Below are 112622 nucleotides of genomic sequence, written 5' to 3'. Positions count from 1 at the left end.
GCTCTCGTCGCATTCGGCGCGTTGATCGGAGACGTTCCCGAGGCACGACCGTCGGCCATCATCGACTTCGGGCTCGTCGCCGTCGTCGCTGCGGCCTACGGACTGTGCCGGGGGTGGCTGGCGTGGCGTCCCACGACCACCAATTCGGCCCGCGGGTCGTCGGGCGAGCGGTCGGACGTCCGGGCCGGGCGGTGACCGAGCGGCATCTCTCCCGGACAGCGGAGCATCGGGCGCCCGCCGCCATCACCGACGGCAGCGGGCGACCCGAGCGCTCGAAGGGGACAGATCAGCGGACCGGCAGGGCGGCCAGTGCCAGGTGCGGGTCGACGCCCGTGGTGTACGCGGCACTGAGCACGGCGATCCGAAGGCCGACAGGCCGGACGCCGGATGTCTACGAGCGCGGGGACCGGCCGGCGCGGCGACGCTCGGTGAGCCGTCTCGCCTTCACCACATTGCCGCAGTCCGCCATGCGGCACCAGCGACGGGAGCCGTTGCGGCTCTGATCCAGGAACAGCCAGCCGCAGCCGCCTTCGCCCACGGGGCAGCGGCGCACCCGGGTCAGATCGGCCGTCAGCATGATGTCGAGGGCGGCCTCAGCCATCCGGTCGGGCACCAACATGGCCGGCGCCGTGCCGTAGGCCAGCCGCACCCGCGACGAGTCGAGCACGAGCCTCGCGCGGGCGGCAGCGCCAGCCCAGCGCTCGTGCAGCGCGACCAGCGCGGCGCCGGCCGCGACGGGATCGCCCGGTGTGCCACCGTCCGCCTCGGTGAGCACCGCGAGCAGCACGAGATGCAGCCCTTCGCGGATGTCCCGCACGGCGGCGAGCCCCGCGTGCGCCGCCGCCGGCTCGTCGTGCCACGCCCGGTCGACCTGGTCGGCCTCCGCGTCGCTGATCACGCCCACCCGGACCGACCAGCGCAGCAGGACGGAGCTGTCGGACAGGTAGTCGTGGGGCGACGAGCCGCCCCCTCGTTCGAGGGTGTTGACCAGATCCAGCACCGGGTGCCCGCCGACCAACGGCAGCTCGGACACATCGATTGGCATGCCATCAACGCTACCACCTAAGTAGTCGATGGCGGTTATTCTCCGCCGGGCAACCCCTGAAAGAGCCGGACAAGGAGCTACGACGGAGAGAAATATCGATGAGTTGATGCTACCGTCTAAACGGATTTAGCTGGAATCACACAGCGGCCTGCCGTCGTCGCTGGTCGAACGTCCACGGCGCGCTCACTCCGCTCCACCCCGTCCAGGATTAGGAGGTAGCCGATGGTGCACCCTCGACGCGCGGTCTATGCCCTCGCCGCGTTGTCCGCCGCCACCTTCTGTTACGTCACCACGGAGGTGCTGCCGATCGGGTTGCTCACGCTGATCGCGCCAGACCTGGGACGCTCCAGGTCCGAGGCCGGCCTGCTGGTGACCGGGTACGCCGCGGTGGTCATGATCGTGGCGCTCCCACTGACCCGGATCACCCGGCGGGTGCCACGGCGCCCGCTGCTCCTCGGCACCCTGGGTGTGTTCGTCGCGGCGACGACGGTGTCGGCCTTCGCGAACTCCTACGAGGTGCTGCTCGCCGCACGGCTGGTGTCCGCCACCACCAACGGTGTCTTCTGGGCCGTGGTGTTTCCCGTGGCGATCTCGATGTTCCCCGCGGACATCCGGGGCCGCATCGTGGCCCGGCTCTCGATCGGTAACGCGCTCGCGCCGGTCCTCGGCGTACCGCTGGGCACCTGGCTGGGCGGGCAGTACGGGTGGCGGGCCGCCTTCGTCGCGATGGCAGTCCTCGGCTTCGTCATCTGCGTTGCGGTCGCCCTGCTCCTGCCGAGTGTCACTCCGCGACAGAGCGCGGGAGACGTCGGGCCACTGCCGGATCGGCACCGCTTCCTCGTGCTCCTCGTCGCCACCATTCTCGCGGTCACCGGCGCCATGGGCGCGTTCACGTACATGACCGTCTTCCTCCTCGACGTGAGCGGGTTCGCCGCCGCGTCGCTCGGCATGTTGCTCTTCGTCCAGGGCTCGTTCGGCGTCGTCGGCACCTGGGCGGTCGGTCGGGTGCTGGACCGCATTCCGCTCGGTGCCGTGCTGGGCCTGCTCGGGCTCCTGACCGCCGCGATGCTCGGCCTCTACGGGGCTGGCGCGAGCAAGGTGGCGACGATCCCGTTGCTCGCCGTGGCCGGGATGTCGTTCAGCTCGCTGATCGCGGGAATCCAGCACCGCGTCATGCAGGTCGCCCCGTCGACCACCGACATGGCGTCGGCCAGCCTCAGCGTCGCGTTCAACGTCGGCCTCGCGGCCGGCTCGCTCGGCGGGGCGGGCCTGCTCGCGACGGCCGGGGTGCGCGTCGTCCCGCTGTTCGGTGGACTGCTGACGGCTGCGGCGTTGGCGTTGCTCGTCGGGCACGAGATGTCCCGTGGGAGAAGGCGAGCGAGCGGAACAGCCCGACGTGATCCCGACGCGCAGCCGCTCGGACAGTCCGCAGCCCGCGTCTGAGTCCCTGCGAAACAAGCCGCCGCACTGTGACGAGCGCTGATTCGTCGCTCCGACGCTGGCCCGTACCCCGGGATGGTGCTGGCCCGGCGCGGAGCTGGTCCTCCGCGCCGGGCCGTGCGATCGGTCGGGGTCAGGCGGCCGCGCAGCTGGCCGTCGCGCCCGGGCCGGTACCGGTGCCCTGGAAGCCGAAGTTGGTCGACTGCCCGGCGCCGACGTGTCCGTTGTAGCCCACGTTGGTGTATCGGACGGTGCCGCTGCTGCCGCTGGCCTGGGCGTTCCAGACGCCGGTGACCGCGGCGCCGCTGGGCAGCGTGACGGTCACGGTCCAGCCGTTGATGTCCGCCGAGCCGGCGGTGACCGTCACGCTCGCGGTGAAACCGCCGGACCACTGGTTGAGCGCCACCGACGCGGAGCAGCCGTTACCGGTCGGCGGCGGCGTGGTGGGCGGAGGCGTGGTCGGCGGAGGCGTGGTCGGCGGCGGCGTCGTGGGAGGCGGGGTGGTGGGCGGCGGCGTGGTCGGCGGGGCCGTGGTGGGCGGGTTGGGCGCGCCGTTGGCCAGGCTGTAGGCCAGGTCGGGCTGGAACGAACCAGCGGTGTACCGGCAGCCGTCCGCCTCGCCCGGAGGCTTCACCCAGAGGTACGCGTCGATGTTGCTGTCGCCGGTGTTGGTCGTCGGGTACATCCCGATGCGACGGTCGGTGTTGTCGTCGCCGCACCAGTCTCCGCTGGCGCCACCGTTGCGGCTGGTGTCGATGACCTGGCGCTTGCCCGAGATGCCCATGCCGTTGAGGGCGGAGATGACCGCTCGGCCGAAGTTCGCCTCGCTGGAGGTCGGGTTGTAGTTCGACACGTTGGTGAAGAAGCCGTCGGCGTACTGCACGCCCGCTGCGCGGAGCCGGTTGGCCGTCTCGTTCGCGCTGTTCCAGGTGGAGTGACCGCCGTCCAGGTACACCTTGGCGTTGGGGTTGCCCGACTTGAGGGTCCGGGTAGCCGTCGAGATGGCCTGGTTGCGGGCGTTGATCTCGTTGCTGTTCAGGCAGGTCAGCAGGGCGAGCGAGTCGGTCTCCAGGATGATGATGACCGTCCGGTTGCCCAGTCCACGGGAGAAGTTGGACACCCAGGTCTGGTACTGGTTGAGGTCCGGCGCCCCACCGGCGCTGGCCCCGCCGCAGTCCCGGTTGGTGATCTGGTACACCGAGATGACCGGGATCTGCTGTGCCGCGTTGGCGGCGTCGACGTACGCGGCGGCCTCGGACTGCGCGGTCGAGATGTTGAAGTTGGCGAACCAGCGCGCCTGCGGCTGACTTGCGATCTTGTCCCGGATGACGGCGGCGCGCGAGTCGCCGGGGTTGGCGGCGACCCAGCGTACGACCGCCGAACTCGGGTCGCGGTAGAGCGGCCCGGAGATCGTGCCGGCAGACGCGCTGCCGACGGCGAGGCAGACGCCGGCGGCGGTGGCGCCCGCGACCGCAGCCACGCTGAGGGCCGTGGATCTGCGTCGCCGGAGGGAGAGGATAGCCACGTCGTGTTTCCTCCTGATCACATTGATGTATCTAAGTTCATGGGAGCGTTCCCATGAAGGTAGCGGAGGTGCGCGCCGCTGCCAAGGTGCGCGAAACTTTCGGTTCCGGCCCGCCAGTGGGCGCTCCTCGCCGGATGCGGAGGAAGACATGGCAACGTTCGTGCTCGTGCCGGGCGGCTGGAAAGGTGGCTGGGCGTTCGAGACGGTGGTTCCGCTCCTGGAGGGCGCCGGCCACCGGGTGCACGCCCTGACGCTGACCGGCCTGCGACCGGACGACGACATCGCGACGGTGGCGACCGCCAACCTGGACACACACGCCAGCGATGTCCTGCGGCACCTCGATCGACACCAGATCACCAACGCGACGCTGGTCGGCCACAGCTACGCCGGAATGGTGATTGCCGCCGCCGCCGACCGCGCCGAGGGCCGCGTCTCACGACTGGTGCATCTCGACGCCTACGTACCGCGCGATGGTGAGTCGTGCTGGTCGGCGACGAGTGACCATTTCCGGGACGTGTTCGCCGCCGGCGCCGCAGCCACCGGTTACGCCGTCCGGCCACCGGACGGCGGTGACCCACGCCGCCGGCCGCATCCCCTCGCCTCGTTCCTACAGGCGATACGACTCACCGGCGCTGTCACCCAGGTGCCGCGTCGCGAGTTCGTCTACTGCTCCGACTGGGACGGCACGCCCTTCGCCGAACTCCGCGCACGACTGGACGCCGAACCCGACTGGCAGGTCCACGACCTCCCTACCGGCCACGACGCGATGCGCGAAGCGCCGGAGGCGGTCGCCGCCCTGCTGCTCGACGAGTGACCCACCGCGCTAGGGCTGGCGGCGGCAACCGACGAGCAGGCGGGCGACCATGGCCTGCGCATCGGTACGTTCGTAGCCGGGGCCGAGGATGCAGAGGTTTCCCACGGCGCGCATGAGGGTGTGCGCGGTCACCGCCGGATCGATGTCGCCCTCCGCCACCCCAGCTTCGATCAGCGAGGCGCAGGCGGGGACGAGACTGTCGAGCATCAGGGTGTGCAGGGTGAGCAGGCTCGGATCCTCGGACTGGAGGGCAACGCCCAGGCCGTGCTTCGTCACCAGAAACTCCACGAAAGCGCCGATCCACCGCGTCAGCGCCTCGCCGGCGGGAATCGGTTCGTGTCGCAGCGTGGCGGCGAGCGCGACGCACTCGTCGATCTGGTGGCGGTAGACCGCGACGACCAGCTCCGCCCGGCTCGGGAAATGGCGGTAGACCGTACCGAGACCCACACCCGCGCGCCCGGCGATGTCCCGGATGGGCGCCTGCACTCCCTGCTCCACGAACACGGCAGCGGCCGCGGCGAGGAGAGCCTCGCGGTTACGCCGGACGCCTGCGTGACGTGCGCCGCGCGAGTCGGTCACGACCCCTCCTTGTTGGCGGAACATTGTTCCGCTACCTTTGACGGAACACGGTTCCGCCGAATTATGGCAGACCGAACCCATCACGGAGGAAGCAGCGCACCATGCGTACCGAACAGGCCACCCAGCGACTCGTCGCGATCAAGCCCATCGAAGTGCCCGCCGCGGGGCGCGGCATCGACCTACCGGTCAAGGTCACCGCGCCGGAGGCCGGCCGAGACCTTCCGCTGATCGTCTTCTCGCACGGCAACGCCTGGTCGATGGACGGCTACGAGCCGCTCGTCGACCGCTGGGCGGCGGCCGGGTTCGTCGTCGTCCAGCCGACCCACCTCGACTCCCGGCGCAACGGCATCGGGTTCGACGACCCGCGGTTCGGCACGATCTGGCGCGTACGGATCGCCGACCTGCACGCGATCCTCGACAACCTCGGGGACATCCTCGACCAGGCGGGCCTGCGCGGCCGCGTCGACGAGGGACGGGTGGCCGCCGTCGGGCACTCCTGGGGCGGCCAGACGGTCGGCACCCTTCTGGGCGCTCGCGTGTTCGACGCCGACGGCACACCGGGCGAGGACTTCTCCCACCACGCGGTCAAGGCCGGGGTCCTCATCGCGGCGACCGGCACCGGCGACACCCTCACCCCGTTCGCGGCCGAGCACCTGCCGTTCATGCGACCCGACTACTCCAGCATGAGCACGCAGGCCCTCGTCATCGCCGGCGGCGAGGACCGGTCGGCGATGTCCACCCGGGGGCCGGACTGGTTCACCGACGCCTACCACCTCAGCCCCGCGCCCAAGAGCATGCTGACCATCACCGAAGGTCAGCACACCCTCGGTGGCATCGCCGGCGAGAGTGTCGCCGAGACCACCGACGAGGACCCGGCGCGCGTGGCACTCGTCGCCGACGCCGTCTCCGCGTACCTCCTGGATGTTCTCGGGCTCGACGACGCCTCGTGGAAGGACCTCGTCGCGGGCGCCGCGACCAGCGACGGCGCCTTCCTCATCGAGCACAGGTAGACGGCGGGGCCGGGCGTCGATCGACGGCACACTTCGAATCCGAAGCACGTATCGTCGCAGGATGAGCGACTCGGCACCCGGCCTCGACGCGGAACAACTCGGTGCGTACTTCGCCCTGATGGAGGTCAGCAGCCTCCTTCAGTACGCGGTGGACGAGCACCTACGCGCCGATGGCGACCTCAGCTACGTGCAGTTCCAGATCCTGGCCCGGCTGGTGGACGCACCCGGGGGCAGGTTGCGCATGACGGATCTGGCCGACGGTGTCGTCTACAGCCGCAGTGGCCTGACCTACCAGGCGGGCCTGCTCGACAAGCGGGGCCTGATCACCCGCTCGCCGTCGCCGGACGACGAACGCAGCATCATGGTGACCGTCACCGACGCCGGCCGGGAGTTGGTCGCCCACGTCCTGCCCGGCCATGTCGACCGCGTCCGGCAGTTGCTCTTCGAGCCCTTGGGCAAGCGGGACCTCGCCGCGATCAGCGCCGTTCTCGGCCGCGTCCGGGACCACATGCGCGCCAACCCGCCGCGCTCCGCCAAACCCCGCTCGGGCCGCGCCAACCGGTAGAGCCCTGTCGGCCGGCTCACAACGAACACACTTGCTTCGAACGTGAAGCATGCTATGGTCGCGAAGTGCTTCGAATACGAAGCACAACGACCAGAAGAAGACGAGGGCCTCGCGATGAAGGCAGTGCGTTTCCACGAGTACGGCGAGCCGTCGGTCCTGCGCTTCGAGGACGCTGAGCAGCCCGCCCCCGGCGCCGGACAGATCCGGGTACGGGTCGCCGCGACCTCGTACAACCCGGTGGACGGCAACATCCGCGCCGGCTTCATGCAGGGCCCCATCCCGGTGACGCTGCCGCACACCCCCGGTTTCGACGTGGCCGGCACGGTCGACGCTCTCGGCGCGGGTGTCACCACATTCCAGGCCGGCGACCGGGTCGTCGGGTTCCTGCCGATGACGGAGGCCGGGGCGTCCGCCGAGTACGTCATCGCACCGGCCGAGGTCCTGACGCCGGCACCGGCGAGCATCCCCCTGGCCGACGCCGCCGCGCTGCCCGCGGTCGGCCTCACCGCCTGGCAGGCGCTCTTCGACCACGCGAAGCTGACCACCGGACAGCGCGTCCTGGTCAACGGCGCGGGTGGCGCGGTCGGCAGGTACGCCGTCCAACTCGCCCACCAGGCCGGCGCACACGTCATCGCCACCGCCGGCCCGAGCAGCAGCGCCGCGGTCACCTCGGCGGGCGCCGACGAGATCGTCGACCACACCACCCTCGACGTGACCGCCGCGATCACCGAACCGGTCGACGTGGTCCTCAACCTCGCGCCCATCGACCCGGCGCGGCTCGCCGGGCTGCTCACCCTGATCCGCCCCTCAGGGGTGCTGGTCAACACCACCGTCTGGATGCCCGCACCCAGCGACGAGGCCCGGGGCGTACGCGGCATCGACCTCTTCGTACGCAGCGACGCCGGCCAACTGGCACACCTGGTGAGCCTCGTCGACTCCGGTGAGCTGCACGTGGACATCGCCCGGCGGGTGCCGCTGGCCGAACTGCCGGCCCTGCACGCCGACGCGGCGGCGGGGGCGCTGCCCAGCGGCAAGGTCGTCGTTGACGTACTCGACGCCTGATCCCGCCATCGACCGAGAGGACCGCGATGATTCCCGACGACGATCCGTCGCGCTCGCTGACCGTGGCGAGCCCCGACGATCCCGGCACGACGTACATCTCGCTGGTGGGCAACACGTACGCCATGCTGATCACCGGTGAGCAGACCAACGGGGCGTACTGCCTGATCGAGATGCGCGTGCCGGACGGTGGGGGCCCGCCGCCGCACCGGCACGACTTCGAGGAGATGTTCACGGTCCTGGAGGGCGAGATCGAGTTCACCTTCCGGGGCGAGAAGCACGTCGCAGGGGCCGGGTCCACCGTCAACATCCCGGCCAACGCCCCGCACAACTTCCGCAATGTCTCCGGGGCGCCCGCCCGCATGCTGTGCATGTGCACGCCCGCCGGCCAGGACGAGTACTTCATGCGGATCGGCGACGTCGTCGACGGCTGGGACGCGCCACCCCCGCACCTGTCGCAGGACCAGCTCGCGGAACGTCGCCGTCGCGCCGTGGACCTGGCAGCGACCTACCGCAGCGAATTCCTGTAGCCGGCCCCGGCGGTGCCCGCACCCGAGCGTGCGGTCACCGCCGTGGCGCAGCGGACCGCGGTTACGGGCGAAGGGCCGTCGCGGCGGCGGTCCAGGTCGACTCGTTCCCGACGTCGGCCACCGTGATCCCCTTGGCGATCTTCTCCAGCTCGGCCTGGGACAGGTGGCCGCCGAGACCCATCGAGCTGACCTGGAGGACGACCGTGCCGTCGGCGTTCCAGATGTTGCAGAAGCCACCGCCGGCGTTCCGGCCGCCTCCGTCGGACGCCTCGTGGCACCTCGTGGCACCGGGCTCGGGCGACTGGTTCGAGCTGGTGTTCGGGGTGACGAAGATGTGGAACCCGTTCTTGATGCCGTCCTCGGCCGAGTCGTAGGGCGCGGTCAGGCCCGAGGTGGGCGCAGCCGGCTTGGTGTACGTCGCGCCTCCGTAGTCACCGGCGCGGGCCGCCGCGATGCCGCTCAGGCCGGGCATGGCGTGCGAGCCGATCTGCAGCGGCGCGTAGCCGGCCGGCACGTAGCCGACCGTGAACGGCACCAGGGCCGGCGCCGGAGGGCTCGGCTTCAGGCCTTCGACGAGGCCGCCCAGGTCCTCGAAGCTCGGCGTCGCCGGGTCGGAGGAGATCGACGTGACGGCCGCCCAGGCGTTGTCGGCGTACTCCCAGGCGAACAGCTTGTTGCGCGTGTCCGGCTCGTTCCTGGGGTTCAGGCCGACCGGCAGGGTCGCCCGCACGGCTTTGCGCCCGGAGACGGTGACGTTGCTGCCGCCCTTGATTCCGGCGGGGTCGAAGGCACCCGGGCGGTAGACGGTCAGGTAGGCCCACAGGCTCGGCCTGCCGCCGGCTGCCGCCTTCTTCTGTTGCTCGATGCTGAGGCCGGGGTCCGGGGGCGCGGCCTCCTCCTCGGTCACCGGCCTGTCGTTCGAGTCGTGACCGTCGGAATAGACGGAGGCGATCTGGTACGCGGTGGACGCGACGATCGGGTTCTGCACGTGCAGCGTGCCGGCGTCGTACCCCTTGAAGGTGAAGCTGAACGGCGCGGCGTCGGACCACGCGGCCTGGACGGGCTGGGACATCGTCGCGCCGGCCGAGGCCGGCGTGGTGGTGGTGTTCTGCTCGGCGCTCACGGCGGGCAGGACGAGCACACCGGCGACCGCGACCGCGGCCAGACCGGCCGCGCCCGCCGACGCGAACCCGGCGCGGCGACGCCGCTCGGCACGCCGCCCCAACGCGACGATGTCGTCGACGGTACGGGCCATCGGCGGCTCGTCGCCTGTCACGGTGTCCACGAGGTCACGCAACTGCATTGGTCCACTCCTCCACGGGCTTCCCGGTGAGATTGATGCGTTCGCCGGCGAGTGACTCGCGCAGCTTCGCCAGGCCACGCGAGGCCTGGCTCTTGGCCGCGCCGACCGTGCAGTCCAGGACGCCGGCGGTGTCCTCCAGGCTCAGACCCAGGTAGTGGCGGAGCACCACTGCGGCCCGTTGCCGGGCCGGCACGGCGTTGAGCGCCACACGCAGACGCATCCGCTCGTCGGTCGCAGCGGCCGGGTCCCGCACCACCACGTCCGGCATGGCGTCACCAGCCGGTCGCTCGCGCCGCCAGGGCCGACGGGTCTCGTCGATCGCGGCCCGGTACACCATGGTCTTGACGTAGAGATCGGGTCGGTCCAGCTTCCGCCACCGCGGATAGAGCTTGACCAGCGCGTTGGCGACGGCGTCCTCTGCCGTGTGCCAGTCGCCGCAGGTCACGTACGCCAGCTTGCGCAGTGACGCCATCTCTGACGTCACGAACTCGCGGAATGCCTGCTCATCTTCGGCTTTCACGTCGAATGCCTCCTTGTGCCGGAGGTAGAACGGAGCCGCGGCACCGGGAAGTTGCACCGCCGGGCAAAGTAGTTGCGCGGCTACCGTCCGGAAGTGCCGCACGTCCGCTCGCCGATCGGGCTGGAGAACTGGCGCTTATGCTCGAGGGGTGGACGACAGCGGACAGGCGGTGCTGACCGAGGTGTTGCAGGCGGCCGAGGACGCCGCCCCCGTGGAGGCGGTCGAGGCCGTCACGGGCACCATCGCCGCGGCGCTGCACGCGTCAAGCGTCTCGCTGCTGATCGCCGACCTCAGCGGCCGCGCGCTGGTCCGACTCACCCACCAACCGGCCCCCGACGGTCCCGGCCGCCGCCAGGACGAGGAGGCCGCCGAGGTTCTGCCGTTCGACGGCGGTCCCCGCGAACAAGTCCTTCGTCAGCAGAGCACCCAGGTGCTGCCAGGCGACGGCCGGTGGAGGGTGCTGGCGCCGGTCACCGAACGCGGTGAGGCGATCGGCCTGCTGGAGATCGACCTTCCGCAGGAGCCGGACGAGTCGGTGGTCGCGCAGATCGCCCGCACCGCGCACGCGCTGGCGTTCGTGGTCATCGCCAACCGCCGGCACACCGACCTGTTCGAGTGGGGCCAGCGCAGCACCCCGTTCACCCTCTCGGCGGAGATCCAGCGCCGGCTGCTGCCCGCCGCGTTCACCTGCGAGGCGGGCGCCTTCGCGCTGTCCGGATGGCTGGAACCGGCGGCCAGTGTCGGTGGGGACACCTTCGACTACAGCCTGGCCCGGGACCTGCTGCACGTCAGCGTCACCGACGCGATGGGGCACGGCGTGGCCAGCGCGCTGACCGCAACCCTCGGGGTGGGCAGCCTGCGGAACACCCGCCGTCGTGGCGACAGCCTCGTCGCGCAGGCCGACCAGGCAAGCCGGGCCGTCGCGGAGCACGCCAACGTGCCCGGCGCGTACGTCACCGCCGTGCTCGGCCGACTGGACCTGCGTACCGGTCGCTGCGAACTACTCAACGCCGGGCACGTCCCGCCGGTGCTGGTCCGTGGCGACCGGGTCGTACCGGTGGAGCTGCCCAGCAACTTCCCGCTCGGCATGTTCCCCGAGGAGCGCTACCGCAGCGGGGAGATCGCGCTGCTCCCCGGTGACCGGTTGGTGATCGTCACCGACGGGATGCGCGAACGCAACGCCGCCGACCTGGACCTGGAGGCGGCGCTGCGCGAGATCGCCCACCTGCACCCGCGCGAGGCGGTCCGGGCGCTCTCGGACAGGGTGCTGGCGACCGCCGGCCCGGTACTGGCCGACGACGCGACCCTGCTCATCATCGACTGGTACGACGGCCACGGGCCACGCCGTACCACCGCCGGCGCTGACATCGCCCGCGCCAGCACCCACTGAGACGACGCTCAGGACGCCGGGGACGCCTCCTCGGCGGCCTCGACGGTGTCGAAGGATTCGATGACCCGGTCCACCGACGTGATCGAGAGCACCTTGCGTACCGGCGGCTGGACTCCGGCCAGGCCGAGCCAGCCGTCCCGGGCCCGCATCGCCTTGTAGGCGACCACGAGCGCGCCCAGGCCGCTGGAGTCCATGAACCCGACGGCGGCGAGGTCGACCACCACCACCCGGACGCCGCTCTCCACCACCTCGAGCAGCCCCTCCCGCAGGCGCGGGGTGGTGCTCATGTCGAGGTCGCCGGACACCTCCACCACTGTGCCGACGTTCCCTCGCCGCGTTGCCAACGCGAAATCCACCAGTCCCCCTCGCATGCCGTACCTCGGCTTCGTTCGTCTCCCACCGTGCCAGAAACCGGCGCTGCCCGCCTCAGGGAGATCCCGACCCGTCGTGGCGAAACCGGGCTTCGGACCGTGCGGCCGTGGGTATGACAGGGTGGGCCGGATTGGCGACGCACGGGCGGGGAAGGAGCGACGCGATGCGGTTGGGCATGACACTGTCTCTCCCCCGCCAGCCGTCGACGGTGGCCCGCGCCCGGCACATCCTCGCCACCCTGCTGAGTCTGACCGACGTCGCCGACGACGTCCGCGCCAACCTGGCCGTAGTGATCAGCGAGGCGTGCTCCAACGCGGTGATCCACGCCGATCCCGGCAGCACCGTCGACATCGCCATCCGCATCGACGACAACGTGTGCGTGCTCGAAGTCGGCAACCGGGGCCGCAGCCCGGACGCGGCCAAGCTCGACGCGGACCTTCCCGCACCGCTGACCATCGGCGGCCGTGGGCTACCGCTGATCGCCGCGCTCTCCGACACGGCCACCTTCGTCGACGGACCACCGGACCAGGTGCTGCTGCGTGTTACCAAACACCTCAGCGAGGTACGAACAGCACCGTAGCGCCGGCCGCTCGCGTCGGCCCGCAACCCGCTCGACACGGCATTGACATATTTCACTGCCAGATCTAGCGTCGGGGCCGAATCGGTTCGGCCGTGGACGGTGCTCCGTTCGACGGCCGCTCGCGTGGCGTTCGGGCGTACGACGTGGCCACCGACGATTCGACGACCCTCTGGTCCCGCTTGGGCGGCGAGACCAGCGGTGCAGACCCGTGGCGACGAGCCGGTCAATCGCCGTGGGCACACCGCGTGGGGGTTTCGTCCGCGCCGAGCGGCGTCGGCAGCGGTGAGCGGTGGCGTGTCGCGGCCGCCGTGGATCCCTTCACCTTCACTTCGTGCCGATTGGCGGGAGCCCATCATGACAAGACGTAGACCCATCCTTGGTTCTCTTGCGACGGCGGCGCTCGTCGTCGCGACCGTGGGTGCGGCGATAGTGACCGGTGGCGTGAGCACCACCGCGTCGGCCGCGAACGTCGCAGCGGCCGCAGGAACCGCCGGGTGCGGCAAGGCGCCCACGCTGACCAGCGGTCAACGGTCCATCCAGAGCAGCGGTCAGAACCGTAGTTTCATCCTGCGGATCCCCGACAACTACGACCGGAACCATCCGTACCGGCTGATCTTCGGATTCCACTGGAACGGCGGCACCATGAACGACGTCGACGGCGGCGGATCCGACGGCGCGGCCTGGTCCTACTACGGGCTGCGCCAGCAGGCCAACAACAGCACGATCTTCGTCGCCCCCCAGGGCAACGGGAACGGCTGGGCCAACCCCGGCGGTCAGGACATCACCTTCGTCGACAACATGATCAACCTGATCGAGGCCGATCTCTGTGTTGACACGTCGCAGCTCTTCGCGCTCGGCTTCAGCTACGGCGGAGGCATGAGCTACTCGCTGGCCTGCTCCCGCGCCAACGTCTTCCGTGCCGTCGCGGTCTACTCCGGCGGCCAGCTCAGCGGGTGCAGCGGCGGCACCCAGCCGATCGCGTACATGGGCATCCACGGCATCGGGGACCCGGTGCTCAACATCTCCGCCGGGCGGTCCCTGCGCGACACGTTCGTACGGATCAACGGCTGCACCGCACAGAGCCCTCCCGAGCCGAGAGCGGGCAGCCTGACCCACATCACCACCACGTACTCCGGATGCCGGTCCGGCTACCCCGTGGTCTGGGCCGCCTTCGACGGCGGGCACACCCCCGGCCCGGTGGACGGCGGCGGCGACAGCGGCGCGCGGACCTGGACCAAGGGCGAGGTGTGGCGGTTCTTCACGCAGTTCAGCAGCACCGACCCGACGCCGAGCCCGACCGTGTCGCCCACCGGCAATCCGACCACCCCGCCACCGAGCAGCACGTCGGCGGTACGCAACACGGCGTCCGGACGCTGCCTGGACGTCAACGGAGGCTCGCAGGCCAACGGCGCGGCGGCGATCATCTGGGACTGCCACGGCCAGAGCAACCAGCAGTGGACCTCGACCGCGTCGCAGGAGCTGCGGGTGTTCGGCGGCAAGTGCCTCGACGTCAACGGCGCAGCCACGGCCAACGGCAGCTCGGTGATCATCTGGGACTGCAACGGCCAGTCCAACCAGCGGTGGCGGTTCAACTCCGACGGTTCGATCACCGGGGTCGGGTCCGGTCGGTGCCTCGCCCTGGTCAGCAACGGGACCGCCAACGGCACGCGCGCCGAGATCCGGGACTGCAACGGCGCCGCCAACCAGCGGTGGAGCCGGAGCTGAGCCCGGTGGGCGCCTCCAACGCGCACCGTTAGGAATCGCGCTCGGCGGCGGAACCGTCAGGCTCCGCCGCCGAGCCGCTCGGCCACACAGAGGCATATTCATCAAATCTTTCTTTGCCGCCACGTGAAGTCCGTCGATGCAAATGGCGGTAAATGAGCAAGGTAGCGGCATTGACCGCCGATCTATGCGGTGCTTAACATATGACGTCTGCTCATCAACGATCTTCGATCACCGGCCCCTGCGCCATGCGACAGCTCGACAACCTGCCGTACGGCTCCGGGTGTCGGGAACGGTCCAGGAGGCGAATCAGATGTTCGGTAGAGAGAGTGCTGGCGCGGCGGTACGACGCCGGTCATGGCGACACACGCGGCGTCCACGTCGGTTAACGGCCGCGCTGGTGGGGGCGCTCGTGGGGGCGGCAGCCGTGCTGACCGCCGTCGCCACCCCGGCGCAGGCGGCGACGGCCATCACGATCAACGGCGGGTCCGGCGGACGGGCGCTCGACGGTATCGGCGCGGTCAGCGGCGGCGGTGGCAACAGCAGACTGCTGATCGACTACCCGGAACCGCAGCGCAGCGACATCCTGGACTACCTGTTCAAGCCGGGCCGTGGCGCGGCGATGCAACTGCTGAAGACCGAGATCGGCGGCGACACCAACTCCACCTCCGGCGCGGAGCCCAGCCACGAGCACACCCGGGGCAGCATCAACTGCAACCGGGGCTACGAGTGGTGGCTGATGGAGCAGGCGCGGACGCGCAACCCCAACATCGCCCTGGCGGGCCTGGCCTGGGGAGCACCGGGCTGGATCGGCAACGGCAACTTCTGGTCCAACGACTCGATCGAGTACCTGGTCGCCTGGCTGGACTGCGCGGGCACCCACGGGCTGACCATCAACTACCTCGGCGGGTGGAACGAGAAGGGCTACAACGCCACCTGGTACAAGAACCTCCGCTCGACCCTCAACTCCCGTGGCTACAGCAACGTCAAGATCGTGGCCTCGGACGACTTCGGCTGGGGGGCCGCGGACGAGTCGCTACGTGACCCGGCGTTCGCCAACGCCGTACAGGTCTTCGGCAGCCACTACGTCTGCGGCTACCGCAGCGCGCAGTCCAGCTGCCCCAGCTCCTCCAACGCGGTGTCCACCGGCAAGGCGCTGTGGGCCAGCGAGAACGGGTCCGACGACTACAACGCCGGAGCGCAGGCGCTCGCCCGGGGCATCAACCGTGGCTACATCGACGGCAAGATGACCGGCTACATCAACTGGCCCGCCATCGCCGCCATCACCCCCAACATCCCGTGGGCGACCACGGGCGTGGCGGTGGCCCAGCAGCCCTGGTCCGGCGCGTACTCGATCGGCAAGAGCACGTGGGTGATGGCGCAGACCACGCAGTTCACCGCCCCGGGCTGGCGCTACCTCGACGGATCGAGCGGCTACCTCGGCGGCAACCGCAACAACGGCAGCTACGTGTCGCTCAAGTCCACAAACAACAGCGACTACAGCACCATCATCGAGACGATGGACGCCGGATCGGCACAGACCCTCGACTTCACCGTCACCGGCGGACTGTCCACCGGCACCGTACGGGTCTGGTCGACGAACGTCAGGTCGAACAACACCGCCGACCACTTCGTCCGCGGCAGCGACCTCACGCCGAGCGGCGGACGCTTCTCGCTCACCGTCCAGCCCGGCTACGTCTACAGCATCACCACCACCAGCGGCCAGGGCAAGGGCACCGCGACCAGCCCGGCGCAGGGCACCCTGAAGCTGCCGTACAGCGACACCTTCGACAGCTACGACGTCGGGCGTGAGGCCAAGTACCTGATGGACCAGCAGGGCTCGTTCGAGATCGCCGCCTGCGGCGGTGGCCGCTCCGGCCGGTGCGTACGGCAGATGTCGGAGCAGACGCCGATCTTCTGGACGTCCGGGCAGGCCGAGCCGTACACGCTGTTGGGTGACCTGAGCTGGCGGAACTACACGGTCTCCTCCGACGTCATGCTGGAGAAGTCCGGCTACGCGCAGCTCATCGGCCGCGGCAACACGTACAACCACCAGGGGCCGCAGAACCTCAACGGCTACTACTTCCGGGTGACCGACGGTGGCGCGTGGTCGATCCGGAGCAACAACACCAGCGGCAACTGGCGCACGCTGGCCAGCGGCAACACCTCGGCGCTGGGCACCGGACGCTGGCACACCCTGGCCCTGACGCTCAACGGAAGCACCCTCACCGCGAGCATCGACGGCGCCACCGTCGGCACGGCCTCCGACTCGACGTGGGTCGCCGGCCAGATCGGGTACGGCACCGGCCAGGGGGTCACCGCCCAGTTCGACAACCTCTCCATCACGCCGGTCGGCAACTCCGGTGAGCCGGGCCCGACCGGGACCATCCGCGGCGCGGGCTCCAACCGATGCCTGGACGTCAACGGCCAGAGCCAGGCCGACGGCGCGGTCGTGCAGATCTGGGACTGCAACAGCGGCGCCAACCAGCAGTGGACGCTCACCAGCAGCAACCAGCTCACCGTCTACGGCAACAAGTGCCTGGACGTGGCGAGCACCGCGACCGGAAGCCGTGCCCGGATCATGACCTGCAACGGTGGCGGCGGCCAGCAGTGGCGCGTCAACGGCGACGGCACGATCACCGGGGTGGCCTCGGGGCTCTGCCTGGATGTCAACGGCGCGGGCACCGCCAACGGCACCGCCGTGCAGATCTGGACGTGCACCGGCGGCAGCAACCAGCAGTGGATCCGCGGCTGACCGACAGTCGTCCGTACCCGGACGTCGTACCCGATTGATGGCTCCCGGCCGCTCACCCGAGCGGCCGGGAGTCGCCGTTCCGGCGCGGGCTCCACGTCGGAGGGTGGAGGCGTATCGTGTGGTGGCCGCGCCGCCGCCGGCGTCAGTCGTTCCCGGCGGCCGGCAGCCGTCACACGGGGGAGGTCTGGTGGCGCAGTTTCCGAGCGCCGATTTCGGGGCGGCGACCGAGAACTTCGTCGCCTCCTGGGCCGCGGGCATCTCCGAACGGGCCGCCCGCGCGCACGAGTTGTCGGAGCGCGTCGCGACGATGTCGGCGACCGCCGAGGGCGCGGACGGCGCGGTCCAGGTCACCGTCGCCGCGTCCGGCGCCATGACCGACCTGCGGCTCGACGACCGGGTGCTGCGCTGGCGGGCGGACGAGATCGCCGCCGAGGTGCTGGCCGTGATGCGCCGGGCGCAGGGGCGGTTGGCGCCGCAGGTGGCCGAGGCCGCCGCGGAGACCGTGGGCGCCGACTCCGAGACCGCCCGCGCCGTCGTGGGCAGCTACGAGTCGCGCTTCCCCGAGGTGCCCGAGGAGGACGAGCAGGGGTACGGCAGCTGGGGTGACCGTGGGCGCTGAGGCAGCCGGGTTCGAGGTCACCACGGCGGCGCTGACCACACACGCCCGTTCCGTCGACCGGATCTCCGCGGGGATCGGCGTCGCACACGACGCGGCGGCGTACGTGCGGATGGGCGGCGACGCGTACGGGCACCTCCCCGTCTGCCAGGCGCTCCCCTTCCTGCTGGACTTCCTTCAGGGCCCGGCCGCCGAGGCGCTCGCGGCGGCGCAGGAGGCGTTGCACAGCGCGGCCGGGGCGCTCGACGGGACGGTGGACGCCTACCACGACACCGACGCGACGATCTCCGACTCCCTCGGGCGGATGCACCGGTGAGCACCGACGTGGCGAACCCGCTGATCGCCGCCCGACAGGACACCACCACCTCGTACAGCGGCCTCGGTCTCGTCGAAAGCCTGGTCGACCTGCGCAACGGCATCGAGAGCGGCTCCTGGGTGGACCTGACCATCGGCGGCTTCGGTACGTCGATGGAAGTGCTGGCGACCTGCGTCGACCCGATCGGGTCGATCGTCTCGTGGGGGGTTGCCTGGCTCATCGAGCACGTCAAGCCGCTCTCCGACGCCCTCGACTGGCTGGCCGGCGACCCGGACCAGATCACCGCGTACGCACAGACGTGGCACAACGTCTCACGGCAGGTCGGGGACCAGGCAACCGCGCTGTCCGAGGCGGTCCGCACCGAGATCGCCACCTGGACGGGCCCCGCGTCCGAGGCGTACCGCCGCTACAGCGACCAGCACCTGCGCCACCTCGCCGGCCTCGCCGACGCCACCGATCTGATCGGCACCGTCGTCGAGGGCGCGGGCCTGCTGGTGGCGCTGGTCCGGGAGCTGGTCCGGGACCTCATCGCCGATTTCGTCTCGGTTCTCGCCGTCCGGCTGTGGGTGTGGCTCGCCGAGGCCGGTCTGACCCTGGGCGCGGCCACTCCCTTGGTCGCGGCCCAGGTCTCGTCGCTGGTCGCCAAGTGGGCCGCGAAGGTTTCCGGGCTCCTCACAGCGTTGGCCCGCAGCGTCAGCCGCCTGCGGCCGATCCTGTCCAAGCTCGGCGAACTGCTCGACGCGCTCCGCACGGCGTTGCGGGGCCTCCGGCGTACCCCGGGTGGGTCGCGCTCCACCGACATGCCGGCCCCCGGTCCGGGCGCGCGCGGCTACACGGACCCGGCGGGCGGCGGGCAGCCGCCGCCGTGGGCCCGGCAGGACGACTGGCCTCCGGACGTCAACCGCGAGCCGGGATCTCCCGGCGGCGGCCCGGCCGGAGGCGGCGGACCGCCGCACGACGGCGGTGGAGGGTCCGACGGCGGTGCCGGGCACGACGGAGGTACGTCGCACGAGGGCGGGGAGCCGACGGACCCCGACGGGAGCGCCGCGCCGGAGTCCGGCTCCGGGGCCGATCCGCTGATGCCCGATCATGCGAGCGAGGCCGAGTTGCGGCTGCTCGGCAGGGAGGTGCACAGCATGACCGAACTCGACCCCGGCGGACACGTCAACGACGCGTACGACGTCACGTTCACCGACGGCACGCACGGCGTCTACAAGCCGAACGTGCCGGAGAACGAGTTCGTCCAGGTGCGCTCCACCATTCCGGAGAACCAGTTGGCCGCGCGTGAGGTCGCCGCCTCGCGGCTCGACGAGGATCTGGGCTTCGGCCTGGTGCCGACGACGGCGCGCTGGGACGGGCCGCACGGGGCCGGGTCGATGCAGGAGTTCGTGGAGAACGCGAGCCCGGGTCGTCCCGCCAACGCCTATCCGGCCGCCGAGAGCGAACGGATGGCGGTGCTCGACTACATCAGCGGCAACACCGACCGGCACATGGGTAACTACCTGACCGGGCCCGACGGTCGCCTGGTCGCCATCGACCACGGTTACTCGTTCCCCGAGTCGAACGCCGAGCCGTTGCGCTCGGACTTCGTCACCCAGCAGATGAACCGGCCGCTGAGCCCCGAGACGATGGCCCGACTCCAGGACACCGACCCGGCGGCGCTGGCGGACCGGTTGCGCGGCACCGGCCTGAGTGAGCAGGCGCTCTCCGGTGCGATGGACCGCTTCAACGAGATCCGTGCCCGAGGCACGATCACGGGCGAGGCGTGGAACGCCTTCCGCCCGCCGAGCCCGTGGTGAGTGGGTCGTGGTGAACCAGGAGGCAGGCATGACCGAGCAGGCGACGACCAGGGTGGCGCTGTACACGTTCGCCCAGCACACCAATCGTCGGGTGGCCGAGTTCAATTGGCAGCCCGGCCAACCGGTGTCGCTGACCGTCCTCGACCCGGAGTGGGGGGCGCTCGCACAGGACTTCTACGACAACGGCGTGCCGGTCGGGGCACAGCGGGTGTCGCCGGAGGCCGGTCCGGAGTTCATGCGCGCCCTGTTGCAACGTTTCCGGATGAGCTACTACAAGTTCGTGGACGAGAGCGGCTGACCCGCGCCCTCCCCGGCGGTCTGGCGGCTCTTTTCGTATCCTGGCCAGTGAGCGGACCGCGATCCAGCGGTGCAGCGACGGAAGCGGTACCGGAAGGGGCGACCACAGCATGACGGCGGTACCGGACCAGCGGGCGACCGCCGTACGGTCTTCGGACGCCGGGCAGGCGGCGCAGGAGGACCTGCGCGTGCTGTTCGGTCAGTCCATCGCGGTGTTCGCGTCCCTCGCGGGGCCCACGCACGTGGTGGAGGCGGCGAACCCGGCGTTCTTCGCCGCCATCGGTTCCGAACGGGCGCGCACCGGGATCACGGTCGCCGAACTGCTGCCCGAGTTGGCCGGTCAGGGCTTCCTCGATCTGCTGGACGACGTCTACCGCACGGGCGAGCCGTACACCGGCCGGGATGCCCGGATCGTGCTGGGCGTCGGCCCGCACGCACGGGAGGCGTTCTTCGACTTCACCTACGAGCCGCGCCGCGACGCCGACGGCACGGTGACCGGGATCCGCGTGATCGGCGTGGAGATCACCCAGGTCAAGCACGCCCAGCGGTTGATGGCCGAGCACCGCGCCCTGCTGGAGCAGATCGCGCGTCAGGCGCCCCTGACCGAGGTGCTGGACGGGATGGCCCGCTGCATCGAGGATCTGGCGCCCGAGCAGGTGCTCGTCTCCGTGCTGCTCGCCGACGCGGACGGCCGGCACCTGCGCCACGGGGCCGCGCCGAGCCTGCCCGGGTTCTACAACGAGGCCATCGACGGGATCGCCACCGGCGAGGGTGTCGGCTCGTGCGGCACCGCCGCGTACCGGCGGGAGCCGGTCATCGTGACCGACATCGCCACCGACCCCTTCTGGAACGACTTCCGGGATCTGGCGGAGCGGGCCGGTCTCGCCGCCTGCTGGTCGATGCCGATCCTGGCCCGCGACGGCGGCCTGTTGGGCACCTTCGCCATGTACCACCGCACGCCGCGGGTTCCGCAGGACACCGACCTGGCCCTGGCCCGGGTCTTCGCCGACACCGCGGCGCTGGCCATCGAGCGGCACCGGGTCGAGCAGGCGAAGACGGCCGCCGAGGCGCAGGCCAGGGCAGCGCACGAGGAGCTGGCCAGGGCGGTACGCGCGGAGCGGCAGTTGCGCGCCGAGGCGGAGCAGCGCGCCGCCGCCGCCGCGGAGCTGACCGAGCGGATGCGTACCGCCGCGGCCGCGCAGGCGGCCCGCCCGCATCCTGAGCACTGCCAGCTCGGCGGCGTCCAGGGCTGCTCCGCACCCGCCCGGATCAAGATTGCCGATTCGTGGGGCGACTCGGCCTGGGGCTGCGACACCCACGTGGAGGAGGCCATCCTCAACGTGCGGTCGGTGTTCATCGCCAGCGAGGAGCTCGGCGGCCTCGCCGCGTACGTCAACCGCTGACCGCCCCGACGCGTCGGCCGGTCAGACCCGTGACGGCCGGTCAGGCCGCGACGGCCGCCCGGACGTCGTCGTTGGCCTCGCGAAGCCGTGCCGCGGCCTCCTCGGCGGTGCAGTGCGCGAGCAGCAGCACGATGGCCGTCTTGGCGTGGCCGTGCGCCGCGGCGAGCGCCCCGGCCGCGGTGTCGAGATCGGTGTCGGCGGCCTCGGCGACGATGCGACGCGCCCGGTCGACGAGCTTGGCGTTCGTGGCGTTCATGTCCACCATGAGGTTGCCGTAGACCTTGCCGAGGCGGGCCATCGTGGCGGTCGACAGCATGTTGCAGACGAGCTTCTCGGCGGTGCCGGCCTTGAGCCGGGTGGAGCCGGTGAGCACCTCGGGGCCGGTCGGCACCTCGATGGCGACGTCGGCGTGCCGGCTGGCCACCGCGTCGGTGTTGCAGGCGACGGAGACGGTGCTCGCACCCCGCGCGCGGGCGTGCGCCAGACCGCCCACCACATAGGGGGTACGACCGCTGGCCGCGAGCCCCACCACGGTGTCACGGTCGCTGACGTCGATCGCGTCGAGATCGGCGACGGCACGGTCCGGGTCGTCCTCCGCGCCCTCGACGGCGACGCCGAACGCGCCCGCCCCGCCGGCGAGCAGACCGATGACCCGCTCGGGCGGCGTACCGAAGGTGGGTGGGCACTCGACGGCGTCGAGCATGCCGATCCGGCCGCTGGTGCCGGCGCCCAGGTAGATCAACCGACCGCCTCGGCGCAGCGATGCCACGATGACGTCGACGGCCGCCGCGATGTCCGGCACGGCCCGGCGGACGGCGTCCGCGACCGTGCGGTCCTCGTCGTTCATGGCGAGGAGCATCTCGGTGGGCGACATGCGGTCGAGGTCGGTGGTCTTGTCGTTGCGGGTCTCGGTGCCGAGGGTGCTGAGGTCCACGGGGTGTTCGTTCCTCTCGCTGGTGACTCAGTCGCCGACCGGGCGAGTGCTCCCTGACCAGTTCGGCGACGCGCGCCAGATCGTTGAGAAATCCGCCGGCAACGCACCGTTTGGGCCTCGCGTCCGCCCCGTATCAGCAGGCTGAGACCACAGCGTAACCAGACCGGACGGGCGCTGGCAAAAAGTTTCGCGATAGTGTGGGCCAACGTCACTTATTGACAACCCCGCTGGTTGGGAGTGAACCGTGCGTCAACTCGACCTTGTCGTGATCGTGCTGTACCTCGTGGTGATCGCCGCCGTCGGACTACGCCTGTCCGGTAAACAGAAGTCGTCCAAGGACTACTTCGTGGGCGAGGGCAAGCTGCCCTGGTGGACCGTCTCGTTCTCCGTGGTCGCCACCGAGACCAGCGTCCTGACCGTGATCAGCGTGCCCGGCGGCGCCTACAGCAGTCAGGGCTTCGGCAACGTCGAACTGGCCCTCGGTTACGTGATCGGCCGCGTGGTCGTGGCCGCGGTGCTCATCCCGCTCTACAAGCGGGGTGGCTTCGTCAGCGCCTACCAGTACCTCGGTGAGCGGTTCGGTCTGAAACTCCAGGGCCTGGCGTCGGTCACCTTCGTCTTCACCCGCCTGCTCGCCGAGGGCGTACGACTCTTCGCCTCGGCCATCCCGATCAAGCTGCTCCTCGACGAGTTCGGGCTGAACGTCGGCTACCAGGCGATCATCATCGTCCTGACGCTGATCACGGTGGTGTACACCTACCTCGGTGGCATCAAGGCGGTCATCTGGACCGACGCCATCCAGATGGGCCTCTACCTCGGCGGGGCGATCCTGGCCATCGCGGTGCTCAGCCACGCCATCGGGTTCGACGGCTACTCGCAGGCGTTGGACGCCGGCAAGTTCCAGCTCTTCGACACCAACTTCGACCTCGCGCACGTGCTCACCAGCCCGTTCGCCCTGCCGACCGCGATCATCGGTGGCGCCATCTTCGCGATGGCCAGCCACGGGTCGGACCAGCTCATCGTCCAGCGCATCCTGTCGACCCGCACGCTGCGCGAGGGCCAGCTGGCGATGGTCTCCTCGGGCATCTTCGTGGTCATCCAGTTCGCGGCGTTCTCGCTGGTCGGCGCGCTGCTGTGGTCGTACAACAAGGGCCAGACCTTCAAGGAGCTGGGCCTGAACAGCACCGACAACCTGTACCCGAACTTCATCCTGCACGCCCTGCCGGTGGGTATCTCCGGCCTGCTGGTCGCCGGCATCCTCGGCGCGGCGATGGGATCGCTGTCGTCGGCGCTGAACTCGATGTCGAACTCCACGGTCGCCGACTTCATCCACAGCTTCTTCAAGAAGGTGCCGTCGGACGACACGATGCTCCGGCTCGCCCGGGTGATGACCCTGGTCTGGGCGGTGCTGATGGCGATCTTCGCCTGCGCGTTCAGCTCCAGCACCGGGAACGTCTACCTGACCGGTCTGACCATCGCCGGCTACACCTACGGCGCGCTGCTCGGGGCGTTCCTGCTCGGCCGCCTCGTCAAGCGGGCCAACCAGATCGACGCGGTGATCGCCTTCCTGGTCACGATCGCGGTGATGACCTACATCGTCCGCTACGTCAAGATCGACGTGACGACGGCCGGCACCACCACCGCGACCGCCATCGCCGCCCAGTGGCTGGTGCCGATCGGCGTCCTGATCACGCTGGCCGTCGGCACGGTGTCGAGTTGGTTCCACCCGGCCCCGACGCCGTACGACCACCGCCGCGTCGACGATGACGACGAGACGGCGGCGGCACCCGTGGGCCGGGCATGAAGGAGACCGCCATGCGCGTGATCGGCCTGATGTCCGGCACCTCGTACGACGGCATCGAAGCCGCCGCGGCCGAGTTCGAGCAGGACGGCGACACCCTGCGGATGCGACCGCTGGGCCGGCTCAGCCACCCGTACCCGGACGAGCTGCGTGCCCGGATCGCCGCCGCCCTGCCACCCGAGCCGACCACCACCGAGGCGATCTGCGTGCTGGACACCGGCATCGGCCAGGCGTTCGCCGAGGCCGGCACGCGGGCCCTCGCCGAGCTGTGCGACGGTCGCGCCGACCTGGTCGTCTCGCACGGCCAGACCATGCACCACTGGGTCGAGGGCGGCGTGGTCCGGGGCACCCTCCAGCTGGGTCAGCCGGCCTGGATCGCCGAGGCCACCGGCCTCGCGGTCGTGGCCGACCTGCGCAGCCGCGACGTCGCCGCCGGAGGCCAGGGCGCACCGCTCGTCGCCCTCTTCGACACCCTGCTGCTACGCGGGCTGCCGGGCGTCCCGGCCGCCCTCAACCTCGGCGGGATCGCCAACATCACCGTCGTCGCGCCGGACGCCGACCCCCTCGCGTTCGACACCGGACCGGCCAACGCGCTCCTCGACGCCGCCGTACGCCACTTCAGCGGCGGCGACGAGGAGTACGACCGGGACGGACGCGGGGCAGCCGCCGGGCAGGTCAGCCCGGCGCTGCTGCGGCGGCTGCTCGACGAGCCGTACTACCGGCTGCCCGGCCCGAAGAGCACCGGCAAGGAGCTGTTCCACCTGCCGTACCTGCTCGCCGCCCTGGCCGACGTGCCCACCCCGGATCCACAGGACGTGCTGGCCACGCTCACCCGGCTGACGGCGCTCACGGTGGCCGACGCCTGCCGCGCGCACGGCGTCACCCGGCTCGTCGTCTCCGGCGGCGGGGCGCACAACCCGACCCTGATGGGCATGCTCGTCGACGAGCTGCCCGGCGTCGACCTGACGTCCAGCGACGAGGTGGGTGTCGCGTCGGACGCCAAGGAGGCCCTGGCATTCGCGCTGCTGGGCTACCTGACCGTGCACGGGCTGCCGGGCACCCTGCCCTCGGGCACCGGCGCGCGGCACGCCTCGGTGCTCGGCAGCATCACCCCCGGTCGCGAGCCGCTGCGGCTGCCCGCGCCGGTCGGCACCGCCCCGACCAGGCTGCTGATCGACGCCGCCGACTGACCACTCCTTCCGAGGGAGGATCCGCCATGAGCACCGTCGTACCCGCGCCGACCGCCTCCGGCGTCCGCGCCCGCGAGGTCGCCGACCTGCTGCGCTCCCGCCTCGACGACCCGAGCCGGGCCAGCGCCGAGCTGCCCCGGCGGCTCGCGGCCGCGCACGACGCCTCGCCGTACCTGTTCGAGCCGCAGGCGGTGGTCCGCGCCGCCTCGGCCGCCGAGGTGGGCGCGCTGATGGTCGGCGCCCGGGAGGCCGGGGTGCCGCTGACCCTGCGCGGCGGCGGCACCAGCCTCGCCGGGCAGGCCGGCGGCGCGGGCGTACTCGTCGACGTGCGCACCGACTGGCGCGACGCCGAGGTGCTCGACGACGGGCGGCGCATCCGGCTCCAACCGGGGCTGACGATCCGGCAGGCCAACGCCCGACTGGCCCGCTACGGCCGTCGGCTCGGCCCGGACCCGGCCAGCGAGGCCGCCTGCACCGTGGGCGGCATGGTCGCCAACAACTCCAGCGGGATGACCTGCGGCACCACCGACAACGCGTACCGCACGATGGAGTCGCTGCGCTTCGTGCTGCCGTCCGGCACGGTCGTCGACTCCGCCGCCCGCGACGCCGACGAGCGGCTGCGGGCCGCCGAACCCGAGCTGCACGCCGGGCTGCTGCGGCTGCGCGACCGGGTACGGTCGGACCCCGGCTCGCGCGCCACCATCGAGCGGCTGTTCGCCATGAAGAACACCATGGGGTACGGACTGAACTCGCTGCTCGACCACAGCAGCCCGGTCGACATGCTCGCCCACCTCATGATCGGCAGCGAGGGCACGCTCGGCTTCGTCGCCGAGGCGGTCTTCCGCACCGTCGAGATTCACCCCCACGCCGCCACCGGCCTGCTCATCCTGCCCGGTCTCACCGACGCCACCGACGCGCTGCCCGCCCTGCTCGCCGCCGGCGCGCGTACCGCCGAACTGCTGGACGCGGCCGCGCTGCGGGTCAGCCAGCGCGACCCGGGCGCGAGCGCGGCCCTGCGCGGGCTCACCGTGACGGGGCACGCGGCGCTGCTGGTGGAGTTCGCCGAGGACAGCGCGGAGCACCTGGCCGCGACGCTCGCCGACGCCCGGGGAATGCTCGATCGGCTGCCCGCCGTCACCGGCACCGAGCTGACCCGTGACCCGCGCGAACGGGCCAAGCTCTGGCACCTGCGCAAGGGCCTCTACACGGCGGTCGCCGGGGCCCGCCCACCCGGCACCACGGCCCTGCTGGAGGACATCGCGGTGCCGATGCACCGCCTGACCGGCACCTGCGACGGGCTGATCGACCTGTTCGACCGGCACGGCTACGCCGACGCGGTGATCTTCGGACACGCCCGCGACGGCAACCTGCACTTCATGCTCACCCAGTCCTTCGACACACCGGCCGAGATCGACCGCTACGCGCGGTTCACCGACGACATGGTCGACCTCGTGCTCGCCGAGGGCGGCACCCTCAAGGCCGAGCACGGCACCGGCCGGGCCATGGCGCCCTTCGTCCGCCGTCAGTACGGCGACGAGCTGTACGACGTCATGCGGGAGCTCAAGCGGCTGTGCGACCCGGCCGGCCTGCTCAACCCCGGCGTGCTGCTCAACGACGACCCGAGCGTGCACCTGCGGCAGCTCAAGGCCGTGCCGACGGTCGACGAGGAGCTGGACGCGTGCGTGGAGTGCGGCTACTGCGAGCCGGTCTGCCCCACCGCCGACGTCACCACCACCCCCCGACAGCGGATCGTGCTGCAACGACAGATCGCCCTCGCCACCGCCGCCGGTGACGAGGAGCGCCGTCGGGAGTTGACCGACGACTACGCGTACGCGGCGGTGGACACCTGTGCCGCCGACAGCCTCTGCGTCACCGCCTGCCCGGTCGGCATCGACACCGGCGCGGCCATGAAGCGCCTGCGCGCCGAGCGGCACAGCCCCCGCGCCCAGCGCACCGCCGCCGGTGTCGCCCGGCACTGGAAGGCCGCCGTGACCGGCGTCCGGGTCGGGCTGAACGCCGCGCACGTCACCCCGACACCCGTGGTCCGCGCCGCCACCGGCGTGATCCGTTCCCTCGGCGTCACCGAACTCGTGCCACAGTGGAGTGACGACATCCCGCGTGCCGGTGCGCCCCGTCCCCGGCCACGCAGCACGCCGGACGCCCAGGCGGTGTTCTTCGCGGCGTGCATCGGCAGCCTCTTCGCACCACAGGACTCCTCCGGCGGCTCGGCGGCGGCGTTCCTGCGCCTGTGCGAGCTGGCCGGGGTGCCGGTGGTCGTACCGGCCGGCACGGCGGGCCTGTGCTGCGGGACGCCCTGGCAGTCCAAGGGCTACCCGGCCGGGCACCGCGAGATGGCCGAGCGCACCCTGGCCGTGCTCTGGGCCGCCAGCGACCAGGGCCGGCTGCCCGTCGTGTGCGACGCGTCGTCCTGCACCCACGGACTCGCGCAGTTGACCGCCGCGCTCGCCGTCGAGGACCGGGCGAGGTACGCGGAGCTGCGCTTCGTCGACAGCGTCACCTTCACCGCCCGGCACCTGCTGCCGGCGCTGCCCGAGCCCCGGCGGCTCGGTTCGCTCGCACTGCACCCCACCTGCTCCACCGTGCACCTCGACGGCGTCGAGGACCTGCGCACGGTGGCCCGGGCGGTCGCCGACACGGTGACCGTGCCGGACAGTTGGGGGTGCTGCGCCTTCGCGGGCGACCGGGGGCTGCTGCACCCCGAGGTCACCGCCAGCGCCACCGCCGCCCAGGCCGCCGAGGTCAACGAGCGCCCGCACGACGCGTACGCCTCCTGCAACCGGACCTGCGAGATGGGCATGAGCCGGGCCACCGGGCAGTCGTACCGGCACGTGCTGGAGGTGCTCGCCGAGGCGGTCGAGCCGCCGGGATCAGCGGTTCGCGTTGAGAAAGCCGATCAGGGTGGCGGCCCACCAGCCGAGCTGGGAGGTGAGGGCGGCGGCGACGCCGGGTAGCAGAGCGGACCAGCGCGGGTCGCCCTGCGCCGCGACGAGTCGGTCCCGCACCCGGCCGAGGAAGAGCCCGTTCACGCCGACCGCGAGCACCGCGAACAGCTTCACCCACACCAGCGCGGAGGACGTGTCCGGTCCCAACGCCGCGCCGCTGACGACGAGACCGACCAGGCCCAGCCAGATGAGCGGGTGCGCTGCCCGTGCGGCGTTCAGCACGGCGTCGAGCGGTTCGCGGCGCAGCAGCCAGCGGAGGCTGAACCAGTCCACCGTCAACACCGCGCCGAAGCCCACCACCAGGCAGGTCAGGTGACCGAAGAGGGCGACCGTCCGCCCGCCCGGGGAGAGGGTGACGTGCGGCGCGGCGAGGATCGCGAGCAGCCATCCGAGGCCCACCACCACGGTCGCGCCGACGAGGGTGGCGTGGCTCGTGGCACGGCGGTGACCGCCGCGCCAACCCGCCGTCGGTGTGGTCGCGGCACCCCGGCAGCGCGGCACCGCCCGACCGGTACGACCTCGCCGGACGCTGTCCGCGTACCCGGTCGTCGCGGCACGGTGGGCAGCCCGCGACACCCGCGCCGGACCGCCCACGGTGTCGTACAGGTCAGTGGTCCGCATCGCCGGTCGCGCCGGGCCGACCCGCTAGAGCGCTCAGCTCGGCGGCCCGCGCCGTCTGGATCCGGCCCGCGAGCGCCCGCACCTCCGGGCTGCCCCCGGCGTTCTGCTCGCCCCGACACAGCACGACCGTCTGTTCGAGATGCGCCCGGAGCAGACCCACGGCCCGCGACGGCGCCTCGGCGTCGGAGGCTGCCCGTAGCTCGGCGAGGCGGTCGTCGGTCACCATGCCGGGCATCTGGTGCCCCTCGTGGATGTTCTGCTCCGGGACGTTGCCGGCGGCCAGCAGACGCCGCAGCTCGGTCACCTCGGCCCGGTGGGCCGTCCGGATGTCGGCGAGGACGGCGCGCAGCGCGGGGTCGGTGGCCGACGGACGGGTGTCGAGGTGGTCGATCAACGCGAGCGCGCCCGCGTCCATCGGGAGCAGCAGTTGGATGAAGGCATCGTCGGTGCCGTTGAGCAGCACCGACGCGGCAGGTGCGGCAGCCGACGAGGCGGGCGCGGCGGGTTGCTCCGTGCGGCTCGCGTTCCTGGTCAGGCCGACGGCCAGCGTCGTCGCGACCAGGGTCACGGCGACGCCGGCGATCCGCCATGCGGGGGCCTTCAACGCGGCGCCGGTCATCAGCGCGCGGCCTGGAACGCGCGGCCGATCGCCGTCGCCTTGTTGCCGTCGCTGAACAGCCCGGACTTGTCCTTGTCGGTCGCGGGCAGGCCGAACCAGGCGTACCGCTGCACGTAGGAGAGCTGGCCGAGCATGCTGGTGGCCGCGGTGAGGAAGGCGGCCTGCTGCTCCTGACTGGGGAAGTTCTGACCCCCGCCGTCGTAGCGGATCAGCGCGAACTCGGTCAGCCAGATCGGTTTCTTGTAGCGCTGGTACACGGCTTGCAGGTACTGCCGGAGCTGGCTCACCGCCGCGGCCGTCGTGAAGTCGGCGCCGTACCAGTGCAGGGCGATGAAGTCGACGCGGTGACCCCGGGCCTCGGCGCCGGCCATGAACCGGCCCAGCCAACCCTGCGGATCCGCGCCACCCCAGGCGACCGCGGGGCTGCTCAGTTTGCTGCCCGTCGCCATCAGTTGCGGCCACAGGTCCAGCGCCTGCTCGACGGTCATGTTCGCCTGCTCGGACAGGTCCGGCTCGTTGAAGCCGAGCAGGTAGGGGCCGGCCGCCCGGGCCCGGGCAAGGTCTGTGGCGTTGACGTTCTCCGCGCTACGGATCATGGGGACGAATGTCGCGCCTCGCGGGGTGGTGATGCCCGGGTGCTGGGTGCCCCAGGTGTAGTACCAACCGGCCTTCGAGTTGGCCAACGCCTGACTCGCGCCCGCGAAGTTCCACACCCCGACGCCCTTGCGCGCGGAGCTGACCGCCGGCACGACCGGCGCCTTCGACGGCGAGGGACGCACGCTCGGTGACGGCGCCCTGCTCGGGGTAGCGACGACGGTGGGCGAGGCCGGGGGCGCGGCGGCCCAGGAGGGCGCGGGCTGTGGCGCGGCGGCCGGATCGGCCGGCAGGAGCACCACCACCGCGGTGATGGCGGCGACCACGGCCGCCACCGTCCCGGCGAGGGACGGCAGTAGACCCCGGGGTGCGCTGGCCGCCAGCTCGACGACGTTCGAGGGCGGCCCGACCGGCTGCGGGGCGGCCGGGGGCAGGGCCGCGTGCGGAACGCGGGCGCTGAGGCCGGCCGGCAGTGGCAGCAGCGACATCCCCGCGAGCAGCCGGTCGATCGGCAGGAACGCCGCGCCCAGGTGCCCGCAGAACGCGCAGTCCCGGACGTGTCGGGCCAACCGCTTGCGCCACAGCGGGCTGGGGTTGCCGTCCCACTCGGCCGTCAGGGCGTGCAGGTCCGGGCACCCGGGTCGTTCGTGCAGTGCGCGGACGACACCGCGGGCGCTCTGGATCTGCTCCTTCATCCGGTGGATGCGTACGGCGACGTGCCCCGGCGACAGATTCGCCGCCTCGGCGATCTCGGTACGCGTCAGCTCGCCGGTCTCCTCCAACCACCACAGCGAGAGCAGTTCCTGGTCGTCCGGATCGAGCCACCGGGTGGCCTCGGCGACCTCACGGCGCTGGTCGGTGAGGCCGAGCCGGAGGATCGTCATGCCGGCGAAGTCGGAGGCGGGGTCGGGCACGTTGTGGATCACGTCAAGGCCGGCGTCCCGGTTGAGGGCCACCCGTCGCCGCTGGTCCCAGTCACGTACCTGCCGGATCGTGATCGCCACCAGCCAGGACCGGTACGCCGTCGGGTCGTTGAGGCTGGGCAGGTGCCGGATCACCCGTACCAGGGTCTCCTGGACCACGTCGTCGACGTCGGCGTGGCCGCGCAGCGCACGCCCGACGATGTTGTAGACCAACGGAAGCGACGCCGCCACGACCTCGTCGAGAGCCCGCCGGTCGCCCTGTCGCGCCGCGACGACCAATCCGGGATCGGGTACTGCCCGACCGGCTGACGACATGGGTTCCACTCCTTGTGCGCTCGACCCGAACAGCGCCTGTACGCGCTGACCGTCTCCTGATCGGAGACGAGCGGTGGCAGGTCACATTACGGTTTTCTGCTCGGACCGGACACTGGTCGCGCCTGCCGGGGCGTGATCTGTCCGACTCACCCTGCCCGGTCCGGCCGGCGCGGTTACGGTCGAGGCTGCGGTAAACGGGTGCGGTGCGCAGGAACGGGGACGGGACATGACGGTTCAGATCGATCTCGCCGGTAGGACGGCGCTGGTCACCGGCTCGACCCAGGGCATCGGCGCGGCCATCACGGTCGGGCTCGCCCGGGCGGGGGCCCGGGTGGCGGTGAACGGCCGTACCGCCGCCGGCGTGGAGCGCGCCGCGAAGGCGCTGCGCGACGAGGTCCCCGGCGCGGAGGTCGTCGAGGTGGACGCGGACGTGTCGACCGACGAGGGTACGGCTCGCACGCTCGACCTGTTGCCCAGCGTCGACATCCTGGTCAACAACCTCGGCGTCTTCGGACCCACCGAGCCGTTGGAGATCTCGGACGACGAGTGGCGCCGCTACTTCGAGGTGAACGTGCTGGCCGGCGTCCGGCTGACCCGCGCCTACCTGCCCGCGATGATGGACCGCGGTTGGGGGCGGGTGCAGTACATCGCCAGTGACTCGGCCGTCGTCATCCCCGCCGAAATGATCCACTACGGCGTCTCGAAGACCGCCCTGCTCGGCGTCTCGCGCGGATTCGCGAAGGCCGCGGCCGGCACCGGCGTGACCGTCAACTCGGTGCTCGCCGGGCCGACCCACACCGGCGGCGTGGAGGATCTCGTCGCCGATCTCGTGGGCGACAGCCTGCCCTGGGAGGACGCCCAGCGGGAGTTCATGCGGCTGCACCGGCCGCAGTCGCTGCTCCAGCGGCTCATCGAGCCCGAGGAGATCGCGAACATGGTCACGTACCTGGCCTCGCCGCTCGCCTCCGCGACGACGGGCGCGGCGGTCCGGGTCGACGGCGGCTACGTGGACGCCATCGTGCCGTAACGGCGGCCGGGCGGTCAGAACTGGACGACGTGACCCACCCGTGGCGGCGTACGACCGGCGAGGACCTCGATCCATGCGTCCCGCAGCGCCTCCGGACCGTGGCCGACCCGCACGTCGAGCCACCCGCTCACCCTCGGGACGAACCGCTGCCAGGCGTCGGTGAACCGCGCGTCGAGCCCGTCACGCCCCCAGTCCTGACTGCGCTTGCGCATCTGCACGGGCGCGAAGAAGACCTCCCCGGCGGCGTCGGCGTTGGGCGTCTGGGTGGTGAGCCCGACGGCGATGTCCCGCACGAGCCGGTCGCCGAGGTGTTCGCGGAGCGCGACCCGGGTCGCGGGCGCGCCGGACAGATCGAGGTACGCGGTGTCGACCACGTCGAGGGTGTCGATCGCGTCGTACGGGACGACGTCGTCGTAGCAGCCGAGTGACCGGGTGAACGCGACGTTGCCGGGCGAGGTGAGCCCGACCAGTCGCGCCCCGCGTCCGTGCAGTTCGCACGCGGCGGCGTACGCCGTCTTGCTCGACGCCGACGAGAGCACCAGCGACCGCGCGCCGTAGAAGTCGTTGTCGACGACCTGGTCGGCCAGCATGAAGGAGGTGAAGAAGAGCGGCCGGAACAGGATCAGCAGATCCTCCTGCCCGGCCTGGTAGGCCGGGTCGCCGTCGGTCGCCCGGTACGCGTTGTACGGCGAGGGCAGACCGGCCCGGTGCGGGCTCGCGTCGCGGAACCCGGACGCGTCGACCCGGTCGGGCCGGACCACCAGGTGGCCGGCGGAAGGTAGGTAGCCGTAGACCCGTTGGCCCACCTCGACGTCGGCGACCGTCGACGCGACCACCTCGGCGAACCCCCACAGCGGCACGAGCCCCCACTGTGGACCGAGCCCCTGCGGGCCGGGTGGGAAGAACTCCCAGTAGCGCATCGCTTCGCCGAGCACCGCGTAGGTCACGTTGTTGGCGGTGAGGCCGACGCGGTCGACGCGCAGCAGCGCCGCGCCGTCGGGCAACGTCGGCACGTCGCCGTCGGCGAGCATGCTGCGACCCAGGTCGTCACGGGCCACGGCGAAGGTCCACGAGTCAGCCATGGTGTGACGCTAGACAGCCCTCGATCCGGAGACAAGTGCACTGGGAGTGCAAAATCCCACTCGGTGGTCAGGGGTGGGGCGCGGTCACGTGGCGCAGATGCGCCAACGGCAGGTGCTGCGGCTGCCATTCCAGGATCAGGGCCGTCGCGTCGTCGTCGAGCTGCTCGTCCTGGTAGGCGAGGACGGCACGCACCAGGCGGCGCATCGTCTCCGGGCTGGGCAGCCGGTCGTTGAGGGCACGGTTGACGAAGTCGACGAGTCGGTCCAGCCCGAACCGCTCCCCGTCGGCACTGCGCGCTTCGGTGATGCCATCGGTGTAGGCGAGGAGGCGATCACCCGGGTGCAGCTCCTCCTCGTACACCCGGGGCCTGGCCTTCGACAGATGACCGAGGCCGAGCGGCAGCGCGGTCGGTCCGGGCAGCTCCCGGATCGCCTTGCCGTCGCGCAGCAGCATGGCGCCGGGGTGACCCGCGTTGATCATCCTGAGCCGGCCGGTCCGCCGATCCAGCTCGGCGAGCAGCGCGGTCGCGAAGTAGCTGGGGTGCTCCGAGCGCACCCAGCGGTCGATGCTGATGGCCGTGTCGACGAGGTCGAGGCCGGATCGGCGGGCGTTGCGGTACGCGCTGACCACCAGCGAGGCAAGGGTGCTCGCCTTGATGCCGTGCCCGCAGGTGTCGAAGAGTCCGAGGCTGAGCACGTCGCCGTTCAACGCGTAGTCGAAGATGTCCCCGCCGACGTCGTAGCACGGTTCGAGGATCGCGGTGACCACCAGATCGTCGGTTGCGAAGGTCAGCGGCGGCAGCAGCCCCCACACGATCTCGGCGGCGACCTGCATCGGGAGGCGGCGTCGCATCCGCTCGACGACGTCGCCGTAGAGCCGGCGGTTCACCAGAACCTGGGCGACGTTGACCGCCAACTCCCAGGCGGGCCCGTCCAACGCCGTGTCACCGGCGGCCGGCGACACGACCTCCAGAACGCCGAGCCGCTCACAGCCGAGCAGCAGAGGCACCCAGAGTCGGTCCGGGGCTTCGGGGGCTCGCTGCACGTCGAGGGTCGTGAACGCCCGACCGGCCAGGGTCGTCTCGATCGTCAACTCGTCCCGGGTCAGACCGGCGCCCAGCATGGGCACGAGGCAGGACTGCGTGTAGTCGGCCAGGTAGATCACGATCTCGGTGGCGCCGACCGACGGCGCTGCCCGGGTGACGAGGAGCGACAGTTCGTCAGGCCCACCCCGGGGTGCGTTGAGCTGTAGCCAACGCGCCGCGTCGCCAGCGTCGACCACGCTCCACCTCCCCCGTGTCCTGACCACCCTAGGAGCCCGGGAGCGAACTGCCAATGTGCGCCTGACCTCGCCCTACCTTCACCCACTCATACTTTCGGCTAGTAATAACTCGCACTTTCGGGTAGCGTCGGCGCTGGCACACGAACGACATGACGCGGTGGCGAGGCCCGGGTTGTGGACCCTCCTCGACAGCGCATCCCGTCCGTCCATGCGCTCCGGCGACAGCCGGTTCGGATCTCTCTCCGGTCGACCTCGCGATGGGCATCCCGCAGAGAGGACCGATCCCATGGTCACCACTGTCGAGCACGCCCCCACCACTGGTTTCGCCCGTCGCAGCACCGCTGGCCTGGAAGAACTGATCGTCGAGTTGGCCACCACCGCGGCCGACGACCCGCGCCGGACGGCGCTGCGGGACCGCACCATCGAGGCGTGGATGCCACTCGCCCGCCACCTGGCCCGCCGCTACTCGGGACGCGGCGCCAACGACGAGGATCTCATGCAGACCGCGATGGTCGGGCTCATCAAGGCCGTCGACCACTTCGACGCGACCCGCGGCGTCGACTTCAGCGGGTACGCCATCCCGACAATCGTCGGCGAGGTCAAGCGGTACTTCCGGGACCGCACCTGGGCGGTGCGGGTGCCGCGTCGCCTCCAGGAAATCCGACTGTCGATCAGCGCCGCCAACAGCACGCTGACGCACACCCTGGGCCGCTCGCCAACGGTTGCCGACATCGCGACCTACCTCGACGTCTCCGAGGAAGCCGTGCTCGAAGGGTTGGAGGGTGCCCGGGCGTACCGGGCGACCTCACTGTCCACACCCACCGGCCCGGACGGAACCCTGGAGCTGGGTGACACCCTCGGGGAGCGCGACCACGAGTTCGACCTCGTCGACCTCCGCGTCGCCCTCGGCCCGGCGCTCGCCACGCTGCCCGAACGCGAACGCCGGATCCTCAGCCTGCGGTTCCACGGCAACCTGACCCAGGCCCAGATCGCCGAGCAGATCGGCGTCTCCCAGATGCACGTCTCCCGCCTGCTCACCCGGGCGCTTGCCACACTGCGCGGGCATCTCGGCGAGGACGACGGCTGAGCCGGTTCAGGGTTCCAGCACCACCTTGCCGGGCCGGGTGCGGGCCTCGGCGAAGGCCAGCGCTTCGGAGACCTCGGTCAGGGGGTAGCGGGCGGCGATCTGCGGCACGAGCACGCCCTGGCGCAGGAGGTCGAGCACGCTGCCGAGGTCGGTACGCAGCCGACGCCGGAACGCCGCGCGGCGGGTGAGGCGACCGGCCCAGAAGTTGTAGAAGCCGACCCGGTGCCCGTTGGGCAGAGCGTTCCAGGTGTAGAGGCGGGCCAGCAGCTTCACGAAGACCCAGACGATTGACCGTGCGGCGCCCATGGCCGAGGCGGTGCCGTACACGACGAGCGTGCCACCGGGCGCGAGCAGCCGGTACGAGGTGCGCACACCCGGGCCGGCCACCGGATCGAAGACGGCGTCGACGCCTGCGGGAGACAGTTCCCGGACCCGCGCGGCCAGGTCCGGGGCGCGGTAGTCGAGCGGTTCGACGCCGAGTGCCCGCAGCGCCTCGTGGTGCCGGGGGGACGCGGTGCCGATGACCCGCAGCCCGAGGTGGCGTCCGAGTTGGACGAGGACCGTCCCCACACCGCCGTTCGCGCCGTGCACGAGGATCGTCTGCCCGGCCCGCAGCCGGGCCCGGTCCAGCATCCGCCAGGCGGTCACTCCGTTCACCACCACGGTCTCGACCGCGGCCGGGTCCAGGCCGGGTGGCACGGGCGTGAGGTCGTCGACACCCACGACGGCGTGCGTGGTCCAGGCGCCGGTCTTGGTGACCGCCGCGACTCGGGTACCGACCAGCGAGCCGTCACCTCCCGGTCCCACGGCGCGGACGGTGCCGACGAGGTCGTAGCCGGGCACGAACGGAAACGCCGGCTGACCGGGGTAGAGGTCGCGGCGCATGCTCTGCTCGGCGTACGAGATACCGGTGGCCTGGACCTCGACGAGCGCCTGCCCGGCGGCCGGGACGGGCATGGGGCGTCGTTCGATCTGAAGCCCATCCGGCTCCACCACGCCGGGCAGCACCACTTCGGTGATCATCTCGCTGCTGGACATCATTGCCTCCTCTTGTTTGTGAGTGCGTACTCACTCACTTGCCGGATGGAAAAAGTGGGCCGCCGCAGCGGCCCATGATGGGACGTGGATCAGGGGTGCCGGATACCTGCGGTCAGCGCACGAGCCCACGGCTCGGGCACCTGCTCCAGACCGGCCGTGACGATCAGGTGGCAGAGCTGGCCGTACGCGAAGAACTGCTGCACCTGGGCATCGCCCGCGCCGGATCGGTTCTGCACGAAGGTGGCGACCCTCTTGTAGCCGGCCCGCACCGCCGCGGCGATCTCGGGAACGTCGGTGACCGCCTGCGCCTGCACCTGAAGCAGCAGGAGATCACGATCGGCGATCAGCTCGGCGTAGGCGCCGCCCATCGCGTCCAGGATGTCGTCCGGGCCGGCGTCACCGGCACGCTCCGCGCCCATCTCGAGCGCCGCGACGATCCGCTCGAAGCACGCCTCGGTCGCCGCCAGGAACAGCCCGAGCTTGCCGGCGAAGAGCCGGAAGACGTACGCCTCGGAGATGCCGGCGGCGGCCGCGACCGCGGTGACCGGCGTGGCGTGGAAGCCGGTACGCGCGAAGGCCGACACGGCGGCGTTCAGGACGATGGCCCGACGGGCCTCGGCGGTGGATCGCATGTTTTTGAGTGTGCACTCACAAACAACGCGCGTCAAGCGCCACGTCCTCAACTCGGGCGAAGATTGACGGAGAGTCGTCGCAGGCATATCTGCGACGGCAACGGATAGAGGGACGACATGAGCGACAACCTTCCCGGCGGCGCACTGACCCCCGCCGACGGCCTCACCCTGAGCCGGATGGGCTACGGCGCGATGCAGCTCGCCGGCCCGCACGTCTTCGGCCCCCCGCGCGACCGCGAGCAGGCTCTCGCCGTGCTCCGCGAGGCCGTCGACCGGGGTGTACGCCACATCGACACCAGCGACTTCTACGGCCCGGTGGTGGTCAACGAGCTGATCCGCGAGGCGCTGCACCCGTACCCCGAGGATCTGCACCTGGTCACGAAGGTCGGCGCGCGCCGCGGCGACGACGCCTCCTGGCTCCCCGCGCTGCGACCGGACGAGCTGAAGGCCCAGGTCCACGACAATCTCCGACACCTCGGCCTGGACGTCCTCGACGTGGTCAACCTGCGGGTCGGCGTGGCCGAGGGCACCGAGGACGACCCGCTGTCGGAGCAGTTCGGCGCCCTCGCGGAGCTGCGGCAGGAGGGACTGATCCGGCACCTGGGGCTCAGCAACGTCACGCCCGCCCAGCTCACCGAGGCCCAGGCCATCGCCCCGGTGGTCACCGTGCAGAACCTCTACAACCTCGCGAACCGGCGGGACGACGCGCTTGTCGACAGGTGCGCGAAGGAGAACATCGCGTTCGCCGCGTTCTTCCCGCTCGGCGGATTCACGCCGTTGCAGTCCGACACGCTCAACGCCGTCGCCGCCCGAGTGGGCGCCTCGCCGCAGCAGACCGCCCTGGCCTGGCTGCTACAGCGCTCCCCCGCCATGGCGCTGATCCCCGGCACCTCGACGCTGGACCACCTCCGGGAGAACCTTGCCGCGGCCGACCTGACCCTGCCGGCCGACGCGATCGAGGACCTGAACACGATCGGCAGCTGATGAGGAGTCGGGCGCTGGCGTGGTCGCGGTCTGGGCGGCGGCAGGCGGTGACCCTCGGTCATACCTAGTGCTGGTGGGGGCGGTTGCGGATGAGGGTGAGCGCGAGGACGGCGGTGACGAGGAAGACCACGCCACTGACCCGCAGACCGGCCTGCACTCCGGAGGTCATGGCCTCGGCGAGCGCCGACCGGACCGGTTCGGGCAGCGGCTGGTCGCCGGTCGCGCCGGCGGCCACCGCCGCCTGTACGGCGCTGCGGGTGGGTTCGCCGACCTGGTGTGCGGCGAGGCGGTCCGGCAGGTCGGCCGCCATCGTGGTGGTGAGCAGCGTGCCCAGCAGGGACGAGCCGAGCACCGAGCCGACCTGGCGGGAGGCGTTGACCGCGCCGGATGCCATGCCGGCCTGGGCGGGGGCCACGCTGGCCAGCGCCGCCGCCGTCGCCGGGGCGACCACCAGACCACTGGCGGCGCCGAACAGCGCGAACAGCGCCCAGCGGTGGTCGAACGTCGTGGTCGGCCCCTGCGCCGCCAGTCCGAAGCTGGCCACCGCGCCGAGCACCAGGCCGAGGGTGAGCGGCGCCTTGAATCCGGTACGCCGGATGGTCCGCCCGGCGGCGAAGGCCACGAGGACGTACGCGCCGAAGAGCACCAGCATCCGCCAGCCGGTGTCCAGCGGGCTGAGCGCCTGGGCACGCTCGTGGAAGAGGACGAGCAGAATCGCCACGCCGGTGAAGCCGAACAGCGACACGGCGGCGACGACCATGACGGCGCTGAACGACGCCGAGCGGAACAGCCGTACGTCGAGCATCGGCGCGCTGGTACGCAACTCGACCAGCACGAACGCGACAAGCGCGACGGCCGAGACGATCCAGGCGGCCGTCACGACTCCGCTGGTGTAGCCGTCGCGCCCGCCCTGGATCATCGCGTAGACCGCGGCGGCGATGGCGACGGTGCCGAGCAGCAGACCGGGCAGGTCGAGTCGTCCCGCGCTGGGCCGGGACTCGGCCACCCCGATCGCGGCGACGACGAGGGTGACCACGCCCAGCACGATCGTCGACACGTACACGCTGTGCCAGGAGTGGTGTCGCAGCAGCGCGCCGGCGATGAGCGGGCCCACCGCCAGACCGATGCCGGAGGCGGCCGACCAGGCGGTGATGACCTCGGTACGGCGGTGCGGGTCGGTGAACGTCGCGCCGAGGATCGCCAGGCTGTTCGGCAGGATCAGGGCACCGCCGAGTCCGGCGACCAACTGGCCGACGATCACCCAGCCCACGGTGGGAGCGCTGGCCACGGCGACGCCGCCCGCGATCATCGCGAGGATGCCGGCACCGAACATGCGGCGGCGCCCGTAGCGGTTGCCCAGGGTGGCGGCGGACAGCACCAGACTCGCCACGACCAGGGTGTAGGCGCTGGGGATCCAGATGACGGTGGTGGGGTCGACCCGCAGGTGGGCCTGGATGGTGGTCAGGGCGGAGACCGTGGCGGTGATCTGCAGGAACGTGATCATCGCGCCGAGACACATGGCGATCAGGGTCACCGTGCGGGAGCCGCGAACGGCCGCACGGGTGGTGACGGCCGGGGCCGTGCTGCTGGTGGTCACTGGACGTCCTCGGGTCGGAGTTCCGCTGACTTCTGCATAGTGAAGCCAGGGTAACGCGCGACGAATCACCTGGCTAGCGTCAACGCAAGTCAGGTAAGCTGGACCACATGGAGGACCTACGCGACGACCGCGAATCCTGGTCGATGGAGAACTGCTCCATCGCACGAGCGATGGACATCGTGGGCAGCCGTTCAACGATTCTGATCATGCGCGAGGCGCTGCTCGGCACGCGGCGGTTCGACGACTTCGTCCGGCGTGTCGGAGTCGGCGAGCCCGCCATGGCGGCCCGACTCAAGGAGATGGTCGCCGCCGGCCTCCTCGAACGGATCCCCTACCGGGAACCGGGCCAGCGCACCCGCCACGAATACCAACTCACCCGCAAGGGCCGCGACCTGCTGCCCGTCATCACCGCACTGCGCAACTGGGGCGACACCTGGAGCGCCGACGACGCCGGCCCCGGCATCCGCGCCACCCACCACGACTGCGGCGAACCGGTCCGTGCGGTGCTCCGCTGCGCCGCCGGCCACGACGTCGAGGACGGCGAGATCGACATCACTGCCGGGCCGGGCCTGATCCGCCGGCAGTGACTGCCCCGCCCAGACAGCCACCTGCGGCACCGCGGCGAGTGGCGTGCGCGGTACGGTCCGCGCAACGGCACGGACCCCCGCCATCGCCGGGAACCGCAGGAGGAACGAGATGGAGCTGACCGAACCCACCGTCTGGGACGCGGAGCGGCTGGAGCTGGGCGAGGGGCTGCGCTGGGTCGAGGGCCGCCTGGTCCTGGTCGACCTGCTGGCCGGCCGTCTACTCGAGACCGACGGTGACCGGCCGGGCGCACTACGGCAGCTGCGCCGGCTCGACGTGCCGCTCGGCGCGGTCGCCCCGGTGGCCGACCGGCCCGGTGAGTGGCTGGCCGCCGCCGGCACCGGCATCGCCGTGCTGCCCGCCACCGGCGATCCTCGACCGGTCGCCGAACTGGTCGCCGACGCGCCCGAGCCGACCCGGATGAACGACGCCGTCGCCGACCCGCACGGCCGCTTCTGGGCCGGCAGCATGGCGTACGCGCAGACGCCCGGCGGGGGCACGCTGTTCCGGCTGACGCCCGGCGCCGCGCCGGTGCCCGCCGTGACCGGGCTGTCCATCCCGAACGGGCCGGCGTTCGACGTCGACGGCACCACCATGTACCTGGCGGACACGCCCCGTGGGGAGATCGACCGGTTCACCGTCGACCCGACCACCGGTGACCTGCACGGGCGGGAGCCGTTCGTACGCCTCTCCCCGGGCGAGGGCAGCCCGGACGGGATGACGCTCGACGCGGCGGGCCACCTCTGGGTCGCGCTGTGGGGCGGCTCGGCGGTCCGCCGCTACCGTCCCGACGGCACCCTGGACCGGGAGATCCAGCTCCCGGCGGCACAGCCGGCCGGCATCTGCCTGGGCGGCGCCGACCTGCGGCGTCTCTTCATCGGCACCGCCTCGGTCGGCCTCACGTCGGCCGGCCCGGCGGACGGCGCGCTGCTCGCGGTCGACGTCCCGGTCCCGGGCCTGCCCATCTCCTCCGCCCACGCCGTCTGAACCGACGCCGGACGGGCACGCATCGACGAGTTCCTGGACGTGGCCGGCAAGCGTCCCCGACACGGCACGGCGCAGGCATATCGGACGCCGGGGCGGGAATAGCCACGGCGGAAGTGGCAGTGGGCCGACGGCAGGGGGCTGGACGATGAGCACCATGGAGCGCGCGTCATGAACGGGCCGGTCGGCGACGAGCCGGTGGGCGAGTTGGAGTTGGTGCACACCTTCACCGGCCCGATGCCGACCGGTGTGAGCGTCTCGCACCAGGGCCGGATCTTCGTCAACTTCCCGCAGTGGGGCGACGACCCGCCGGCCGGCGTGGTCGAGCTGCGGGACGGCAAGGAGGTGCCCTTCCCCGACGAGGCGTGGAACAGCCCGTCGGGCATCGACGACGCGGGCGCGTTCGTGTCGGTGCAGAGCATCGTGGTGGACCCGGCGGACCGGCTGTGGGTGGTGGACACCGGCAGCCCGAAGTTCCAGCCCACGAAGCCGGGCGGGCCGAAGCTGGTCCGGATCGACCTGGACACGAACACGGTCGCCCAGGTGATCACCTTCCCGCAGGACGTGGCGCCGCCGACGACGTACCTCAACGACGTCCGCTTCGACCTGCGCCGGGGCGAGGCCGGCGTCGCGTACATCACCGACTCGACGGACTCCGGGCCGAACGGGATCATCGTGGTGGACCTGGCCAGCGGCGCATCCTGGCGGCGGCTGCACGATCACCCGTCCACGAAGGCGGACCCGGTCACGGCCTTCCGCCCGTTCGTCGAGGGCCGCCCGCTCATGAACCGCCCGCCGGACGGACCGCCGAAGCCGTTGGCGATGGGCTCCGACGGCATCGCCATCTCGGCCGACGGCGAGAGGCTGTACTACTCCCCGCTACTGTCCCGGCACCTGCACAGCGTCTCGACCGAGGCGCTGGCCGACCCGTCGGTGACCCAGGAGGCGGTCGCGGCGACAGTCGTCGACGAGGGGGACAAGGGCACCGGGTCGGACGGCTTGGAGTCGGACGACAAGGGGCGGCTCTACTTCACCTCGTACGAGCACAACGCGGTGCTGCGGCGGTCGCCGGACGGCGAGGTCGAGACCCTGGTGCACGACCCGCGCCTGCTCTGGCCGGACACCATGTCGGTGGCCACCGACGGGCACCTCTACGTGACCGCCAACCAGCTGCACCGGCAGCCGCAGTACCAGCGCGGCCAGGACCTGCGCCGCAAGCCGTACGCGCTGTTCCGCGTCCGGATCGACGCCGGTCCGGTGCTGTTGCGCCGCTGACCGGGGTAGGCATGGCCGCGCGGGCGGCGGGTAGCCCGTCGGGTGGCCGACTGGCATGAGCTGTTCGTCCCGGACACCCCGCTGTTGGAGATCGTGGTTCGGGGCAGCGTCATGTATCTCGCGCTGTTCACCCTCCTGCGGGTCATCCTCAAGCGGGAGAGCGGCACCACCGGCGTCACCGACCTGCTGGTCATCGTGCTGCTCGCCGACGCCGCCCAGAACGGCATGTCCGGCGGCTACAGCTCGGTCACCGACGGGGTGCTCCTGGTCGGGGTGATCATCGGCTGGTCGTACCTGCTGAACGCCGTCGCGTACCGGTGGCAGGCCGCCGCCCGGCTGATCCGGCCCAGCTCGCTGGTGCTGGTGCGGGACGGGCGGATCGTGCGGGAGAACATGCGCCGGGAGCTGATCACCGACGAGGAGTTGCACACCCTGCTCCGCGAGCAGGGCGTCGTCGACCTCGGCCAGGTCCGCGAGGTGCGGATGGAGGCCGACGGGCGGTTCAGCGTCACCACGCGTACGCCCGGCCGGCCGCGCGACGTACGGGACGCGCAGGGCGGCCTCGGCTGACCTGCGCGCCGCCCGCGTCAGCTCGCCGGCAGGGTGCGGTCCAGCAGGTCGAACAGGGCCGCCCAGTGCCGCTCGGTGCCCTGCGCGTGGTACATGGGGGTGTCCGCCATGGTGAAGCCGTGGTGCGCGCCCTCGTAGACCTCGGAGCGGTAGCGCACCCCGGCGGCGTCGAGCGCCTTCTCCAGGGTGGCGATCTGCTCGGGCGTCATGGACTGGTCCGCGTCGGCGTGCCCGAAGTACAGCTCGCCGGTGATCGAGCCGACGCCCAGGTGCGGGCTGTCCGGCGCGTCGGTGACGACCCGCCCGGCGTGGAAGCTGGCGACGGCCGCGATGCGGTCCGGGTACGCCTCGATGGCCCGCAGCGCGTTCGTGCCGCCCATGCAGTAGCCGGTGATCGCGACCGGTCCCGGCCTGACGTCGTCGCGACCGGCCAGGAAGTCCAGGTACGCGGCGGTGTCCCGGCTGATCACGTCGGGGGTCAACGCCCCGATCAGCGGCACGATCTTCTCGAAGAGGGCGCCCCGCTGGTCGGCTTCGCCGAGCCGGGACAGGTCGAACAGCGGCGCCCGGCCGGCCCGGTAGAACAGGTGTGGGGTGAGCACCAGATAGCCGCGTCCGGCGATCCGCTCGGCCATCTCCACCAGGCGGGGCCGAGGCCCGAAGGCGTCCATGAAGAGGAGCACGGCCGGGAACGGACCGTCGCCGTCGGGCCGGGTCAGGCTCGCGTCCGCCACACCGTCGCTGGTCGGGATGTCCACCGTCGTCGTCTGCATCGAGCCTCCTCGTACGCCGATCTTGGTCCGTCCGGAACGTTACTCGCCCTGCCTGGGCGCCTGATGCCGGTGGGCCAGGCAGGGACCGGCGATCCCTGGACAAGGTCACCCTGAATAGCGGACGGCGACCGGCCCAGTGTTGTCGGCGACCGATGAAGGACGCCGCGACGTGGAGGTTGTCGTGCTCGATGAGACCGTTGGGAACCTGACCGGAAAGCTCGCCGTGGTGACCGGCGGCAGTGACGGGCTGGGGCTCGCCCTGGCCGGTCGCCTGGCCCGCGCCGGCGCGGAGGTGGTGCTTCCGGTCCGCAACCCGGCCAAGGGCGACGCCGCGCTGGAAGCCGTCCGGGCCGCCGTGCCGGGTGCCGCCGTGTCGACCCGGCAGGTGGACCTCGCCTCGCTGGACTCGGTGGCCGCACTCGCCGACACGCTGCTCGGCGAGGGGCGACCGATCCACATCCTGATCAACAACGCCGGTGTGATGGCACCACCCGCCCGACACACCACGGCCGACGGTTTCGAGCTTCAGTTCGGCACCAACCACCTCGGCCACTTCGCGCTGACCGGACGGCTGCTGCCGCTGCTGCGGGCCGGACGGGCCCGGGTCACCACCATGTCGAGCAGCGCCGCACGCTCGGGCAAGCTGGACTGGGACGATCTACAGAGCACCCGGCGGTACGGGGCGGTCCGCGCGTACAACGCGTCCAAGCTGGCCACGCTGCACTTCGGGCTGGAACTCGACAGGCGCAGTCGGGCCGGCGGTTGGGGCGTCGTCAGCAATGTGGCGCACCCCGGCACCACGATGACCAACCTGTACGCGTCCGGGCCCAACCTGGGCCGCAGGCGGCCGTCGCCGCACCACGCCGTGATGAGCCGGCTGGCCCGCTGGGGCTTCCTGGTGCAGTCGGTGGACGCCGGCCTGCGGCCCGCCCTCTACGCGGCCACCAGCGAACGGGCGCAGGGCGGCCGGTTCTACGGGCCGGACGGCCTGGGGCAGTTCACCGGCGCGCCGACCGAGTTGGCCGTCTACCGTTCGGCCCGCAGCACGGACGACGCGGCCCGCCTCTGGGAGGTCTCCGAGCGGCTGGTCGGCGTCGGGTACTGACCCCGAACGCGCCCGCGCGCCGCCGGGGAAGCCGCCGCATGCGGTAGCGGTTCCGCCGCGTGAAGGGCGCGTCAAGATTCGACGCAGGCCCGTCCAAACGCCGTATCGACGTGCCCCGCGCCGACCTCGGGCAGTGACGATGGGTCCATGAGTCCTTGGCGGATGACACGCTGGGAACGCGGGAACCTACCGCCCGACACCGACCCGGTCGAGCCGGCTTCCGGCGCGGACGGGCTGGAACGCCGGCACGAGGCGCTGGTCAGCGTCCGGCTCGGCCCGGCCGCGCCCGGCAGCCACCTGGTCGAGCACCTGCGGCACGAGCCGTGCGCCGTCGACGCGTGGTGGATCGCCGCCGACGTCGACGCCGTGGTGCGGCTCTCCGCGCCGAGCGTGACCGTGCTGCACCGGGCCGTGGCCGACCTGCGTCTGCGCGCCGGGGTGGAGGTGGCCGAGGCCAACTACATCCTCCGCGCGCTCGACCTGTCCGGGCCGGCCGGGCCACGCGGTGGCGTCCCGGCGTGGACGGTGTCCGCCGCATGAGTCGCCCCGCCGCCGTGGACACGACCGCCGTGGGCGACGGCCCGACGATCTACGCCGTACCGGTGCGTGAGCTGCCGGGACGGCCGGTGGGTACGGTGCGGACCGGGCGCACGCCGCAGGGTGAGCGGGTGGGTATCGCCTTCACCCGGTCCGACCTGCTGGTCACCGCGATGGGCGCCGACCAGCAGTGGGAGGAGCTGTGCGAGTCGGCGCTGCGCGGCATGCTGCGTCCGCTCGGCATCGACCGGATCCAGGTCGATCCCCTGCTGGTGGCGCCGCCGCTTTGCCCGAGCGTCGGTGACCGGGCCGCGCCGACCGCGCCCGTTCAGGCCGGTACGAAGCGCACCGCGTCGGCGACCACGTAGCCGTCGGTGTCCTCCGTACGGATCAGCACGCTCCCGTCGCTGCCCGCCGTGAACGGGTAGGTGCCCATCGACACCCACTGGCCGCCGGACTGCCGCTGGTTGACGGTACGGGTGGTCACCCCACCCGCGTACGCGACGTCCACCGGCACGTTCGTCGCCCGGTTCGGGTCGGCGGTCCAGCGCAGGTGCACGGTCCACGAGCCGGTGGTCGGCAGCGTCGGACGGAACCGCAGCCGGTTGACGCCCTTGGCGGTGTTGCCGTCGTGCTCGTAGTCCGCGCCGTAGTAGCCGCCGATGCTGGTGCTGCGCAGCCACGTCCCGGCCCGGGTGATCCCGCTGGTCGCCGCGTTGTCGACGATCACCTCGCCGGGCGTCCCCCAGTCGAGCACCGCGCCGTCCTGGCGCAGCCGGGCCTGGAGGGCGGGTACGGAGACGGCCTGCACGGCGAGGTCGTTGGTGAGCGCCAGCGATGCCGCGGTGGCCGCCGCCTGCCCGAGGATCATGAACACCGGCTCCATCCGGATCGAGCCGTACGCGATGTGGCTGGCGGACAGGCAGACGGGCACGAGCAGGTTGGCGCACTGGTTCTGGTGGGGGACGATCGCGCGGTAGCTCACCGGGTACGGCTGCGGGACGCTGATCTGCACGTCCCCCTCGTTGCGCACCTTGCCGTCGACCACCACGCGCTGGCAGTTGTGCGAGTCCATGGTGTAGCTGGCCAGGCCCACCGAGTCGGTGGCGCGTACCCGGCCCCGGCAGTCGGCGTCGGTCATCACGTACGCGGAGACCATCCGGCGGGCCTCGCGGATGTAGAGCAGCGGTGGCCAGCCCCCGGTGGTGGTGAACTCGTCGACGGGCAGGCCCCACCGGGCGGTCGAGTCACGCACGGTCGCCGGCAGCCGCGGGTCGTTGGCCAGGAACCACATGAGCCCCTGCTGGTACGTGCGGTGGTCGGCGATGATGCTCTCCCGGGTGGCCCAGTTCGCCGTGGGGTAGGCGTGGTTGAGGCCGATGTGGTCGGTGGAGACCGCGCCGTTGTTGTTGGAGTCGGTCTTGCCGCCGCCGATCGAGTGGGTGGTGAAGTACGGCCCGGTGTAACCCGCCTGGATGTGGCGCAGCAGCAGTTCGTACCGGATCGGGTCGTATCCGGGCGGCTTGCCGAACGGGATGCGGTTCGCGGCCTGGGTGAGGCACATCCGGAAGCAGTACGCCTGGATGCGGTCGTCGCCGCTGCCACGCGGGGCGAGCGGCGTGGCCGAGATGCCCGGCAGCAGGCCGCTGGCCGGCGAGCCGGCCGTCACGTACGGGTCGACGGGGTAGACGAACTGGTGGGTGTTGCCGGACTGCACCCCGTTGATCGTCTCGCCGTAGGTGTCGTTGGACTCCCGCCCGACGGTGAATCCCACCCCGGCCATGGCCATCAGGTCACCCTCGTAGGTGGCGTCGACGAACACCCCGCCGGAGTAGACCGACCCGTCCTCGGTGCGCAGCTCGGTGATCCGGTTGCCGGTGCGGCCGAGGCTGGACAGCCGGGCCCCGACGACCACCGGGACGCCCGCCTCGGCCAGCATCTCGGCGAAGATCTCGGTGGCGACGTGCGGTTCGAAGGTCATCCGCAGCGGGGACGTGGGCGTGAGCGTCCCGCCGTGGTATTTGACGTACACCCGGCGGTAGAACTCGGCGGCCAGCCCGCCGATGGACGCCTGGACGCCGGTGTCGGTGGCCCCGAGTCCGGCGGTGCTCAGCCCGCCGACGTGGCTCGTGGGCTCGATCACCACGGCGGTGCGGCCGAGCCGGCGCATGGTGATCGCGGCGGCCAGCCCGCCGGAGGTGGCGCCGTAGACGACCAGGTCGGCGGTGGTGACGGCGGCGCGGGCGGGACCGGCGCGGAAGGGGTCGGCCAGGCCGGCCAGGACGAGGCCGGCACCGCCGGCGGTCAACAGCCGGCGACGGGACAGGGGCAGGGACACGGCGAACTCCCAGGGGGTAACCGGAGGGGACGGTTACAGAAGCACGCCGCTGCCGCTGCTAGCGAAATTCTTCAATCTCCGCGCGCGGGTGTCAACGGTCAGGGGCGGTAGCGGTAGCCCATGCCCGGCTCGGTGATGAGGTGGCGGGGGCGGGCCGGGTCGTCCTCCAACTTGCGCCGGAGCTGGGCCAGGTACTGCCGCAGGTAGTTGGTCTCGTTCTGGTACTCCGGCCCCCACACCTCCTGGAGTAGTTGGCGTTGGCTGACCAGCTTGCCCGGGTGGCGCAGCAGCTTCTCCAGCACGCTCCACTGCGTGGGCGTCAGCTTGACCTCGGTGTCGTCGTCGGCCCACACGCGGTGGTCGGCGAGGTCGACGGTGTGCCGGCCGATCCGCAGCGCGGGCACGGCCTCGCTGGGCGCGCCGAGCCGCCGGGTCACCGCGCGGATGCGGGCCAGCAGCTCCTCCACCCCGAACGGCTTCGTCACGTAGTCGTCGGCGCCCGCGTCGAGCGCGGCGACCTTGTCCTCGCTGCCGGCCCGGCCGGAGAGCACGATGATCGGTACGGCGGTCCAGCCGCGCAGACCGCGGATCACCTCGACACCGTCGATGTCGGGCAGGCCGAGGTCGAGGACCACCAGGTCGGGCGGGTGGCTGGCGGCGGCCTTCAACGCGGCGGCCCCGGTGGCGGCGACGTCCACGTCGTACCGGCGGGCGCGCAGGTTGATCCGCAGCGCCCGCAGGATCTGCGGTTCGTCGTCGACGACCAGGATGCGCGTCATTCCTGCGGCTCCTCCGGGCTGCTCTGGGCGGCGGCGGGCAGCCGCAGAACCATGGTGAGCCCACCGCCGGGGGTGGTCTCGGGGGTGATGCTGCCACCCATGGCCTCGGCCAACCCCCGGGACAGGGCGAGCCCGAGGCCGACGCCGGTCTGGTTGTCCCGGTCACCGAGGCGCTGGAACGGCAGGAAAACGTGCTCCCACTGGTTTTCCGGGATGCCGGGCCCACGATCGATGATCCGCAGCTCGACCTGGCCGGCGTGCGCGCTGGCGGTGATCGTGGGCGGCTGATCGGGCGGGCTGTAGCGCAGCGCGTTGGCGATGACGTTGACCAGCACCCGTTCCAGCAGGCCCGGGTCGGCGGTGGCCGCGGGCAGGTCCGCCGGGATGTCCGTGGCGACCGTCGCGGCCGCCGGGCCAAGTTCGTCCAGGGCCAGGGGTACGGCGTCCTCCAGGCCGATGGTGGTCGCCGTGATGCCCAGGGCGCCGGCCTGGAGGCGGCTCATGTCGAGCAGGTTCGCGACCAGTCGGGCGAGACGGTCCAGCGACTCCTCGGCGGTCTCCAGCAGCTCCTCGCGGTCGGCCTCGTCGAACTCGATGTCGTGGCTGCGCAGGCTGGTCACCGCCGCCTTTGCCGACGCCAGGGGCGTACGCAGGTCGTGGCTGACCGCCGCGAGCAGCGCGGTGCGCATCCGGTCGGCCTCGGCGAGTGGCCGGGCGGTGGCGGCTTCCTCGGCGAGCCGTTCCTGGCGTAGCGCGACGGCGGCCTGGGCGGCGAACGCCTCGACGATCCGCCGGTCGGCGGCCTCCAACCGCCGGCCGCTGAGCACCACGGTGATGCGCTCGTCGACGGGTACCGCCGTCTCGCCGTCGTCGGGTGTGCAGGCCGGCTGCTCGCCGACGCTGGCCACGACGCACCAGGCGTGCTCCTCGCGGGCCCGCTCGGGACGGCCGCTCGCCTCCTCGGCCAGCTCCAGCAGGCTCACCGCGCGCAGTCCGAACGTCTCCCGGAGCTGGTCGAGCAGGGCAGCCAGCGGGCGTTCGCCGCGCAGCACCCCACCGGCGACGGCGGCGAGGGTCTGCGCGTCGGCGGCGGCGCGCGCGGCCTCGCGGGTCCGCCGGGCGGCCACGTCGACGATCCAGCTCACCGCGAGGGCCACTCCGACGAAGACGGCGAGCGCGAGCAGGTTGTCGGCCTCGGCGATGGTGAGCGTCCGGTAGGGCGGGGTGAAGAACCAGTTGAGCAGCAGCGACCCGCCGAGCGCGGCGACCAGCGCCGGCCACACCCCGCCGACCAGCGCGACCCCGACCACCCCGGCGAGGAACAGCAGGATGTCGTTGGTCAGGGTCAGGTCGGGCAGCGTCTTCAGCAGCAGGGTGAGCAGCGGCATGCCGAGCACCGCCAGGCCGAAGCCGAACAGCCGGCGACGTCGGGACAGCGCCGCCGGCACGGCCGCCGCCCGTCGGCCCTTGCCGGCCTGCTTGTGGGTGACCAGGTGTACGTCGATCGAGCCGGACAGCGCGGTGGTGGTCACCCCGACGCCCCGGGCGAAGACCTGTGCGAGGCGGCCCCGGCGGCTCGCGCCGAGCACCAGTTGGGTGGCGTTCACGCCCTGGGCGAAGTCGAGCAGCGCGGCCGGCACGTCGGTGCCGAGCACCTGGTGGTACGTGCCGCCCAGGCTCTCGACGAGCACCCGCTGGCGGGCGAGCTGGGCCGGGTCGGCGCCGGCCAGGCCGTCGCTGCGGGCCACGTGCACGGCGAGCAGGTCGGCGCCCTTGCTGCGGGCGGCGACCCGGGCGGCCCGGCGGATCAGCGTCTCGCCCTCCGGGCCGCCGGTCAGCGCCACCACGACGCGTTCGCGGGCCTCCCAGGTGGCGGCGATGCCCTGCTGGTTGCGGTAGCGGTCGAGCTGCTCGTCGACCTTGTCGGCCAGCCAGAGCAGCGCCAGTTCGCGTAGCGCGGTGAGGTTGCCGACCCGGAAGTAGTTGCCCAGCGCGGCGTCGATCTTGTCGGGACGGTAGATGTTGCCGTGCGCCATCCGCCGACGCAGCGCCTCCGGGGTCATGTCGACAAGCTCGACCTGCTCGGCCGCGCGGACGATCTCGTCCGGCACGGTCTCCCGCTGGGTGGTCCCGGTGATCTGCGCGACGACGTCGTTCACCGATTCCAGGTGCTGCACGTTGACCGTGGACAGCACGTCGATGCCCGCGTCCAGCAGCTCCTGGACGTCCTGCCAGCGCTTGTCGTGCCGGGAGCCGGGCACGTTGCTGTGGGCCAGCTCGTCGACGACGGCGATCTGCGGCCGGCGGGCCAGCACCGCGTCCACGTCCATCTCGGTGAACTCGACGCCCCGGTAGGTCATCGTCCGGCGCGGCACCTGCTCCAGGTCGCCGATCATCGCGGCGGTGTGCTGCCGGCCGTGCGTCTCCACGAAGCCGATCACCACGTCGGTGCCGCGCGCGGCACGCCGCTGGGCCTCCTCCAACATGGCGTACGTCTTGCCGACGCCGGGAGCGGCCCCGAGGTAGATGCGTAGTTCTCCGCGTGGCACGGGAACCATCCTCCCTGGTCAAGGTGGCGGGCGGGGCCGTGCCCGGTCGGCACGACCCCGCCCGCGATGTGCTCAGCGTGCGGCGAACTGCTTGTCGAGGGCGAGGTTGAGCTCCAGCACGTTGACGCCGGGCGCACCCATGAAGCCCAACCCACGGCCGTCGGTGTGTTCCTCGACCAGCTTGCGGACCGCCGCCGGGTCCGCGCCGCGCTCCCGGGCGACCCGGTTGACCTGCACCTCGGCGTACGCCGGGCTGATCTGCGGGTCGAGGCCGCTGGCGCTGGCGGTGACCGCGTCGGCGGGTACCGCCGGGTTGGCCGGCGCGTCCCCCCGGATCGGGGTGACCACCCCGCCGGCCGCGACGTAGTCCTCGCCGGGCTGGGCCAGCTCCACCGGCACCCCCTGGTACGAGGGAACGAACGGCGTGGCCGGGGCGACCTGGTTGACGCTGACCACCCGGGTGACCGGGCCGGTCAGACCGTCGGCGCGGAAGACCGCGAGGACCGCGCCCACCCCGTCGGCGGTGCAGTAGGGCCGGCTGCCGTCGACGCCGTTCAGCTCGCCGACGGCCTTGCTGCGCGCGCAGACCTGGGTGAGCAGGCTCTCGCTGGACTCCTCCGGGTCGGCGGCGATCGTGTCGACGACGCTCTCCGGTCCGAGGTTGCTGGCCGAGGTGGAGGTGGGGTCGTAGCCGTCGCCGGCGGCCGACGGGCGGGACTGGAAGTAGCGGGCGACGGGGTTGCCGTCCGCGTCGGTGAAGGACTGGCCGATCAGCGAGCTGCCGACGGTCGTGCCGCCCGAGGTGACCAGCGAGCCGTCCGCCTTGTGGTGCAGGCCGGGCAGCTGACCGAGCGCGACCAGGGCCAGCGGGTAGACGAGGCCGAGCAGCACCGTGAAGACGAGCAGGGCGCGCAGGGCGGCGAGGTGTTGGGCGATCCAGGTGGGTAGGCGCATCACGAAATCCCCGGGACGAACTGGATGAGCAGGTCGATGAGCTTGATCCCGATGAACGGCACGATGATGCCGCCCAGGCCGTACACCAGCAGGTTGCGGCTGAGCAGCTTCGACGCGGCGGCCGGCCGGTACCGCACGCCACGCAGGGCGAGCGGGATCAGCGCGATGATCACCAGGGCGTTGAAGATGACGGCGGACAGGATCGCCGACTCCGGGCTGGCCAGCCGCATGATGTTCAGGGCGTCCAGGCTCGGGTAGAGGCCGGCGAACATGGCCGGGATGATCGCGAAGTACTTGGCGATGTCGTTGGAGATGCTGAACGTGGTCAGCGCTCCCCGGGTGATCAGCAACTGCTTGCCGATCTCCACGATCTCGATGAGCTTGGTCGGGTCGGAGTCGAGGTCGACCATGTTGCCGGCCTCCTTGGCGGCCGACGTGCCGGTGTTCATGGCGACGCCGACGTCGGCCTGGGCGAGCGCCGGCGCGTCGTTGGTGCCGTCACCGGTCATCGCGACCAGCCGGCCGCCCTCCTGCTCCCGCTTGATCAGCGCGAGCTTGTCCTCCGGCGTCGCCTCGGCCAGGAAGTCGTCCACCCCGGCCTCGTCGGCGATGGCCTTCGCGGTACGCGGGTTGTCGCCGGTGATCATCACGGTCCGGATGCCCATCCGGCGCATCTCGTCGAACCGCTCGCGCATGCCGGACTTGACGACGTCCTTGAGGTGGATGACGCCGAGCGCGCGGGCCGGCTCACCGTCGACGTGCTCGGCGACGACGAGCGGGGTGCCGCCGGTGCCGCTGATCGCGTCCACGATCTCGCCGACCTGCTCGGTCGGGTGGCCGCCGTTCTCCCGTACCCACTTCATGACGGCCGCGGCGGCGCCCTTGCGGACCCGGCGGCCGGCGCCCGACGCGCCGCCGTCGACGCTGGCGTCCGGGGTCAGGTCGACGCCGCTCATCCGGGTCTGCGCGGTGAACGGTACGAAGGTGGCGTGCGGCATGACACCGGGCTCCCGCTCGCGCAGCCCGAACTCGTTCTTCGCCAGGACGACCACCGAGCGCCCCTCCGGGGTCTCGTCGGCCAGGCTGGAGAGCTGGGCGGCGTCCGCCACGGTGGCGGCGTCCACCCCCTCGACCGGGACGAACTCGGCGGCCTGCCGGTTGCCCAGCGTGATGGTGCCGGTCTTGTCCAGCAGCAGGGTGTTGACGTCGCCGGCCGCCTCGACGGCCCGACCGCTCATGGCCAGCACATTGCGCTGGACGAGGCGGTCCATGCCGGCGATGCCGATGGCCGACAGCAGCGCGCCGATGGTGGTGGGGATCAGGCACACCAGCAGCGAGACCAGCACGACCCCGGTCACGCCGGAACCGGTGATCGCCCCGCTGTCCGGCGCGGCGGCCTGGTACGCCTTGGAGAAGATGGCGAGCGGCTGGAGGGTGACCACGGCCAGCAGGAAGATGACCGTGAGCGCGGCGAGCAGGATGTTCAGCGCGATCTCGTTCGGGGTCTTCTGCCGGTTGGCACCCTCGACCAGGGCGATCATCCGGTCGATGAAGCTCTCCCCCGGCCTCTGGGTGATCTTCACGATGATCCGGTCGGAGAGCACCTTGGTGCCGCCGGTGACCGCGCTGCGGTCTCCGCCGGACTCGCGGATGACCGGGGCCGACTCGCCGGTGATGGCCGACTCGTCGACGCTGGCGATGCCCTCGACGATGTCGCCGTCGCCCGGGATGATCCCGCCGGCCTCGACCAGGACGACGTCGCCCTGGCGCAGTTCCGGCGCGGGCACCGCCTCGTCGCGGTAGGTGTTGGCCCGCGCGCCGGGCTTCCAGTCGACCAGCCGGGTGGCGATGGTGTCCTTCTTCGCCTGCCGGAGTGTCGCGGCCTGAGCCTTGCCCCGGCCCTCGGCGACCGCCTCGGCCAGGTTCGCGAAGATCACGGTCAGCCACAGCCAGGCGGTGATCGCCCAGGCGAACACCGACGGGTCGGTCACCGCCAGGACGGTGGTGAACGCCGCGCCGACCTCCACGATCAGCATCACCGGGTTGCGCCACAGGGTGGCCGGGTTGAGCTTGCGGACGGCGTCCGGCAGGGACCGGACGAGTTGCTGGGGGTCGAGCAGTCCCCCGCCGATCCGGTTGCCGCCGGCGGCGAGTTGCCCGGATGTCACGGACATGTCCTCGTTCCTCATGATGTTCAGAGCCCCTCTGCCAGCGGGCCGAGCGCGAGCGCGGGCAGGAAGGTCAGCGCGACGAGGACCACCGTGACGCCGACGACCATCCCGATGAACAGGGGTCGGTGGGTCGGCAGGGTGCCCTCGGACGCGGGGGTGGGTGCCTGGCGGGCCAGCGATCCGGCCAGCGCGAGCACGAAGATGAGCGGCAGGAACCGGCCCAGCAGCATGCACAACCCGAGCGCGGTGTCCCACCAGGTGGTGTTGACCGTGATGCCGCCGAAGGCGGACCCGTTGTTGTTGCTGGCCGAGGTGAACGCGTACAGGACCTCGGAGAGGCCGTGCGGGCCGACGTTGAGCGCCGTGGAGTTGTTGCCGGTGGCGAACGCCGCGGCCGTGCCGACGAGCACCAGGATCGGCGTGATCAGGAAGTAGAGCGAGGCGAACTTGATCTCCCGCGAGCCGATCTTCTTGCCCAGGTACTCGGGGGTGCGACCGACCATCAGACCGGCCACGAAGACCGTGATCACCGCGAGGATCAGCAGGCCGTAGAGGCCCGAGCCGGTGCCGCCCGGCGCGACCTCGCCGAGCATCATGTTGACCATCGTCATCATGCCGCCGAGCGAGGTGAACGAGTCGTGGAACGAGTTCACCGCTCCGGTCGAGGTGAGCGTGGTGGCGGCGGCGAAGGTGGCCGAGTTCGAGACGTCGAACCGCACCTCCTTGCCCTCCAGCGCCGCGCCGACCGCCTGCGGCACCGTGCCGTGGCCGGCCAGTTCGAAGACGTTGGTGATGGCGACGCTGAGGAAGGCGAGGATGCCCATCACCGCGGCGATGGCGTAGCCCTGCCGGTTCTGCCCGACCATCCGGCCGAAGACGCGGGGCAGGCTGAACGGGATCAGCAGGAGCAGGAAGATCTCCAGCCAGTTCGTCCAGGTGGTGGGGTTCTCGAACGGGTGGGCGCTGTTGACGTTGTAGAAGCCTCCGCCGTTGGTGCCCAGCTCTTTGATCACTTCCTGGCTGGCGACCGGGCCGCCGGTGATCGTCTGGGTGCCGCCGGTCAGCGTGCTCACGTCGGTGCCGCCGGAAAGGTTCTGCACCACCCCGCCGATCATCAGCACGATGGCGCCGAGCACCGCGAGCGGCAGCAGGATGCGCAGCACGATCCGGGTCAGGTCGACCCAGAAGTTGCCGAGCTGCCCGGTGCGGCTACGGGCGAAGCCGCGCACCAGCGCGACCGCCACCGCGATGCCGACCGCCGCCGACACGAAGTTCTGCACGGCCAGGCCGGCCATCTGCACCAGGTGGCCCATGGTCGACTCACCCGAGTACGACTGCCAGTTCGTGTTCGTCACGAACGACACGGCCGTGTTCCACGCGCCGTGCGGCACCACCGGGTCGAAGCCCAGCGACAGCCACAGGTGGTTCTGCACCCGCTGGAACAGGTACAGGAACAGGATCGAGACGGCCGAGAACGCGAGCACGCTGCGGGCGTACACGCCCCAGGTCTGCTCGCCGGCCGGGTTGACCCCGACCAGACGGTAGATCCCCCGCTCGATCCGCGACTGCTTCGTGCCGGAGACGGCCCGGAACATGTAGTCGCCGAACGGCTTGTAGACGGCCACCAGGGCCGCCACCAGCGTCAGCACGAAGATGACGCCCGCTGTTGTCATGGTCATCAGAAGCGCTCCGGGAACAGCAGGGCGAACACCAGGAACGCGCCCAGGACGATCGCGAGCACCAGACCGACGGCGTTGACCGCGTTCACAGCTTCTCCACCGCCCGGACCACCAGGGCGAGCACTGCGAACAGCGCCACCGTGAGGACCACGAACACCACGTCAGACACGCTGACTCCTCTTACCGGAAAGGTTCGTCGCGACCGCCTTCCGATCGCGCCCGGCAAGCTAAGCCCCGGTGACCGCCGCGCGGCACGGGTCATAACGCGACCGTGACGGGGGTGCGCCTTTTCTTGACGCGGTTTTCACGCCCGCGTCTGATCAGGTGAAACGCGGCACAGAACCGAGGTGGAGACGGAGAGGAGCCGGGCCGGTCAGGCCGGGCGGCGGGCCACCAGCACGTCGCGCATGATCGACTGGTCCACCCGGTGCCGCAGCGCGCGGTAGGGCTCGTCGTCGACCACGGCCAGGCCGGCGTCGGCCAGGGCCGCCGCCGCGTCGTCGCGGCTCGCGACGTGGGTGTTCCACGAGATGCCGAGCGCGCCGCCGGGTCGCAGCAGCCGCGCCCAGACCGGCGCGGCGTCCGCGAGCAGCGCCAGCGGGTCGCGCGACAAGCCCTTGTCGGCGGTACGACTGCCGTGCTGTACGCCGTACGGGGCGTCAGCGACCACCAGGTCGACCGTCTCCGGCCGGAAGAACTCGCCCGCGCGGGTGGTGTCGGCGTTCACCACGTCCAGCAACTGCGTGCGGCCCGCCTTGTGCTCCTCGCGGGTCGGGGCCAACTCGATGCGTACCCGCCGGCCGACCACCTTGCGCTCGCGGCGCACCGGTCCCGATTCCAGCACCCGGTGCTTCACGCGCTTCTGCTTCAACCAGGTGGTGACGAACGCCCGGTACGCCTCGACGTCCTTCTGGTCCCGCTCGATGCCGGCCGCGTCGAAGCCGTACATCAGAGCCTGGTTGAGGGTGGTGCCCCGACCGCACAGCGGGTCGAGCACCCGGAACCGGCGGTCGGTCAGCTCGCCGGCCCAGTCCGACGCGAGCAGGGTGACGTTGAGCAGCAGCTTGGTGAACTGCTCGTTGGTCTTGCCCGCGTACTTCTGGATGGTGAGCAGGTCGTCGTCGTACCGGTCGAGTCGACTCCACTCGACCGGGCGCAGCAGGTCACCGACGATCTCGAACAACGCATACCCGGCGGAGAGGTTGCCCAGGACGGCCAGGTCCCGCTCGGTCAGCCCGTCACCCGCGAACGTGACGTACGTCGCGCCGCCGACGACCTCGGTGTCCAGCTCGCCGATCCGACCGTCGAGCGCCGATCGGCCGAAGATCTCCAGCTCGGCGCGGGTGAGGTCGATGGCGGAGCGGGCGTACACCCGGTTGGTGGCGGGCAGGATCAGCAGGCCGTAGCGCGTCATGATCGGGCGAGTATTCCACAACGGGTGACGACGGCCGGGAACCGGAGCGACGCACGGACCGACTACCCACACATGGGGTGTGAGCAGTGGCGGGAGATCCTGTCCGCGCAGTTGGACGGGGAGGAGACCGCCGCCGAACGGGCGGCGGCGCAGGGGCACCTGGACGAGTGCGCCACGTGCCGGGCGTGGTTCGCGACGGCGGCGGCGGTGACGCGCCGCGTTCGTACCCGATTGGTCACCGATGTCCCCGACCGGACCGACGCGATCCTGGCCGCCATCGGCGGCGCTGCCGGCGCGGCTGACGCGCCCGCGGCCAGCCGGTCGCGGTGGCGGCCCCACGTGCCCGGACGCGGCGCCCTGGTCGTCGGGCTGCGCGCGGCACTCGGGCTGCTCGGCGCGGTCCAACTGGTGCTCGGCCTGGCCCAGGTGGGCCGGGGAGAGACCGCGGACCACCTGCACGCCTCCGGCCAGCACCTGTGGCACGAGTCGGCCGCCTGGAACGTGGCGGTCGGGGCCGGCTTCCTCTTCGTGGCGGTACGCCGGAGCCCGCCGTCGGGCCTGCTGCCGATGCTCAGCGCCTTCGTCGGCACGCTGCTGCTGCTCTCGGTCAACGACCTGGCGACCGGTTCGGTGAGCGGGGAACGGCTGGTCAGCCACGGCTTCCTGGTGGTCGGTTACCTGATCACCGTGCTGCTGTCCCGCCCCGGGCTGCGTCCCGGCGGGCCCGCCCCGCAGCGGCAGCCGACGCCGTCGCGCTGGCGATTCGGCACCGACGAGGGCGAACGGCCGCTGCGGGTGGTCAACGCGGGGGCGTACCCCGCGCAGGCCGCCGACCGGCACGCCGCCCCGGCCGCGCGGACCGGCGACCGTCGGGCCGCCTGATCCCACGACCGGCACGCGCCGACGCCCTAGACCTCGCGCGCCAGTTCCTCGGCCGCGATGACCTGCGGGATGACCTGCTCCACGATCGTCAGCAGCGTGGTGGCGAGCAGCAGGTGCACCTGGGGGCGGGTGAGCGCGCCGCGCTGGAGCCACTCCCGGGCGGTCGAGGTGGCCAGCCCGCAGTACGCCCGGACCATCCCGCGCAACTCCTCGTGCTGCTCGGCCTCGCCCGCCAGGCCGACGGCGACGAGCATGCGGTCCGCGGCGACCTCCTCGGCCTCGGCGAGCACCCGCTCCACATCGGCGTCGCCGCCCATCCCCCGCGCGGTGACCGCCGCCAGCCAGGACGTGCTGTGTCGGGACACCACGTCGAGGAACCACGAGACGCTGGCGTCGACCCGGGTCCGCAGATCCCCCTTGGGCAGCCGTTCGAGGGCAACCTCCGGAATGGTCACCATCACCCGGACGACCTCCAGGTAGAGGTCCTTCTTCGTGCCGAAGTAGTGGTTGACCAGCCCTCGCGCGACGCCCGCCTCCCGGGCCACGTCGGTGGTCGACACGTCCCCGTACGGCCGTTCGCCGAACAGCCGGACCGCACAGGCCAGGATCTGGCCGCGCCGGGCGTCCGGCTCCAACCGGCGACGGCGAGGAGCGGTCTCGACACTCATCTGCCCGACCCTAGTTGCACCCGCCCGGTCGACTGCCGTTGATTACCGGGAGTAATCAGCCGATACGGCTATTCCCGGGAAATAAACCAATCGTCCAGAGTGCCGCATTAGCATCTTTCGAGCCCCATCCTGGCGGCGTGCCCCAAGGGCCGGCCAGGGCACCACGGCGCGGGCGACGGCCGGCATGCCGGCTGCCACCTGGCGCATCACGCAAGGGAGCACAATCGTGGTTTCTCGACGTCGAGTCCTCTACGGCGCGGCCGGCGCGGCGGTGGGCCTCTCGGCCGCCGGCACGTTCGCCGGGTCCGCGACAGCGGCGCCGTCCACCTCCATCGAAGTGACGTCGCCGCTGGCCGCCCCGCGCGGTCGCCTGATGAGCAGGACGGTGGTGACCTCGCCGGCCATCCCGCTGACCCACCTGTCCATCCGGCACGGTGGCCCGTCGGCGGCGGTGCGCCTGCGTACCGGCAAGGGTTGGAGCGAGTGGCTCGAACTGAACGCGTGCCAGAACGGCCGGGACGGCGCCACGGCGTCGGCCCGCTCCAACGTCGTGGTCGCCAACGGCGCCACCGCGTACGAGGTCCAGACCTCCGACGGCTCCGACGCCACCGTCGCCGAACTGAACATGGTCGACGGGCCCCGGCGGACGGTCGTCAACCCGCAGACGAACAGCCTGCCCGCTCCACGAGGTGGCCGAAAGCCGACGTACCTGTCCCGGTCACGGTGGGGCGCCGACGAGTCGCTCCGCTTCGCCGAGGACGGCAGCGAACTGTGGCCCGCCGAGTTCTTTCCGGTGCAGACGCTGACCGTCCACCACAGCGGCGTGTACGAGCACAACGAGGACCCGGACCCGGCCGCGACGGTCCGTGCCATCTACTACGACCAGTGCGTCCTTCAGGAGTTCGGCGACATCGGCTACCACCTGCTGATCGACGAGGCGGGACGGATCTACGAGGGCCGCTACTCCGACCCCGGACCCCTCCCGGTGTACGGTCCGGGCCTCGGCAGCGACGGTCGGCCGCTCATGGTCAACGCGGCGCACGTCGGCGGCTACAACGCCGGCAACATCGGCATCTGCCTGCTGGGCCGGTTCACGTCCCAGCAGCCCAGCGCCGCGGCGCACCGGTCACTGGTGTTCGTCCTGGCGGGCCTCGCCGCCGCGGGTCGGCTCGCCCCCGCCGGCCGGACCGACTACGTCAACCCGGTCAGCGGAGCCAGCGGCAAGGTCGACGTCATCTCCGGCCACCGGGACTGGGCGACCATCGGGGCCGATCCGACCGAGTGCCCCGGTGACGCCTTCCACCCCTACCTCGGCAAGCTCCGCCAGGAGGTGGCGGTGCTGCTGAGGCAGTTCCCGACACCGCCGAAGCACCCACGCTAGGCCGCCCGCGCCCCACCGCCTCCATCGACGCCCGGTGGATCCGGTGGGGCGCGCGCTCGTTAAGGGCGTTGATCACCGCAGCCGTCGGCGGCGGACCAGGTGTCGGCCGAGGTGCCGCAGGTTCGACGTCTCGGAGTAGAGCGCCGCGTTGATCGCACCGACCGCGACTCCCGGGGCGCGCTGGACCCGGTCGACGTCCTGCACCACCCGGCCGATCAACGCCAGACGGCACCGCAGGTCGAACAGCTCGCGCCGCGCGCAGTGCAACGCCGTCTCCAGTCCCCCGACCCGCTCCCGCAACCACGCCAACTCCGTCGCCTGATCCATCACGCCCACCTCTCGCAGGACCGCGCCCACCCGGCCCGATCCGCCGAAGGCCGCCTCTGACGACTACTCTCACCCGATCGAGCACCCCTGTCAATATGGGGACCCCCTTTCGGGGAGGGCCGATCGGGGATACGCGAACGTGCCTAGTGTCCAGGTGTGGGCGACAAGGGGCCGGGCGAGCTGATGGGGCCGTATGAGATCGGTCAACGGCTGAACGTGTCCCGGAGCAGGTTTCAGCAGATCGCCATGCGGCCGAGCTTCCCCAAGCCCTACCAGGAACTGCGAGGCATGAAGGTCTGGCTGCGTGCTGACGTGGAGGCCTGGATCGCCGAGCACCGCCCGCCGCGCCCGACCGACGGCGACGAGGCCGAGTAGCGCCCGTCCGGCGTGATCCACTCCAGATCGCCGATCTGGGCGTATCCGATCGCCTGAATACCGCCACCTCGCCGACCTGGAGTGGATCACGCGTCCGGGCTACTTGATCGACTCGGTTTCCTGTAAGGCGGGGTGTCCGCTCGGGCGGACGGCCCGACTTCACGGAAGCGGAGTCGATCAACGCGTCAGGGCTTATTGACATGCTGCCAACAGGGCGCGAGGGTGATGCACATGTCCACGCCCGACGCGCCCTGGCGCGAACCGGAACACGACGACCTCGCCGAGCTGGCCCGCACCTTCTTCACCAAGGAGGTGCTGCCGCACACCGAACGTCTGTCGACACAGGGGCACCCGGACCGCGAGCACTACCGGCGCGCCGGCGAGCTGGGGCTCCTCGGCCTGTCCGTCCCGCAGGAGCACGGGGGCGGGGGCGGCGACTTCACCCACGAGGCCGTGGTGCTGCACGAGCAGGCGTACGCCGGGGAGGGCAGCCTCGGGCTCGCCGTACACAGTGGGATCGTCACCGGCTACCTCGTGGCGTACGGCAGCGAGGAGCAGAAGCGACGGTGGCTGCCCGGCCTGTGCAGCGGTGAGCTGGTGGGCGCGATCGCGATGACCGAGCCGGACGGCGGCTCGGACCTTCAGGCGATGCGGACGCGGGCGGTCCGCGACGGCGACGACTACCTGGTGAGCGGGGCGAAGACGTTCATCACCAACGGCGGTCTGGCCGATCTGGTCATCGTGGCCGTGAAGACCGACCCGGAGCAGCGGGCGGCCGGCATCTCGCTGCTGGTCTGCGAGGTGGGCGGTGACCCCGAGGGGTTCCGGCGCGGCCGGCTGCTGTCCAAGATCGGGTTGCACGCCAACGACACCGCCGAACTGTTCTTCGACGAGTTCCGGGTGCCGGCGGGCAACCTGCTCGGCGGCGTCGAGGGGTTGGGCTTCGTCCAGATGATGCAGCAGCTTCCGCAGGAGCGCCTGGTCATCGGCGTCGGCGCGGTGGCGGCCATGGAACGGGCGGTCGCGCTGACCGTCGCGTACGCGAAGGAGCGCACCGCCTTCGGCAAGCCGCTGATGGGTCACCAGAACACCCGGATGGTGCTGGCGGAGTGCGCTACCCGTACCCGGGTCAGTCGGGTGTTCCTGGACGACTGCGTCGCCCGGCACATCCGTGGCGACCTGGACGTGGCGACGGCGGCGATGGCGAAGTCGTGGCTCACCGACGGGCAGTGCGAGGTCGTCGACAGGTGCCTCCAGGTCTTCGGCGGCTACGGCTACACGACGGAGTACCCGATCGCCCGCATGTACGCCGACGCCCGCGTGCAGAAGATCTACGGCGGCACCAACGAGATCATGAAGGAGCTGATCGCCCGTGCCCTCTGAGGCGTACGTCTATGACGCGGTCCGCACCCCGCGGGGACGCGGCCGGGACACCGGCGCGCTGCACGGGGTCAAACCGATCTCGCTGGTGGTCGGCCTGATCGACGCGTTGCGCGAGCGCAACCCGGGCCTCGACGTCGCCCGGTTGGAGGACCTGCTGCTGGGCATCGTCACGCCGATCGGCGAGCAGGGCGGCGACCTGGCGCGGGCCGCCGCGCTGCTGGCCGGGCTGCCCGACCATGTGGGTGGGGTGCAGCTCAACCGGTTCTGCGCGTCCGGCTTGGAGGCGGTCAATTCCGCCGCCGCACGGGTCCGCTCCGGGTGGGAGCACCTGTTGCTGGCTGGCGGGGTGGAGTCGATGTCCCGGGTGCCGATGGGGTCCGACGGCGCGGCCTGGGCCACCGATCCGCAGACCGCGCTGGCCACGTCGTTCGTGCCGCAGGGCGTGAGCGCCGACCTGATCGCCACGATCGAGGGCTTCACCCGTGACGACGTGGACGGATACGCGCTGCGGTCGCAGGAGCGGGCCGCCAAGGCGTGGGCCGGAGGCCACTTCGCCCGCTCGGTGGTGCCGGTCCGGGACGGCAACGGGCTGGACATCCTCTCCGTCGACGAGCATCTGCGGCCGGACACCACGCGGGAGGCGCTGGCCCGGCTCACCCCGTCGTTCGCCACGATGGGCGAGGCGGCCGGCTTCGACGCTGTCGCGTTGCAGAAGTTCCACTGGTTGGAGGCGATCGAGCACGTCCACCACGCGGGCAACTCGTCCGGCATCGTGGACGGCGCGGCGCTGGTGCTGATCGGCTCCGAGCAGGTCGGCCGGGACCTCGGCCTCAGCCCGCGCGCCCGGATCGTCGGCGCGGCGGTCAGCGGCGCCGACCCCACGCTGATGCTGACCGGCCCGATCCCGGCCACCCGCAAGGCGCTCGCCGCTGCCGGTCTGACCCTCGACGACATCGACCTGTTCGAGATCAACGAGGCGTTCGCGGCGGTGGTCCTCAAGTACGTCCGTGACCTGGGCCTCGACCCGGACCGGGTGAACGTCAACGGTGGCGCGATCGCCCTCGGCCACCCGCTCGGCGCGACCGGAGCGATGCTGCTCGGCACCGCGTTGGACGAGTTGGAACGCCGCGACCTCCGCCGTGCCGTGGTGACCCTGTGCATCGGCGGCGGCATGGGCGTCGCCACCGTGATCGAGCGCTGCCGACCGGGAGGACGACCATGACCGACACCATCCGGTACGACCGCGCCGACGACGGCATCGTCACGCTCACCCTGGACGATCCCGACCAGTCCGCAAACACCATGAACCGGGCGTACGTCACGTCGATGAGCGCGGCGCTCGACCGGTTGGAGGCCGAGCCCGACCTCGTCGGGGTCATCGTGACCAGCGCGAAGTCGACGTTCTTCGCCGGTGGCGACCTGCCCGAGATGATCAAGGCCACCCGCGACGACGCGCCCGCGCTGGCCGACCTGCTCGGCACCATCAAGCGGGACCTGCGACGGTTGGAGACGCTGGGCAAGCCGGTCGTCGCGGCGGTCAACGGCTCGGCGCTCGGCGGCGGTCTGGAGATCGCGCTCGCCTGCCACCACCGGATCGCGCTGGACGCGCCCGGCAGCCGGCTCGGGCTGCCCGAGGTGACTCTGGGCCTGCTGCCCGGGGCCGGCGGGGTCACCCGGACGGTACGGATGCTCGGCCTGGCCACCGCGTTGACGACGGTGCTGCTCACCGGCCGGCGGATGCGCCCGGCCGACGCCCTGGCCGCCGGGATCGTCGACGAGGTGGTCGCGACCGAGGCGGAACTGTTGGAGTCGGCGCGCGCCTGGATCGCCGCAAACCCGCACCCGAAGCAGCCGTGGGACCGGCCGGACTACCGGATGCCGGGTGGCACCCCGGCCAGTCGCTCCCTCGCCGCGCAACTGCCCGCGTTCCCAGCCACGCTGCGCAAGCAGCTCAAGGGGGCGCGGCTGCCCGCGCCGGAGGCGATCCTCGCCACCGCCGTCGAGGGCGCGCAGGTGGACGTGGACACCGCGCTGACCGTGGAGACCCGGCACCTGATCGGCCTGCTGACCGGCCAGGTCGCCAAGAACATGATCGGGGCGTTCTTCTTCGACCTGAGGGCCGTCAACGGTGGCGCGGCCCGACCCTCCGTGGACGTTCCGCCGGTACGACGGGTGGCGGTGCTCGGAGCCGGGATGATGGGCGCGGGCATCGCGTACGCCTGCGCGGACGCCGGGTTGGACGTGGTCGTCCGGGACGTCTCCCCGGAAGCCGCCGGCCGGGCCCGGGAGCACGCCGAACGGCTGCTGGCCCGCCGGGTCCGCAAGGGCCGCGCCACCGAGGCGGACGCCCGCGCGGTGCTGGACCGCATCACGACCACCGACCAGGTGGACGCGCTGGCCGGCTGCGACGCCGTCATCGAGGCGGTCTTCGAGGACCCGGCCCTGAAGAAAAGCGTGTTCGCCGAGGTGCTGCCGGTGCTCGCGCCGGACGCGCTGCTCGCCTCCAACACCTCCACGCTGCCGATCACCGGGCTGGCCGAGGGGGTGGACCGGCCGGCCGACTTCATCGGCATGCACTTCTTCTCACCCGTGGACCGGATGCCGCTGCTGGAGATCGTGGTCGGCGAGCAGACCGGGGACGCGGCGTTGGCGCGGGCGTTCGACCTGGGCCGGCGGATCGGCAAGACCCCGATCGTCGTCAACGACGGCCGCGGCTTCTTCACCAGCCGGGTGATCGGCCGGTTCATCGACGAGGCGGTCGGCATGGTCGCCGAGGGCGTCCCCGCCGCGTCGGTGGAGCAGGCCGCCCTTCAGGCCGGGTATCCGACCGGGCCGCTGGCGCTGGCCGACGAGGTGAGCCTCACCCTCATCCAACGGATCCGCCGCCAGTTCGAGGCCGCCAGCGCGGAGTACCGGCCGCTGCCGGCGCACCGCCTCGTCGACGAACTGGTCGACGCGTACGACCGGCCGGGCCGGGCCGGCGGTCGCGGCTTCTACTCCTACGACGGCGGCGAACGGGGTCGGCTGTGGACCGGCCTGGCCGACCTGACCACCGACGCGGGCCGGGCGGTGCCGTTCACCGACCTCCAGGAGCGGATGCTCTTCGCCGAGGCGCTGGACGCCCTGCGCTGCCTCGACGAGGGGGTGCTGCGTACCGAGACCGACGCCAACATCGGCTCGATCTTCGGCATCGGCTTCCCCGCCTGGACCGGGGGCGTGATCCGCTACCTCCGGCAGTACGCGGGCGGGCCGGCCGGCTTCGCGGCGCGGGCCACCGAGTTGGCCGACCGGTACGGCGACCGGTTCACACCCCCCGGCGACCTGGTCGACCGGCTCGCCGCGCCGGTCGGCGTCGCGTGAGCGCGGCGGGCGGGCCGCTGACCGGCGTACGGGTGGTCGAGCTGGCCAGTCTCGCTCCGGCGCCGTTCGGCTGCATGGTGCTCGCCGACCTCGGAGCGGACGTGGTGCGCGTCGACCGACCGGGTGGCCCGGGTGCCGGTCGGCTGGCCGCGCCGAGCGGAGGGCCGTTGCAGCGCGGCCGTCGGGTCATCGCGCTGGACCTCAAGTCCCCGGCCGGTGTGGCGGACCTACTGCGCCTCGTCGAGCGGGCGGACGTGCTGGTCGAGGCGTACCGGCCGGGGGTCGCCGAGCGGCTCGGCTTCGGCCCGGACGTCTGCCGGGACCGCAACCCCCGTCTGGTGTACGCGCGGATGACCGGCTGGGGTCAGGACGGTCCGCTGGCCGACCGGGCCGGCCACGACATCGACTACATCGCGGTCGCCGGGGCGCTGGAACCGCTGGGCCGCGCCGGTGAGCGGCCACACGCGCCGTTGAACCTGATCGGTGACTTCGCCGGTGGCGGCATGCTGCTGGCCGTGGGCGTGCTGGCCGCGCTGCTCGAACGGGAACGCTCGGGCCTCGGTCAGGTCGTCGACGCGGCCATGGTGGACGGTTCCGCGCTGCTCACCTCGTTCCTGCACGGGCTGCTCGGCACCGGGCTGTGGGCGGCCCCGCGTGGCCGGAACCTGCTCGACGGCGGAGCCCCCTTCTACGACACGTACGCCACCGCCGACGGTGGCTTCATGGCCGTCGGCGCGCTGGAGCCGGCCTTCTACGGCGAACTGCTGGCGGGTCTCGACCTCGCCGGGGAGGACCTGCCGCAGCAGTACGACCCGAGCGGCTGGGACGAGCTGCGGCGACGGTTCACCGAACGGTTCGCCGAGCGGACCCGGGACGAGTGGACGGCGGTCTTCGCCGACCGGGATGCCTGCGTCGCCCCGGTGCTCACCCCCGCTGAGGCGCACCGGCATCCGCACAACGCGGCCCGGGGCACGTTCGTCGAGGTGGACGGGGAGGTGCAACCGGCGCCCGCGCCGCGCTTCGACCGTACGCCTGCCGGCCCGCCGGTTCCGGCGCCCGATCCGGAGCGGGACGTCGTACCGGTCGAGGAGATCCTGACCTCCTGGCGGTAGATCCACAGCGGACCGGCGGGGCAGTCGTACGGGTGTCGCGTTGGTACGGTCGTGCACCGACGGTGGATCACGGACCGGAGGGTGACGAGCATGGCGAGTGGTATCGATCCGTCCGGCCTGAGCCGGTCACTCGAGGACGCGATGCGCCTGCTCGGTCAGGCCTCGGGCGCGGTGGCGGCGCAGTCCGGCGATGTCGACGGGTCCGTGCCCTCGGCGGAGCAGATGATCGGCCGGGGCACCGGCGGGGACGGTCTCGTCGAGGCGGAGGTCGCCGCCTTCGGCGCCCTGCGGAGTCTGGTGATCGACCCGAGCCTCTCCCGTGCCGGCACGACGGTGATCGCCGAGTACGTGTTGGAGGCGGTGCAGGCGGCGCAGGCCGACGAGCGTGCACGCCGGGCCGACGTGACGGCCGGGGCGCAGGTCGACGGCACCGCCCTGACCCAGCAGCTCGAACGCGTCTCCCAGGAGGCGTTCCGTGGCTTCCAGCAGATGATCGGCGACCTGGACGCGGCCACCCGCCGGATGGATCGTCGCTGAGCCATGTCCGACGGGATCGAAGTCGACGTCGACGCCCTGCACGCCGCGGCGGCGTCGCTCGCGGCGACCGGTCAGCAACTCGGCGAGGCGGTCAGCGGCCTCGAATCGACGGTGAACGGGTCGGGTAACCCCTGGGGCGCCGACGAGGCGGGCTCGCTCTTCGGCGCCGTGTACGTCGAGGTCCTGACGCACGCGCTGGACGTCTACCGGTCGATGGCCGACCAGCTGACCGAGGCCGCGGAGAACCTGGACCTCAGCGCCGACGCGCACGAGGCGACCGACATCGCCAACGCGGAACTCTTCACGAGGATGGAGCTGCCCGGTGGGTATGCAGCTTCCTCCTGAGCTGGCCGAGGCGCTGGGCTGGGTCGGCTTCACCTGGCCCACCGCCGACGAGGAGTTGCTGTTCGAGGCATCCCAGCTCTGGTTCGCGTTCGCCGGCCGGCTGCGGACGGCGGTCGGCGAGGCACAGGCGGGCGCGGCGCAGGTCGGGACGACCAACAGCGGCGACGACATCCGCGCGTTCGAGCAGGCGTGGCAGGCCGAGGAGGGTGCGCCGCGCCGCATGGAGGACGGTGCCCAGGCGGCCGAACTGATCGGCATGGCGCTGCTGGTCATGGCCATCATCACGCTGACGCAGAAGATCCTCGTGATCGTCCAGTTGACGATCCTGGTGATCCAGGTGGCGATCGCGTTGGCGGCGGCGGCGCCCAGCTTCGGCGCCTCGCTGGCCCAGATCCCCGTCTCGATCGGCGTGGCCCGGATGGCGATCCAGCGGATCATCAAAGAGGTCATCGAGAAGGTCGTCAAGGAGATCATCCCGCAGTTGTTGAAGCGCGCGAAGACGCTGCTGCGCCGCTTCACCCGCAAGGGCGCGAAGCGGGGCGGTCCGGGGCGGCGGGGCGTGCCCGGCCCGCACACGACCGAGCGCTATCCCAACACCAAGCCGATGCTCGACAAGTACCGCAACGAGCACCTGCCCGGCGGGCACTTCCCGACGGCCGTACGCCGGCTCAGCCCCGAGGAACTCGAACAGCACCGGGTGTTCTTCGACAGCAACGGTGTGCTGCGCAGCGCGCGCAACGGGGAGCCGTTCGACACGTCGAGTGCCCAGACCGTGTTCAGCGGCAACGGCCAGGCGATCTTCGTGATGGACCGCAACGGCAATCTCTACGCGTCCAACTACCAGAAGGTCGGCGACTTCCACCACTCCACACTGGGCAACGGCAATCCGGTCGCCGCGGCCGGCGAGCTGGTCGTGAAGGACGGTAGGGTCCAGTACGCGACGGCGCGCAGCGGTCACTACCAGCCCGACGTGGGCCACATGGCCAATCTCGACGCCGAGTTCAAGCGCAACGGCGTGGGCGGGGTTCCGATCCTGGGCTGGGACGGCAGCCGGATCTTCTAGGGGAGTCATCGAGCATGGGTACGGACAGTTGGAAGGGCCACGTCAACGGGATCCTGTACGGGGTCCAGTTCGACAGGGCGCTCGACGACGCGGTGGTGACCCGGGTCGCCGACGGGGTGACCGCCGGCCTCTACCCGGGCGACCGGGCCGAGACGCGGGACGCGCTCGACCAGGCGCTGCGCTACGCAGGCCCGCTCAACGACCAGGCCGAGACACACCACAGCGAGGACGACATCCGCGCGTTCTTCCGCCGCCTCGCGACGGCGCTGGCCTCCACCCCCTCCCCGAACTGATTCCACCCCCCTTCCAGAGTTGATCAAGAGGTTGGCGTCAGATAACGGCCGCGCCGTGACGCGAACCTCTTGATCACCGCCATACCGGTGGGCCCGACCTTCCTGTTTTGGGTGTCTCTGGTCCGGGGCGGCATGATCATGGTGGAGGCGGGCCGTCGTGGGCCGCCCGAGCCTGGGAGGTGCCGATGCCGGACGCGGAGGACCTCGTCGCCGACGCGCTGGCCGCAGTGCGCGGCACCGACGTACGGCAGGCCGAACGGCAACTCGACCGGCTGATGGTCGGCACCGGCACGGCGGACGGCGCGACGGCGGTCGACGCCGCCCTGGTGCGGCGGCTGGTCCGTGGCCTCGGGCGACTCTGGCCGCGCGGTTGGCAGCCGGTCGACGTACACCGGATCGCCCTGCGGCGGCTCGACGCCGGCGCGGCCCGGCTGGTCCGCGACGCGCTGACCGCGCAGCGACACGAGCAGGCCGAGCCGGTCCCCGCCTGGTGGGACGACCAACTCCGCGCGCTGGCCGCCCCGGGCCGGGATGGCGGCCGGGGCGCAAGCGCCGGCCGGGGCCGGGACGCCGGCCGGAACCTGTTGGCCGGCTGGGCCGCCGCGGAGGGGCTGGACCGGGTCGACGCGCTGCGCGCGGCCGTCGACGTCCTCGCTCTGGTGGAGAGCCTGCCGCCGATCGCGGTCCTGCGCCCGCCGCCGGGCTCGACCGGGGCGGCGCTCCCCCGCGCGGCCGGTACGGCCCGCAGCGGGTCGCCCATGCTGGACCGGGTACGCGCGCTGCTGGCGAAGGCGGAGTCGACCACGTTCCCGGCCGAGGCGGAGGCGTTGACCGCCAAGGCGCAGGAGCTGATCGCCCGGCACAGCATCGACGAGGCGCTGCTGGCCGGCGGTACGGAGCGTGGCGACCAGCCGAGCGGGGTGCGCCTCGGTGTCGAGACCCCGTACGCGGGGGCGAAGGCGCTGCTGGTGCAGGAGGTGGCGGCGGCGAACCGGTGCGAGGCGGTCTGGTCCGACGACCTCGGTTTCACCACCGTCCTCGGGTGGCCGGCGGATCTCGTGGCGGTGGAGCTGCTCTACACGTCGCTGCTGGTGCAGGCGACGGCCGCGATGCTGCGCGGGCGTGCCGAGCGCCGGCCGGGTTCGGGCCGCCGGACGAAGGTGTGGGACGAGTCCTTCCTCAACGCGTTCGCGCTGCGGATCGGTGAGCGTCTGCGCGCGGCCACCGACGCGGCGACCGAGGCGGCCGGCCAGACGGCCGCCGGGGCGGATCGGCTGCTGCCGGTGCTCGCCCAGCGGGGCGAGGCCGTCCAGGAGCGGCTGGAGACGCTGTTCCCCGGCGTCACCCGGCACCGGCTGAACGTGCGCGACGCCGAGGGCTGGTCGTCGGGCACCTCGGCGGCGGACCGGGCGTCCCTGGACGTCGGCGGCGGCTCCAAGCCCCGACAGGTGCCGGGCCGACCCTGATCCGCCCGGCGTGGGAACGCCACTGTCAGAAGTTTCTGCGATTTTCTTCGGTACGCGGTAGGGAACGGGGTGACGGCTCCGACCCTCCGGTGAGCCGCGCCCCAGCCGGGGCGCGACCAGGAACCGAGGAGCATCCCCGTGAAGTACATGTTGCTGATCTGGAACCGGCCCGGCTTCACCGAGGAGCTGACCGAGCGGGACCGTACCGCCCTGTTCGGCGAGGTCGACGAGATCATGAAGGAGCTGACCGAGACCGGCGAGCTGATCGGCGGCCAGGCGCTGGCCGACCCGTCGCAGACGCAGACGGTCCGACTCGCCGGCGGTCACCCCGAGATCGTCGACGGGCCGTTCATGGAGAGCAAGGAGCAGTTCGCCGGCTACCTGGCCGTGGACTGCGACAGCCCGCAGCGGGCCGCCGAGATCGCCGCCCGCTGGCCGGACGTGCGCTACGGCGGTGCGATGGAGGTCCGCCCGATCATGGACGAGGCCGGGACGGAGATGTGACCGACGACCGGACGGTCGAGGGCCTGCTGCGCACACTCGCGCCGCAGGTCCTCGGCCTGCTGGTCCGCCGGCACGGCCAGTTCGACAGGTGCGAGGACGCGGTCCAGGAGGCGCTGCTCGCCGCCGCGACGCAGTGGCCCGGCCAGGGTGTGCCGGACAACCCGCGCGCCTGGCTGCTCACCGTGGCGACCCGCCGGCTCACCGACGAGTGGCGCAGCGAGAGCGCCCGCCGTCAGCGCGAGGTCGCGGTGGCACTGCGCGAGCCCGCGTACGCCCAGGTGGCGCCTCCGGCGGACGCCGAGCCGGCGGTGCCGGACGCGGACGACACCCTGACCCTGCTGTTCCTCTGCTGTCATCCGGCGCTGAACGGATCGGCGCAGGTGGCGCTGACGCTGCGCGCGGTGGGCGGCCTCAGCACCGCCCAGATCGCCCGGGCGCACCTGGTGCCGGAGGCGACCATGAGCCAGCGCATCCGGCGGGCCAAGCAGCGGATCGAGGCGGCCGGCGCGCGGTTCGCCATGCCCGGACCGGCCGAGCGGGAGGAGCGGCTGCGGACTGTTCTACGGGTGCTCTATCTGATCTTCAACGAGGGGTACACCGCGTCGAGCGGACCGGACCTGCGCCGGGCCGAGCTGACCACCGAGGCGATCCGACTGGGCCGCGTCCTGCACGGGCTGCTGCCCGACGACGGCGAGGTGACCGGGCTGCTGGCGTTGATGCTGCTCACCGACGCGCACCGGGCAGCCCGGGTGGGTCCGGACGGGGAGCTGGTGCCGCTGGCGGAGCAGGACCGTTCCCGCTGGGACGCCGCCGCCATCGCGGAGGGGATCGCGCTGATCACCGAGGCGTTGACCTGGTCGCCGCCCGGCCCGTACCAGCTTCAGGCCGCCATCGCCGCCGTGCACGCGGAGGCGTCGACGGCGGCGGACACGGACTGGCGGCAGATCGTCGCGCTCTACCGGCTGCTGGGCCGGATCGCGCCGAATCCGCTTGTCACGCTCAACCAGGCGGTCGCGGTGGCCATGGTGGACGGCCCCCGGGCCGGGCTCGCCCTGCTCACCCCGTTGGACGCCGACGAGCGCACCGCCGGGCACCACCGGCTCGCCGCGGTGCGGGCGCACCTGTTGGAGCTGGCCGGCGAGCCGGCGGCGGCGCGGGAGGCGTACCTGGCGGCGGCGCGTGGCACGACGAGCCTGCCCGAGCAGCGGTACCTGGAGCTACGCGCCGCCCGACTGGCGGCGCGGCGGTGAGCGCCGCGCCGCCCGCCCGTCAGACGTCGACCGCCGGGCAGCTCGTGCCCCGCGCCGGCACGACCTGGTCGATCAGGTAGGAGTCGACGGCCCGACCCACGCACGGACTGGTGGTGTAGCTGCCGTGCCCCCAGCCCTGATAGGTGAGCAGCACCCCGTGCCGGCCCAACTGCCGGGCCACCGCGCGGGCCCACACGTAGCCGCTCGCCGGGTCGTGCACGGTGGCGGCGATCAGCAGCGGCACGTCGGTGCGTACCCGCAGCCGGTGCTGGGGGTTGGCGACCGTGGGCGTGCCCAGGCAGGTGACCAGGGCGAACAGCGCCGGCGGGTAGCGCAGGTCGGGCGCGAGCCGTTGGCTGCGGCGCAGGTGCGCGTCGTACTCGGAGTAGTCGCGGACCGGCAGGTACCAGTCCTGGCAGAACACCGCGAAGGGGTACGGGACCACAGCGTCGTCCGCCAGCCTGGTGACGCCCGGCGTCGCGGTGCCCTCCAGCGTGCCGATCCACTCCGCGAGCCCCGGCCACCGGTCGGTCTCGTAGAGCTTCTTGTGAGCGAGGCGGCTCAGCTCGAAGGGAGCGAGCGGGGCACCGGAAGGGTCGGTAAGCGTTCCGCGCGCCGCCCGGGCGTGCAGCCCGGCCCAGATCGCCCGGACGTCCCGACCGTGCAGCACGCAGTCGGCGGACCGGGCACACCAGTCGAGGAACTCGTCGAACGCGTCCTCGGCGGTGACGGCCTGGGTGTCGAGGAAGGCGCGGGTGTCGAGGCTGTGGTCCATCGCGGCCTCCAGGACCATGGCCCGCACCCGAGAGGGGAACAGCTCGGCGTACCGCTCGCCGAGCAGGGTGCCGTACGAGCTGCCGTGGAAGGTGAGCTGCCGTTCGCCGAGCGCGGCGCGGACCGCGTCCAGGTCACGGGCGGCGCTTGTCGTGTCCACGTGGTCGTAGAGCGCACCCGTACGGGCCCGGCAGTCGGCGCGCAGCAGCGCGTTGGTGGCCAGGGTGGCGTCGAACTGTGCCTGGTCGGCGATCACCTGCGGTTGCCGGCCGAGCAGGGTCCGGGAGCAGCGCACCGGGTGGCTGCCGCCGGTGCCGCGCGGGTCGAAGCTGACGATGTCGAACCGGCGGCGCAGGTCGGCGCTGAACCGGGAGCTGCCGTTCACCACCCGATCGACCCCGCTGTCGCCCGGCCCCCCGGGGCCGAAGAACAGCGTGCCCTGCCGGGCTGTCGAATCGGTGGCGACGCGGCGGGCCAGCGCCAACTCGAAACGCTCCCCCCGTGGTCGGTTCCAGTCGACCGGCAGCGACAGGGTGCCGCACTCCGGCGGGGCCTCCCCGACGGGCGGGGCCGGGGCGTCCTCGGCGCAGGAATGCCAGTCGATGACGGGCCGGGCGGCGGCCGGGCTCGCCGGCGTCAGGCCGGTGGCCGTGAGGGCCAGGGCGACCGCCCAGCCGATTCCGGATTTGCGTACGCGCAGCATGGAGTGCTGTCCTCTCCCCGAAGGAGCGTTACCGGTGAAACTCGCCCAGCGGGCGAGGTGATGCTGCTTCCACCCGGGCCGTCGAGTGGCCGCTCGACGGCCCGGGACCTCGACACACGCGGGTCAGTCGACCTCGCGCAGCACACGTTCGAGCGTGGTCATCCGGGTCTCCATCCCGCCCAGCCGGCCGTCCATCGCGGCGAGCAGTCGGGCGTTCTCCGCCTGCGCCTGCACGGCGGTCTCGGCGAGCTTGCGGTAGTCGTCCGCGCGGTTCGCCTCGTACCGGGCCCGCCGGGTCTTGGCGAGCTGCACGACGGTCACCGTGAAGACGCTGATCAGCAGCGCGAACACGCCGAACGCGCCGACCACCTCGGTCCAGTCGTGGTCGCTCATGACCGCGCCTCCGGCTGCTCGCCCGAGTCGGGCACGGTCAGCGTCTCGGCCGCCGCCGCGATGACCTGGGGGGTGAGTGTGAGCACGAACGGCTCCACCTCGTAGTAGTTCATGGCCTTCCCGTCCTCCGACAACTCCATGCGGGCGGTGACCAGCCCGGCCGCCGCCAGCTTCCGTAGGTGGACCTGCAACAGCGCGCGGCTGATGCCCAGTTGCCGGGCCAGCCCGCTGACGTACGCGCGTTCGCGGGCCAACGCGGCGACGACTCGCAGCCGGTGCGGGTTCGCCAGCGTGGCCAGCACCCGGACCAGGTCGTCGCCGGTCGGCGGCGGAGCCGCGCTCATAACCAGCCCTTGCACATGCCAACAGAAGTTAGCAGGTGTGGCGACGTGGCGGTGCGGCACGGAAGCGGAATCAGGGGGATCTCAGGGTCGCGAGAAGGTCCGGACACGACAGCACGCCGGGCCGGTGATGATCACCGGCCCGGCGTGCGGAGTACGTCGTACGTCAGCTCTTGAAGGCGTCCTTGATCTTCTCGCCGGCCTGCTTGAGCTTGGCCGTGGACTGGTCGGCACGACCCTCGGCCTCGAGCTGCTCGTTGTCGGTGGCCCGACCGGCGCCTTCCTTCAGCTTGCCGGCCGCGTCCTCGGTGGCGTTATTGACCTTGTCGTCGAATCCCATTGCCAACCTCCATCGCAAGCGTCGCTACGAAGACAGAGGTACCCCCGTCGTCACCGGTCCAACCATCGCGGTCGTCACAGTTCGTCAGCGGCCGAACGGAAGCGGCGCAGCCGCAGGCTGTTGGCCACCACGAAGACCGACGAGAACGCCATGGTGGCGCCCGCGATCATCGGGTTGAGCAGGCCGGCGGCGGCCAGCGGCAGGGCCGCCACGTTGTAGCCGAACGCCCAGAACAGGTTGCCCCGGATGATGCCGAGCGTGCGCCGGGACAGCCGGATGGCGTCCACCGCCGCGTCCAGGTCGCCCCGGACGAGGGTCAGGTCGGACGCCTCGATCGCCACGTCGGCGCCGGCGCCCATGGCGAGCCCCAGGTCGGCCTGGGCCAGCGCCGGCGCGTCGTTGACGCCGTCACCGACCATCGCCACCGACCGCCGCTGCGCCTGGAGTCGCTTGACCACGTCGACCTTGCCGGTCGGCAGCACCTCGGCGATCACCTCGTCCACGCCCACCTCGGCGGCGACCGCCCGGGCGACGGTGGTGTTGTCGCCGGTCAACAGGATCGGGGTGAGCCCCAGGGCACGCAGCCGCGCCACGGCCGCCCGGCTCGTCGGTCGGACCACGTCGGCGACCGCGAGCACGCCCCGGGCCCGTCCGTCCCAGCCGGCGACGATCGCCGTACGACCGGCGGCCTCCGTGTCCCGCACGGCCCACTCGACCTCCGGCGGTACGTCGACACCGTGTTCACGCAGCAGCCGGACCCGGCCGAGCAGCACGACGCGCTCCTCGACCGTGCCGGTCACGCCCAGCCCTTCGAGGTTGGCGAAGCCGGTCACCGGGGGCAGTGCGCCCGCCTCGGCGGCCCCCACGGCGACGGCCCGGGCGATCGGGTGCTCGGAGGCGGCCTCCACCGCCCCGGCGAGCCGAAGCAGCTCCGCCCGGTCCTCGCCACTGGCCGGGGCCACGCCCACCAGCGTCATCCGACCGGTCGTCACGGTGCCCGTCTTGTCCAGCACGACGGTGTCGACCCGGCGGGTCGACTCCAGCACCTCCGGCCCCTTGATCAACACGCCGAGCTGGGCGCCGCGACCGGTCCCGACCAGCAGCGCGGTCGGCGTGGCCAGACCCAGGGCGCACGGGCAGGCGATGATCAGCACGGCCACGGCGGCGGTGAACGCGGCGGTCGGGCCGGCGCCGGTGCCGAGCCACCAGCCGAGGGTGCCCACGGCCAGGGCGATGACGATCGGCACGAACACCCCGGAGATCCGGTCGGCCAGCCGCTGCACGGCCGCCTTGCCGCTCTGCGCCTGCTCTACCAGGTCGGCCATCCGGGCCAGTTGGGTGTCCCCGCCGACCCGGGTAGCGGTGACGATCAGCCGGCCGCCCGCGTTGATCGTCGCGCCGACCACAGCGTCGCCGGGGCCGACCTCGACCGGCACCGACTCACCGGTCAGCATGCTGGCGTCGACGGCGGACGTGCCCTCGTCGACCACACCGTCGGTGGCGACCTTCTCGCCGGGGCGGACCACGAACCGGTCGCCGACGGCGAGCCGGTCCACCGGGACCAGGGACTCCACCCCGTCCCGCAGCACCGTCACCTCCTTCGCGCCGAGTTCGAGGAGCGCGCGCAGCGCAGCGCCCGCGGTCCGCTTGGACCGGGCCTCGAAGTAGCGACCGGCCAGGATGAACACGGTCACCCCGGCGGCGGCCTCCAGGTAGATGTTGCCGGCGCCGTCGCTACGGGTGATGGCGAGGCGGAACGGGTGCGTCATCCCGGGCATGCCGGCGTCGCCGAGGAAGAGCGCCCAGAGCGACCACCCGAACGCGGCGAGCGTGCCGAGCGAGACCAGCGTGTCCATGGTGGCCGCGCCGTGCCGCAGGTTGGTCCAGGCCGCGCGGTGGAACGGCAGCCCACCCCAGACGACCACCGGGGCGGCCAGGGTCAGCGAGAGCCACTGCCAGTAGTCGAACTGCCAGGGCGGCACCATGGCCAGCACGACCACCGGCACGCTCAGGACCGCCGAGACCCACAGCCGGGTGCGCGGCCCCCGCAGCGGGTCCTCCACCGGAGCCTCGGCGGTCGGCGGGGCCGGCAGGGCCGCCGAGTAGCCGGTCTTCCGGACGGTCTGGATCAGGTCGTCCGGGGTCACGTCGTCGGCGTACCGGACGGTCGCCTTCTCGGTGGCGTAGTTGACGGTGGCGCTCACACCGTCCATCCGGTTGAGCTTCTTCTCGACCCGCGCGGCGCACGCGGCGCAGGTCATCCCCCCGATCGCCAGTTCGATCCGGTTCGGCGCCTCGGGCAGCGGTCTGCTGGTGGTGGTCATCTCGTCTGGTCCCGTCAGTTGTGCCCGTGCCCGGGGGTGCCGTGGTCGGCCCCGCCGGTCGGCGTCGGCGCGCCTGTCGCGGCCGGGGCAGCGCCGGCCACGACGGTGAACTCCGCGGTGTGCACACGCCCGTCGTGCTGGAAGTCGAGGTAGAGCCGGTAGGCGCCGGCCGAAGGCACCTCGGCGTGGAAGGTGACGGCGGGGCCGGGCGGGGTGCGTCCGTCGCCGGGCGTCCCGTCCGGGTGCACGTGCAGGTACGCCAGGTCGCCCCGACGCAGCGCCACCAGATGCCCGTACGCCCCGAGGTAGGGCTCCAGGTCGGTGACCGGCTGCCCGCCGCGGCTCACCGTGAGGGTGAGCGCCGAGGTGCGGCCCGGCTGGGGCGTACCGGCCAGGGTGACCGTGTAACCGTCGACCGTGGTGCTGGTCGCCGGGGCGGGCAACGCCCGCTCGGTCAGCTCGCCGGGGACGGTCACATCCACGCCGAGGGTCAACGGCTCGCCCCCGGTGGGCGCGAAGTCGGCGAACGCCCGCCACTGCCCGGCGCCCGCCAGCGGAGTGGCGACCCGCCAGGTGCCGTCCGGGCCGAGATCGGGGTGGACGTGCCGGAAGCCGGACAGGTCCCGTCGCGCGACGATCAGGTGCATCCGCTTGTCGTGCGCGACGTCGTACCTGGTCACCGGTCGGCCGTCCGGCCCGTCGATCCGGAACGCGAACTCGCCGGCCGGCGCGGTGACCGGTTGGAGCGTGTAGCCCCGGTCGGAGACGAGTAGCCCGCCGGGAACGAGATCGGCGGCCTCGCCGCTCGTGGCCGGGCCCGGGACGCGGGCGACGTCCGGGCGGCTCTGCGCGACCGGGTCGGCCGGGTCGACCACCCGACCGAACCCGTACGCCGCGCCGAAGACCGCCGCGAGGCCGAGGGCGAACGCGCCCAGTCTCGTCACTGTGGGCATCCCGGACCCTCCGCTCACGCCTCGACGAGGTCGTAGCCGGCCTCGTCGACAGCGGCCCGGACGGCCTCGGTGTCCACGGGCTGCTCGCTGCTGACGGTGACCTGGCCGCTGGCGAGATCGACCCGCACGTCGCGCACGCCCTCGATCGCGCCCACCTCGGCGCTGACCGCGCTGACGCAGTGCCCGCAGGTCATGCCCTGCACCTGGTACGTCGTGTCGACCATCGGACGCCTCCTCTCGTAGTACCGGTACCCGGTGGGGGTATGCCGGCAGAGAACGGACATTACCATACCCCCTAGGGGTACGCTATCCTCGTCGCCATGACCACACCCACCCCGATTCGCGGGTACACCGCCAGCAAGGACCAACTGCTCGCGCGCCTCCGCCGCGTCGAGGGCCAGGTCCGTGGCATCGAGAAGATGGTCGACGAGGACCGCTACTGCATCGACGTGCTCACCCAGATCTCCGCGATCCAGGCCGCGCTCGACAAGGTGGCCCTGGGCCTGCTCGACGGGCACGCCCGGCACTGCATGCACGAGGGGGCGGCCGAGGGCCGGGCCGACGAGATGGCCACCGAGATGATGGCGGCCGTCGGCCGGCTCATGAAGCGCGGCTGAGCGCCGCACTCCCGCTCCCGGTCATTCTTCCGGAACAGGCCCCAGGCGTACCCGGCGCAGCAACTGCGCGTTGAGCGCCACCACGATGGTGGACGCGGACATCAGCACCGCCGCCACCGCCGGGCTCAGCGCCACCCCGGCCCCGGCGAGCACCCCGGCCGCCAGGGGCAGCGCCACCACGTTGTAGCTCGCGGCCCAGGCCAGGTTCTGCCGCATCTTGCGGTACGACGCCCGGGAGAGCCGGACCACGGCCCCGACGCCGCGCGGGTCGGACGACGCCAGCACCACCCCGGCGGACTCGATCGCCACATCAGTTCCCGCCCCGATCGCGATACCCACGTCGGCGCGGGCCAGCGCCGGCGCGTCGTTCACCCCGTCACCGACCATCGCCACGGTCAGCCCACGCCGCTGGAGTTCCGCCACCCGGCTGTCCTTGTCGGCCGGCAGCACCTCGGCGAAGACCTCGTCCACACCGGCCCGGAAGCCCAGCTCGGCGGCGACCGAGTCGGCCACCGACCGCGCGTCTCCGGTGATCATGGCGATGGTGCGGACGCCGTCGGCCCGCAGCTCGGCGATGGCCTGCCGGGCCTCCGGGCGTACCGCGTCGGTGAGCGCGAACGCCCCGAGCACCGTGTCCGGCAACCGCACGAGATAGAGCACCACGGCACCGTGTGACGACCAGCGTCCGGTCGCCTCCCGCAACTCGTCGGGCAGCGGTCCACCCCGCTCGCGCAGCAGGGCCGGCCCGCCCACCGCGTACTCCGTACCGTCGACGGTGGCCCGCACGCCGCGGCCCGGCAGCGAGCGGAAGCCGGCGGCACGGGCCGGCCCACCCGACCCGGCCGCCGCCACGATCGCGCGGGCCAGCGGATGTTCGCTGTCGGACTCGACACCGGCGGCGATCCGCAACGCCTCGTCGCGCCCCACACCCGGGGCCGTCACCAGGTCGGTGACCGCGTGCTCGCCCCGGGTCAACGTGCCGGTCTTGTCGAACAGCACCGCGTCGACGGTGCGCATGCGCTCCAACGCGAGCCGGTCCTTGACCAGGATCCCGCCCCGCGCGGCCAGCGCCGTGGAGAGCGCGACGACGAGCGGGATGGCCAGGCCGAGCGCGTGCGGACAGGCGATCACCAGAACGGTGACGGTACGCACCACCGCCTCGTCGGGCTCACCGAGCGCGGTCCAGACCAGCAGGGTGAGCACGGCGGTACCGGTGGCCACGTAGAAGAGCGCGGCGGCGAACCGATCGGCGAGCAGTTGGGCACGTCCGCCCGAACGCTGCGCCTGCGCGACCATGCGCTGGATGCCCGCGAGCGCGGTCTCGTCGCCCAGCGCCTCGACACGCACCCGGATCGCCGAATCGGTCGCGACGGTGCCGGCCACCACCCGATCCCCCGTCGACCGGGCGACCGGACGCGACTCGCCGGTGATCATCGACTCGTCCAGCTCCGCGTCGCCGTCGACGATCCGCCCGTCCGCCGGCACCCGACCCCCGGGCCGGACCAGCACCACGTCGTCGACCCGCAGCCCGTCCAGCGGTACGCGCTCTACCTGCCCGTCCGCCGCCACGCGCTCGGCCTCGTCGGGCAGCAGCGCCGCGAGCGCCGCCAGCGCCCCACGGGCCTGCCCGATGGCCTTCATCTCCTGCCAGTGCCCGAGCAGCATGATGGTGACCAGCGCCGCCAGCTCCCACCAGAAGTCCAGGTCGAAGGCGCCCAGGCTGGTCGCCAGCGATGCGGCGTACGCCACGGTGATCGCCATCGCGACCAGCAGCATCATGCCCGGCGCGCGGTCCCGGATCTCACGTACCGCGCCGACCAGGAACGGCCAGCCACCCCAGAGGAACACCACCGAACCGAGCACCGGCCCGACCCAGGAGCGACCCGGCACGTCCAGCCGGAGCCCGAGCCCGTCCACCACCAGGTGACTGGTCAGCACCACCGGCACGGTGAGCACCAGACAGACCCAGAACCGGCGACGGAACATGGCCGGGTCGTGCCCCGCGTGCTTGTCGTGCTGCGCGTGCTTGTGGTGCTGTCGGTGGTCGGTGGGTGGCTCGGGCATGACTCCACGATCCCGCTCCAGCGGGGCAGTGTCAGCGGTTCGACTCCCGGCGACACTTCGGCACGACCGGCGACAGCCCGTCGCACTGGTTAGCATCGTCCCGCGATGACCCACCGGATCCCGCCGCCGACACGGGCGACGGCGCCGACGCGGCGCGGCCCCGTCCCGCACCGACTTGATCACTTCATCACTCTCCGTGATCTCCGCATCGCCAGGCGGCGAACTGACGCGCTCGTACCCGCGTTCGTCCGGCGAAGCTGAACCGCGCAGCCCCGTCGGCACGTACCCCGCACCGGATCGTTGGGAGTTTCGCATTGGGTTCCGGCCACAGCCATTCCGCTCGACCCGCCCCGCCCCGGGTACGACGGATCCTCGTCGCGACGGTGGTGCCGCTCTTCGTGGCCACCGTCGTCGCCGCCGTGGTGCTGTGGCCCCGGGACGGCGCGCCGAAGAACGGTGGCACGGACATGCCGCGCTACCACGGCACGGTGACCCGGGTGGTGACCGAACCCTGCCCGCCCTCGGCCAGCCCGGAGGGCGCGCCGGCCAGCGGGCCGTGCGGCACCGTGGACGTGCTCCTCGACGACGGGCCGCGCGCCGACCAGCGGGTGAGCACGCCCGTCCCCGCCGGGCCCGGAGCGCCACGGGTCGAGGTGGGTGACGACGTCATCCTGGTCGAGCTGGCCGACCCGACCGACCCCGCCACCAGCACCTGGAACATCGCCGAGCACCAGCGCGGGACACCGCTGGTGTGGCTCGTGGTGGTCTTCGCCGCCGCCATCGTCGCGTTCGGCAGGTGGCGGGGCCTGGCGGCGCTCGCCGGCCTGGCCGCCAGTTTCGCCATCCTGCTCACCTTCGTGTTGCCGGCCATCGGCGCGGGCCGGTCGCCGCTGCTGGTGGCGGTGGTCGGCGCGGCCCTGATCATGTTCGTGGTGCTCTACCTGACACACGGAGTGACCGCGCAGACCTCCGTCGCGGTCCTCGGCACCCTGGGCAGCCTGGTGCTCACCGGCGTGCTCGCGACCGCCGCCACGGCCGCCACCCAGCTCACCGGCTTCGGCAGCGAGGACGCCACCACGCTCTCGATGTTCCAGGCCGATGTGGACCTGCGGGGCCTGCTGCTCGCCGGGATCATCATCGGCTCACTCGGGGTGCTGGACGACGTGACCGTCACCCAGGCCGCCACCGTCACCGAACTGTCCAACGCCAACCCCGGGTTGAGTCGACGACAGCTCTACCGGGCGGCCACCCGGGTCGGCCGGGCGCACATCGCCTCCACGGTCAACACCATCGTGCTCGCGTACGCGGGCGCGTCCCTGCCCCTGCTGCTTCTGCTCACCGCCGACTCGCGGCCCGTCGGGCAGCTCCTGACCAGCGAGTTCCTCGCCCAGGAGATCGTCCGCAGCGCGGTCGCCACGCTCGGCCTGATCGCCGCCGTACCCCTCACCACCGGGCTGGCCGCGGTGGTGACCGCGGCCGGGTCGACGGCCCCGCCGGACGCGGACGCCCCGCCACCGCGCCCCCGCGCGGACCGGACGGAGGCGCTGGCCGCTCTCAGTTCACCGCCGGCGGCACGGGCCGACGGGCCCGATCCGCAGCGGGACGCACCCCCATCCACCGCCACCACCGGGTGGCCAGAGCCGAACAGGAGCACGGATACGGCATGGTGACACTCCTCAGCGTGACCGGACCGGGCACTCGCCTTGAGAACCGCGTCACTGGTCACTCAACGCCATGGCGAAATGACGCTTTTAGTAGGCATCGGGACGTAGCTCAGGCGGTGGACTCTCGGGTAACCTCGCTGCCGGTCACCGACGAAGGCGCGCAGCGGCGCCTGCGGTGCCACCGCCCAATCGCCAACCGGCGAGCCGGGGACCCAGGTACGTGGGGTGAATCCGCGACAGCGGTAGGGGCCACTTCCGCCCCGAACCCGTCAGCTAACCCGGTCGGCGGTCGACGGAAGGGAAGATTGTGACGGCACCCCTACGCCGCTGGTTGAGGCCCGTGGTGGCCGTGCTCGCTGCGCTGACCGTGTTCGCCGGGCCCCTCCCGGCCCACGCCGCCCCGACGACGCCCACCCCGTCCGGGCACGAGGAGGACAGCGACGAGCCCAAGCTGATCACCGACGTCATCGAGCAGACCAACCGGGACTACGTGGCGGCCAAGTCCAAGTTGGACAAGTCCAAGAAGCGGCAGCTCGAGCTGGCCGCGGAGGTCGAACGGGCCAAGGCCGACCTGGCCGCGCTGGAGCCGCAGGTCGCGCAGATCGCCGCCCAGTCGTACCGGACCGGGCGGATCGGCGCGATGGCGATGCTGCTGGAGAGCGACGCCCCGGACTCGTTCGTCCGCCGGGCGGCGGCGCTCGACGAGATGAACATGGTCAACGGGAAGAAGCTCGCCGAGGTCAACGCGGTCAAGTCCCGCGCCGAGCAGGCCAAGCTGGCGCTCGACGCCGAGGTACGGGAGCAGCAGAAGCAGACCGCGCTGATGGCCAAGGACAAGCGGGACGCGGAGAAGTCACTCGCCCTGGTCGGCGGTAAGGGTTTCACCGGCGGCCTGGTCGACGCCACCTCGCCGGTCGCCCGGATCGGCCCGGGGCGCACCGCCGACGGGGACTGGAAGCCGCAGTCGTGCAGCGAGCCCGACCCGACCACCTCCGGCTGCGTCACGCCGCGCACGCTGCACGCGTACAAGGAGGTCAAGCGGGCCGGGTTCAACCGGTTCGTGGGCTGCCACCGCAACGGTGGACCGTACGAGCACCCGAAGGGTCGCGCCTGTGACTGGTCGTTGCAGAAGAGCGGCTTCAGCCCGTGGCACAACAACGACACCCGGATGTACGGCAACAACGTGGCCGCGTTCCTCATCCGCAACGCCGACCGGCTCGGCATCTACTACGTGATCTGGAACCGGCAGATCTGGTTCCCGGCGACCGGCTGGAAGTCGTACAGCGGTCCGTCGAACCACACCGACCACGTACACATGTCGCTGCTCTGATCCGGCGCCCAGCAGTGCGAGGGCCGTCCCGCCGTCCGGTGGGGCGGCCCTCGGCGCGTCAGGCGGCGGTGGTGGTCGTCGCCGGGTCGTCCGAGGGCTCGTCGCCCGTGTCGGCACCGGCAGGTACGGGAGTCACCGGCCGCACCACTCCGGCGGCGAGCCGGTACGACATGCCCACCACCGCGCACCGCCCCCGCGCCACCTCGTCGGCCAGCACCGGCGACTGCCCGAGCAGCGTCTCGACGGTCTGCGCGATGTGGATGTCGACGATGCCGTCGATGTCGTCCACGCCCTCGGCCGTGGCCCGCCGAAGGCTGGGCAGCACCGCGTCGACGACGGCCGGAAGGTGCCCCGGTGGCGCGATGCCGGTGGCCGCCGCCTCACGGGCCGCCTGCACGGCGCCGCAGGAGTCGTGGCCGAGCACCACCACCAGCGGAGTGCCGAGGACGGCCACCGCGTACTCCACGCTGCCCAGCACCTCCGGGCCGGTGGTGTGCCCGGCGGTCCGGACGACGAAGAGGTCGCCCAGCCCCCGGTCGAAGATGATCTCGGCGGCCAGGCGGGAGTCGGAGCAGCCGACGATCACCGCGAAGGGGTGCTGCCCGTCCGCCACGGCGGCCCGGTGCCCGGCGTCCTGGTTGGGGTGGCGCGGCGCTCCGGCCACGAAGCGACGGTTGCCGCCGATCAGCTCGGCGTACGCTCGGGCCGGCTCGGTCGTGATCGACGTTCGATCGACGGCCCGCTGCGTGCCCGGCTGCCCGCCAGGCGTACCGGAACGGCTCATCCCCGCACCTCGTCTCCACGCGTTTGACCTGCTCAACAGGCTTTTTCACCCGGCCGGCGGTGGGCGCTGGCCCGCGCTCAACGGTCACACGCACCACAAGATGCGTCAAGATATGCGTGATTTAGATTTCATACGTTGACCCGGAAAGGCGGCCCCACGATGGCGAGCACGGCGGCCGGCGCCGGCCGGAACTGGACATTCCTCACCAACCACGGGCATGTGCTCCTCGCCATCGCCCGCGACCCCACCGCCCGACTACGCGACGTGGCGGCGGAGGTGGGCGTCACCGAGCGGGCCGCCCAGGCCATCGTCGCCGACCTGGAGGCCGAGGGTTACCTGCACCGCACCCGGGTGGGGCGTCGCAACGAGTACACCCTGAACCCCGCCGGCCGGTTCCGGCACCCCGCCGAGGCCGAGGTACAGGTCGGCGACCTCCTCGCGCTGTTCACCCCACCCCCCGCCGACGACGCCCGCTGACAACGGCGTTACGCGCCGACGTCGCCGGGCCGCTGCCCGACGCGGCGCAGCGGTAATCTCTGCGGGTGCGCGAATGCCTGCCGCCGAGCGCGACCGAACCGCCCCGCCGTACCGTCCGCGCCGTCCTCAGTGGAACGATCGCGGCCCTGCTCGGGGCCGCCCTGGTGGTGGCCCCCGGTGCCCCGGCGGCAGCGGCGGCGCCCGTCTGCGGTCCGGCCGGTGAGGACGGCCTGGTGGAGATGCCGTGGGCGCTGCGCCGGCTGGATCCGGTGTCGGCCTGGCCGATCTCGCGCGGCGCCGGGGTGACGGTGGCGGTCATCGACTCCGGGGTCTCGGCCATCCACCCCGCCCTGAAGAACCGGGTGCTCCCCGGGCGCGACTTCAACAACCTGACCAACTACAGAGGCCAGTGCGACCTGGCGGGCCACGGCACGATGGTCGCCGGCATCATCGCCGGCCAGGACGGCACCGGAGCACCGTTCAGCGGTATCGCCCCGGCGGCCCGCATCCTGCCGATCCGAGTGCTGCCGGACGCCAAGGGCACCAACGACGAGGCGCTGCCCGGGCAGATCGCCGCGGCCATCGACTGGGCGGTCGACAACGGCGCCGACGTGATCAACCTGTCCCTGGTGACCCTGCCCCGACCCGAACTGGCCCGGGCCGTCGAACGCGCCCTCGCCCAGCGGGTGATCCTGGTCGCCGCCGCCGGCAACCGGCAGGAGACGCAGGAGGACAAGCCGGCGTACCCGGCCGCCTACCCGGGCGTCATCGCCGTCGCCGGCGTGGACGAGCAGGGCGGGCACGTCGGCACCTCGGTCAGTGGCAGCTACGTCGACGTCGCCGCGCCGGGCCTGAACATCGTCGGTCCCGCGCCCGGTGGATCCGGCTACCGTGCCGAACCGACGGGTGGCACCAGCTTCGCCGCCGCGTACGTCTCGGGGGCGGCGGCGCTGGTCCGGGCCGCGTACCCGGACCTCACCCCGGAACAGGTCGCCGACCGGCTGGAGCGTACGGCGGACAACCCGCCGCAGGGCCGGAACGCCGAGGTCGGTTACGGGGTGGTGAACCCGTACCGGGCGGTGTCGAGTCTGCTGGGCACCCGCACCAATCCGCCGGTCGCGGCGCTCGCCGCGCCCGCTCCCGAAGCCGATCCGCTGAGCTGGCAGCGCACCGCGGCGATCTGGGCGGCTGTGGTCGGCGCCCTGCTCACCGTGCTGCTGCTGATCACCCGGCCGATCGTGGCGCGGGGCCGCCGACGCGGCTGGCGTGCGGGCCGGCGCACGGACGAGCCGCTCACCGACTGAGCCCGGTCACGACGCCGGTGCGGTCCACCACACCAGCGCCGTGCCGCGATGCTCAGCGCAGGATGCCGGAGGTGCCGCCGCCGTCCGCGCCCCACACGTCCTCGTCCTCTTCCAGCCAGGTGTTGCGGACGGTGTCCTCCTCGCCGTAGCCGGCACCGCCACCAGCGCCAGCTACGCCACCGGCACCGCGCGCACCCGCGCCACGCCCTCCGGCGCCCGCCGCGCCCCGACCGGCGCCGCCCCGGCCGGCACCACCGCCACCACCGGCGACGCCACCCATACCGGGTGCCATGCCACCGGCCAGCTTGCCGCCCGCGCCGAGCCGACCACCGGCGCCCCGGCCGCCACCGCGACCGGCGCCCGCCGCGCCGCCACCCATCATCGGGCCCATGCCCGGGGAGACCGCCCGACCGAGCGCGCCGCCACCCGCGAGAGCGCCGACGCCTCCCCCGGCGCTGCCCAGACCACCACCGCCGCCGCCGAGCCCGGGCGAGGAGCCCAGGCCACCGGAGCCGAGGCCGGAGCCCAGCCCGGGTGAACCGCCACCGCCCGCACCCGCGAGGCCGCTGCTGAACTCGTCGTCCACGCCGCCGACGCCCGGAACGCTGCCGGTGCCCGGGTAGTCGCCCGTGCCGGGGGTGTCGTATCCGCCGGAGAGGTCGGGGTGGGTGCCGGACCCGCTGGGCAGGTTTCCGGTACCCGGCATGTCGCCGGTGCCGATCGAGGGCGAGGCGCCCAGGCCACCCCCGCCGCCACCGCCGCCGAGCTTCGGCACACCGCCGCCACCGCCGCCACCACCGCCGCCGTTGCCCAGGTCGGGAATGCCACCCCCGGTATCGACCGTCGTAATGGGCTTGGCCTCACCGGGCAGGCCGGGAGCGATGGTCTGGTAGTCGCCGCTCACCTGCTCATAGACCCGGGCCGCGTCCTCCGACTGGTCGTTGATCCAGTCGGCGATCGCCGTCACCGGGTCGAACCAGCCGAGGAAGTCCGGCGAGACCTTCGCCTCGAAGAAGCCGACACCGAGGGTCAGCTTGGCGTTGCGTGCCTCCAGCACGTCGTTGACGCAGGTCGCCGGGACCGGGAAGTCCCGCTGGGCCGCGGTGAGCTTGTCGGCGGCGGACTTGAGCGACTGGACGATGCCGGTGCCCTTCTCGGCGTCCGCCACGATCTGCCCGGTGTCCTTGGAGATCTGCTCGACGTGACCCTTGAACGCCTCGTACGCCGGGCCCTTCCAGGTCGTGCCCAGATCCTTGATGTTGGTGTCGAGGCTCTGCTTGACGTTGTTGAGATTCTTGATCAGTTGTTCCCAGCCGAGGGCGGCGCTCTCCACGTCACCCGGCCGGCCGTCGATGACGACCTTCTGGCACATCTCTTCCCAGCTCAGGCCCATCTGCCGTCCTCCCCCGTCCTAGCGTCCGTCGCCGTTGCCGGCCACGTCACCGAAGACACGCTGCATGTCGGCGGCGGACATCCTGTTCTGCTCCTCCGCCGTCTCGTAGTTCTGCTTGACCTGGCGCAGCGCCTCCGCCGCGTCGTACAGGCTCTGCGAGAGCTTCCGGACACCGGACTCGGTGCCCTGGTAGAGCCCCTGGTGCTTGGCGGCCAACCGGGCCGCCCAGTCGAACCCCCCGAGCGGGCTCGGCTGGCCGCCGGCCCCACCCGCCACGCCGCTGGTGGCGCCACCCATCAGGTCCTGGATGTCGACCATGTCGTAGGAGAGCTTGTTCAGGTACGCGGCATGGGTCTCCAGCCAGGTGATGGCCGAGTCCAGGCTGGTCGCGTCCCACTCGGTCTTGACGCCGGCCTCACCGGGCGCGGCGATCAGACCCTCCGGCGTCGCGGCGTGGTTGACGTTGTCGATCTCCAGGCCGGTCACGGCCAGACCCGACGTCGGTATCCCGCCCACCGGGACCGGGATGTAAAGATCGTCGTTCACGTACCGTTCCGGCTGGGTGGTCCTGTCGTCCGTCATCGGTCCCCTCCCCGAAACCCTGACTGGTGGTGTGCGCTCACTACTGCTGATGCGGGCCCGGCTGCGGTGGGCCCGAGCCCGGCCAGCCGGACTGGCCCGGCGCGGTCGGATGACCGGGCGGGTACCCGGACTGGCCCGGTGGCGGGCCGTACCCCGGGACGGGCTGCTGCGGCGGGCCGTAACCCGCCGGTGGCGGCTGGGTGGCGGGCCAGCCGGGTGGCGGCATGCCGGGTGTGCCGGGGTACGGGCCGACGGCCGCCGGCGGTGTGCGCCGCTTGCGGCGTCGCAGCACCACGAACAGCACGATCAACCCGATGATGGGCACGCCCAGGCAGAGCCCTGCCTGGACGATCGCGCCGGCCTTGTTCGAGACGCCGAACTCGACCGCCGGACCGTCGTCGTCACCCGGTCGGGTCGCGCCGCCGGCGCGGGTCGGGCCGGCCGCCTCGCCCTTCAACAGCGGGTTCGCCGTCACGGCGGGCACCGAGCGGGTCAGCGCGGCGACCGGATCGACCCGGCCGAAGCCGAACTGCGGGTCCCGGCCGGCCGGCCCGGCGTCGCGGGCCGTCTCGATCAGCCGGCTGATGACATTGGGCGCGTCGAGCTTCGGGTACTTCGAGCGGATCAGCGCCACCACGCCGGAGATGATGGCGCCCGCCGAACTGGTACCGCTGCCGAGCGAGTAGCCGTTCGGTGAGACGACCTTCGGCACCGGCCCGATGATGCTCTCCATCGGACTCGCGATGACTGCCTCCGGGCCCTGCACCGAGCCGGCGAAGAAGCCACCCCGCTTGTCGAATCCGGTGACGGCGACGACACCGGGGATGTTGGCCGGTGACATGACCTCTCGATCGCCCTGCTCGGTGTTGCCCGCGGAAGCGACGACCACGGCGTCCTTGCTCAGGGCGTAGTTGATGGCGTCCACCAGCTCCGGAGGCGCCGCCGTGTCCGCGGTGTGCAGCGAGAGGTTGATGACGTCGGCGCCGTTGTCCGCGGCCCACCGGACGCCCAGGACAAGGTCGTCGGTGGTCGAACTGGCACCCATCGAGACCGGAAGGATCTTCGCGGCCGGCGCGATGCCCAACTCGTGCATCGCGCCACCGCCGCGCCCGGCGATGGTGCCGGCCATCTTGGTGCCGTGGCCCTTGTCCTTGTCGTCGTCACGCCGGCCGTCCGACGCGGCAGTGGCGTTGGTGCCGTGCCCGGCGAGCACCTGCCCGCGCAGATCCGGATGACTGGCCTCGACCCCGGTGTCGACGACGGCGACCACGACACCCGCGCCCTTGGTGATCTGGTGCGCGGCAGGGATCTTGAGATAGTCCAGGTACCACTGAAGGCCACGGACCGTGTCGGCGGCCCGGGCCGGCGCCGGAGCGACGGTCACCGCGGGGACCAACGCGGCGCAGAGCGCCAGCGCGGCCGCGCCCACAGCCCGTGTCGATCGGAAAGGCTTCCCCGTACGCATCGCTCTCCCGTATCTCGCCGACGCCTACACAATGCGGCTCCGGCCCGGTCGAGCCGGACCGGAGCCGCATCGGTGATTGTGTCAGCCCCACACCTTGGAGTTGCTCATCTCGGTGGAGACGTAGTTCTCGCGGGCGATGCCGACGGCACCACCGATCTCGTTCAGGATCCGGTTGATGTCCCGGACCGACGAGTCCCACTTCGCCTGGTGCTGCTCGTAGGCGGTGCGGTCCTCGCCCTCCCACTCGAGCTTGGACAGCATCGACCGCAGCGTGTCCAGCTTCTCGTCGATGGTCTTCGAGATGGCCTGCATCTGCTGGTTGCTGCTCTCGAGGACCGCGTAGTCAACCTTGATCGTCACGATTTCCTCCTCTGCTGGCTACGGATCACGGGTTGAGAGCAGAGTGGAACTTGTCCAGCATCTGCTGCTGCTCCTCGTCGTTGACCTGGTGCGTCGTACCCGACTTGTCGAGCAGGTCCGCGATGTTGTCCATCGCGGTCAGCAGACTCACGGTGTCCTCGTTCCAGCGAGTCATGAGCGACTGGAACCCCGTGGACGCCTGACCCTTCCACGCCATGGCCAGGTCGTCGACTACGTTCCACAGCTTCTTCAGCTCGCCGTCGACCTCGCTGCGCGTGGACCGCACGTCACTCGCGGCGGTATGCAGAGTCGCAGCTTCGACCTCGAACGCCATGCTTCACACCCTTCCGTCATGTTGTGTGGCGGCGGCTTTGCCGCGCCCCTCCCCCGCGGCAAGGCAGCAACACCCCACCGACGGACACTCCATCAGAGACGGTAGCGGAATCTGTCCAGCCACCGCAGCCCTGACCGGGTCCGATCGATGGATGGTGGTGGATCGGACCCGGTGGGACCACCCGTACCGGTCCGCACGGACCACCCGAGTGGCTCGATCAGGCCGGCTCGGACCAGGCGGTCTGGATGAGCTGCTGACCGTCGCGCCGCCGGACGAGCGTGCCCCGGCCAGGCGGCTGCGGGCTCGGACGCAGAGTGCCGAACACCGCGCCCTCCTCCCGGTTGCCGGACATCAGCAGGCCGGGAGAGTCCAGCTCACGCAGCCGTTGCAGCACCGGCTCGTAGAGCGCCCGCGCCACACCGCCGACCCGACGGGTGATGATCAGGTGCAGCCCGATGTCGCGGGCCTGCGGCAGCAGCTCGTGCAGGGCGCTCAGCGGATTGCTGCCGCCGGAGGCCACCAGGTCGTAGTCGTCCACCAGGATGTACAGGTCCGGACCCTTCCACCAGCTACGGTCCCGGAGCTGGGCGGTGGTCACGTCCGGGCCCGGCAGCCGGTTGGACAGCGCGCTGCGGATCGAGGCGAGCCCCTGCGCGAACGCCTGGTTCGACGGCGCGTAGTCGAGCAGGTGATCGCCCTCGACCGCGCCCAGCAGGCCGCGCCGGTAGTCGGCGATCACCAGCCGGGCCTGCGCGGGCGTGTACCGCTCGGTGATGCCCCGCGCGATCAGCCGCAGCAGGTTGGTCTTGCCGCACTCGGCGTCACCGAAGACGGTCAGGTGCGGCTCGTTCGCCAGGTCCAGGTAGACCGGCGCGAGCGCCGACTCGTTGACACCGATCGGCAGGCCGGGCGCCGACCGGTCGATAATGCGGGCCAGCTCGGACACCGGCAGCCGGCGCGGCAGCAGCCGTACCTTCGGCGCGGGACGTCCCGGCCAGTTCGCCGCCACGTGCCCGGCCAGTGCGACCGACGCCTCACTCAGGTCCTCGATGTCGCGTCGACCGTCGATGCGCGAGATGGCCGTGAGGAAGTGCAGCTTGTCCCGGGTGAGGCCGCGACCGGGTGACTTCTCCGGCACGTTCATCGCCGAGCGCCGGTCGATCTCGGACTCCGCGGCGTCGCCCAGACGCAGCTCCAGCTTGGTGCCGAGCAGGTCCCGCATGTTGATCCGGATCTCCGCCCACCGCACCGCGGTGAGCACGACGTGCACCCCGAAGCCGAGGCCCCGGTTGGCGAGCGTCGTGATGGTCTGTTCCAGCTCCTCGTAGTCCTGGCGCAGCGTGTTCCAGCCGTCCACCACCAGGAACACGTCGCCGAACGGGTCGTCGGCGAACTCGCCGGCCGCCCGCCGACGTCGGTAGCTCGCCACCGAGTCGATGCCGTGCTGGGCGAAACGCGTCTCCCGCTCGTCCAACACCGCGACCACCTCGGCCACCGTGCGGCGTACCGCCTCGACGTCCCGACGACCGGCCACACCGGCCATGTGCGGCAGCCGTTCCAGGCTGCGCAGCGCACCGCCGCCGAAGTCGAGGCAGAAGAACTGCACCTCACGAGGCGTGTGGGTGAGCGCCAGCGAGGCCAGCAGCGACCGCAGCATGGTGCTCTTGCCGCTGAGCGAACCGCCGACGATGACCACGTTGCCGCCCGCGCCGGCCAACTCGACCATCATCGGATCGCGGCGCTGCTCGTACGGGCGGTCCACCACACCGACCGGCACCGTCAGACGTCCCCGGCCCGGCCAGGACGCCGTGCACAACCCGTACGTCGGGTCGACGGCCAGCGGGCCGAGCAGTTCGCCCAGGCCCGGTGGGTCGGCCAGCGGCGGCAGCCAGACCTGGTGCGCCGGTCGACCCCGCCCCTTGAGCTGGTCGATCAGCACGTCCAGCATGGCCACGGCCTTGCCGTCGGCCGGCTGCTCCGGCTCCGGCGCGGTGTCGACCGACACCTGCGGGACCTGCGCGGGGATGAAGTTGATCCCGTACGGCACGATCCGGCGCTGCACGAGGGCCTGCGACGCGGTGGCCTGCTGGCCGGGCGCCCGGTACGGCCCCGAGACGTACGCGGCCCGGAACCGCAGCATGGTGCTGGTGTCGGTCTTCAGGTAACCGTGCCCCGGGGCGCTCGGCAGCTCGTACGCGTCGGGCACGCCGAGCACGATCCGGCTCTCCACGGCCGAGAAGGTCCGCAACCCGATCCGGTACGACAGATGCGTGTCCAGACCCCGCAGCTTGCCCTCCTCCAAGCGCTGCGAGGCCAGCAACAGATGCACACCCAACGACCGACCCAACCGACCGATCATCACGAACAGATCGATGAAATCCGGCTTCGCGGCCAACAACTCACTGAACTCGTCACAAATGATCAACAGACTCGGCATCGGCGCCAACGGCTCCCCCGCCGCACGCGCCTTCTCATACTCGAACCGCGAAACGTAGTTCCCCGCCGCCCGCAACAACTCCTGCCGACGCACCATCTCACCGGCGAGCGCGTCACGCATCCGGTCCACCAACGGCAACTCGTCCGCCAGGTTCGTGATCACCGCGCTCGTGTGCGGCAACGCCTCCAACGAGGCGAACGTCGCACCACCCTTGAAGTCCACCAGAACGAAGTTCAACTCCTCCGACGAGTGGGTCACCGCCAGCGCGGCCACCACCGTACGGAGCAGTTCGCTCTTACCGGAACCGGTCGCGCCGATCACCAGGCCGTGCGGGCCCATGCCCTCGTGCGCGGACTCCTTGAAGTCCAGCTCGACGACGCTGCCGTCCGGGCCGACACCCAGCGGGATGCGCAGTCGGTCGCGGTGACCGCGTGGCCGCCACGTCTGGTGCACGTCCACCGCCGCGGCGTCGCCGACGCCGAGCAGGTCCGGAAGCTCCATGCTGCGGGCCAGCGGCTCATCGTTGCTGGCCTGCTGCTGCGACAGCCGGTACGGCGCGATCTGCCGGGCCAGCCCCTCGGCCGCCTCGGCGGAGAGTCGGTCGGGCCGGCCGAGACGCGAGGTCGAGTTGCCGCGGATCAGGTCGAGCGAGCTGCCGTCGCCCGTGTCCAGGCAGAGCAACCAGCGACCGGCGTCGCGCGGCACCGTCCCGGAGAGGTCGACCATGGTGACACCGAGCAGACCCTGACCGACGAGTTGGCAGGTCGGGGAGATCTCGCCACCGTCGACCACCACGACGAGATGCGGCGCGGTGGTCAGCGGCTTCGCCTCGGCCGCGAACCGGGGTCGCCCGGCCAGCTCGGCGGCGAGGGAGTCCTCGGCCTCGGTCAGGCTGGCGAAGACCAGACGACGCGCTCCGGCGGCGTCGGTCCGGCCACTGTGGTGGGCGTGCGGCAGCCACTTCACCCATTCCCAGGCCGACTGCCGGTCAGGGGCGGCGACCACGGCGATCACCAGATCGTCGGGGGCGTGGAAGGTCACCAGCTGGCCCAGAGCCGCCCGGGTCAGGTCGAGCACCGGTTCCCGGTCACCGCGCAGCACCACCCGGCTGAACGCGCGGAGCGACAGCGCGGTCGGCAGGTCGGGCACGGTGGTGTGTGCGCGGACGAACCGGCGCAGCGCGATAGCGCTCATCGGCTCCAGGTCCTCGACCGGCTTGGTCTCCGGCGGGACGATCTCCACGGCGAGCCGCTGCGGGCCCACCGCGATGCGCGTCTCGCCGAAGTCGGGCTCGGTGATCCGGCGCTCCCACAACCGGCGGGACGCCGCGATCGACCAGAGCGCGTCGGGCTTGGGGTGCCGCCAGTCCATCGCGTCCCGCTGCTGGGCCGCCGCGCGCCGGGTGCGCTTGCGCATCTGCGCCAGATAGCGCATGTAGTCGCGGCGGTCGGCGTTCAGCTCGGCCTTGTCGTTCCCACCGTTGCTGAGTGAGCCGATGGCCATGCCGAGCATCGACACACCGAACAGTCCACCCGCGACGTACGTCATCATGCCGCCGCCCCGACCGGCGTAGAGGAACGCCATCGCGCCGACGCCGCAGACCATCGGCAGGATCATGAGCAGCTGCCCCATCCCGCGCGGTGTCGCCTCGGGCAGCTCGGGCGGGGATTCCAGCACCACCTCGCCGCGCGGCAAAGCCGGCCCCGGTTGACGCGGAGGTCGGCGGAACACCACCGTGCTCACGGCTGTCTCCTCCCCAGAAGCGGCCCTGCCGTCGTGCCGGCGCGACGCGAAGCTCGCGGGTGGGCACTGTACGTGCCCGTCATCGTAGGTAATCTGCCGTGGGCGCGGTGCACCCGCACCGTGGCACCCGCGGCCCGCTGATCGTAGATGGACACCAGGAGGCCACTGTGGCTACGAAGTCGGCGACCGGCGGTCTGAGCCGGATCACCATTGTGGCCCCCCGTACCCGGATGGACCTGGCGTTGCCGTCGGACGTGCCGATGGCCGACCTGCTGCCCACCCTTCTGCGTTACGCGGGGGAGGACCTGGCCGACGACGGGGTACGACACGGCGGCTGGGCGCTGTCCCGCCTGGGCTCGGCGCCTCTGGACGGTGGTCGTACCGCCGCGCAGCTCGGTGTCCGCGACGGCGAGGTGCTGTACTTCAACCCGCGTTCGGCGGCGGCCCCGGAGATCGTCTTCGACGATGTGGTGGACGCGGTCGCCACCGCCACCACGCAGCGGCCGGGCTCCTGGCAGGTCGAGGCGACCCGGTCGTTCTCCGTGCTGTTCGCCGCGGCGGCGTTCGGCGCGGGCGCCGTGGCGGCCCTGTTCACCGGCCCTCCGCACCTGCCCGCGGCGCTGGCTGCCGTGCTGGTCGCGGTGGCGCTGCTGGTCGGCGCGGCGGTGCTCGCCCGGGCCGTGGGCGACAGCCGGACGGGCTCGGTGCTGGCGATGGGCGGGCTGCTCTACGCGGGTACCGGCGGCCTGCTGCTGCTCGCCGGGGACCGGAAGCTGACCGAGCTGACCAGCCCGCACGTCCTGCTCGCGGCCACCGCCGTGGTGGTCGCCGGCGCGGTGGCCGTGCTGGCCGTCGGTGACGACCGGTACCCCCTCTTCTTCGCCGGTATCGGCCTGGGCGCGGGGACCGGTGTGGGCGCGCTGCTCTGCCTGCTCCTCGACATCGACGCCGCGGCCGGTGCCGCGGTGGTGGCGGCGGTCGCCTTCGGGATGGTGCCGGCCCTGCCGATGGTCGCCTATCGGCTGGCCCGCCTGCCGGTGCCGTCGATCCCCACGGGCCCGGACGACCTGAAGACCGACAGCGAGACGGTGGACGGACGGCGGGTGCTCGAGCGCAGCGACCGCGCCGACGCGTTCCTCACCGCTCTGCTGTGGACGGTCTCGCTGCTGGTGCTCGGCGCGGAGCTGGTCCTGGCCCTGGACGGCAGGCTGGCGGCGGTGCTGCTGTGTCTGGTGCTGGCCCTGTTGTCGCTGCTGCGGGCGCGTCCGCTGCTGGGCCGGGCGCAGCGTGTCCCGGTACTCCTCGCCGGCACCGCCGGGCTGGGCCTGGCGGCGGCCGCGACGTTCGCCGGCGGCGCGCTGGCGGTCCGGCTCGGCCTGGTCCTCGGTGGGCTGCTGCTGGCGGCCGTGGTCAGCCTGATCTACGGCCTGTCCGTCGCCGGCAAGCGGATCTCACCGGTGTGGGGTCGGTTGCTCGACATCGTCGAGATCCTGCTGATCATCGCGTTGGTGCCGCTCGCCGTCTGGGTCTGCGGCATGTACGACTGGATCGTCAACCTCCGCCCCTGAGTAGCCGGCACGGTCCCTCGTAAGACGGCAGACGGTCCTTCCCGGGGTGGAGAAGGACCGTGCAGCGTGGGGATCAGGCGGCGCCGCCCTGCTGGCGGCATTCGTGGTCGCGGTGGTGCTGAAGGGCTTCTTCCAGCTGGTCTTCGAGGATGATGATCCGGCAGGCGGCTTCCAGAGCGGTGCCGTGGTCGACCATCTCCCGGGCTCGCACGGCCAGACGCAGCTGGTATCGGGAGTAGCGGCGGTGGCCGCCGGCGGAGCGGAACGGGATGATCAGTTTCGCCTCGTCAAGCCGGCGCAGGAAATCCTGCGAGGCGCCGACGATCTCGGCGGCGCGGCCCATGGTGTAGGCCGGGTAGTCATCGTCGTTGAGCATGTCGTCGGGTTGGGCCATACATTCCTTCTTCACGAACGAGGGCCCCGGCGCGTGTCGCGCCGGGGCCCAGGGTTACGGGTTGAATACACCATCTACCGACAGGTTCGTCGGGTTCTCGTTTCCGCACCCTGCCGCGATCGGCAAGCGGTGCGAGGATCGCATAAGCGTGACCGGAGACCACCTCGCGTTCAAAGTGATTACGGTGTCCACCTCAGAACTGGAACTACGTCCTGACGGCGGGCGATCCAACGGCGCCAAACCCTCCCTTTCCTCTGCTTTCATCTGTCTGCCGTGCTATCCGTCGATGCCGGAGCCCCACGCGACTTCATGGCCCCGAACATGTGCGGCGGATCCCTGCTGCGTCAGGCGGAGCCCCGAACACTGCATCGGCCCTGCCTGCGGTTGCCCTGACCTGGAATTACGTCAAGGTCTTGTCGTGCACGTGCCGTGTTGCACGCGGTGATGTGGTTCCACCGCGGTACCGAGCGGGCCACGAGAACTTCCGGGCCTGCTGCGACGCTCGGCCTGTTACGTCGGCGTCTTCAACCGATCTTCGTCGTCAACGGAGGAAACATTACCAGCTCCACCGAGAATGTCTAGGCTCCAGAGACTAGATTTTCTGGCCGGCGGATGGCACCTTCCCCGTCCATGCCGCCTGCGGCAGGTCGGTGCGCCTGCCAGGATTGGCCTGCCGGAACGTTCAGCGGGGCTGCCGGCGGCCGACGCCGCCGAGCGCGGCGGCGACCGGCGCGCTCGCGTAGACACCCGGCCCGTGCTGGCCGTCCATCGGCCGGGCCGACGCGCCGGACCGGTGCGCCACGTCCCGGACGACCTTGACCAGCGCCTCGACGTGGTTGTCCATGGCCGCGACCCGCAGCAGCGGGGCCGCCACGCGCCCGTCGGGCGACACCGCCGCCGCCACCGTGTGCGAGGGCGCGGACGTCGCGGTGATCGCGTCCACCAGCGGGCCGAGTGGCACGTCCGGCCGACCCCGCAGGGTCATGCAACGGTGCGTCCAGCCACCGCCACGCAGCCCCGACCACGTCTCGGTCGGTGGCTCCGGCACCAGGTCCAGTCCGGCAGCCGAGACCACCGCGGCGCGCAGCTCGTCACGGCCCAGCGGCCGGTGGGACAGGCCGGCCGCCGTCAACGCCTTGCCCAACCGGCCGATCCCGGCGGCCAGTGTGCGGTGGACGCCCGCCAGCCCGCCGCCCCGGCTCACCGTCTCCACCCGTGCGTCGCGGACCGTGAGCCGCAGCGCCACCCAGACGGTACGGTGCGCCGCCGGTGGCGCGCCGGCCGCCGGATACCAGACCAGGGTGTGCGCGACCACCTGGGCCCGGGAGACCGGCGCCGAGAAGTCGGCGAGCACCCGCAACACGCGGTCGACGGTCGAAGCCTCCACCGAGCCGACCGCCGCGCCGCTGGCCGGCTGCAACGCCACCGCAGCGAACCAACCCTGGTCGTCCTGCCCGATACCCAGCCGGGTGCCCCGGTCGGTCAGCTCGATCACGCCCAGCTCGGGGGCCAGCGCGGCCAGCCGGGGGTCGGCGGCCGCACCGCCGGCCAGGGCCGCGGCGGCCCGATCACGGCGGCGACGCATCCCGCGGCGCAGCAGCACGTCCTCGAACCACCAGCGACCACCCCGCCGGGCGAACGCGGACAGCACGACCACCGCCGCCACGACGGCCACCGTCGCGAGCAGCCAGCTCGGACCGGCCGTCGCGGCCCACACGGCGACGGCACAGACCTCGAGTACGACGAGCTGGCCGACCAGGACCGGACCGATGCGACCCCGACCCGGTCGGTCGGCCGCAGGGGTGACCCGCCCCGGAACAGCGGACGGCCGCATGACGGCATCCGCGGGTGGCGCCTGAACCTGCGTCATCGCTGACTGTCCCTCCTGGACGGTACGGCCCTGTGCCGGGGTGTTCCGGCGGTGGCCCCGAGGACCGGCCGTCGGCCCCTTATCGTAGGGAAGCCCGCGACGGCACCCCGAGGACATCGTTGCGGATCCACCCCGCCGGAGGTAAGTCATGCGGACCCGCCGCGATCAGGTGCAGGCGTACCGCTTCGTCACCCGCCGGATCGTCTCCGCGCTGCTGTCGGGCGACCCGGAGACCACCAATCTGCCGATGCGACGGCTCGGCATGGCGGTCTTCGGCAGCGTGATCGCCGCCGCCGTGGTCCTCGGCGGCGTGGGCGCGTACGGCCAGTTGACCGGGAACACCGCGCCGCTTGACGAGAACACGCTGGTCATCGAGCGGGAGACCGGCGCCACCTACGTGTACGCCCAGGGGCAACTGCACCCGACGCTCAACTACACCTCCGCCCGCCTCATCCTGAACGAGCCGGACCCGACGGTGCGCACCATGTCGCAGGCGTCGCTGCGGGACCGGCCACGGGGCCGCACCGTCGGCATCGTCGGCGCGCCCGACGCGCTGCCGGACCGCAAGTCGTTGACCGGCCTGCCATGGTCGGTCTGCGACGTGCCCGACCCGGTCGACCCGCGTCACACCACCACCCGCGTCGTGATCAATCGGCCGCTGCCCGGCGGCACGCCGCTCGGTGACCGTGCGGTGCTGGTCACCGTGGACGGTCAGCGGCACCTGCTCGCCGGCGACTCCCGGCTGGAGGTGCGTGGCGGTGACCAGGCCGTCGCCGCCCTGCGGATGACGGGTACCGCTCCACTGCCGGTCGGGCAGCAGTTGCTCAACGCCGTACCGGCCGGGCCGCCGCTGCGCAAGCCGTCGCTGCCCGGCATGGGTGACCGCAGTGGGTTGAGCGTGGCCGGCCAGCCCGCCACCATCGGCCAGGTCTTCCAGGCCGCCGGGCAGCACTACGTGCTGGCGCGCGAGGGTCTCGTCTCGATCAGTGAGATCACCGCGCTGCTGCTCATCAGCGGCGGCGGTCGGATTACCGACATCACCCCCGATCAGGCCGGACGCCTCCTGACGGAGCAGCGGATCGACGCGGAGGGAATGCCGAGGACGCTGCCGGCCCTGTATCCGGCCCGGGCCGGACAGACGCTGCTCTGCGCGACGTACCGGGAGGGCGCCGCCGGCGGCCCGCCGACCACCACCCTGGAGGTCTTCGACCGCGTGCCAACGGAGCTGACGGGCACCGAGCCGGGCTCGGTGCCGGTACGCCAGGGTGCCCGGGACGCGGTGCGCACGGCCGAGTCGGTGCTGCTGCCCGGCGGCAAGGGCGTACTGGCCCAGGCGGCGCCCGGTGCCGGCACCAGCGGGTCCGGCGCCGCCGGCGCGACGGTCTACCTGATCAGCCCCCAGGGTGTCCGGTACCCGCTCGGTTCGCCCGAGGCGCGGGCCGCCCTCGGCTACGACGGGGTCACCCCGCTGGCGGTGCCGGGCTCGCTGCTCGCGTTGATCCCCACCGGGCCGACCCTGGACCAGGAAGCCGCGCTCGCGCAGTTCGCGCCCGGTGACGCGGTGGCAGCCCCGACGACGTCGCAGCCGCCCTCGCAGTCGCCGACGCAGTCGCCCTCGCAGTCGCCGACGCAGTCGCCCTCGCAGTCGCCCTCGGCGACGCCGAGCACGAGCGCCCCGACGAGTGGCGGCACTGGTGGTGGGAGCCGCGAGGCATCGACCACCACTGAGGACTGAGCGGTTCGGACGGGTCGCCCCGGGTCGCCGAGGTGGACTAACCTGAATCCGCTGACGGTTGTCAACCAGAACGACGGGGATGTTGCCATGACCGGGCGTACGGAAGTCGACCTGCTGTCCCTTGAGGACTTCCACCAGCACCTCGCCCTGCGGCTGAGTCAGGCCGAGTCGGTGCTGCGCAAGCTCAACACCGAGATGCAGTGCAGCCCACCGGCCCTCGGCTCGTTCACCGACGCGACACAGAATTCGCGCCGCTACAGCGAGGTCCACCAGTCCTACGTGGAGCAGGCCGAGCGGCTCCGGCAGGCCGTGCAGGCGGCGCAGCAGGCGACCGGCACCATCCTCGCCAACTACCGCACCGCCGAGGCGCGTAACGCTGCCAACGCCACCGACATCACCGCGGCGCTGACCGGGGTCGACCGGGCGTTGCAGCCGAAGGGGGACGGGCGTGTCTGAGTACACCCAGCGTTACCAGGATCGGAGCCACCAGGAGCTGTACGACGCGGTGATGGCCGGCAAGCCCGAGCAGATCGAAGGGATCGCCGCCCAGTGGGCCGCCCTCAAGGGCATCCTGGACGGCCTCGGCCGTGAGCTGAAGGGCGACCTCGAGAAGCTCGGCAACACCTGGACGGGCGCGGCGGGCCGGGAGTTCCAGCGACGGCTCACGCTGATCGTCGACCACTCCGACGCGCTGGGCGAGGGCATGTCCGGCGTCAAGCAGGGTCTCACCATGATGGCCGGCCAACTGCGTACCGCGCACCAGAATGTGGAGAGCCCGGAGGAGACCGACGACAACGACCAGGCCATCAAGGGCGCGCTCAAAGGCTCGGCCTTCGGCCTGCCCGGCGCGGTGGTCGGCGGCATCATGGGCCACCAGCAGGACAAGGAGGAGCAGGAGAAGGCCCACCAGCGGATGGTGAACCTCGTGGCCGAGTTGGCTGCCGGTTACGACCTCTCCGCCTACGACCGGGTGGTGGACCCGCCTCCGCCGGATCCGGACACGCCGCGCACGGTCGACGACGACCGGCCGGCGCCGCGCAGCGGTCCGGCCAGCACGACGCCGTCGAGCGCTCCGATCGCCACCGGTCTCGCCGCGCACACGGGCGGCGCGACCATCGCGACACCCGATGGCGTGGCCTCTCCGCCGACCGCCGGGGGCGGGGTCGTTCCCGGCCACGACGGCGGCAGCTCGGTCGTCGTCATCGGGCCGGAGGGCACCGACAGCGACCCGGCGGGCACCACCTCCCTCGCCGGCGCGGACCCGCTGGTCGGCGGGGCTCTGCTCGCCGGCGGGGCGGCCGGACTGGCCGGTCTGTCCGGGCCGACCACCATGCCCGCGAGCGCCGCAGGCGGCCCGAGCCTGCTCTTCGGGGCCGCCGGCGGCGCACCCGCGGGTGGGGTGCTGCGCACCTCCGCGCTCGCCGCTTCCACCAGCACTCCCACCACCTCGGCCCGGCCGACCGGTGGTGCCGCCGCGGCGGAGAGTCGTTCGGCCAGCGGCGTCGGGCGGAGCATCGACGGTCGGCGCGGCGAGTCCGGTCGGGCGGCCGCGGGCGGGCGGCAGGGCCTGACGGGCAACGGCCGGGCCACCGGCCGTCCCGGCGTGCTCGGCGGGCACGGTCGGGGCGATGACGACGAGTCCGACGACCGGCTGACCTGGCTGACCGAGGACGAGATGGTGTGGCAGGACGGCGGGGACGCCGCGCCGCCGGTGCTCGGCACCGGCGGCTGACCGCCCGGCCACCGCAGACGACCTCACGTGACCTCCGCCGGACCCGCTCCGGCGGGGGTCACGTGCTTCGGCCCGCCGCCAGACCGTGACCCGGCACCGTCCACAGTGTTGACGGTGGTCGTGGTCACTCCCGTTGTCTCCACCGTCGTGCTGCGCCGCACCCTGTCGGGCGATAGGTTGGTCGGGTGTCCTCCGCAGCTCTGGTCCGCCCGGCCCGCTGGGCCGTGCTGCGGTCGCTGCGGGAGCTGACGAGGCTGGCGGTCACCGCGCTGGTGCTCGCGGTCGGTCTCGGCGGCGCCCTCGCCGCCACCCCGCCTCCCGCGGAGGCGCAACTGCGCCCGAGCGCCGTGAGCAGCCGGGTGGACGCCGTTCGACCCGAAGCCGCCCCGACCACCGAGCGTACGAGCCAGCCGGTCCCTGCCCGGCCGACCGGCGGAAACGCCGTCGCGCCGGCCGGCCCGGTCCTCGTGGGCGTGGCGCACCCCCCTGCCGGCGTACCCGGCCGCGGCACCCCGCCCCGACGCGGCCCTCCCGCCCGCTGACCCCGGTCCGCCAGGTCACCCGCCGCTTCGTCTGACCCGCCTCCGGGTCGTCATCCGGGTGTCCGAACGCGCAGCCGCACCCGCTCGGCATGCCCGCCCGGCGACGGCTCTGCGCCCCGGCCGGCCATCGGAACAGCTCACCCCGCCCACTGCGAGCCCGTCGCGTCGACCGACCGGCCCGTACGGGTCGGGACCCATCCCTCGATACCGTCATTCGACCGCGAGGTGCTGATCATGCAGACCGTCCTCTCCGCCGTCCTGCCCGACGTACCCCGGGCCGCCGCCATCTGGCTGAGCCTGCTCGGGGTGGTCGTGTTCGCCGTCGCCGCGCTCCTGGCACGACCCGGCCGCCTACGCCTCGACCCGGCCGCCCGCATCCGCGACGCGGCCATGCCCAGCCACCTCGAACAGGCGCAGGAGCAGCGGGAGCAGAGCCGCTACGCGCAGGAGATCGCGGTGGCCGCCGAACGCGCCACCACCACCGCCCAGCGTCGACGTGCCGAGTGGGTGGCCGCGCAGGAGACCGTCGAGTCGGCCTGGGAGGCGCTGGAGGCTGCCGAGGCGGGCGTACGGCGGCTCGGCGCGGCAGCCGCGATGCCGTTGCCGCAGACCGTCCGGACGCCCGCCGAGTACGCGGACCGCGAGCGCTACCTGCACCGGGCCGCGCTGGACGCGTACTGGCGGCGGGAACTGTCGGTGGAACAGCTCAGTGACGTCTTCGCCCACCGGGACGGTTGGGACCCGCGGCTGCATCCGGTCGAGCAGGAACTCGTGCTGCAACGGGCCGTCCGCGACAACCTGGCGGCCAGGCACGCCGCCGCCGTGGAGTCCGAGCAGGCGGCCTGGCGGGCCGCGGAGCTGGCCGTGGCGGCGGCGCGCAGCCTCCGTGCGGAGGTCCACGCGGCCACCGGACGACGCTCGGCGGAGTCGGCCTCCGTGCTGCCGCTCAGCGAGGTGCTCCGGCCGGCTGTCGAGCAGACCCGGGAGAACACGGTGGTCGCCCGCGGTCGGGCGGCCGTCCCGGCGTTCTGAGCCGGCGGCGCGAACCGGGACGAGCGTTCCGGGCCGGGTCGGTGTCGGTGTCGGTGGGTTAGCGTGACGGCATGTCCCGACAGTCGTGGGTCCTCGTGGTGGTGGCCGGCATCCTTGCGCTCGCCACACTGGTCGGCGCGGTGGTGCTGGCGGTGCGTGTGGTGCGTACGAGGCGGCTGCTCACCGGGCTCGGCGCGGGCGGCAAGGTGGCCTTCTACGGGGCGTTGATCTACACGATCTTCCCGGTGGACATCCTGCCGGACCCGATCTACCTGGACGACATGGGCGTCCTGGCCGGCGCGTTGATCTACCTCACGCGACTCGTGCACAAGCGCCGGGCGGCGGCCCGTCGCCTGCCGGAGCAGGCGGACGCGCCGTCGGCTCCGAACCACACCCGGACGGGGGACGCACGTGGCCGGTGATCATCGACTGGACATCCACGACGACCGGGTGGCCGCCTTCTGCGCCGAGCGGCACCTCGCCACGCTGACCACACTGCGCGCCAACGGCACCCCGCACGTCGTACCCGTCGGGGTCACCCTCGACCCGGCGGCCGGGCTGGCCCGCGTGATCACCTCCGGCACGTCCCAGAAGGCTCGGCGGGTGGCCGCCGCCGGCGCGGAGGGAACCCCGGTGGCCGTCTGCCACGTCGATGGCCGTCGCTGGTTGACGATCGAGGGCCGGGCGGTGCTCCGATCGGACCGGGCCGCCGTGGCGGAGGCGGAGCGCCGGTACGCCGAGCGCTATCGGACCCCGCGCCCGAATCCGGAACGTGTGGTCATCGAGATCACCGTGACGGGACTACCCGGAAGCCTCTGACGTCCGTTACGTCCCATATGTCTGGTTTGCGGCTCGCTGTCGAGCTGCGGACCTGAGCCAACCGCGCGCGGAATCCTCCACCCCCGGCGGTCGTTACGCCAGGTCGCGACGCCCGCAACGGCAGCCGGCGGCGGAATGCCGCCCGGAGCAGGGCCGTTACGTCCCCGGCAGCCACGGCCGAGACCGCCACGGAGGCGGCTACCCCCGAACGGAGACTCGACCATGAACCCGATCGTGCAGAAGAGCGGCCTGTCCGTCGTCGGCCTGTTGGTCGCCGGCGGTTGCGCGCTCGGCCCCGCCGTCGCCGCGCAGGCAGCCCCCGCGCCGGCGGCCCCGTCCTCGTCGAACCAGACCAGCCGCATTGCCGAGCGGATCCTCGACGTCGACTACCAGGCGCAGCCGAACTTCTTCTACTGCGGCCCGGCCGCGACCCGCATCGCGCTGTCGGCCCAGGGCAAGGCCCTTTCCCAGGACGAGGTGGCCAAACGGCTCGGCACCACCGAGGCGGGCACGCCCTCGGCCCTGGACACCACCCGCGTGCTCAGCGAGCTGACCGGCGGTCACTACCGCACCACCGAGATCCGTGACTCGGTGGCCCGCCCCGACCAGGTCGAGCAGCTGCGCCGGGACGTGCTGGCCGCGATCGACGCCGGCCGACCGGTGGTGGCCAACATCAAGGGCACGACGGTGGACACCGACGGCAACCCGCACTCGTACGAGGGTGGCCACTACCTCACGCTGGTCGGCTACCGCGACGGCGGGGACCTCATCCGGGTCGCCGACCCGGCAGACCCGGCGCTGGGCGAGTACTGGATGAGCCTGCCGAAGGTCGCCAACTGGATCGCCGAGCGCGGCTACTCCTCCTGATCCGACAGTTCACCGGGCCGGCCTCTCCCGCGCGGAGGGGCCGGCTCTGCTGTCGCGTTTGCGGTTGGCCAGGTGCGCCCGGCGACGCGCGCGGACGGCCCGTGTCGGCCGGGCACGGTGCAGCTCACGCCGGGCCGGCGGCGCGATGGCCGACTCGCCGGCGCCGGCCGCCCGGCGCACGATCCGGTTGGCGTCGTCCGGTTCGCAGCCGGCCGCCCGGAGCAGGTCGCTCAACGCGGTACGCAGGCCGGTGACCATCGCGTCGCCGAACGACCTGACTCCCCTCGCCGCGGCCCGGCCGGCCAACTCGGCACACTCCTCGACGAGCTTCCGGGTGTACCGCGGGTCGTCGCCGGTCCGGCACTCCGTCCGCATCTTCGCCACCGCCTGTCCCAGCCGGCCGATCGCGTCCGGCAGTTCCGGCGGGATCGGCTCGTCGTACTGCAGGGCGGTGGTCGACCAGCGGGCGAGGACGCGGCTGTCCAGCATCAACCGTTCGAGATTCTCGGCGCTGCGGGCGTACCTGTGGAACTGCTGGCGGCGATGCCACCGGACGGGCGCGATCGTCACCACCTCCTCCGCGCCGCTCAGCGCGTCGTGCAGTCGGCCGAGATCGCCGTCGGTGCCGCGCAACGTATCCAGGACGTGTCTCGTCCGTCCGCTGTCGCGCTGCCGGAGCGCCTGCCCCAGCTTGTCGAGTTGTTCAGACAGGATCGTGAAGATCGGCGTGGCGGCCCGGTCCAGCACCCGCATGGGGTTGACCGGCAGCAACAGGGCGACCACGACCAGACCGACGGCCCCACCGACGAGCGCGTCGAAAATCCGGGGCAGCTCCAGGCCACGCTCCATCGGGGCGAGCGTGGCGATCAGTACGGCGGTACCACCGGCCTGGCCGACCAGCGGGCCACCCTTCCCGGCCACCAGGAGGGCGGTGGCGATGGCCAGGCCGACGACCACCCCCGTCTGCCACGGTCCCGAACCGACGAAGAAGCGCAGCGTGTCGCCGATGACGATGCCCAGTCCGACACCGAACAGCAGCTCGAAGGTGCGCCGGGCCCGCTGCCCGATGGCGGTGGCGATCGTACCGACGGCGGCGGCGGGAGCGAACACGTGCGACCCCGGACCGAGGAAGTGCTTGGCGATCAGAGCCGCGAGCGCTGCCGCCAGCCCGGCCTGGGCAGCGATCACCAGGGTGACCTCCCACTGCCGGGCGCGGACCCGGCCGGCCTGGCCGCTGCGGTGCCGCACCCGCTCGACCGCCTGACCGCCGCGCTCCGCGGCCTCGTCGAGCCGCGACTGGTCGCGGCCGGCGGGTGGACGGTCGTCGGGCATGGCGGCGGTTACCCCCGGGAAGCGCGGTCAATCGTGCCGCCGCGCCCGGCGCTTCCCAGAGGCACCGGCGGCACCAGCCGTCACCGGAGTGCGAATCCATCGGCGTTCGTAGGTTTGCCCGACCGCTCGGGGGTACCAGGGGCCACACACCCACCGATCCGCAACCGGTAAGGGGCCCAGATGAGCAGTCCACAGAGCACCGGGGACCAGGATGTGGTCGACATCCTCGTCGCCGACCACCGTGAGGTCGAGACCCTCTTCGTCGAGTTGGAGACACGGCAGGGTACGCCCGAGTACCGCCGTCAGCTCGCCGACGTCGTGATCGCCGAGCTGGTCCGGCACGCCGTGGCCGAGGAGGCGTACGTCTATCCGACGGCCCGCAAGGCGCTGCCCGACGGCGACCAGATCGCCGACCACGAGATCGTGGAACATGCCGACGCCGAGCGCACGATGAAGGATCTGGAGGCGGTCGACCCGTCCGACCCCCGCTTCGACGAGTTGCTGGCCCACCTGACCAGCACCATCCGTCACCACGTCAAGGACGAGGAGAACGACCTTTTCCCCCGGCTACGCGCCGCCACCGCCCGCGAGGAGATGGTCGAGCTGGCCGGCAAGGTGACGGCGTTCAAGAAGATCGCCCCGACCCGCCCGCACCCGAGCGCGCCGGACCACCCGCCGGCGAACAAGCTGCTCGCTCCCGGCACCGGGATGATCGACCGGATGCGTGACGCGCTCAGTGACCGGCCGACGTCGATGGACGAGCTACGCGAGCGGCAGCAGCGCTGATCGACGTACGGTCCGGACACGACAGTCCCGGGTCGCCGAGTTCTCGGCGGCCCGGGACACGTCTGTCACGTCAGCGGACCTGGTCACCCTCACCGGTACGCGCCTGGGCCTGGTCGACGCCCTTGTCGATCTGGTCGTCGTACTTGCCGCCGGTGCGCTTGTCGGCCATGTCGCCGGCCTTCTCCATACCCTGGTCGACCTGCTTGTCGTGCTTGTCCGCGAAGTCCTTGGCCTTGTCCATGAAGTCACCCACGGTGCTCCTCCTCCTCGGATAGTTCCCTTTGGCGTTCCCTGGTCCCGACAGCGCAAACGCCCGCCGTTCGGGCGAAGACCGCGAAGGCGCGACCAGCGCGCCCCTGCCGGCGTACGATCCGCGCGGACGACCGGGTGTCGGCGCACGGCCGGCCGGGTACCGACCTCGCCGAGATCGAGGAGGGCCGAGATGACGGCAGACGAACCCGGGGCGGACGCCGCGCCGACCACCGGCGGGACGCAGGAGACCGGCACCACGGCGACGGCCGGCGGCACCGGGCCGCGGCACGCGTGGGCGGCACTGCCCTGGCTGGTACGGACCGCGGTGCTGTGGAGCGCCTGCCTGGTGGTGGTCGTCGCCGGGCTCTACCTGCTGGGTCGGATCGCCGTCCTGCTGGCCCCGCTCGCCATCGCCCTGGCCGCCACCATCTTCCTCACCGCGCTGCTGGACCCGGTGCTGCTCCGGCTGCGTCGCCTGCGCCTCCCCGCGGCGCTGGCGGCGCTGCTCTCCGTCCTGCTGCTGCTCGGCATCCTGGTGGGCGTCGGAGCGCTGGTGTGGAACCTGACCGCCAGTCAGTTCGACCAGCTCAGCCAGGAACTCACCCAGGGTCTCGACCGCAGCCGCGACTTCGTCACGTCCACCCTGCCGGTCAGCGACGCCCAGCTCGACAAACTCGTCGACCAGGCCCGGGAAGGGCTCAGCGGCAGCTCCCCCGACCCGGTTGCGGGCGCGCGGACGGCCAGCGAGGTCGTCGGTTCCGCGCTGCTCGCCCTGGTGCTGCTCTTCTTCCTGCTCAAGGACGGCCGGTCGATGTGGCAGTGGACGCTGTCCCGGATGGCCGGCCCGAACCGACCCGTGGCGGCCGAGGCCGGCCGGGCCGGCTGGCAGACGCTCGGCGCGTACAGCCGGGGGACGATGATGATCGCGGCCATCGACGCGCTCGGGATCGGCTTGGCCCTGGTGGTGCTTCGGGTGCCGCTGGCGCTGCCACTGGCGCTGATCACGTTCCTCGGCGGCTTCGTGCCGATCATCGGGGCGACGGTCGCGGGCGCGATCGCGGTGCTGGTGGCTCTGGCTGCCAACGGGCCGACGACCGCGCTGCTCACCCTGGCCGCCGTGGTCGCGGTGCAGCAGATCGAGGGCAACCTGCTGGAACCGCTGGTCATGAAGCGTCAGGTACGCCTGCACCCCGCCGTGATCCTGGTGGCGGTCACCGCCGGCACCCTCCTCGCGGGCATCGCCGGCGCCTTCGTCAGCGTCCCGATCACCGCCGTCCTGTGGCGCGTCGTCGACACCGTCCAACGCCGCCGCGCCGCCGCCGACCCGCTCGCGGTCCGGTGACCCGGGGCCGGCACGCTCACCTGCGACGGGACGCGGTCGTCGTCCGGGTGAGATGAGTGGTGAACCAGGCGCCGGCGTGCTCGGCGACCTGGTCGAGCGTGCCGGGCTCCTCGAAGAGATGGGTCGCGCCCGGCACCACCCACAACTCGCCCACCTCCCCCAGCTCGGCGAGCGCCCGCTCGTTGAGCGCAAGCACCTCCTCGTCCAGACCACCGACCAGCAGCAACGTGGGAGACCGCACCTGGCCCAGCGCGGTGCCCGCCAGATCGGGCCGGCCGCCCCGGGAAACCACGGCGCCTACCCGTTCGGCGCGGGACGCGGCTGCCACCAGCGCGGCGGCGGCACCCGTGCTGGCGCCGAAGAGACCGATCGGGACGTCACCTGCCGGTCGTTCGGTCGCCAACCAGTCGACGATCCCGGCCAGCCGGCTGGCCAACATCCCGATGTCGAAGCGGAGTTCGGCCGTCCGCGTGTCCACCTCCTCCTCGGCCGGAGTGAGCAGGTCGACCAGGACGCACGCGAGACCGCGAGAGTCCAGCGCCCGGGCCACCGCGACGTTGCGCGGACTGCGCCGGGAGCTACCACTGCCGTGCGCGAACAGCACCACGCCCACCGGCTGAGCCGGAAGGAGCAGGTCGGCGGGAAGTTCGGCGTCCCGGACCGGAATGGTCACCATGTCGCGCTGCTCGTCCATGACCCACCTCCGCACGCTCGCGTACGGTCGGGTTACCCCGCCCGTCGCGCCGCACGCGCCCGGTCCGGCGACCAGAGCGCGGCGTTTGCCGGGTGGGCCCCCGGGTACGCGACGAGAGACCGCAGACCGTGTAGGCGCAACCGCGCCCCGACGGATCGCGAGGACCACGATGGCCAAGCAGCAGATTTCCCGGCAGCAGCAGATGACCGAACGCGCCCAGCGCGAACAGGACGCCGAGCGCAACCAGGACTTCGGGGACCAGGACTTCGGTGACCAGGCCGCATCGGCCCGCCTCCCCGACGATCCCAAGGCAGCTGCGCCCCGCGACGCGATCGGACGCCCCTCGACCGGGGAGCCGGTCTGACGTACGCGCGTGACGGCCGGGGCGGGAGTGTTCCCGCCCCGGCCGTCACTGCTGCTTGTGCTCGGGCAGCCGGAGCAGGGGCGACCGGCCCGGCGGCTGCTCCGGCGGCGGCGTCGTGGGCTCGGCCGGCGGCACCGGCACGGTCACCGGCTCGTCGCAGGTGACCCGCACCACCTGGTCGTGGTGACGCAGCTGCACGACGTCGTCCGGGCCACCGTGGCGCAGCGAGTACGTCGTCTGGTGCGGCCGTACGTCCACCCGCAACGCCAGCCCCCGCCACTGGAGGGAGAACTCCAGCCGGTTGAGGCGGCTGGAGAGCCGGGGCGCGAACGACAGCTCGCCGTCGTGGTCGCGCAGCCCGCCCAGCCCGCTGACCAGTGCGAGCCACGCGCCGGCCAGCGACGCCATGTGCACGCCGTCACGGGTGTTCTCGTTCAGGTCGTGCAGGTCCATCAGCGCGGCCTCGCGCAGATAGATGTGCGCCAGGTCGGGATGGCCGACCTCGGCGGCGAGCACCGACTGGGTGCAGGCCGACAGCGACGAGTCACGCACCGTCCGGCGCTCGTAGTAGAGGAAGTTGCGCACCTTCTGCTCGGGGGTGAACGCGTCGCCCCGCCAGTGCATCGCCAGGACCAGGTCGGCCTGCTTGACGACCTGTTTGCGGTACAGGTCGAAGTACGGGTAGTGCAGCAGCAGCGGGTACTTCTCGGCCGGCGTGTGCGCGAAGTCCCACTCCTGCAACCGGGTGAACCCCTCCACCTGCTGGTGCACTTCCAGCTCGTCGTCGTACGGCACGTGCATCGACGTCGCGGCGTCCCGCCAGCTCGCCGCCTCCTCGTCGGTCACCCCGAGGTGGAACGCCTCGTCCGGGTAGCGCATGACGGTGTCGGCCGCGGTCAGCAGGTTCCGCTGGGCCATCAGGTTGGTGTAGATGTTGTCGTTCTTCACCGCCGTGTACTCGTCGGGGCCGGTCACCCCGTCGATGTGGAACTGGCCGTGCCGGTCGTGGTGCCCGATCGAGCGCCACAGCCGGGCGGTCTCCACCAGCAGCTCCAGCCCGATCTCCCGCTCGGTGGCCGTGTCGCCAGTGACCAGCACGTAGCGTCGTACCGCGTCGGCGATGTCGGCGGCGATGTGGAACGCCGCGGTACCTGCCGGCCAGTAACCGGACGACTCCGGCCCCTCGATGGTCCGCCAGGGGAAGGCCGCGCCCTTGAAGTTGAGCGTCGCCGCCCGTTCCCGGGCCTGTTCCAGTGTGCTGTGCCGCCACTGCAGGGCGCTGCGCACCGCGCCGGGCTGGGTGTACGTGAGCACCGGCAGGACGAACATCTCGGTGTCCCAGAAGGCGTGGCCGTCGTAGCCGGGGCCGGTCAACCCCTTCGCCGAGATCGGCCGCTGCTCGGCACGGGCGCCGGCCTGGAGCACGTGGAACAACCCGAAGCGCACCGCCTGCTGGATCTCCGGATCGCCCTCGACCAGCACGTCGGCCGCGTCCCAGAACTCGTCCAGGTAGGCGCGCTGCTCCCGGTGCAGCCCGTCCCAGCCGTCCAGCCGGGCGCCGGCCAGCGCCGCGCCGACCTGGTCGCGCAGCGCGGGCAACGAACGCCGACTTGACCAGCCGTACGTCAGATACTTGATCACCCGCAGCTTCTCGCCTGGCTTGAGCACGCAGCCGATGGTGGTGCGGACCCAGTCCTCGTACCCCTCGGATTCGATGGTGGTGCGGTCCGGGCCGTGCACCTCGTGCTCCATGGCGGCGGCGACCCGCAGCCCGGACACCTTCGTGCGGTGGATGAGCTGGCCGCCGTCCGGGGTGGTCAGCTCCTCCTCGGCCAGCAACGGCGATTCCAGCACCGCCGCCACCCGGGGGTCCTTGCTCTGCGCGGGCAGCGACTCGTTCGCCACCAGCTCGGACTGCACGAT

107 protein-coding genes and 1 riboswitch (2 of these 108 running past the window's edge) are annotated in these 112622 nt (G+C 72.1%); of the genes, 60 read left to right on the top strand and 47 right to left on the bottom strand.

Translation table 11 applies throughout. The annotated features are described in order from the left end of the window. A protein-coding gene (locus ACTFTM_RS04195; RefSeq protein WP_449564546.1) for a hypothetical protein crosses the window boundary here: on the top strand, positions 1-195 show its end. Its footprint begins 273 nt before the window's first position; 195 of the gene's 468 nt are visible here — the last part of the coding sequence; its start codon lies off the left edge, out of view; its stop codon occupies positions 193-195. Positions 196-391: 196 nt separating this feature from the next. Here the strand turns inward: ACTFTM_RS04195 and ACTFTM_RS04190 are convergent, their stop codons facing one another. Continuing rightward, positions 392-1045 carry a CGNR zinc finger domain-containing protein gene (locus ACTFTM_RS04190; RefSeq protein WP_449564545.1) on the bottom strand — a complete coding sequence of 218 codons (654 nt, stop codon included), beginning with the start codon at positions 1043-1045 and terminating at the stop codon, positions 392-394. Between the two features lie 222 nt (positions 1046-1267). Between ACTFTM_RS04190 and ACTFTM_RS04185 the strand changes: the two genes are divergently transcribed. After that, positions 1268-2488, top strand: coding sequence for an MFS transporter (locus ACTFTM_RS04185; RefSeq protein ID WP_449564544.1), 1221 nt, complete (start codon positions 1268-1270; stop codon positions 2486-2488). A 130-nt stretch (positions 2489-2618) separates the two neighbouring features. Here ACTFTM_RS04185 and ACTFTM_RS04180 read toward each other — a convergent pair whose 3' ends face one another. Next, on the bottom strand, positions 2619-3965 hold the full coding sequence (locus ACTFTM_RS04180; protein ID WP_449564543.1) for a glycoside hydrolase family 6 protein: 1347 nt from the start codon (positions 3963-3965) through the stop codon (positions 2619-2621). Between the two features lie 193 nt (positions 3966-4158). On the opposite strand from ACTFTM_RS04180, the gene ACTFTM_RS04175 reads away from it, so the two are divergent. After that, on the top strand, positions 4159-4824 hold the full coding sequence (locus tag ACTFTM_RS04175) for an alpha/beta fold hydrolase (protein ID WP_449564542.1): 666 nt from the start codon (positions 4159-4161) through the stop codon (positions 4822-4824). Positions 4825-4833: 9 nt separating this feature from the next. Here ACTFTM_RS04175 and ACTFTM_RS04170 read toward each other — a convergent pair whose 3' ends face one another. Next, positions 4834-5427 (bottom strand): TetR/AcrR family transcriptional regulator, encoded by a 594-nt coding sequence (locus tag ACTFTM_RS04170; RefSeq protein WP_449564541.1) that lies wholly within the window; start codon positions 5425-5427, stop codon positions 4834-4836. A gap of 77 nt (positions 5428-5504) precedes the next feature. On the opposite strand from ACTFTM_RS04170, the gene ACTFTM_RS04165 reads away from it, so the two are divergent. The 4 genes from ACTFTM_RS04165 to ACTFTM_RS04150 all read left to right on the top strand — a co-directional run bounded on the left by ACTFTM_RS04165 (position 5505) and on the right by ACTFTM_RS04150 (position 8567). Continuing rightward, the gene (locus ACTFTM_RS04165; RefSeq protein WP_449564540.1) at positions 5505-6413 is read left to right on the top strand and encodes an alpha/beta hydrolase family protein; all 909 of its coding nucleotides are present in this window, start codon (positions 5505-5507) and stop codon (positions 6411-6413) included. 61 nt (positions 6414-6474) lie between these two features. Then, positions 6475-6978, top strand: a complete 504-nt coding sequence (locus tag ACTFTM_RS04160; RefSeq protein WP_449564539.1) for a MarR family winged helix-turn-helix transcriptional regulator — start codon at positions 6475-6477, stop codon at positions 6976-6978. 114 nt (positions 6979-7092) lie between these two features. Beyond that, a complete protein-coding gene (locus tag ACTFTM_RS04155; RefSeq protein ID WP_449564538.1) occupies positions 7093-8040 on the top strand; it encodes an NADP-dependent oxidoreductase in 948 nt (315 codons plus the stop codon). Positions 8041-8066: 26 nt separating this feature from the next. Next, positions 8067-8567: a cupin domain-containing protein gene (locus ACTFTM_RS04150; RefSeq protein WP_449564537.1), complete on the top strand. Its 501-nt coding sequence runs from the start codon at positions 8067-8069 to the stop codon at positions 8565-8567. A 61-nt stretch (positions 8568-8628) separates the two neighbouring features. On the opposite strand, the gene ACTFTM_RS04145 is transcribed toward ACTFTM_RS04150, so the two are convergent. Next, positions 8629-9870 (bottom strand): hypothetical protein, encoded by a 1242-nt coding sequence (locus tag ACTFTM_RS04145; protein ID WP_449564536.1) that lies wholly within the window; start codon positions 9868-9870, stop codon positions 8629-8631. Beyond that, positions 9857-10390: a SigE family RNA polymerase sigma factor gene (locus ACTFTM_RS04140; protein ID WP_449564535.1), complete on the bottom strand. Its 534-nt coding sequence runs from the start codon at positions 10388-10390 to the stop codon at positions 9857-9859. Before ACTFTM_RS04140 ends, ACTFTM_RS04145 begins: the two co-directional genes overlap by 14 nt. A gap of 148 nt (positions 10391-10538) precedes the next feature. Between ACTFTM_RS04140 and ACTFTM_RS04135 the strand changes: the two genes are divergently transcribed. Beyond that, positions 10539-11780: a PP2C family protein-serine/threonine phosphatase gene (locus ACTFTM_RS04135; protein ID WP_449564534.1), complete on the top strand. Its 1242-nt coding sequence runs from the start codon at positions 10539-10541 to the stop codon at positions 11778-11780. Between the two features lie 8 nt (positions 11781-11788). On the opposite strand, the gene ACTFTM_RS04130 is transcribed toward ACTFTM_RS04135, so the two are convergent. Further along, positions 11789-12151 carry an STAS domain-containing protein gene (locus tag ACTFTM_RS04130; RefSeq protein WP_449564533.1) on the bottom strand — a complete coding sequence of 121 codons (363 nt, stop codon included), beginning with the start codon at positions 12149-12151 and terminating at the stop codon, positions 11789-11791. 176 nt (positions 12152-12327) lie between these two features. Here ACTFTM_RS04130 and ACTFTM_RS04125 point away from each other — a divergent pair, with 176 nt between their 5' ends. The 8 genes from ACTFTM_RS04125 (at position 12328) to ACTFTM_RS04090 (ending at position 21640) form a co-directional block, all read left to right on the top strand. Then, positions 12328-12732 carry an ATP-binding protein gene (locus ACTFTM_RS04125; RefSeq protein WP_449564532.1) on the top strand — a complete coding sequence of 135 codons (405 nt, stop codon included), beginning with the start codon at positions 12328-12330 and terminating at the stop codon, positions 12730-12732. 354 nt (positions 12733-13086) lie between these two features. Then, positions 13087-14457: a ricin-type beta-trefoil lectin domain protein gene (locus tag ACTFTM_RS04120; RefSeq protein WP_449564531.1), complete on the top strand. Its 1371-nt coding sequence runs from the start codon at positions 13087-13089 to the stop codon at positions 14455-14457. Between the two features lie 310 nt (positions 14458-14767). Further along, positions 14768-17209: a ricin-type beta-trefoil lectin domain protein gene (locus tag ACTFTM_RS04115; protein ID WP_449564530.1), complete on the top strand. Its 2442-nt coding sequence runs from the start codon at positions 14768-14770 to the stop codon at positions 17207-17209. Positions 17210-17396: 187 nt separating this feature from the next. Next, complete coding sequence (locus tag ACTFTM_RS04110) at positions 17397-17828, top strand: YbaB/EbfC family nucleoid-associated protein (RefSeq protein WP_449564529.1); 432 nt, start codon at positions 17397-17399, stop codon at positions 17826-17828. Beyond that, positions 17812-18141 (top strand): hypothetical protein, encoded by a 330-nt coding sequence (locus tag ACTFTM_RS04105; RefSeq protein WP_449564528.1) that lies wholly within the window; start codon positions 17812-17814, stop codon positions 18139-18141. Before ACTFTM_RS04110 ends, ACTFTM_RS04105 begins: the two co-directional genes overlap by 17 nt. After that, positions 18138-19940, top strand: coding sequence for a WXG100-like domain-containing protein (locus tag ACTFTM_RS04100; RefSeq protein ID WP_449564527.1), 1803 nt, complete (start codon positions 18138-18140; stop codon positions 19938-19940). Before ACTFTM_RS04105 ends, ACTFTM_RS04100 begins: the two co-directional genes overlap by 4 nt. A 28-nt stretch (positions 19941-19968) precedes the next feature. Continuing rightward, positions 19969-20238 carry a hypothetical protein gene (locus ACTFTM_RS04095; protein WP_449564526.1) on the top strand — a complete coding sequence of 90 codons (270 nt, stop codon included), beginning with the start codon at positions 19969-19971 and terminating at the stop codon, positions 20236-20238. A 109-nt stretch (positions 20239-20347) separates the two neighbouring features. Beyond that, entirely contained in the window at positions 20348-21640 is a 1293-nt protein-coding gene (locus ACTFTM_RS04090) for a GAF domain-containing protein (RefSeq protein WP_449564525.1), read from the top strand. Between the two features lie 40 nt (positions 21641-21680). Here ACTFTM_RS04090 and murQ read toward each other — a convergent pair whose 3' ends face one another. After that, positions 21681-22574 (bottom strand): N-acetylmuramic acid 6-phosphate etherase, encoded by an 894-nt coding sequence (gene murQ, locus ACTFTM_RS04085; RefSeq protein ID WP_449564524.1) that lies wholly within the window; start codon positions 22572-22574, stop codon positions 21681-21683. 244 nt (positions 22575-22818) lie between these two features. On the opposite strand from murQ, the gene ACTFTM_RS04080 reads away from it, so the two are divergent. The 3 genes from ACTFTM_RS04080 to ACTFTM_RS04070 are packed head-to-tail and all read left to right on the top strand — an operon-like array spanning position 22819 to position 28537. Beyond that, positions 22819-24378: a sodium:solute symporter gene (locus tag ACTFTM_RS04080; protein WP_449564523.1), complete on the top strand. Its 1560-nt coding sequence runs from the start codon at positions 22819-22821 to the stop codon at positions 24376-24378. Between the two features lie 11 nt (positions 24379-24389). Continuing rightward, positions 24390-25565, top strand: coding sequence for an anhydro-N-acetylmuramic acid kinase (locus ACTFTM_RS04075; RefSeq protein WP_449564522.1), 1176 nt, complete (start codon positions 24390-24392; stop codon positions 25563-25565). A 26-nt stretch (positions 25566-25591) separates the two neighbouring features. Further along, a complete protein-coding gene (locus tag ACTFTM_RS04070; protein WP_449564521.1) occupies positions 25592-28537 on the top strand; it encodes an FAD-binding and (Fe-S)-binding domain-containing protein in 2946 nt (981 codons plus the stop codon). Here ACTFTM_RS04070 and ACTFTM_RS04065 read toward each other — a convergent pair. Genes ACTFTM_RS04065 through ACTFTM_RS04055 form a run of 3 tightly spaced genes read right to left on the bottom strand, consistent with a single transcriptional unit; the run spans position 28454 to position 31600 of the window. Beyond that, positions 28454-29149, bottom strand: coding sequence for a hypothetical protein (locus ACTFTM_RS04065; protein ID WP_449564520.1), 696 nt, complete (start codon positions 29147-29149; stop codon positions 28454-28456). The genes ACTFTM_RS04070 and ACTFTM_RS04065 overlap by 84 nt on opposite strands. Then, positions 29136-29768: a DUF305 domain-containing protein gene (locus ACTFTM_RS04060; RefSeq protein WP_449564519.1), complete on the bottom strand. Its 633-nt coding sequence runs from the start codon at positions 29766-29768 to the stop codon at positions 29136-29138. Before ACTFTM_RS04060 ends, ACTFTM_RS04065 begins: the two co-directional genes overlap by 14 nt. Further along, positions 29768-31600 (bottom strand): sigma-70 family RNA polymerase sigma factor, encoded by a 1833-nt coding sequence (locus ACTFTM_RS04055; RefSeq protein ID WP_449564518.1) that lies wholly within the window; start codon positions 31598-31600, stop codon positions 29768-29770. The genes ACTFTM_RS04060 and ACTFTM_RS04055 overlap by 1 nt, the downstream gene beginning before the upstream one ends. 226 nt (positions 31601-31826) lie before the next feature. On the opposite strand from ACTFTM_RS04055, the gene ACTFTM_RS04050 reads away from it, so the two are divergent. Further along, a complete protein-coding gene (locus ACTFTM_RS04050) occupies positions 31827-32627 on the top strand; it encodes an SDR family NAD(P)-dependent oxidoreductase (RefSeq protein WP_449564517.1) in 801 nt (266 codons plus the stop codon). 14 nt (positions 32628-32641) lie between these two features. On the opposite strand, the gene ACTFTM_RS04045 is transcribed toward ACTFTM_RS04050, so the two are convergent. Further along, positions 32642-33709, bottom strand: coding sequence for a DUF2855 family protein (locus ACTFTM_RS04045; RefSeq protein ID WP_449564516.1), 1068 nt, complete (start codon positions 33707-33709; stop codon positions 32642-32644). 67 nt (positions 33710-33776) lie between these two features. After that, the gene (locus tag ACTFTM_RS04040) at positions 33777-34991 is read right to left on the bottom strand and encodes a PP2C family protein-serine/threonine phosphatase (RefSeq protein ID WP_449564515.1); all 1215 of its coding nucleotides are present in this window, start codon (positions 34989-34991) and stop codon (positions 33777-33779) included. Positions 34992-35277: 286 nt separating this feature from the next. On the opposite strand from ACTFTM_RS04040, the gene ACTFTM_RS04035 reads away from it, so the two are divergent. Next, on the top strand, positions 35278-36078 hold the full coding sequence (locus ACTFTM_RS04035; RefSeq protein WP_449564514.1) for an RNA polymerase sigma factor SigF: 801 nt from the start codon (positions 35278-35280) through the stop codon (positions 36076-36078). 6 nt (positions 36079-36084) lie between these two features. Here the strand turns inward: ACTFTM_RS04035 and ACTFTM_RS04030 are convergent, their stop codons facing one another. Together ACTFTM_RS04030 and ACTFTM_RS04025 are read right to left on the bottom strand one after the other, a co-directional pair. Then, a complete protein-coding gene (locus ACTFTM_RS04030; protein WP_449564513.1) occupies positions 36085-37116 on the bottom strand; it encodes a medium chain dehydrogenase/reductase family protein in 1032 nt (343 codons plus the stop codon). Between the two features lie 89 nt (positions 37117-37205). After that, positions 37206-37748 carry a TetR/AcrR family transcriptional regulator gene (locus ACTFTM_RS04025; protein WP_449564512.1) on the bottom strand — a complete coding sequence of 181 codons (543 nt, stop codon included), beginning with the start codon at positions 37746-37748 and terminating at the stop codon, positions 37206-37208. A 117-nt stretch (positions 37749-37865) separates the two neighbouring features. Here ACTFTM_RS04025 and ACTFTM_RS04020 point away from each other — a divergent pair, with 117 nt between their 5' ends. Continuing rightward, positions 37866-38732: an oxidoreductase gene (locus ACTFTM_RS04020; protein WP_449564511.1), complete on the top strand. Its 867-nt coding sequence runs from the start codon at positions 37866-37868 to the stop codon at positions 38730-38732. Between the two features lie 64 nt (positions 38733-38796). On the opposite strand, the gene ACTFTM_RS04015 is transcribed toward ACTFTM_RS04020, so the two are convergent. Next, positions 38797-40329, bottom strand: a complete 1533-nt coding sequence (locus ACTFTM_RS04015; RefSeq protein WP_449564510.1) for an MFS transporter — start codon at positions 40327-40329, stop codon at positions 38797-38799. A 107-nt stretch (positions 40330-40436) separates the two neighbouring features. Between ACTFTM_RS04015 and ACTFTM_RS04010 the strand changes: the two genes are divergently transcribed. The 4 genes from ACTFTM_RS04010 to ACTFTM_RS03995 all read left to right on the top strand — a co-directional run bounded on the left by ACTFTM_RS04010 (position 40437) and on the right by ACTFTM_RS03995 (position 43743). Further along, complete coding sequence (locus tag ACTFTM_RS04010) at positions 40437-40916, top strand: winged helix-turn-helix transcriptional regulator (protein WP_449564509.1); 480 nt, start codon at positions 40437-40439, stop codon at positions 40914-40916. Between the two features lie 109 nt (positions 40917-41025). After that, on the top strand, positions 41026-41901 hold the full coding sequence (locus ACTFTM_RS04005; RefSeq protein ID WP_449564508.1) for an SMP-30/gluconolactonase/LRE family protein: 876 nt from the start codon (positions 41026-41028) through the stop codon (positions 41899-41901). A gap of 168 nt (positions 41902-42069) precedes the next feature. Then, positions 42070-43173 carry an L-dopachrome tautomerase-related protein gene (locus ACTFTM_RS04000; protein ID WP_449564507.1) on the top strand — a complete coding sequence of 368 codons (1104 nt, stop codon included), beginning with the start codon at positions 42070-42072 and terminating at the stop codon, positions 43171-43173. A gap of 42 nt (positions 43174-43215) precedes the next feature. Next, entirely contained in the window at positions 43216-43743 is a 528-nt protein-coding gene (locus ACTFTM_RS03995; RefSeq protein ID WP_449564506.1) for a DUF421 domain-containing protein, read from the top strand. A gap of 17 nt (positions 43744-43760) precedes the next feature. On the opposite strand, the gene ACTFTM_RS03990 is transcribed toward ACTFTM_RS03995, so the two are convergent. Next, positions 43761-44516, bottom strand: coding sequence for a dienelactone hydrolase family protein (locus ACTFTM_RS03990; RefSeq protein WP_449564505.1), 756 nt, complete (start codon positions 44514-44516; stop codon positions 43761-43763). A 181-nt stretch (positions 44517-44697) separates the two neighbouring features. On the opposite strand from ACTFTM_RS03990, the gene ACTFTM_RS03985 reads away from it, so the two are divergent. The 3 genes from ACTFTM_RS03985 (at position 44698) to ACTFTM_RS03975 (ending at position 46526) form a co-directional block, all read left to right on the top strand. Further along, a complete protein-coding gene (locus ACTFTM_RS03985; RefSeq protein WP_449564504.1) occupies positions 44698-45621 on the top strand; it encodes an SDR family oxidoreductase in 924 nt (307 codons plus the stop codon). Positions 45622-45768: 147 nt separating this feature from the next. Next, positions 45769-46161, top strand: coding sequence for a hypothetical protein (locus ACTFTM_RS03980; protein ID WP_449564503.1), 393 nt, complete (start codon positions 45769-45771; stop codon positions 46159-46161). Beyond that, complete coding sequence (locus ACTFTM_RS03975) at positions 46158-46526, top strand: SAV_915 family protein (protein ID WP_449564502.1); 369 nt, start codon at positions 46158-46160, stop codon at positions 46524-46526. Before ACTFTM_RS03980 ends, ACTFTM_RS03975 begins: the two co-directional genes overlap by 4 nt. Here ACTFTM_RS03975 and ACTFTM_RS03970 read toward each other — a convergent pair. The 8 genes from ACTFTM_RS03970 to ACTFTM_RS03935 all read right to left on the bottom strand — a co-directional run bounded on the left by ACTFTM_RS03970 (position 46487) and on the right by ACTFTM_RS03935 (position 58042). Next, a complete protein-coding gene (locus ACTFTM_RS03970; RefSeq protein WP_449564500.1) occupies positions 46487-48496 on the bottom strand; it encodes an FAD-dependent oxidoreductase in 2010 nt (669 codons plus the stop codon). The two genes, ACTFTM_RS03975 and ACTFTM_RS03970, sit on opposite strands and share 40 nt — an antisense overlap. 98 nt (positions 48497-48594) lie before the next feature. Beyond that, positions 48595-49275 (bottom strand): response regulator, encoded by a 681-nt coding sequence (locus tag ACTFTM_RS03965; RefSeq protein ID WP_449564499.1) that lies wholly within the window; start codon positions 49273-49275, stop codon positions 48595-48597. Then, entirely contained in the window at positions 49272-51824 is a 2553-nt protein-coding gene (locus tag ACTFTM_RS03960) for a DUF4118 domain-containing protein (RefSeq protein ID WP_449564498.1), read from the bottom strand. The genes ACTFTM_RS03965 and ACTFTM_RS03960 overlap by 4 nt, the downstream gene beginning before the upstream one ends. Before the next feature lie 72 nt (positions 51825-51896). Beyond that, entirely contained in the window at positions 51897-52778 is an 882-nt protein-coding gene (locus ACTFTM_RS03955) for a potassium-transporting ATPase subunit C (protein ID WP_449564497.1), read from the bottom strand. After that, a complete protein-coding gene (gene kdpB / locus ACTFTM_RS03950) occupies positions 52778-54952 on the bottom strand; it encodes a potassium-transporting ATPase subunit KdpB (RefSeq protein WP_449564496.1) in 2175 nt (724 codons plus the stop codon). The genes ACTFTM_RS03955 and kdpB overlap by 1 nt, the downstream gene beginning before the upstream one ends. 20 nt (positions 54953-54972) lie before the next feature. After that, positions 54973-56628 (bottom strand): potassium-transporting ATPase subunit KdpA, encoded by a 1656-nt coding sequence (gene kdpA, locus ACTFTM_RS03945; RefSeq protein WP_449564495.1) that lies wholly within the window; start codon positions 56626-56628, stop codon positions 54973-54975. Then, positions 56628-56717, bottom strand: coding sequence for a K(+)-transporting ATPase subunit F (gene kdpF, locus ACTFTM_RS03940; protein ID WP_036390805.1), 90 nt, complete (start codon positions 56715-56717; stop codon positions 56628-56630). The genes kdpA and kdpF overlap by 1 nt, the downstream gene beginning before the upstream one ends. Positions 56718-57001: 284 nt before the next feature. Further along, complete coding sequence (locus ACTFTM_RS03935) at positions 57002-58042, bottom strand: TRM11 family SAM-dependent methyltransferase (RefSeq protein ID WP_449564494.1); 1041 nt, start codon at positions 58040-58042, stop codon at positions 57002-57004. Positions 58043-58114: 72 nt separating this feature from the next. Here ACTFTM_RS03935 and ACTFTM_RS03930 point away from each other — a divergent pair, with 72 nt between their 5' ends. After that, entirely contained in the window at positions 58115-58924 is an 810-nt protein-coding gene (locus ACTFTM_RS03930; RefSeq protein ID WP_449564493.1) for a zf-HC2 domain-containing protein, read from the top strand. A gap of 26 nt (positions 58925-58950) precedes the next feature. On the opposite strand, the gene ACTFTM_RS03925 is transcribed toward ACTFTM_RS03930, so the two are convergent. After that, on the bottom strand, positions 58951-59592 hold the full coding sequence (locus ACTFTM_RS03925) for a TetR/AcrR family transcriptional regulator (RefSeq protein ID WP_449564492.1): 642 nt from the start codon (positions 59590-59592) through the stop codon (positions 58951-58953). Between the two features lie 226 nt (positions 59593-59818). Between ACTFTM_RS03925 and ACTFTM_RS03920 the strand changes: the two genes are divergently transcribed. Continuing rightward, the gene (locus ACTFTM_RS03920; RefSeq protein ID WP_449564491.1) at positions 59819-60973 is read left to right on the top strand and encodes a peptidoglycan recognition protein family protein; all 1155 of its coding nucleotides are present in this window, start codon (positions 59819-59821) and stop codon (positions 60971-60973) included. A gap of 72 nt (positions 60974-61045) precedes the next feature. Here the strand turns inward: ACTFTM_RS03920 and ACTFTM_RS03915 are convergent, their stop codons facing one another. Further along, the gene (locus ACTFTM_RS03915; protein WP_422738028.1) at positions 61046-61300 is read right to left on the bottom strand and encodes a hypothetical protein; all 255 of its coding nucleotides are present in this window, start codon (positions 61298-61300) and stop codon (positions 61046-61048) included. Positions 61301-61456: 156 nt separating this feature from the next. Between ACTFTM_RS03915 and ACTFTM_RS03910 the strand changes: the two genes are divergently transcribed. From ACTFTM_RS03910 to ACTFTM_RS03855, 12 genes are all read left to right on the top strand, one after another. Continuing rightward, positions 61457-61675 (top strand): helix-turn-helix transcriptional regulator, encoded by a 219-nt coding sequence (locus tag ACTFTM_RS03910; protein WP_341870175.1) that lies wholly within the window; start codon positions 61457-61459, stop codon positions 61673-61675. Between the two features lie 231 nt (positions 61676-61906). Continuing rightward, positions 61907-63058: an acyl-CoA dehydrogenase family protein gene (locus tag ACTFTM_RS03905; RefSeq protein ID WP_449564490.1), complete on the top strand. Its 1152-nt coding sequence runs from the start codon at positions 61907-61909 to the stop codon at positions 63056-63058. After that, entirely contained in the window at positions 63048-64280 is a 1233-nt protein-coding gene (locus ACTFTM_RS03900) for an acetyl-CoA C-acetyltransferase (RefSeq protein ID WP_449564489.1), read from the top strand. The genes ACTFTM_RS03905 and ACTFTM_RS03900 overlap by 11 nt, the downstream gene beginning before the upstream one ends. Beyond that, positions 64277-66418, top strand: a complete 2142-nt coding sequence (locus ACTFTM_RS03895; RefSeq protein WP_449564488.1) for a 3-hydroxyacyl-CoA dehydrogenase NAD-binding domain-containing protein — start codon at positions 64277-64279, stop codon at positions 66416-66418. Before ACTFTM_RS03900 ends, ACTFTM_RS03895 begins: the two co-directional genes overlap by 4 nt. After that, complete coding sequence (locus ACTFTM_RS03890; protein ID WP_449564487.1) at positions 66415-67530, top strand: CaiB/BaiF CoA transferase family protein; 1116 nt, start codon at positions 66415-66417, stop codon at positions 67528-67530. Before ACTFTM_RS03895 ends, ACTFTM_RS03890 begins: the two co-directional genes overlap by 4 nt. Before the next feature lie 90 nt (positions 67531-67620). Further along, on the top strand, positions 67621-68067 hold the full coding sequence (locus tag ACTFTM_RS03885) for a YbaB/EbfC family nucleoid-associated protein (protein WP_449564486.1): 447 nt from the start codon (positions 67621-67623) through the stop codon (positions 68065-68067). Between the two features lie 3 nt (positions 68068-68070). Beyond that, positions 68071-68412, top strand: coding sequence for a WXG100 family type VII secretion target (locus ACTFTM_RS03880; RefSeq protein ID WP_449564485.1), 342 nt, complete (start codon positions 68071-68073; stop codon positions 68410-68412). Then, on the top strand, positions 68396-69475 hold the full coding sequence (locus ACTFTM_RS03875; RefSeq protein WP_449566532.1) for a WXG100-like domain-containing protein: 1080 nt from the start codon (positions 68396-68398) through the stop codon (positions 69473-69475). Before ACTFTM_RS03880 ends, ACTFTM_RS03875 begins: the two co-directional genes overlap by 17 nt. A gap of 14 nt (positions 69476-69489) precedes the next feature. Beyond that, positions 69490-69768 (top strand): hypothetical protein, encoded by a 279-nt coding sequence (locus ACTFTM_RS03870; protein WP_449564484.1) that lies wholly within the window; start codon positions 69490-69492, stop codon positions 69766-69768. A 185-nt stretch (positions 69769-69953) separates the two neighbouring features. Next, positions 69954-71234 (top strand): DUF2786 domain-containing protein, encoded by a 1281-nt coding sequence (locus ACTFTM_RS03865; RefSeq protein ID WP_449564483.1) that lies wholly within the window; start codon positions 69954-69956, stop codon positions 71232-71234. 147 nt (positions 71235-71381) lie between these two features. Next, positions 71382-71738, top strand: a complete 357-nt coding sequence (locus ACTFTM_RS03860; protein ID WP_449566531.1) for a YciI family protein — start codon at positions 71382-71384, stop codon at positions 71736-71738. Beyond that, a complete protein-coding gene (locus ACTFTM_RS03855; RefSeq protein WP_449564482.1) occupies positions 71735-72988 on the top strand; it encodes an RNA polymerase sigma factor in 1254 nt (417 codons plus the stop codon). Before ACTFTM_RS03860 ends, ACTFTM_RS03855 begins: the two co-directional genes overlap by 4 nt. 19 nt (positions 72989-73007) lie before the next feature. On the opposite strand, the gene ACTFTM_RS03850 is transcribed toward ACTFTM_RS03855, so the two are convergent. From ACTFTM_RS03850 to ACTFTM_RS03820, 7 genes are all read right to left on the bottom strand, one after another. Beyond that, the gene (locus tag ACTFTM_RS03850) at positions 73008-74465 is read right to left on the bottom strand and encodes an alpha/beta hydrolase (protein ID WP_449564481.1); all 1458 of its coding nucleotides are present in this window, start codon (positions 74463-74465) and stop codon (positions 73008-73010) included. 123 nt (positions 74466-74588) lie between these two features. Next, positions 74589-74858, bottom strand: coding sequence for a hypothetical protein (locus tag ACTFTM_RS03845; RefSeq protein WP_449564480.1), 270 nt, complete (start codon positions 74856-74858; stop codon positions 74589-74591). Beyond that, the gene (locus tag ACTFTM_RS03840) at positions 74855-75202 is read right to left on the bottom strand and encodes an ArsR/SmtB family transcription factor (protein ID WP_449564479.1); all 348 of its coding nucleotides are present in this window, start codon (positions 75200-75202) and stop codon (positions 74855-74857) included. Before ACTFTM_RS03840 ends, ACTFTM_RS03845 begins: the two co-directional genes overlap by 4 nt. A 163-nt stretch (positions 75203-75365) precedes the next feature. After that, positions 75366-75539: a CsbD family protein gene (locus tag ACTFTM_RS03835; RefSeq protein ID WP_278150219.1), complete on the bottom strand. Its 174-nt coding sequence runs from the start codon at positions 75537-75539 to the stop codon at positions 75366-75368. A gap of 74 nt (positions 75540-75613) precedes the next feature. Beyond that, the gene (locus ACTFTM_RS03830; protein WP_449564478.1) at positions 75614-77863 is read right to left on the bottom strand and encodes a heavy metal translocating P-type ATPase; all 2250 of its coding nucleotides are present in this window, start codon (positions 77861-77863) and stop codon (positions 75614-75616) included. 14 nt (positions 77864-77877) lie between these two features. Then, on the bottom strand, positions 77878-78816 hold the full coding sequence (locus tag ACTFTM_RS03825) for a hypothetical protein (RefSeq protein WP_449564477.1): 939 nt from the start codon (positions 78814-78816) through the stop codon (positions 77878-77880). 14 nt (positions 78817-78830) lie between these two features. Beyond that, positions 78831-79040, bottom strand: coding sequence for a heavy-metal-associated domain-containing protein (locus ACTFTM_RS03820; RefSeq protein WP_449564476.1), 210 nt, complete (start codon positions 79038-79040; stop codon positions 78831-78833). 96 nt (positions 79041-79136) lie between these two features. Here ACTFTM_RS03820 and ACTFTM_RS03815 point away from each other — a divergent pair, with 96 nt between their 5' ends. After that, entirely contained in the window at positions 79137-79433 is a 297-nt protein-coding gene (locus tag ACTFTM_RS03815) for a metal-sensitive transcriptional regulator (RefSeq protein ID WP_266248359.1), read from the top strand. 21 nt (positions 79434-79454) lie between these two features. Here ACTFTM_RS03815 and ACTFTM_RS03810 read toward each other — a convergent pair whose 3' ends face one another. Beyond that, complete coding sequence (locus ACTFTM_RS03810; RefSeq protein WP_449564475.1) at positions 79455-81497, bottom strand: copper-translocating P-type ATPase; 2043 nt, start codon at positions 81495-81497, stop codon at positions 79455-79457. A 314-nt stretch (positions 81498-81811) separates the two neighbouring features. Here ACTFTM_RS03810 and ACTFTM_RS03805 point away from each other — a divergent pair, with 314 nt between their 5' ends. Continuing rightward, complete coding sequence (locus ACTFTM_RS03805; RefSeq protein WP_449564474.1) at positions 81812-83167, top strand: YibE/F family protein; 1356 nt, start codon at positions 81812-81814, stop codon at positions 83165-83167. A gap of 166 nt (positions 83168-83333) precedes the next feature. Continuing rightward, positions 83334-83464, top strand: a riboswitch (cyclic di-AMP (ydaO/yuaA leader). 4 nt (positions 83465-83468) lie between these two features. Beyond that, complete coding sequence (locus ACTFTM_RS03800; protein ID WP_449564473.1) at positions 83469-84491, top strand: coiled-coil domain-containing protein; 1023 nt, start codon at positions 83469-83471, stop codon at positions 84489-84491. A 58-nt stretch (positions 84492-84549) separates the two neighbouring features. Here the strand turns inward: ACTFTM_RS03800 and ACTFTM_RS03795 are convergent, their stop codons facing one another. Further along, positions 84550-85275: a carbonic anhydrase gene (locus ACTFTM_RS03795; RefSeq protein WP_449564472.1), complete on the bottom strand. Its 726-nt coding sequence runs from the start codon at positions 85273-85275 to the stop codon at positions 84550-84552. A gap of 159 nt (positions 85276-85434) precedes the next feature. On the opposite strand from ACTFTM_RS03795, the gene ACTFTM_RS03790 reads away from it, so the two are divergent. Further along, a complete protein-coding gene (locus ACTFTM_RS03790) occupies positions 85435-85752 on the top strand; it encodes a helix-turn-helix transcriptional regulator (RefSeq protein WP_449564471.1) in 318 nt (105 codons plus the stop codon). Between the two features lie 65 nt (positions 85753-85817). Further along, positions 85818-87056, top strand: coding sequence for a type VII secretion-associated serine protease mycosin (gene mycP, locus ACTFTM_RS03785; protein WP_449564470.1), 1239 nt, complete (start codon positions 85818-85820; stop codon positions 87054-87056). Positions 87057-87108: 52 nt separating this feature from the next. Here mycP and ACTFTM_RS03780 read toward each other — a convergent pair whose 3' ends face one another. The 6 genes from ACTFTM_RS03780 to eccCa form a co-directional block, all read right to left on the bottom strand. Continuing rightward, positions 87109-88449, bottom strand: coding sequence for a WXG100 family type VII secretion target (locus ACTFTM_RS03780; protein ID WP_449564469.1), 1341 nt, complete (start codon positions 88447-88449; stop codon positions 87109-87111). An 18-nt stretch (positions 88450-88467) separates the two neighbouring features. Then, on the bottom strand, positions 88468-89031 hold the full coding sequence (locus ACTFTM_RS03775; protein WP_433536774.1) for a hypothetical protein: 564 nt from the start codon (positions 89029-89031) through the stop codon (positions 88468-88470). A gap of 40 nt (positions 89032-89071) precedes the next feature. Continuing rightward, positions 89072-90460, bottom strand: a complete 1389-nt coding sequence (locus ACTFTM_RS03770) for a S8 family serine peptidase (protein WP_449564468.1) — start codon at positions 90458-90460, stop codon at positions 89072-89074. 117 nt (positions 90461-90577) lie between these two features. Beyond that, positions 90578-90856, bottom strand: a complete 279-nt coding sequence (locus ACTFTM_RS03765) for a WXG100 family type VII secretion target (RefSeq protein ID WP_007454922.1) — start codon at positions 90854-90856, stop codon at positions 90578-90580. A 25-nt stretch (positions 90857-90881) separates the two neighbouring features. After that, positions 90882-91190, bottom strand: coding sequence for a WXG100 family type VII secretion target (locus tag ACTFTM_RS03760; protein WP_355049151.1), 309 nt, complete (start codon positions 91188-91190; stop codon positions 90882-90884). A gap of 217 nt (positions 91191-91407) precedes the next feature. Beyond that, positions 91408-95370 carry a type VII secretion protein EccCa gene (eccCa, locus tag ACTFTM_RS03755; RefSeq protein WP_449564467.1) on the bottom strand — a complete coding sequence of 1321 codons (3963 nt, stop codon included), beginning with the start codon at positions 95368-95370 and terminating at the stop codon, positions 91408-91410. A gap of 167 nt (positions 95371-95537) precedes the next feature. Between eccCa and eccD the strand changes: the two genes are divergently transcribed. Then, a complete protein-coding gene (gene eccD / locus ACTFTM_RS03750) occupies positions 95538-96938 on the top strand; it encodes a type VII secretion integral membrane protein EccD (RefSeq protein ID WP_449564466.1) in 1401 nt (466 codons plus the stop codon). 73 nt (positions 96939-97011) lie between these two features. Here the strand turns inward: eccD and ACTFTM_RS03745 are convergent, their stop codons facing one another. Further along, positions 97012-97332: a helix-turn-helix domain-containing protein gene (locus ACTFTM_RS03745; RefSeq protein ID WP_449564465.1), complete on the bottom strand. Its 321-nt coding sequence runs from the start codon at positions 97330-97332 to the stop codon at positions 97012-97014. A 682-nt stretch (positions 97333-98014) separates the two neighbouring features. Further along, complete coding sequence (locus tag ACTFTM_RS03740; RefSeq protein WP_449564464.1) at positions 98015-99202, bottom strand: type VII secretion protein EccE; 1188 nt, start codon at positions 99200-99202, stop codon at positions 98015-98017. A gap of 148 nt (positions 99203-99350) precedes the next feature. Here ACTFTM_RS03740 and eccB point away from each other — a divergent pair, with 148 nt between their 5' ends. From eccB to ACTFTM_RS03700, 8 genes are all read left to right on the top strand, one after another. Further along, on the top strand, positions 99351-100937 hold the full coding sequence (gene eccB, locus ACTFTM_RS03735; protein WP_449564463.1) for a type VII secretion protein EccB: 1587 nt from the start codon (positions 99351-99353) through the stop codon (positions 100935-100937). A gap of 87 nt (positions 100938-101024) precedes the next feature. Next, a complete protein-coding gene (locus ACTFTM_RS03730; RefSeq protein WP_421474260.1) occupies positions 101025-101393 on the top strand; it encodes a hypothetical protein in 369 nt (122 codons plus the stop codon). Continuing rightward, positions 101386-102669, top strand: a complete 1284-nt coding sequence (locus tag ACTFTM_RS03725; RefSeq protein ID WP_449564462.1) for a WXG100 family type VII secretion target — start codon at positions 101386-101388, stop codon at positions 102667-102669. The genes ACTFTM_RS03730 and ACTFTM_RS03725 overlap by 8 nt, the downstream gene beginning before the upstream one ends. A gap of 185 nt (positions 102670-102854) precedes the next feature. Beyond that, a complete protein-coding gene (locus tag ACTFTM_RS03720; protein WP_449564461.1) occupies positions 102855-103211 on the top strand; it encodes a hypothetical protein in 357 nt (118 codons plus the stop codon). A 234-nt stretch (positions 103212-103445) separates the two neighbouring features. Further along, on the top strand, positions 103446-104243 hold the full coding sequence (locus tag ACTFTM_RS03715; protein WP_449564460.1) for a hypothetical protein: 798 nt from the start codon (positions 103446-103448) through the stop codon (positions 104241-104243). A 71-nt stretch (positions 104244-104314) separates the two neighbouring features. Then, positions 104315-104665 (top strand): hypothetical protein, encoded by a 351-nt coding sequence (locus ACTFTM_RS03710; RefSeq protein WP_449564459.1) that lies wholly within the window; start codon positions 104315-104317, stop codon positions 104663-104665. Beyond that, positions 104655-105062: a pyridoxamine 5'-phosphate oxidase family protein gene (locus ACTFTM_RS03705; RefSeq protein ID WP_449564458.1), complete on the top strand. Its 408-nt coding sequence runs from the start codon at positions 104655-104657 to the stop codon at positions 105060-105062. The genes ACTFTM_RS03710 and ACTFTM_RS03705 overlap by 11 nt, the downstream gene beginning before the upstream one ends. Before the next feature lie 222 nt (positions 105063-105284). Beyond that, positions 105285-105929, top strand: a complete 645-nt coding sequence (locus tag ACTFTM_RS03700; protein WP_449564457.1) for a C39 family peptidase — start codon at positions 105285-105287, stop codon at positions 105927-105929. A gap of 9 nt (positions 105930-105938) precedes the next feature. On the opposite strand, the gene ACTFTM_RS03695 is transcribed toward ACTFTM_RS03700, so the two are convergent. Beyond that, positions 105939-107261, bottom strand: a complete 1323-nt coding sequence (locus ACTFTM_RS03695) for an FUSC family protein (protein ID WP_449564456.1) — start codon at positions 107259-107261, stop codon at positions 105939-105941. A gap of 180 nt (positions 107262-107441) precedes the next feature. Here ACTFTM_RS03695 and ACTFTM_RS03690 point away from each other — a divergent pair, with 180 nt between their 5' ends. Beyond that, complete coding sequence (locus ACTFTM_RS03690) at positions 107442-108047, top strand: hemerythrin domain-containing protein (protein WP_449564455.1); 606 nt, start codon at positions 107442-107444, stop codon at positions 108045-108047. Positions 108048-108117: 70 nt separating this feature from the next. On the opposite strand, the gene ACTFTM_RS03685 is transcribed toward ACTFTM_RS03690, so the two are convergent. After that, positions 108118-108288 carry an antitoxin gene (locus tag ACTFTM_RS03685; RefSeq protein ID WP_393394344.1) on the bottom strand — a complete coding sequence of 57 codons (171 nt, stop codon included), beginning with the start codon at positions 108286-108288 and terminating at the stop codon, positions 108118-108120. A 201-nt stretch (positions 108289-108489) separates the two neighbouring features. Here ACTFTM_RS03685 and ACTFTM_RS03680 point away from each other — a divergent pair, with 201 nt between their 5' ends. Beyond that, entirely contained in the window at positions 108490-109641 is a 1152-nt protein-coding gene (locus ACTFTM_RS03680) for an AI-2E family transporter (protein WP_449564454.1), read from the top strand. 16 nt (positions 109642-109657) lie between these two features. On the opposite strand, the gene ACTFTM_RS03675 is transcribed toward ACTFTM_RS03680, so the two are convergent. Beyond that, complete coding sequence (locus ACTFTM_RS03675; protein ID WP_449564453.1) at positions 109658-110335, bottom strand: dienelactone hydrolase family protein; 678 nt, start codon at positions 110333-110335, stop codon at positions 109658-109660. A 169-nt stretch (positions 110336-110504) separates the two neighbouring features. Between ACTFTM_RS03675 and ACTFTM_RS03670 the strand changes: the two genes are divergently transcribed. After that, positions 110505-110699, top strand: a complete 195-nt coding sequence (locus ACTFTM_RS03670) for a hypothetical protein (protein ID WP_449564452.1) — start codon at positions 110505-110507, stop codon at positions 110697-110699. A gap of 45 nt (positions 110700-110744) precedes the next feature. Here the strand turns inward: ACTFTM_RS03670 and ACTFTM_RS03665 are convergent, their stop codons facing one another. Then, on the bottom strand, positions 110745-112622 hold the 3' portion of the coding sequence (locus ACTFTM_RS03665) for a glycoside hydrolase family 65 protein (RefSeq protein ID WP_449564451.1). The gene runs 498 nt beyond the window's last position; the window shows 1878 of its 2376 coding nt (coding positions 499-2376); its start codon lies beyond the right edge, outside the window — the gene reads right to left on this strand; it ends in the stop codon at positions 110745-110747.

Source organism: Micromonospora sp. RB23 (assembly GCF_053585025.1).
The sequence above is the reverse complement of the archived record's forward strand: the minus strand, read 5'-3'. Positions and strand labels throughout refer to the sequence as shown.

Excerpts from the sequence above, each read along its gene's own strand:
- ACTFTM_RS04190 (WP_449564545.1), bottom strand. The coding sequence starts at position 1,045 with ATGCCAATCGATGTGTCCGAGCTGCCGTTGGTCGGCGGGCACCCGGTG.
- ACTFTM_RS04185 (WP_449564544.1), top strand. The coding sequence starts at position 1,268 with ATGGTGCACCCTCGACGCGCGGTCTATGCCCTCGCCGCGTTGTCCGCC.
- ACTFTM_RS04175 (WP_449564542.1), top strand. The coding sequence starts at position 4,159 with ATGGCAACGTTCGTGCTCGTGCCGGGCGGCTGGAAAGGTGGCTGGGCG.
- ACTFTM_RS04170 (WP_449564541.1), bottom strand. The coding sequence starts at position 5,427 with ATGTTCCGCCAACAAGGAGGGGTCGTGACCGACTCGCGCGGCGCACGT.
- ACTFTM_RS04165 (WP_449564540.1), top strand. The coding sequence starts at position 5,505 with ATGCGTACCGAACAGGCCACCCAGCGACTCGTCGCGATCAAGCCCATC.
- ACTFTM_RS04160 (WP_449564539.1), top strand. The coding sequence starts at position 6,475 with ATGAGCGACTCGGCACCCGGCCTCGACGCGGAACAACTCGGTGCGTAC.
- ACTFTM_RS04155 (WP_449564538.1), top strand. The coding sequence starts at position 7,093 with ATGAAGGCAGTGCGTTTCCACGAGTACGGCGAGCCGTCGGTCCTGCGC.
- ACTFTM_RS04150 (WP_449564537.1), top strand. The coding sequence starts at position 8,067 with ATGATTCCCGACGACGATCCGTCGCGCTCGCTGACCGTGGCGAGCCCC.
- ACTFTM_RS04145 (WP_449564536.1), bottom strand. The coding sequence starts at position 9,870 with ATGCAGTTGCGTGACCTCGTGGACACCGTGACAGGCGACGAGCCGCCG.
- ACTFTM_RS04130 (WP_449564533.1), bottom strand. The coding sequence starts at position 12,151 with ATGCGAGGGGGACTGGTGGATTTCGCGTTGGCAACGCGGCGAGGGAAC.
- ACTFTM_RS04125 (WP_449564532.1), top strand. The coding sequence starts at position 12,328 with ATGACACTGTCTCTCCCCCGCCAGCCGTCGACGGTGGCCCGCGCCCGG.
- ACTFTM_RS04120 (WP_449564531.1), top strand. The coding sequence starts at position 13,087 with ATGACAAGACGTAGACCCATCCTTGGTTCTCTTGCGACGGCGGCGCTC.
- ACTFTM_RS04115 (WP_449564530.1), top strand. The coding sequence starts at position 14,768 with ATGTTCGGTAGAGAGAGTGCTGGCGCGGCGGTACGACGCCGGTCATGG.
- ACTFTM_RS04095 (WP_449564526.1), top strand. The coding sequence starts at position 19,969 with ATGACCGAGCAGGCGACGACCAGGGTGGCGCTGTACACGTTCGCCCAG.
- ACTFTM_RS04090 (WP_449564525.1), top strand. The coding sequence starts at position 20,348 with ATGACGGCGGTACCGGACCAGCGGGCGACCGCCGTACGGTCTTCGGAC.
- ACTFTM_RS04075 (WP_449564522.1), top strand. The coding sequence starts at position 24,390 with ATGCGCGTGATCGGCCTGATGTCCGGCACCTCGTACGACGGCATCGAA.
- ACTFTM_RS04070 (WP_449564521.1), top strand. The coding sequence starts at position 25,592 with ATGAGCACCGTCGTACCCGCGCCGACCGCCTCCGGCGTCCGCGCCCGC.
- ACTFTM_RS04065 (WP_449564520.1), bottom strand. The coding sequence starts at position 29,149 with ATGCGGACCACTGACCTGTACGACACCGTGGGCGGTCCGGCGCGGGTG.
- ACTFTM_RS04060 (WP_449564519.1), bottom strand. The coding sequence starts at position 29,768 with ATGACCGGCGCCGCGTTGAAGGCCCCCGCATGGCGGATCGCCGGCGTC.
- ACTFTM_RS04055 (WP_449564518.1), bottom strand. The coding sequence starts at position 31,600 with ATGTCGTCAGCCGGTCGGGCAGTACCCGATCCCGGATTGGTCGTCGCG.
- ACTFTM_RS04050 (WP_449564517.1), top strand. The coding sequence starts at position 31,827 with ATGACGGTTCAGATCGATCTCGCCGGTAGGACGGCGCTGGTCACCGGC.
- ACTFTM_RS04045 (WP_449564516.1), bottom strand. The coding sequence starts at position 33,709 with ATGGCTGACTCGTGGACCTTCGCCGTGGCCCGTGACGACCTGGGTCGC.
- ACTFTM_RS04035 (WP_449564514.1), top strand. The coding sequence starts at position 35,278 with ATGGTCACCACTGTCGAGCACGCCCCCACCACTGGTTTCGCCCGTCGC.
- ACTFTM_RS04030 (WP_449564513.1), bottom strand. The coding sequence starts at position 37,116 with ATGTCCAGCAGCGAGATGATCACCGAAGTGGTGCTGCCCGGCGTGGTG.
- ACTFTM_RS04025 (WP_449564512.1), bottom strand. The coding sequence starts at position 37,748 with ATGCGATCCACCGCCGAGGCCCGTCGGGCCATCGTCCTGAACGCCGCC.
- ACTFTM_RS04020 (WP_449564511.1), top strand. The coding sequence starts at position 37,866 with ATGAGCGACAACCTTCCCGGCGGCGCACTGACCCCCGCCGACGGCCTC.
- ACTFTM_RS04010 (WP_449564509.1), top strand. The coding sequence starts at position 40,437 with ATGGAGGACCTACGCGACGACCGCGAATCCTGGTCGATGGAGAACTGC.
- ACTFTM_RS04005 (WP_449564508.1), top strand. The coding sequence starts at position 41,026 with ATGGAGCTGACCGAACCCACCGTCTGGGACGCGGAGCGGCTGGAGCTG.
- ACTFTM_RS04000 (WP_449564507.1), top strand. The coding sequence starts at position 42,070 with ATGAACGGGCCGGTCGGCGACGAGCCGGTGGGCGAGTTGGAGTTGGTG.
- ACTFTM_RS03990 (WP_449564505.1), bottom strand. The coding sequence starts at position 44,516 with ATGCAGACGACGACGGTGGACATCCCGACCAGCGACGGTGTGGCGGAC.
- ACTFTM_RS03980 (WP_449564503.1), top strand. The coding sequence starts at position 45,769 with ATGAGTCCTTGGCGGATGACACGCTGGGAACGCGGGAACCTACCGCCC.
- ACTFTM_RS03975 (WP_449564502.1), top strand. The coding sequence starts at position 46,158 with ATGAGTCGCCCCGCCGCCGTGGACACGACCGCCGTGGGCGACGGCCCG.
- ACTFTM_RS03965 (WP_449564499.1), bottom strand. The coding sequence starts at position 49,275 with ATGACGCGCATCCTGGTCGTCGACGACGAACCGCAGATCCTGCGGGCG.
- ACTFTM_RS03955 (WP_449564497.1), bottom strand. The coding sequence starts at position 52,778 with ATGCGCCTACCCACCTGGATCGCCCAACACCTCGCCGCCCTGCGCGCC.
- kdpB (WP_449564496.1), bottom strand. The coding sequence starts at position 54,952 with ATGTCCGTGACATCCGGGCAACTCGCCGCCGGCGGCAACCGGATCGGC.
- kdpA (WP_449564495.1), bottom strand. The coding sequence starts at position 56,628 with ATGACCATGACAACAGCGGGCGTCATCTTCGTGCTGACGCTGGTGGCG.
- ACTFTM_RS03935 (WP_449564494.1), bottom strand. The coding sequence starts at position 58,042 with ATGACGCGCTACGGCCTGCTGATCCTGCCCGCCACCAACCGGGTGTAC.
- ACTFTM_RS03930 (WP_449564493.1), top strand. The coding sequence starts at position 58,115 with ATGGGGTGTGAGCAGTGGCGGGAGATCCTGTCCGCGCAGTTGGACGGG.
- ACTFTM_RS03925 (WP_449564492.1), bottom strand. The coding sequence starts at position 59,592 with ATGAGTGTCGAGACCGCTCCTCGCCGTCGCCGGTTGGAGCCGGACGCC.
- ACTFTM_RS03915 (WP_422738028.1), bottom strand. The coding sequence starts at position 61,300 with ATGGATCAGGCGACGGAGTTGGCGTGGTTGCGGGAGCGGGTCGGGGGA.
- ACTFTM_RS03905 (WP_449564490.1), top strand. The coding sequence starts at position 61,907 with ATGTCCACGCCCGACGCGCCCTGGCGCGAACCGGAACACGACGACCTC.
- ACTFTM_RS03895 (WP_449564488.1), top strand. The coding sequence starts at position 64,277 with ATGACCGACACCATCCGGTACGACCGCGCCGACGACGGCATCGTCACG.
- ACTFTM_RS03885 (WP_449564486.1), top strand. The coding sequence starts at position 67,621 with ATGGCGAGTGGTATCGATCCGTCCGGCCTGAGCCGGTCACTCGAGGAC.
- ACTFTM_RS03880 (WP_449564485.1), top strand. The coding sequence starts at position 68,071 with ATGTCCGACGGGATCGAAGTCGACGTCGACGCCCTGCACGCCGCGGCG.
- ACTFTM_RS03875 (WP_449566532.1), top strand. The coding sequence starts at position 68,396 with ATGCAGCTTCCTCCTGAGCTGGCCGAGGCGCTGGGCTGGGTCGGCTTC.
- ACTFTM_RS03870 (WP_449564484.1), top strand. The coding sequence starts at position 69,490 with ATGGGTACGGACAGTTGGAAGGGCCACGTCAACGGGATCCTGTACGGG.
- ACTFTM_RS03865 (WP_449564483.1), top strand. The coding sequence starts at position 69,954 with ATGCCGGACGCGGAGGACCTCGTCGCCGACGCGCTGGCCGCAGTGCGC.
- ACTFTM_RS03860 (WP_449566531.1), top strand. The coding sequence starts at position 71,382 with ATGTTGCTGATCTGGAACCGGCCCGGCTTCACCGAGGAGCTGACCGAG.
- ACTFTM_RS03850 (WP_449564481.1), bottom strand. The coding sequence starts at position 74,465 with ATGCTGCGCGTACGCAAATCCGGAATCGGCTGGGCGGTCGCCCTGGCC.
- ACTFTM_RS03845 (WP_449564480.1), bottom strand. The coding sequence starts at position 74,858 with ATGAGCGACCACGACTGGACCGAGGTGGTCGGCGCGTTCGGCGTGTTC.
- ACTFTM_RS03840 (WP_449564479.1), bottom strand. The coding sequence starts at position 75,202 with ATGAGCGCGGCTCCGCCGCCGACCGGCGACGACCTGGTCCGGGTGCTG.
- ACTFTM_RS03835 (WP_278150219.1), bottom strand. The coding sequence starts at position 75,539 with ATGGGATTCGACGACAAGGTCAATAACGCCACCGAGGACGCGGCCGGC.
- ACTFTM_RS03830 (WP_449564478.1), bottom strand. The coding sequence starts at position 77,863 with ATGACCACCACCAGCAGACCGCTGCCCGAGGCGCCGAACCGGATCGAA.
- ACTFTM_RS03825 (WP_449564477.1), bottom strand. The coding sequence starts at position 78,816 with ATGCCCACAGTGACGAGACTGGGCGCGTTCGCCCTCGGCCTCGCGGCG.
- ACTFTM_RS03820 (WP_449564476.1), bottom strand. The coding sequence starts at position 79,040 with ATGGTCGACACGACGTACCAGGTGCAGGGCATGACCTGCGGGCACTGC.
- ACTFTM_RS03815 (WP_266248359.1), top strand. The coding sequence starts at position 79,137 with ATGACCACACCCACCCCGATTCGCGGGTACACCGCCAGCAAGGACCAA.
- ACTFTM_RS03810 (WP_449564475.1), bottom strand. The coding sequence starts at position 81,497 with ATGCCCGAGCCACCCACCGACCACCGACAGCACCACAAGCACGCGCAG.
- ACTFTM_RS03795 (WP_449564472.1), bottom strand. The coding sequence starts at position 85,275 with ATGAGCCGTTCCGGTACGCCTGGCGGGCAGCCGGGCACGCAGCGGGCC.
- ACTFTM_RS03790 (WP_449564471.1), top strand. The coding sequence starts at position 85,435 with ATGGCGAGCACGGCGGCCGGCGCCGGCCGGAACTGGACATTCCTCACC.
- ACTFTM_RS03780 (WP_449564469.1), bottom strand. The coding sequence starts at position 88,449 with ATGGGCCTGAGCTGGGAAGAGATGTGCCAGAAGGTCGTCATCGACGGC.
- ACTFTM_RS03775 (WP_433536774.1), bottom strand. The coding sequence starts at position 89,031 with ATGACGGACGACAGGACCACCCAGCCGGAACGGTACGTGAACGACGAT.
- ACTFTM_RS03760 (WP_355049151.1), bottom strand. The coding sequence starts at position 91,190 with ATGGCGTTCGAGGTCGAAGCTGCGACTCTGCATACCGCCGCGAGTGAC.
- ACTFTM_RS03745 (WP_449564465.1), bottom strand. The coding sequence starts at position 97,332 with ATGGCCCAACCCGACGACATGCTCAACGACGATGACTACCCGGCCTAC.
- ACTFTM_RS03740 (WP_449564464.1), bottom strand. The coding sequence starts at position 99,202 with ATGACGCAGGTTCAGGCGCCACCCGCGGATGCCGTCATGCGGCCGTCC.
- eccB (WP_449564463.1), top strand. The coding sequence starts at position 99,351 with ATGCGGACCCGCCGCGATCAGGTGCAGGCGTACCGCTTCGTCACCCGC.
- ACTFTM_RS03730 (WP_421474260.1), top strand. The coding sequence starts at position 101,025 with ATGACCGGGCGTACGGAAGTCGACCTGCTGTCCCTTGAGGACTTCCAC.
- ACTFTM_RS03715 (WP_449564460.1), top strand. The coding sequence starts at position 103,446 with ATGCAGACCGTCCTCTCCGCCGTCCTGCCCGACGTACCCCGGGCCGCC.
- ACTFTM_RS03710 (WP_449564459.1), top strand. The coding sequence starts at position 104,315 with ATGTCCCGACAGTCGTGGGTCCTCGTGGTGGTGGCCGGCATCCTTGCG.
- ACTFTM_RS03700 (WP_449564457.1), top strand. The coding sequence starts at position 105,285 with ATGAACCCGATCGTGCAGAAGAGCGGCCTGTCCGTCGTCGGCCTGTTG.
- ACTFTM_RS03695 (WP_449564456.1), bottom strand. The coding sequence starts at position 107,261 with ATGCCCGACGACCGTCCACCCGCCGGCCGCGACCAGTCGCGGCTCGAC.
- ACTFTM_RS03690 (WP_449564455.1), top strand. The coding sequence starts at position 107,442 with ATGAGCAGTCCACAGAGCACCGGGGACCAGGATGTGGTCGACATCCTC.
- ACTFTM_RS03685 (WP_393394344.1), bottom strand. The coding sequence starts at position 108,288 with ATGGACAAGGCCAAGGACTTCGCGGACAAGCACGACAAGCAGGTCGAC.
- ACTFTM_RS03680 (WP_449564454.1), top strand. The coding sequence starts at position 108,490 with ATGACGGCAGACGAACCCGGGGCGGACGCCGCGCCGACCACCGGCGGG.
- ACTFTM_RS03675 (WP_449564453.1), bottom strand. The coding sequence starts at position 110,335 with ATGGACGAGCAGCGCGACATGGTGACCATTCCGGTCCGGGACGCCGAA.
- ACTFTM_RS03670 (WP_449564452.1), top strand. The coding sequence starts at position 110,505 with ATGGCCAAGCAGCAGATTTCCCGGCAGCAGCAGATGACCGAACGCGCC.